This is a genomic window from Mesorhizobium sp. AR07 (assembly GCF_024746815.1).
Taxonomy (GTDB): domain Bacteria; phylum Pseudomonadota; class Alphaproteobacteria; order Rhizobiales; family Rhizobiaceae; genus Mesorhizobium.
In genome coordinates this window covers 626,847-741,652 of record NZ_CP080528.1, presented here as the reverse complement: position 1 = coordinate 741,652, position 114,806 = coordinate 626,847, and the positions used below count along the sequence as shown (strand labels likewise).

Genomic DNA, 114,806 nt, shown 5'->3' with positions numbered 1-114,806 from the left:
CGTCCTATTTGCTGTTTTCGGCATACCGATGATCCTCCTATTCCTAACCAGCCTTAATGCGCCCGCGCTTTCCCTCGTCAATTATGTGGGATTTTTCGAACAACGATCGTACATCTCAATTCTGTTGCAGACCCTCAAAATAAGCGCGGTAGCCACGGCGATCTGTTTGATTATCGGCTACCCCACGGCCTATCTAATCGCAGTTGCGGGCCGGGCGCGACCCATCCTCATGGTGCTCGTCTTCCTGCCTTGGCTAACCAGTGCTCTGGTTCGCACATACGCATGGACGGTTGTTCTCGGAGACAATGGCCTGATCAACAGCCTGTTGCTCAATGTTGGTCTTATCGACAGTCCGCTGCCACTTATTTACAATCGTTTTGCCGTCTATGTCGGTATGGTGCACATCATGCTGCCGATGATGATCTTACCATTGATTAGCGTCATGGTGAGCATCGACAACTCGTTGATGGCGGCTGCTCGCAGCATGGGCGCCAAGCCTTTCACTGCCTTCTTGCGCGTGTTCTTTCCACTCAGCATCCCGGGCATTCGAAGCGGTTGCATACTGGTCTTTGTTGTTTGCCTCGGTTTCTACATCACGCCGCAAGCTCTGGGCGGTTTGGGCGATACGATGCTCTCAACCCTCATCAACTCACAGCTCACGACCTCTTTAGATCTAGCGCCCACCGCTGCCGCATCCTTCATACTACTGGCGATGGCAGTGGTGGTTCTCTTGATGGTGGGCGTCAACCTCGCGGGTGCGCACGGCCAAACAGGATCAACAGAGCAAAAGTACCGAGCTAGCCGGCTGCCGTCATTCAGCACGGCAATCCATTATCTTAACGAGTTTGTCTTACCGTATCGAGCCCGGCGCTGGGCGGCAAAGCTTTATCAGGCTCAACGGGATACCCCTTGGTCGAAGATCGTCGGAGCGGCTTTCCTTGCCCTCGTAATGATCTATCTGCTGGCGCCGGGCCTCATCGTCATCATAATTTCGTTTAATGCGGGAGAGTTTCTGGAGTTTCCGCCTAGAGAAGTCTCTCTCCGGTGGTATTATTCGTTCTTTCACGATCCTTCCTGGATCGGTGCTCTATGGAACAGCTTCCAATTCGGTGTGGTCGTCAGCATGGTATCGACCATCATTGGCACAATGGCAGCCTTTGGGCTCAGCCGCTGCTCGTCCGGCCTGCGTTCAGGTCTGACAATGGTCATCCTGACGCCGATCACCATTCCAGTCATCGTCGTCGGCGTTGCCGTCTATCTCGGGTTAGCAAAACTTGGTTTGGTTGGAACAAGTACCGGCATTATTTTGGGTCATACCATTGGTGCCATCGGTTATGTCGTCGTGATTGTCTTGGCAACTCTCTCGGGGTTCGACCGGACGTTAGAGCAGGCGGCCATGAGCATGCGTGCCGGGCCTACACGGACCTTCATGCGAGTGACGCTACCCTTGATCCGCTCTGGCATAATTGGTGGTGCATTGTTCGCCTTTCTTGCTTCCTTTGATGAGGTTATCATAACATCGTTTGTCAGCGGCTATGCGATCCCGACGTTGCCTCTAAAAATGTTGGAAAACCTGAAGCAGCAAGTTGACCCAACGATCGCGGCCGTCGGATCCTTGTTGACCTTACTGCCGGTTGTTTGGCTGGTCGCTCTTTATTTCACCCTATGGCGAGCAAGGGGTGCCTTGCGAAAACCTGCAATAAACGCGACTTGAGCTTCGACTCGGAATCAACTGGCAATGCCAGTCCTAGTGCAAGACTAGATGCGGAGCCTTCTGTGGTTGCCGCCCGTAATGCTTCTGGCTCTTTTCGATGTGTGATCGAGTGCGGTCTTCTGTCAGGCGTTCATGTGCGGCATTTCCACAAGCCGCTGGCCGGTATGGTGATCTGCAGATCAGGTCCAAATCTCAACAACGAGCGCATTGGCTCTTTGGCTCGATCTGGTTTTCCTGATCAAGATCTGTTCGATCGTTGTCCCATTCGGGTGGTCGCCTTCTCACACCCCCCTTTACCGGCGCCGGGCTGTTTGCTGCAGATCGATCATGCAGCCGCAGCCGACGCCGGATTCCGATAGTCCTCATTCGCTCTCAGCATCGCCCAGATTGCCCGCGCCATCTTGTTCGCCAGGGCGATCGCCACGAGCATTCGCGGTTTTCTCGCCAGCAAATGCGCCAGCCAAGATCCCTTGAGATCGATCTGCGACTTAGCCAGTTCAAACGTGACATGGCCCCGATGACGAGCAATTGGCGAATGTCGGCTTGTCCCTCCTTCGAAACCCGCCGGAGGCGTTCCTTACCTCCCGAGGAAGCTGGCTATGTCGGGTGCGAATGCTTCAACCGCCAGCGCGGTCAGCGGGACAACTCCCGGCATGGTCTGCAGCCGCCGCACTGTTCCCACGCGGGATGCCGATGTTCAGTGTGACGCCGTCCCTGAGCGGTCCGCTTTTGATGGGCAGATGGAGCGTATCGACCTCTCGGGACATGGAACCTCGCGCCAATCTATGCTGATCGGTCCAAGTGACGCTGATTTGTCTTGGTCCCGCCCTACGGCATTGGAGGACGCCGGATGCCGTTTCTATCCCTACCTCTTCCTTGCCGATTTCATCGAGCAGCAGATATGCCATACAGCGCGTGGCATTCCGCATGCGCCGACTTCCCTGCCGTCGATATTGAAAATCCTCATCGCCGCGTAGGCGTCGGCGCTTCGTCCCTCGTCCGAAGCCAACTCGATGGTGAGCAGGGTCTCAAGCGACTCCGGGAGTTGACCCCTCCTATTGCCTCACCGAGGAATGTTACCGAGCGCTATGGGGCCGACATGGCCCCTCTCTCCCTCCGTCGCGGCGGAGGGAGAGAGGGGCCAGCTCTTCATCCAGCCGCCATCGAGGATGATCAGCCCAGCCATTTCCATGCGCCAGGCCTTCACAAGCCGTTGCACCATTCTCAGGTTCTTTTCCTTGAAGCGCGACGGGTCGATCTTTGTCAGGCGCTGCAACACACTTGCTGCCGAGAGCGCCGGCTCTTCCTCGAGCCATGCCTTGATCAGCGCCTCGAACGGCTCGTACATGCTGGGTCTCTTCGGATAGGGTTTGGTCCGCCGATACGGCCGCCGATGCGTTAGTCGTGTCTCGCCACTCTTCCAGGCCGTCTTCAGATTCGCGGCGAAGCGCTGGAGATCGATAACGGCCGGCTCCTCAATCATCGCATTCAGCTACGACGATCGACCCGCCGTCCAAGCTCCTCCTGCGCGGCGCGGATACCAGCAAACAGCAGCATGGGATCTGCGGTTTCCATCATTGCCTGTAGCTGCTCCTTGTTGGCCTCGGCCACACTCGGATGTGTAAGGACACGGGCCGCAGGCGGAACTGGCGGATGATAGCGCTTGGTCACACGAGCGCCGATCCGCGTCTTCTCCTGAAGCTTGAATGACGGCTGGAACAGATTGCCGTAAAGCCGCACCACAGCATAAAGTTGACCAAGGGCGGCTGTTGCCTCCGCGCCGACAAACCGACCATACCCCACCAGGCGACGCACGATGGCGCCATTCTTCTGCTCCACATGCGCTTGGTCATTCTTTCGATAGGCGCGAGAGCGCGTCACTTCCAGTTCCTCACTTCGGCACCAGGAGACGACGAACTCGTTCATGAAGGCGCTGTCGTTGTTGAAATCTACGCCCAGCAGGGGGAAGGGAAAGAACGAGCGGGCCTGCTTGATCGCCACGATCACATTGCCGTTGTCGCGCGTGCGGACCGGAACGCGTGTCGCATTGCCTCAAAGAAAATGTTACCGCGCGTCTTGGTTGCCTCACCTAAAATGTTACCCGTGAAGGCGAATACCGCGATGATGCTCTCACCACGAGGGAGGCATCATGACGACGAAGATGACGCATGCTATTCGCATGGAACTCGCCAATGCGGTCAGGGTTCGCTATGCGGCCGCAGCGAACAAGGACAAGCGCAGGATCTTGGAGGAGTTCATTGCGGATTTCAGAGGATCGTGGGCACCCATTTCAGAGGATCGTGGGCAGTGATTTCAGAGGATCGTGGGCACCTTTAGAGCAAGGGTGAAGGGATCCCGACCGACAGTCTGACTGGGCTATGGACACACTCGTTTTGACACGAGCCCCGTGGGTCGGTCAAAATCCCCCGGGTATGGTCACTTGAAACTCCCCCACCTGATGGTCACCGGCAGCGCTACTGAACAGCGGTAGCCGGGTAAGGCAGGACGTTTATTTTCATCCCCTTTCATACAGCGAGGGGACCGGGAGTTGTACGTCTTGAAGGCACATCTGCAAAGCACCGTACTAACATTACTTGATCGCAACACCAGCCAGCGCGAGATTCAAAGGCTGACGGGTGTCGATCGCAAGACGATTCGGCGGTACCGAGCGCAACGGGCTGCTACGGAGGCAAATTCCCCCGGGGAAGTGACCACCGGCTCGGCAAGCGCGGAGGACCAAATTCCTCCACCCCGACCACCGGCTTCTGGGGTGTCGGGAGCGACGGTCACCAGCAGCCTGGCCCGCTCGGCCTGCGAAGTGCATCGGGCGTGGATCGAAGAACAGGTCCGCCTGAAGCGAAATGCACAGGCGATTTACCAGGACCTGGTCGATCAGTTTGGCTTTCCGTCCAGCTATCAAAGCGTCAAGCGGTTTGTGCGCACGTTGCGAGAAAGCGATCCCAAGCAGTTTGATCGTCTTGAGTTCCTCCCCGGCGAGGAGGCTCAGGTCGACTATGGCGAGGGCGCGCTGACGATCGATCCCAAGAGCGGCCGGTACCGTCGCCCCCGCCTGTTCGTGATGACGCTGCGCTATTCGCGGCGCAGCTTCCGGCGGGTGGTCTGGCAATCCAGCCAGCAAGTCTGGGCGCAGCTTCACGAAGAAGCGTTTCGGTATTTTGGCGGGGTGGTCAGCTATGTGGTGCTCGACAACCTTAAGGAAGGCGTCCTCAAGCCCGATCTATACGAGCCCGAGCTCAATCCGATCTACAGTGCGATGCTGGCTCATTACGGCGTCGTCGCCGATCCGGCCCGCGTGGCGGACCCCAATCGAAAGGGGAGCGTCGAGAATGCGATTCAACATACCCAGGGGACCGCGCTGGCCGGACGGCGCTTCGAGACGCTGGAAGCCCAGAACGAGTTCTTGAGGCACTGGGAGGAGAACTGGGCTTCCAAGCGCATCCACGGCAGCACTCGCCGTCAGGTCGAGGCCATGTTCCAGGAAGAGAAGCCGCACCTGCGGCCGCTGCCTGTCGCACCCTTCCGCATCTTCACTGAAGTCGTTCGGACCGTCTGCGACGACACCACCGTACGCGTCGACAGCAGCTATTACGCCGCGCGGCCCGCGGCCATCGGCAGTCTGGTCGTCGTGCGCATCTACACTTCCACGATCGAGATCCGTGATCGCCACACCCATGCGCTGCTGCGGATTCATCCCCGGATGACGCACCCCGGTTCTGTCGTCCTGCCGATCAACGAACGGCCGTTCAATCCGTCACGGCAAACCGCCGTGCTGCTGGCGAACGCCGGTCGCATCGGCCCACAAACCAAGGCCCTGTGCCAACACATGTTCGATGCCGAGGGACGCCCCGGACAGCGCGCGATGTGGGGCATTGTCGGGCTGAGCCGGAAGTATCCGACACGGATGGTCGAGCAGGCCTGTGCTCATGCCATCAGCAACCGCATCTACCGTTACAAGCACGTACGCGCGACTGTCGAGCGGCTGTTTGAGCAGGCGCTCCAACAGGTTGAAGAAGTCCCACAGCCGGCATCGCAGCTCACCCAGGATCATCCACTGATCCGCGCCCCCGCCGAATATGGCGACCTCTTCAGCCGTGCTGTGCGACACGATGCCGGCAACAATGGCCGGCAGGCCGGGGCTGACGACGACCGCGCCTCTCCACCCCGCACTCGTGGCGCCTGCGCAACCCCGACCAGCTTCGCCGCCACGAGCGCTCCCGCTACCCCTTCTCACCTCAAACTGGAGACCCAACCCCATGATGACCATACCCGAAATTGAACGCTGCCTGCGACAGCTGCGCCTGTCGGGCGTCCGCGACACGCTGCAGACGCGCGTGCTGCAGGCGCAGGGCGCAAACCAACCCTTCCTCGAGACCTTCTCCCTGATCCTGCAGGACGAACTGGATCGTCGCCAATCCCGCCTTATCGAGCGGCGATATCAGCAATCCGGGCTCGATGAAAAACTGACGCTCGCCGAATTCGACTGGTCCTTCAATCCCAAATTGCCGCGCCAAACTTGCTTCCAGCTTCACACACTGGCGTTCATTGCCGCCGGCGAGAACGCGCTGCTGGTCGGCAAACCGGGCACCGGGAAATCTCACATCGCCAAGGCGATTGCCTATCAGGCGATCCTGTACAGCCACAAGGTCCAGTATCTCGAGACCGATGACTTCTTCCACCGCCACGCTCTGAACACCCCCACGCAACGCGAGGCCCGGATGCGAACAATCATCGACTGCGATCTCCTCGTGCTGGACGATCTGTTCCTCGCACGCGCCATCCCCGACGACGCCGGCGCATGGCTGCAGACCCTGATCCATCAGCGCTACAAACTGCGCCGCAGCGTCATCGTCACCTCCAATCGGGTCGTGCAGGACTGGGGGACATATCTGCGAGACAACACCATGAGCACGACGATACTCGATCGGCTGATGCATCATTGCCATCTGCTTGAGTTCGATGGACGCAGCTATCGCCTCAAAGAAGCCGCTGAAGCCCTTGCTCGGGAAACAAAGTCAAACTAACAAGTCCACTTCTGTCCTGTCTTGCGGGTGGGGGATTTTGACTGACCCTATCCGGGGGAATTTGAAGTGACCCGCGGGGACACGAGGAATCCAGATGCCGACCGAGAGATTGTCGATGCGCCGCATACGCGAACTATTGCGACTGAAGTACGAGAGCGGGCTTAGCAGCCGGCTGATTGCCAAGTCGTTGGGGATCAGCAAAGGGGCCGTGGGAATTTACCTTCACCGGGCCAATGCAGCCAACCTAACCTGGCCGTTGCCCGAGGCGATGACCGACACGAGCCTGGAACGGTTGCTGTTTCCGGGGCAGGTCTGCGTCAAGACCGACCGCGGCCCCGAGCCTGACTGGGCTCATGTCGATCGGGAACTGCGCCGCCCCGGAGTGACGCGTTCGCTGCTCTGGGTGGAATATCGCACGGACCGTCCCAACGGCTATGGCTATACCTGGTTCTGCACGAGCTACGAGGCCTGGAAACAGCGCGTGTCGCCAACGATGCGCCAACGCCACGCCGCCGGTGAGAAGGTGTTTGTCGATTACGCCGGCGACACCATCGATATCGTCGACCCGATAACGGGCGAAGCTCAGGCCATGAAGTTGTTCGTCGGCGCATTGGGAGCCTCCAGCTATGTTTACTGCGAGGCTCGGCCGAGCGAAGGGCTGGGCGACTGGATCGGCTGCCATGTCGGCATGTTCGCCGCCTTCGGCGGAGTGGCGACCATCACGGTCTGCGACAATCTCAAGGCGGCTGTGACCAACCCCGACCGCTATGATCCCGGCCTCAACCGTACGTACCAGGATATGGCCCGGCACTATGGCACCACAATCCTGCCAGCCCGGCCGTACAAGGCCCGCGATAAGGCAAAAGTCGAAGTTTCGGTCCAAATTGCCCAGAGATGGGTGCTGGCGCGCCTTCGCAACCGCCGCTTCTTCAGCCTGGTTGAACTCAATCAGGCGATCGGTGAGCTGGTCGCCGATCTCAATGGGCGGATCATGCGGGCCTATGGCATGAGCCGGGCCGAACTGTTTGCCGCGGTGGACGCTCCGGCGCTGAGACCTCTGCCGGCCGAGCCTTATGCCTTCGCCCTATGGAAACGCTGTCGGGTGGCGCCCGACTATCATGTCGAAGTCGACGGCAACTGGTATTCGGTTCCCTATCGCCTGATCCGCGAGCTCGTCGATGTCCGCATCGCCGATCGCACTGTGGAAGCCTTCTACAAGGGTGAACGGGTTGCCAGCCATGCCAAGTCCCCGGGCCGGCGCAATCACACTACGCTTGCCGATCACATGCCCAGCGCTCATCGACGGCACGCCTCCTGGACGCCGACCCGGATCAGCTTCGTAGCGGAGAAAATAGGTCCGTCCACGGCAGCCCTGACCACGGCGATCATGATGGCCCGGCCTCATCCCGAGCAAGGGTTCCGCACTTGCCTGGGCATCTTCGCCCTGCAGAAAACCTACGGCGCTGCCCGTCTGGAAGCAGCCTGCCGGCGTGGAAACGCCATCCAGGCCCGCTCTGTTGGCTCCATTCGCTCCATCCTTAAGTCTGGCCTGGACCGCGCCTTCGCGGACCCGGAACCCGAGCCCAAACCCCTGCGCCACGGCAACATCCGTGGCCGCTCCTACTTCCACTGACCCTCATCATCAGGAGAGAAAAATGCTCGCACATCCTACTCATGAACGCCTCATCGCCCTTGGCCTGGCCGGCATGGCCAAAGCCTTCGAGGAACAGAGAAGCTCGCCCGATCTTGCGGCCCTAACCTTCGAGGAGCGCATCGGCATCATGGCGGACAGGGAAGCTCGTGTCGATACCGGATCAATACTCCCCAGAAGTGCCGTTTGAATCTTCCTCAGTTTAGCGTTGCCGCCGGTCTTCCGGGGCGCGCCCCGGAGGACCGGCGGCGCGTCATCACCGATACTGCTCTCGATGGTCGAGAGGGAATGGCGGTGATCAAACTCGGGGAGATAGTCATGATCTTGGATATGCATCGGCAGGGGCTGTCGGTGACAGCGATCGCCAGGCAGACCGGCGTCGATCGAAAGACAATCCGCAAATACATCGAGCGTGGCCTTGAGGCCCCTGCCTATGGACCAAGGAAGCCGCGGGCGACGGTAATTGATCCATTCACCGCCTATCTGCGTGAACGGGTTGCTGCCTATCCCGGCCTTAGCGGTCGGCGGCTCCTGCGAGAACTGAAGGATCGTGGGTACGCCGGTGGCTACACTACCGTCACGGACTTCCTCAGGGACGTTCGTCCGACTTCAGAACCCGGCTTTGAAGTTCGGTTCGAAACAGCTCCCGGCGAACAGGCCCAGGTGGATTTCGCCCAATTCCATGTCGTCTTCACCGACGAGCCGGCAACCCCCAGGATCGTCTGGCTGTTTTCTATGGTGCTGGGCTATAGCCGTCTCATCTGGGCGCGCTTTGCTATGCATCAGGATCTGCCGACGGTGCTGCGATGCCACGCCGCGGCGTTCGATGCGATCGGCGGCGTTCCGCGCGAGATCCTTTACGACCGAATGAAGACTGCCGTCATCGGCGAAGGCGAAACGGGCGGCATTGTTTATAACCGCGCTCTGCTCGATCTCGCCCGCCATTTCGGCTTTCATCCGAAGGCCTGCAAACCATATCGCGCCAAGACGAAGGGAAAGGTCGAGCGACCATTCCGCTATATTCGTGAAGACTTCTTCCTGGCGCGCTCGTTTCGCAACCTTGATGATCTTAACACCCAACTGCGGCAATGGCTGGATGTCGTTGCCAATCCGCGCGTGCACGCCACAACGCAGCGCGTCGTCGTCGAGGCCTTCGCGGAAGAGCACCTTCATCTGCGTCCCTTGCCGCTGGCTCCGTTCCGATCGGTTCTGCGGCTTGAGCGCAGGATATCCCGAGAGGGCATGGTCAGTGTCGGTGGAAACGCATACAGCGTGCCCGACGCCACCAGAAGGCGGCTCGTCGAAGTTCACACCTTGGCCAATGAGGTTCGAATCTTCGAAGACGGTGCGCTGATTGCTGTGCATCCGGTGTTGGAAGGTCGCCATCAGCGCCGCGTCGAACCAGGGCACAGAACCCTTCGCTCACCGCCGCGATCGCGATCGCACGTCAACAATGACGAGATCATTCTTCATGGATCCGGAGACCGGGTCACACAGCGGCCGCTCGCCTTCTACGATGCGGTCGCCAGAGCCATGGCACAGGAGAACCGCCCATGAGCGCCGCGCTCGATTCCGTGCCGTCGATGATCGACCGCATTCGCCATGACCTGGTCGGCCTAAAGATGCCACGTGCCCTTGAAGCACTCGACCATATTGTCCGCCGCCTGGAGCAGGGCGAGCTGTCGGCACTCGAAGCGATCGATATTCTCCTTTCCGAAGAGCTGACCCTACGGGAGAACAGCCGCATAAAGACGGCGCTGCGGATGGGTCGGCTGGCAACCATCAAAACGCTCGCCGGCTTTGATTTCTCTTTCCAGCCCTCCCTCGATCGCGATCGGATCTTCACACTCGCGCAACTGGGCTTCGTCGAAAGGCACGAGGCCGCCCATTTCCTCGGGCCGCCGGGAACTGGCAAAAGCCATCTGGCTATCGCGCTCGGCGTCGAAGCTGTCAAAGCGGGCAAGAGCGTCTACTTCTGCACCCTGGCCGATCTCATTGCAGCGCTCTCCAGGGCCGAGCGCGAGGGACGGCTGCAAGAACGCATCCGCTTCTTCTGCAGGCCAAGTCTGCTGATCGTCGACTCATGTGCAGTACGCAGAGATGTGGAGTCGCCCCACAGTGAGCCTTATTTTGCGCGGCGCTTGACGCGTCGAGCGTCGGACAACTCCACATAATGTTAGAGGCGGCGCAGCCAACCAGTGATATCCTCTCCCTGGAAGACGAAGGCTCCACCCTTCGGCGGAGCCAGTATCCCCGGGAAGACTTGGGCGAGGGCCTGCCGCTTCAGATCAATGTCGGCGCGCGCGTATCGCATGGTGGTGTTCAGGCTGGCATGCCCGAGCCATTGGCTGATCGTGGCGAAGTCGACTCCGGCCTTGAGTAGATGGATTGCCGTGGTGTGGCGGAGGGAATGTGGGTGGATCCGTTTGCCGGTCAGGGTCGGCGCAACTTCGGCGCCGGCGGCAACGCGTTTTTGGAGGAGGTATCAACTCCGAACCGGGTCATCGGAGCGCCCCGGCCATTGAGGAAGATATGCTGGTCTGCAGAATCTTCGCCATTGGTCTGCTTTTTGATCAATTCCTTCAAAAGCTGCGCCGTGCGTGGCCAGATCGGACACAGGCGTACCTTGTTGCCCTTGCCGGTGAATCGCACCTGGTGGGGCGGTTCCAGGCGAACGTCCCGGACCCGAAGGTCGACGACCTCCTGGACGCGTGCCCCTGTGTTGAACATGAGCGAGAACATGGCGTAGTCTCGCCTGCCTGCCGGCGTCTTTCGATCGATGCCGGCCAGCAAAGCCTCGACCTCCGTGGTCTCCAGATATTCGATCGGAGCTACACGTGCGCCCCTCTTGAACGGGATTCCGAGCACTTGCTGGAGGGTGGCCATATGCTCCGGGGTCTCGGCGATCAGGAAACGGGTGAAGGTATGCAACGCGGCCAAGCGAGTGTTCCGGGTCGCGATGCTGTTGCGGCGTTCGCTCTCCAGGGAAGCCAGGAAACGGCCGACTCGGTCGGCGGTGATGTCGGCGATCGCCAGCGATTCAATCGGGCGCCCGCAATCGGTCGTGGCAAATCTCAGGAACAGGACCATGCCGTCGCGATAGCTTCGGATCGTGTGGCGGCTCATGCCGCGCAGCGTCGGAAGATATTCCTGGAAGAAGCGGACGATCGGTCGGCCAAGGTCTGTGGGCTGATAGGCCTTCATGGCTTCGCTCCCGCAACGATGTTGCCGAAGGCGGCCTCGAAACGGCTGCTGGCAAGTTCCCGCATCGTGGGTACGAAGTGGAGGTAATGGGCGGTCGATACGATCGAGACATGGCCCATATAGATTGCCAGGCTGGGCAGGCAGGACTGGACATCGGCACCGGCGCGATACCAGCGTATCAATGCCTGAACGCCAAAACTGTGCCGGATATCATGGACTCGCGGCAAGCGACCTTCGCTGTCCCGTACGTCGGCAGTGACGAACAGACGATTGATGGCCTGTCCCAATCCGGCCCCGGTGTAGCCGTGCTGACCGGCTCGCCCACAACACAATAATGCCGAGGAAGGATAGGCACTAAATGGGGGCGCGAGACGGAGATGCAAATAGCTGTGCAGTGCGCCTGCCGCGTCCGGCGACAGAGGCACGAGCCGGGACTTGTGGAACTTCGATTCACGGATGCGGAGCAATCCGGATTGCGGCTCGACGTCGTCGAGAGTCAGACGGGCTAGCTCTCCACGCCGCAGACCGGCGGTGTATAGGATGATGGTGGCCAGCCGCATGACGGCCGGCAACAGCGGCGAGTTCGTCGTGGGTGCCAGGCTGTCGGCTGCTGCAAGCATCCGCGACACCTGAGCCGGCTCGAGAATGACCGGCCGCCGATACGGCAGCTGTCGTGCGAAGTAGAGTGGGTCCGGCACGAAGCAGCCTGGTTCGGCCCTTCTTCGGAAGAGACAGAATTTACGAACAACAAGCTGTCGGCAACGCCGGGTCGTCGGCGACAAATGGCGGAGGGATGCACACCAGCGGTCAAAGCCCTTCTGGTCGAGATCGCCGGCTTCGCTGGACACGATGACTCGCCGCAGATGCTGGAGGATCCGTTCTTCGTTGTCGTAAGCCCGGCCCAGCGCGCGTTGGTGCGCCAGCCATTCGTCGATCCGGCGATTCAGCGGGGTCAGATGGAGGGTCTCAGGCATGAACGCCTCCCTCGACGAGCATGATTCCCGGGACGGGCAAGGCGACCTTCCGCAACATATCGACGTCGACCCGCAAATAGACACAGGTCGCTTCGAGGCTTCGATGCCCAAGCAAATCGCCGATCGCTTTGACGCCGACACCGCGTCGAAGCAGCCTCATGGCGAAGGAGTGGCGCAACGAATACGAAGACACCCCGCCGAGCGGCAATCCACCCTTCTCCGCACGATAGGTGAAGACCGTGATGATGCCGTAGTGCTTGAGCGGCTTGATCGGGCTGCGGATTCGCAGGAATAGCTCCGGCAAATCACTGTTCGGCCTGCCGGCCTGGAGATACCGATGTAGGAGTCGTAGCGTTCGGCCGGCCAACGGCAGGACGAGGACCGATCGGGTCTTCCGTTGCTCGATCCGTAAGGTTCCTGCTTCCCAGTCAATCGAGTCCAGGCGAAGGGTGGCAACCTCCGACGGTCGGAGACCGTAGTACGCCATGAGATGCAAAATAGCGTAGTCGCGCCAATCCCGGGGATCACGCCGCCGGATCGACGCCAGCAAGCGGCGCACCGTCGTCCAATCCATAGCCCGCGGTGGCAACTCCCCTCGATACACGCGCGGCATGTCGATTACATGCAGACCGCCAGGTGCCTCGCCGCGATCACCCCAATACCGCAGAAATGCCCGTAGATGCGCGATCACATGCTGGAGCGATTGACGGCTGTTCTCCTTGCTCTTGAGCTGGACGAAGGCCTCGACGTCGGCTGCCGTTACGGCGGACAGGCAGCGGTCGGCCGGAACACCTCGTGACAGGAAATCTGCAATCGTCTGTCCGTGATGATAGAGCGACCGCTCCGAGAGCCCTCGTACCTCGGTGAGATATCGATGATAGCGGCGACAGATCTGGCTCGCCGGGTCCGATTGTTCGATCGATATCAGGCGGCCAGTTGCAGCCAGGAACCGGGTGAAAATGCGTCCCGTGCACTCGCATAGGTACTTCGTCTGTGCGGAAACTCCCGACACGACGAATGCCTGTCGCACATCGGCTTCGTGAAACACTGCCCCTGGCTGGAGTCGATCAGAACGAGCAAGGGCCTCTCGGACCCGATAAAGATGAAGGCGAAGCGGATGCCGCAGATGGCCTTGTTCCGTCAACCAACCGGCAAATGCCACCAACTCGCCGCAGAACCGGGACGTCTCGTATCGCTCATGGTGCCTTGGAAATAGATCACGCAGCATAGTGTCCTCCTTGTTGTGGATGGAGAACACGATACGGTCGTTCACTTATGTTGAGTCGCTCGCGTCAAGCGCCGCGCAAAATAAGGCTCGCAGTGGGGCGACTCCACATCTCTGCGTACTGCACATGAGTCGAGTAATGTTGAGCTCAACATTAATCGACGACATGGCATATGTGACCAAGGATCAGGCTGAAACCAGTGTGCTCTTTGAGCTGATCAGTGCGCGATACGAGCGCCGCTCGCTTCTCATCACCGCAAATCAGCCCTTCGGTGAATGGGACAAGGTCTTTCCCGACAAAGCCATGACGTTGGCCGCCATCGACAGACTGGTTCATCACGCGACGATCTTCGAAATGAATGTCGAGAGCTACAGGCGCAAAACCGCAATATCCCGTTTGACGGAAAACAGCGATGGCACGCCGGCAACGCTGGCCTCGGCCCTCGCTGATTGACGCGCCGCGACAAACAAACGTTAGCATAGATTGTCGCGCAAATGAAGGCCGGCCTCCCGCTTCAAACGGAGGCCGGCTTTTTTGGTGCGTTCACAGCGGCCCGCGACAAACATCTCTCATCCTGATTGACGCGCTCCGCGACAATCCAAACACCGGCCTGGTGTCGCGCAGCGTCAACTACGAAAAATAGCCCTTGCAACTCACCGATTCACAGCCCATCTTCACCAAATCGCGGCCACCAAACTCTTCATCTTGATCGTCGCGCTTCCCATCCAAATTGTCGCGCCATAGCTCACTGACCAGGACCTTGCGCTCCCGGCAGATCCGGCGCCGATCCTCTGCTTCGGGTGTCGGTGGCTTCGCCATCGCGCATACGCGTGGCTCGCCGCGTTTATAAGCAAGCAGTGCGCGCACCAGCGTTTCGCCGTCGATCTTATCGGTCTTCGCCCGCCGTCGCCGGCGCGAGGTGGCAATGGAGGCAGGGTCAACAACATGGCTCTCGATCCCCTCACGCTCCAGGACACGGTGGATCCAAAACCCGTCCAAACCGGCCTCTTGGATGACGACAATCGGAAGGTCTCGCCGGTGCGCAATTGAGCCTTTTCCCGAAGTTGTGCAAAGCGCGCCAGCAGTCCCGCAATATCACCACCTCGCACCGCATGCTTCGACATACGCTCACCCCCGCCTGGCAATAGCGACGTCACCAGCCACGTCGACTTGCTGAGACCGTATGTTCTCGGGGTGAAGGCGGCTCACCCTCGCCGTAAGCTGAGATCGGGGGGTTGCTTCGGAGTGGCCGAAGCCGAGCCCCAAGCTTAGCGAGGATGAACCATGGATCAGCATAGCAGACTTTTCATCGGTCTGGACGTCTCGAAACTGAAGATTTCTGTAGCCGTCGCGGATGGCGAGCGGGGTGGTGAGGTAAGATTTTTCGGGGACATACCCTCAGATCCGGCCTCGGTGTCATCCATCGTGCAAAAGCTGGCCAAGCGAGGAGCAAAGCTCCACTTCTGTTACGAGGCAGGGCCTACAGGTTACGAACTCTACCGTCAGCTCACCGAGATGGGCCATGATTGTGTGGTGGTGGCACCGGCACTAATTCCCAAGCGTCCCGGAGATCGAGTGAAGACCAACCGGCGCGATGCGGTCAGCTTGGCACGGTTACATCGTGCGGGTGAGCTGACAGCGGTTTGGGTGCCGGACCGCGGGCATGAGGCTATGCGCGATCTCGTGCGGGCCCGTGAAGCAGCCCAGGAGGCTCAAAAGCGGGCGCGTCAGCAGCTTCAGTCGTTCCTACTTCGACATGGCCGCATCTATTCGGGCCGCTCATCCTGGTCGCTGGCGCATATGCGGTGGATATCGACTCTGAAGTTCGAGCATCCGGCGCACTTCATCGTGCTCAAGGAATACTGCCAGGCGATCGAGGATGTCGAGGTGCGCTTGAAGCGTCTGACCGATCTGATCTCGGAGACTGTCAAATCCTGGACGATGGCTCCTGTTGTCGAAGCCTATCAGGCGTTACGAGGCGTGTCGTTGATTGCCGCCGTCGTCTTTGTTGCCGAAATTGGCGACATCCGCCGCTTCGAAAACCCCCGCCAGCTGATGGCCTTTCTTGGCCTCGTTCCGTCAGAGAGCTCGACAGGTGAACATGTCAAACGTGGTGGGATCACTAAGGCCGGGAACTCTCGGGCCCGTCGCATGCTGATCGAAGGCGCATGGGCTTACCGCTTCCCTGCGCGGGTAAGTCGAACCAAGCAAGCGCAGTTGGAAGGCCTACCGAGAACCGTTCGCGAAATAGCATGGAAAGGTCAGCTCCGCCTCTGCTCTCGCTATCGAAAAATGATCCTCGCGGGGAAGCACAAGGCCATCGCGATCACCGCGATCGCTAGAGAAATAGGGGCCTTCCTGTGGGCTATCGGTCAGGAAGTGCAACCAGCTCACCACGCTTAGCCAAGCACCGCATATCGCGCGCATTAGAAAGAGGAGACAAGATCGATCATCTGCTGATGCTCAATATTGGAGGCAGGGCCCCGGTCGGGGAATCTTCGATGGAACTGAGTGGCCGACTACGTCGATGCCCGTGCTAAGATAGAAGCAGCCCCAGGCGTACACACGGAAATGCGGTATCCAACCCGCGTATAAGAGTTTGCAAACCGTCGTCTTGAGGTCCTGTCTCCTATATTGCGCATTAGCTACATTGGACTAACCCGCTCCGCGACCGCGGAGCGGCAAGGGTGTGTGCCGACCGCGTAATCTGATCGCGTCGTCTGTCGCGCTGGTCATGTGTCCACAACAAGCTCCGACTGCGTCAGCATGGAGTGGCTGCTTGCAGCCCATTCCATCGGACAAAGGAGGAGTTTGTCATGACCCAACTTCGCCAGCGCATGAGCGAGGACATGCAGGTGCGCAACTTCGCGCTCAACACCCAGCTGTCGTATCTGCAACAGGTGTCGCTGTTCGCTCGCTACTTCTGTAAGTCGCCGGACTTGCTCGGGCGCGAGGACATTCGGACCTATCAGGTCTATCTGGTCAACGAGAAGAAGCTGGCGCCCGGCTCGATCCACACCGCCATTGCGGCGCTGCGCTTTCTCTACACTGTGACGCTCGATCGGGACTGGGCGCCTGAAGAGGTCCTGCCGCTACCCAAGAAGCCGCAGAAGCTGCCGATCATCCTCAGTCCAGAGGAAGTTCAGCGGTTCCTCGGCTGCGTCCTCGACGTCAAACACCATGCCATTCTGACCACGTGCTATGCCGCCGGCTTGCGCATCTCGGAAGCGATACAGCTGAAGCCCACGAACATCGACAGCCAGAGAATGGTCATCCGCATCGAGCAGGGCAAAGGCCAGAAGGACCGCTACGTGATGCTGTCGCCCAAGCTGCTGGAGATTCTGCGTGACTATTGGAAGATGCGGCGGCCAAAGGAGTGGCTCTTCCCCGGCGATCGCCCCGGCCAGCCAATCACACGGGACGCCGTAGGAGATGCCTGCAAGAAGGCGCATCAACGCGCCGGATTGTCCAAGCCGGTCACGCCACACAGTTTGCGCCACGCCTTCGCCGTTCATCTATTGGAGGCCGGCGCCGACGTGCGCACCATTCAACTGCTGCTCGGTCACCGCAGCCTCGCGACCACCGCCCATTACCTGCGGATCGCCACCAACAAAGTCTGCGCCACATCGAGCCCCTTCGAGCTCTTGCCGCGTCCGGCGCCCACCGTGCCGCCGCCCGCCAAGCCGCAATACTTCTGAGCGGCGGCAATGGCTCGCTCGGGGCCGGAAGTGGCGGATATCTTCCGCTGCTACGCCGAAGCCTATCGCGCACAGCATGATGCGTCGCTGTCGACGGCCCAGCGCCGCGTCATGACGGCGATCGAACTGTGCCGGACCGCCGCGCTCGGCGGGCACGTCGAAGCATGCGATCAATGCGGCCACCGGCGCATCGCCTTCAACAGCTGCCGCGACAGGCATTGCCCCCGCTGCCAATCGCTGGCCCGCGCACAATGGCTGGAGGATCGTCGCGCCGAGCTTCTCGACACCCAGTACTTTCACGTCGTCTTCACGCTGCCGGAGCCCATTGCCGCCATTGCCTATCAGAACAAGGCACTCGTCTACGGCCTGCTCTTCCGCGCCACCGCCGAGACCCTGCGCATCATCGCCGCCGATCCCAAGCACCTGGGCGCAGAGATCGGCTTCTTCGCCGTGTTGCACACCTGGGGCCAAAACCTGCTCCATCATCCGCATCTGCATTGCGTCGTCCCAGGCGGCGGCCTTTCTGCCGACGGCGATCGATGGGTCGCCTGCAAGCCCGGCTTTTTCCTGCCGGTCCGCGTGCTCTCACGCCTGTTTCGACGATTGTTTCTGGAGCACCTGGAGAAAGCCTTCGACGCCGGCCTGTTGAAGTTCTTCTCTGACTTGCAGGCGTTGAGCGAGCGCGATGCCTTCCGGCGCTATCTGGCGCCGCTACGAAAGGCCGAGTGGGTCATCTATGCCAAGCCGCCATTCGCCGGATCCGAACAGGTCCTCGACTACGTCGGCCGCTATACCCACCGCGTCGCCATTTCCAACAATCGGCTCGTCGCCATCGAGGATGGGAAAGTCGCTTTTCGCTGGAAGGACTATCGGCACGGCAGTCGGCAGAAGGTCATGACCGTCGCGGCCGATGAGTTCATTCGTCGCTTCCTGCTACACGTCCTGCCCGAGGGCTTTCATCGCATCCGCTACTACGGCTTCCTCGGCAATCGCTATCGCGCGCAAAAGCTCGCCCGCTGTCGTGACCGGCTCGGCATGCCGGTTCCCGAGCCGGCGGACAGCCGATCCGCAAAGGACTATCGCGACCGCTACGAGGACCTCACCGGGCATTCCCTCAGGCAATGCCCGGCGTGCCATCGCGGGCAGATGATCATCATCGAAACATTCGACGGCGTCACCGGACGCCCGCCATATCAGGACACGTCATGAAGCAAGGGCGTCGCCTTCCTTGTCATCAGCATCGCACCGGCCCGCTTGGAAGCCAAACTGAGCCGGTCCCGCAAAAGTGTGCGCTGTCATCACCGGCAACCTCTCCCAGGCAGGGCGCGGCGCCGATCTCACATGCCGGAACCGATATCCGTGCCGCTTTCAGCGCACGCCACACCTTCAATCGCCCGGCCGCGTGGCACACACGGTCTCCTTTCATCGGTGGCGCTTCATTGAACGCCCATAGCGGACCACCCGTGCCAGCGGCTTAGTCCAACACGTTTTTAGCTCACCGTCGCGATCCACCTCAGCGCGCTTTCGCCACCCGCCTTTCTGCGCGACGCCAAGCTAAAAACGCTCTGAACTATGCCGGACCAGCCATTATATCGCGATGAACCAGAAGCGGACACACATCCGATGGACGGATTTGCCGGCAGACCGGCGTCGACGCCTCGTGGCGATGATCAGCAGTCTGATACAACGCAGTGTGTCGACGGATCGGGAGATCGGTCATGAATGCGGAACCGAGCCTGCTCACCTTCGCGTTGTCGGAAAAGATCCACAGCCGCCACAATGATCGCCAGGCCATCGTGTACGTTCGGCAGTCGACGGTTCGACAGGTCGAGCACAACCGCGAGTCAACACTGCTTCAATACGCCTTGGCGGATCGGGCATTCCGACTGGGATGGCGTCGTGACCAGATAACGGTGATCGATGACGACCTGGGCCGCTCGGGCGCATCAGCCCTTGATCGGCCGGGCTTCCAGCGCCTCGTCGCGGAGGTTGGGCTCGGCCATGTCGGAATGGTCATTGGCATCGAAGTATCCCGCCTCGCACGATCGTGCAGGGACTGGCATCAGCTTTTGGAAATGTGCGCGTTGTTCGACACGCTGATCGGCGATGCCGACGGCATCTACGATCTATCATGTTGATACCCTTATTCGGTAGCAGGTGGGTTAAAGTCGAGGTGTTGCCGCACGCCGGATTTGAGCTCTTGTATTGCGGCGATTGTTGCAGCGGCATCTGGAAACAGAACGCGTTTGTGAAGGGCGTTTTGGCGGACACTGATCACGCCATTGCGGATTCGATGCCGGATCCAGGAGCGAGAAACGTCCGCTGCCATCGCTAGTTCAGACACCGTTAGCCACCCGGGAATGTGGTGAGAGCGGGCTGGTGTAGACTGCCTCAATACGCGATGGCGTTGTCGGACGATCTGGACTGTGCGCACAGGAACGTAGCTGCGGCGCGGTGAGCGGAAGCCTTCCTTAGTCAGTTTGGCCGCTATCGCCGCGTCGTCGTCCCCTTGATGAGCCAGTTCGAGCAGCCGGACCTCCATCTCGGCGCCGCGAGACAGGGCGCTCAAGGCATGCACCCTCGGCTCGACCTCGCGTTCGGTAACTTCACCGCCTCGCCAAACGATGCGGATCGTAATCCGATCTCGGACCACCCGTTGCAGGATCACTTTGTCGATCAGGCTGCGTAGTAAGGCTTTCTTGCGTCCCCACTCTATGTCAGGTCTCTGCCAAAATTCGGGAAGTTGCGAACCGGCAGCGATAAAATCATTCTGTTCTGTCGGCGTCAGATCATCAGATTGACTTTGCATTGCGCGACGGCGCTCAAGTGCATCCTCCGCTTGACGAAGCTCACGCAGAGCCCCCTCCCAACGGCGCTCCAACTCGGCCGCAATCAGGCGATTGTCAGGGTCAACCCGATTGTATTGCCGTTCTGCGAGCAGCGCTTGATAACGCAGCCGCTTGATCTGCTGCTCTTCAGCGCGCTCAAAAGCCTCGTCTGCCTGCTGACGAGCATCTTTGGCGTGCATCAACTCGGCCAACTCGGCCGGACTGGCCGCCGCGAAGAGGGCCTCAACGACGCGGGCGTCGATGGGATCGGCTGGCAAATGCTGGCATAAGGCTCCGCCCTGGCTGCGTGCCAGGAAGTTGCAGACGTAACGATTGCCGTTCTTGTATTCGACGCCCATTTTATGGCCGCATCGCCCGCACCAGACAATGCCTTGCAACACCGCCGCGCCATCACGCGGCGCACCGCGTGTCTGGTTTCGTCGGTATTCAGCGTGATTGTCGCTCAGCATGGTCTGGATCCGCTCGTAACGCTCCCAATCGCAATAAGCAGGATAACGGTCTTTAACTACGATTTTCCACTCTGCCATTGGCCGGCGTCGCGAGATGATTTTACCACTCGCATACCTGGCGTGACAGGACTGGGTGCGGCCATAGACGAAGGCGCCGGCATAGGCCGGGTTCTTCAACATCCCGGCAAGCATGTTGGCAGTTGGGACGCGCCAGACAACGTCGCCAAATCGATTTCGCCGCGGTATGGTGAGCGCACGATCCCGCAAGGAACGGATCACTTTTCCGACGGTGCCCAACTCCCAAAATGCAGAGAATATCAGGGCAATCCGGTCCTGCACTTCCTGGTTTGAATCCTTCATCACGACACCATTGGTATCCCGCTCCAACCCGGCTGGTAACAGCAAAGCCAACTCACCCCGTTCAGCCTTGCTGAGCAGACCAGCCGTCAGGCGGCCACGAAGCGTGTGCAATTCCACTTCCGAGATCGTACCCTTCAGGCCAAGCAACAGGCGCCCGTTGGCCGAGCCCGGGTCGTAAATTCCGTCGCGGTCGCCGATGAGGCATTGCCGATAGCCGCATAAATCGAGGAGTGGGTACCAATCGGAACAATTGCGGGCAAGCCGTGTCACTTCATACGAGAGAACGATGCCAACTTCACCCAATGTGACGCGTCCAAGGAGATCTTTGAAGCCGGCACGGTGAGCCGCCGCAGCTCCACTCTGGCCAAGGTCCGCGTCGATCACTTCGATATTGGTGTCGTCCCAGCCGAGATCCCCCGCACGCTGATGCAATGCATACTGCAGCCGCAGGCTTTCCTGGTTGTTGACCATCTGATGTGGTGTCGATTGCCGGATGTAAATCACGGCTTTTCGGCACAAATGCTGGGTTGTTATCAGATCCGACATCATGGCTCGCCCTCCAGAGAACCATGCGGTTCCGATCGGGGTGATTCGGTTTCTGACGTCAGGCTATCATGCTCAGCCATATCGCCGGAACTTCGCGGCGCCTGCGCCTTTGCGCAACTGACCAGGCGAATAAAATCGCGAACGCTCGCAGTCGAAAGCTTGGCTGACGGCGAATCTGGTGCCGATGGATACAGATTGGTGGCCGAGATCGGAATCTTCAGGAGAACATCATCGCGGTAAACGACAAGAAGCTGACGATAGGCGCCGGCGCCGCTCGGTCCTGCCGCTAAAATGAAATCGCGCCCATAAAGAGGGTGTGCCGGATCAGTAACTGTTATGCGCTGATCATCTCCAAATCTAATTGGGGCATTAAGATGTGTGCTCGTATGATCCCGCCAAGCCGAACGACCGGCTGTTGCTCGGCATGAAGGGTACGATGAGTGAGGCTGAACTCCATATCCTGAAAGCCCGTATGCACGAAGGGCGCAAAGCCAAGGCGCGGCGCGGCGAACTCATTCTCGGTCTACCGCGCGGTTACGTGCTGAAGCCCTCGGGCGAAGTGGCATTGGACCCGGACGAGGGGGTTCAAAGGGTCATACGCCTGGTCTTCACCTTGTTTGAAAAGCGTCGCTCCATCAGTGGTGTCCTGCGTTACCTCGTGGACCATGACATTGCGCTTCCTGATCGAATCCGGAGCGGACCTGAAAAGGGCGACGTGTGCTGGAACCGGCCTAATACAGCGACGCTCGGTGACATGCTTCGTCACCCTGGTTATGCCGGCGCCTATGTCTTTGGGCGCCGACGCCACGACGGCCGGCTCCGGGTTCCTGGCAAACCTCACAGCGGCCGACGCTTTGTTCGCGATCCGCAAAAATGGATGGTGCTGCACCAAAGCGCATTTCCGGCGTACATTGACTGGCAAACGTATGAGCGGAACCAGGAGTTGATGGCGGCAAACCGTTCGCGATATACCGGCGTCCCGCGTGGTGGCGCAGCACTGCTTGGCGGCTTGATCTCGTGCGGCGTGTGTAGCCGAAAAATGGTGACCGGCTACAATGACGACGGGCGGGAAGCACGATATAGCTGCAGCTATGAGGCCACCACCTACGGCGGTCCACGGTGCCAGTCGATCAGCGCTCGTCCGGTGGACACCTGTGTGACCGCGTTGATGCTCGAAGCCCTCTCACCCTCGGCAATCGACGTCAGTCTTCAAGTTGCCGAGGATATCGAACTCGAACGGCAGCAGTTGCACGAAGGCTGGAAGCAGCGACTGGAACGCGCGGATTATGAAACGGCGCTCGCGCGCCGACGCTACGAAGCTGTCGACCCTGACAACCGCCTGGTCGCGCGGACGCTGGAACGAGACTGGGAAGCAGCACTGGCGACGAAACAGGCGCTTGCGGATGACCACCAGCGAGCCCTTGCGCGACAACCTGAGCGGCTAACGGCGCAGGAAAAGGACGCGGTTCGCCAGTTGGCAGAAGATGTGCCTTCCCTGTGGAAGGCGCAGTCCACTACATCGCGAGACCGACAGACCATCGCCCGTATGATGCTCGATCGCGTGGTCATCCGGGTGTTCGGAGAGACCGAACGTGCCGAAATAAAATGCCACTGGGCAGGCGAGGTCGTGACGACACATCCGATCATTCGAACCGTGAGACGCTTTGAACAACTCGAGCATCACGACGAAATACTGGACCGGATCGCGGCGCTCCCGTGCTGAGGGAGCGACCGCTCGGCAGATTGCTAACGATCTCAATGCGAAAGGCTGGGCGCCCGCAAAGAAAGCCATGTTCGACGCCCTGATCGTCCAGAAGCTTCTGGTGCGAAAGGGACTTGGAAAGAAGCGACCCATTTGGTCAGGCAACGTTCGTCGGAATGACGACGAGGTGACCTTGCATGAACTCTCCGAGCAGCTCGGCGTCCATCGTCAGACCGTCTACGGTTGGCTCCGGCGCGGAAAGCTCAAGGGCCGCATCGCCAAGGTGGGGACACAACGTATCTGGCTCGTCAGCCTATCTCACGCCTCAACAGGAATCCGGACTGGAGAGTCATCATGACAACACGATCGAGATGGCCTACTCAAAACTCAAGGCGCGGCTGCGAAAGAAGGCGGCCAGAACCTTCGACGCACTCTGCCAGGCTCTCGGCGATATCTGCCACCTGTTCGAGCCAGCCGAATGCAGAAACTTCTTCAAGGCTGCCGGATATGAGGCCAATTAATCGCGACACGCTTTAGGTGTTTAGTCCCGGCATTTGATGGATCGGATCGAGCCTGAACTTTTCGGGCTCGATGGTCCATTGTTTGCAGATGAACTCGTAGGGCGTGAGTCCCTTCAGGGTCTTCAGCCGGCGCCCAAAGTTGTAAGCTGCGACGAAGTCTGCGAGGTGGCGTAGGAACTGGTCGTGGGTTTCGTAGTGGTAGCGCTTGACGGTGGCGTCCTTGATCGTGCGGTTCATCCGCTCGACCTGTCCGTTGGTCCAGGGGTGCTTCGGCTTTGTGAGGCGGTGCTCGATACCGAGCTGCGCGCAGGCGTATTCGAAGGCATGCGCCCAGACGGTTTCTCCCTTGGCCAGCGCCTCGACGATCAGGGCCGCGGCCGATCCCCCGGCGCCTGGCGTCGTGAAGTGCGTGCCGTTGTCGGTCAGGACCTTAGGGCCTGTTGAAGAACAACTACGTCACGGTTTGGTTCGTGGTGTGATGGTGTAGTTCCATTCGCCGTGGAATGCATGGCGACGGATGTTGATGGTCGCCATTTCCTGGTCGGTGACCTTGACGCCGGCGGGGTAGAGGTTGGGATCGATCTCGGAGCGAACGGTGAGGCCCGCCTTGGTCTTGGTGGCGGCGATCAGTTCGACGATGACTTGATGGCTGAGCAGTGGCCGGCCGCGCCAGTTCTGGGTGATGAACGAGAACAGGCGATGTTCGATCTTGTTCCATTTGCTGGTGCCGGGCGGCAGGTGGCAGACGGTGATGGTCAGGCCCAATTCGTCGGCCAGGGTTTGCAGCCTCAGCTTCCACAGGCGCACGCGCGAGCCGTTGCTGCCGCCGCCGTCGGCCGTGATTACCAGATGTCTAGCCTTGGGATAGCGTGCTTGTCCCATCAGCCGCCACCACCGGCCGATCGCGTTAACTGCGAAGTCGGCGGTGTCATGGTCGATGCCGACGCTGACCCAGCCCTTGTTGTCGCCGATGTCATAGACGCCGTAAGGCGCTGCGCGGCCAAGCTCCGGAACGAGGAAGTCGTGGACCCGTACCGGCTCCGGTTGGCCGGCTGGACGATAGTCGCGCCCGCCATTCTTGAAGTCGCCCACCAGCTCTTTCTTCTTGGTGTCCACCGAGATCGCTGGTTCACCTGCCTCGAAGCGCCGCACCCACCTGGCGGTTGATGTAGTGGAACTGCGCGTCGCGGTCGGGATGGCTGGCGCCTTCCAGGGTCTTGCGGTTGGCCTGCAGGCTATAGCCCAGCCCACGCAGAAGGGTCGCCACCGTGTTGTGGCCGATCTTGTGGCCCAGCGCCCGCAACCCCTCGGCCAGATGGCGCAAGCTCTTGGAGGTCCACAGCAGCGGGGCTTGCGGGTCGCCTCGCGTGACCGGATCAACCAGGCCGCGCAGATCGTCCAGCAAGGTCGCGTCCAGGCTCGCCAGCGCCTTACGTCCTCCGCCAGGCCGTCGCGCCCGGGTCAAATCCAGAGCCGCCTCGTCGCGCAACTCCACAAGGCCCCGACCAATCGTGCTGCGCGCCACGCCCGTGATCCGCGAGACCACCATGATGCCGCCATGGCCCGCCGCCAGAGCCTCGGCCGCTGCAAACCGCCGCCGGCCCCGCTCGTCGAGCAAGGGACCCACCGCCTCATACCTCAAACGGATCGCCGCTTCGTCAATCACAAAGCGAGTCTAGAAAGTCCACCAGCCAAAGGGAATCCTCAAACCGCAAAAAACCGAATTCCGGATTCACATATTGTTCAACAGACCCTTAGTGATCTTGTAGGGGACTGCTTCGACGAGATGGCGCAGGAAATCGCCGGCGGTGCGCCGTTTGGCTTCTTGGTGAAGTTCGACGAAGGCGAACTTGCTAGTCCGATCGATGGCGACGAACATGTAGAGCTTGCCCTGCGCGGTCTGTACCTCGGCGATATCGATATGGAAGAAGCCGATCGGGTAGCTCTTGAACTTCGTTTTGACTCGCTCCTCGCCTTCGACCTCTGGCAGGCGGCTGATCCCGTGACGCTGCAGGCAACGATGCAGGGATGAACGCGTCAGCGCCGGGATCGTCGGCTGCAACGCATAGAGGCAATCATCGAGCGGCAGCAGGGTGTACTGCCGAAAGGCGACGATCACGGCCTCTTCCTCGATCGTCAACACCGTCGAGGCGGGGCTCTTTGGCCCTGTCGGCACATCGGCGACCGAAGTCCGATTCTTCCACTTCGCAACCGTCTTCTGATTGATCCCGTAGCGCCTCGCAAGCTGCCTCAGGCTCTCTTGACTATGCTGTATCGCTCGACGGACTGCCTCTGTCGTCGTGGCGCTCCCATGAAGAACCTGGCCCATAGTGCTTCCTTTGATTCGTGCGATAATGATGCACCATCAAAGCCTGGGATCAAACATTAGGCTGGAAACCTGCGTGGCCCGATCGAGCGAAAGACCGGGTTCCGGAGCGGCGCAAATGTCGCTGGCGATTCGGCCGCCACCCTGTTCATTTCGTCCGCACCTTAGCCTTTCCTCTATTGGTCCCGGTCGGCTGCATGATCCGACGCGTGGCCTTGCCAAGGGGCGCATCGTCATTGCCGCATGTGCTTGGTCGGCGAGTTCCGACGCCTGGGGAACACGACCTGCGGCCTCGTCGGCGCAGACGCTTTGCCGCCACGACGATGATCGCTTCAGAGCCCTAGAGACGGGCGATCCGCTGACGCCATTCGGCTGGACCGCTTTTGTGGATAGAGTTGCCTTCTACGTCGACGGCCATCGTCACCGGCATGTCCTGGACCTCGAATTCGTGGATCGCTTCCATGCCTAAGTCCTCAAAAGCAAGGACGCGAGCAGATTTGATCGACTTCGATATCAGGTATGCAGCGCCGCCAATTGCGATCATGTATGGAGTACGGTGTTTCACAATCGCCTCTATTGCGACAGGCCCGCGTTCGGCTTTTCCAACCATGGCGTAGAGCCCTGTCGCCTCCAGGACCTTCTCAGTGAAGCTATCCATTCGCGTGGAAGTCGTCGGTCCGGCTGGCCCTACGATCTCGTCCCGCACAGCGCGGACTGGTCCGACGTAGTAGATCACGCGACCTTTCATATCGACGGGGAGCGGCTTGCCTGCATCAAAAAGATCGACGATCCGTTTGTGCGCTGCATCTCGCCCCGTCAGCATCTTTCCTGAGAGCAACAACGTTTCGCCTGCGTGCCACATAGCGATTTCCTCTTTCGTCAACGTATCCAGATTGACCCGCCGGGCACCTGCCGAAAACGTGCTGCCGTAGTCGATATCAGGCCAATCGTTCATGTCTGGCGGTGTCAAGACGGCCGGGCCAGTGCCATCCAGCGTGAACTTGACATGGCGATTTGCGGCACATTGAGGAATCAATGCAACGGGCTTCGACGCAGCGTGGCTCGGGTAAGTAGCAACTTTCACATCGACGACCGTTGTGAGGCCACCAAGTCCCTGCGCACCGATCCCCAACGCGTTGATGCGCTGATAGAGGTCTACGCGAAGCTCCTCTTCGGGGCTCGAAGGTCCGCGGGCAAGCAGGTCGAACATGTCGATCGGCTCATTAAGGACCTCTTTGGCCATCAGCATCGCTTTTTCGGCGCTGCCCCCCACTCCAACGGCGATCAGGCCGGGTGGACACCAGCCACTGCCTAGCGTCGACATTGTATCGACAACCCAATCGGAAACCGAGGCGCTCGGATTCAATGTCGTGAACTGCGCCTTGTTCTCAGATCCGCCACCCTTGGCCGCTACGATGAACGTGATCTTGTCACCCGGGACCAGATCGACGTGGACGACTGCGGGGGTATTGTCGCGCGTATTCTTTCTGCTGGCCAGTGGATCCGAAACGATGGATGGGCGCAGCGGATTGTCCGGATCGAGATAGGCCTCTCGAACACCCTCGTTGACCAAATCGATCAAACTACCGTCGCTGTCGATCCGGGCTGACATCCCAATTTTTGCGAAAACGACGACAATCCCCGTGTCTTGGCAGATCGGCCGCCGACCGAACGCCGCCATTCGTGAGTTAACCAGGATTTGCGCCATGGCGTTTTTTGCTGCAACGCTCTCCTCGCGCTCATAGGCGGCCGAAAGATAGCGAATGTAGTCGGCCGGATGATAATAGGAGACATACTGAAGCGCATCTGCGATGCTTCTCGTGATATCCTTCCCGCTGACGACGGTTTGCTTGCTACTCAATGGCGTACATCCCTTTTATGTTCAGCGTCAGCAATGGCGCATGCTGTTGGGCCCCGTAAATGTCAGTGTCTCCCACTTTTCCAGAAGCGATACGCCTCGGAAAAGTAATCTTAGGGCGGATGCTGGATCAAACGATATGACCTTGATGCGAGCACACCCGCTCAACGGCGTAGAGGCGCGAGATGACAGCCTCGTTTATAGCGTTCAGCGCTTTGACCTGATCGTAGAGGCTGCGCGTCTTGAAGATAATGTCGAGCGTCATCTCAAAAGGACCCGAATTCTTGCTTCTCACCACGCTAGCAGCCTGTCGGACTGATGTCTTCAATCGAAGGCAGAGTGGCTCTGGCTGGTCGAGACCTGTGAATGGCCAGGAGCCGGTCCGAGAGAGGCTTTGGTCGGCGATTTTTGACCGGTGGACGCTTTGGCGGTCTTCAGGCTTTGATGACGCCCCCATCAGGCTGGCATCAGGGCGAACATGCGCTTGATGTTCCAGGTCATGGTCACGAGGTTCCATTCGCCGCAAGCCTTTTTGTGGCCGCGCATCGAGAACTGCCGGAAGCCCAGAACGGATTTGATGATGCCGAACACCGGCTCCGGTGTCTGCTTGCGCAACGCATAGAGCCTTTTGCCTTCGGGTGTCTTCAGGCGGTGGGCCATGGCCTCGACAGGCGTCGGATTTTCCGGCGGCGGCGGTGGCTCGGCAAGCCGCTCGCTGAGCGGCGGGTAATGCGCCTGCCGGCCCGTGGCGATCAGCGGCTCGATGCCGGCGTTCGCGCAGGCATCGACATTGGCAGCGCTGAAGTAGCCGCTGTCGGCCAACAGCGTATCGGGCCGTCCCACCTCGTCCGGCAAGGCCGTGATCTTGTAGACCATCGGCGCAAGCTGCTGTTTGTCGTTGGCCGCCTGCACCACCTCCGCCGCGACCACCAGCAGGCTGCCTTCAGCGACGACGGCCTGCGCATTGTAGCATTGCTCGAACCCGCCGCCGGCCACCGGCATGATGCGCGAATCCTCGTCAGTCAGATTGATCTGGTCGGTGGGCGAAGGGCCCGATGCAGGTGGGGACGGCGGCTTGCCGCCGGGCTTCTTGCCCGTGCGCTTTTCCTTTTCCTGCCGCGCCGCAAGTTTTGCCTCATACTCGGCCTGCTCACGGGCGTGGCGCTCTTTGGCCCGCGCCTCGATCTTGGCGCGCGCCTCGGCAAGCTTGCCTAACCGCTCTTCCCGCAACGCAAGTTCTTCGGGGATCGAAAAGCCATCGGGAAGGTCGGCCTGATCGGCAGCTTCGGCCTTCGCCATCAGTTCGGCCACCTCGGCCTTCAGCTGTGCTTCGATCTTGCCCGCATGCTCATACGAAAGCGCGCTGTGCCGGCTGGCATTGGCGTGCAGCTTCGTCCCGTCAAGCCCAACCGTGCCCATCTTCAGAACGCCCATCTCGCGCGCCAGCAGCAGCACCTGCACAAACAGACCTTCGATCTCCTTGAGAAAACGCCGCCGGAACGCCGCTATCGTATCGTGGTCAGGATGATCGTTCGCCGCGATAAACCGGAAGGCCACCGAGTCATACGTCGCCCGTTCAAGCTTGCGGCTCGAAAAAACTCCCGTCGCATAGCCATAAACCACAACAGCAAGCAGAACCTTCGGGTGATACGACGCCGAACCCGACCCGCGATAGCTGCCGCTCATCGCCCGCAGGTCCAGCCCTTCGACAACCTCCACGACAAAACGCGCAAGGTGCCGCTCGGGAAGCCATTCATCCACCGAGGGCGGCAGAAGAAACCCGCTCGTACGATCGACCATTCGAAAGTTGCTCATCGCACAACCGGACATCTGGCTGGAGAATCAATCGCTTGATTCTAGTCGATATCCCTCCGGTGCGCTAAGTCCGACAGGCTGCTAGCGATATCGATTAGCTTGACACCCACTTTCGCCTCTGGCGTCGCCAATATTTTCGATAACCGTCGGAAAGAAGATCGTCGGGTCGTCGACCAGCATCAGGTGATAGATACTGAACTCGAACACCTCTCCCGCATCAAAGTCTGACGGTGAGTAAGGGAAGGCGAGGTTGCCCCGCGGTCGAGATTCTGTCGGGAAATCCGAGATGAAGCATCGTGGACCGAGCGAAACCGCCCAGATCGATTTCGCGAGCGTCGCCGTGCCGGCCACGGCCTCGATGACATGCTTGGCACTCTTCGCAGAGACCATTTCGAGTTGGAGCCCCTCAATCCACAGCTGAAATGCACAATCGCGTCGGTAGCAGCGCATTCCCTTTATGAAAAAAGCGATCCTTACCACATCGTTCGCCCACTTGCTCGAAGCGCGTGTCGGTTAAGTCTAGGATCCCGCCAGGACCGGGTAAATGCGAGTTGCGCGACGATATGTTCGCTCTCCTTTATGTCACGCTCTGTAAGCTCGGGGGAACCGCCACAGGAAGAAATACGCGCCTGATTGAAGGCTGCCTCGATCGCTTCTCTATCGAGTTCGGAATCGATCGTCGCGAAACGTAGCCGTAGCTTGTCTTCGGACGCGATGGCGTCCTTGGCGCGGTCGAGCCGATCCGCGATGCGGTGCCGCATGAGGTGGGGATTGGCCCCACCTGCCGAACTGATGATGACGGGAATCTCGCGGGCAATTCCCGCCCGCAGAATGATTTGGAGATCGCGCTTCACGGCGCTTCGATCAGTGAAGGAAACGCCAGCGCCGAGGTAGTATGGGCCTGGATCGCTTGAACCGGCATCCACTGCGATGACGTGCGGGCTCCGTCGGAGGCCTTCTTGGAATGACGCCACCGGGAAGCCATGCCCCAGTATCGCAGTCGGTGACAGATTCTGATCTCGTCCACGGCGAAAACTCCAATTGGTCTCGCGACTGGCGATGTGACCAGGCCCCCTATCTGATCGCCAAAGGGCCAGCCGCGTTGACGAGCTTCAGGTTCTGGAAGGTTCTCAACCCTTCAACGCCACCTTCGTAGCCATATCCGCTCTGATTGATGCCGGCATTTGGTGCATCTGCAGAGACGCCCTTGAGGTAGTTGACGCTTACGGCTCCGGCCAAGAGGCTGTTGATCATTCGTTTCTGAACATCAGGCGAGTTGCTGAAGAAATAGGAGGCCAGTCCATACTCGGTGGCGTTTGCTTCTTCGATTGCCTGCTCGATCGAGTCGAAGGGGGCGACTGTCAGGATCGGTCCGAATGGTTCTTCACGAAGGACTTTCGACTCGGGATGTACGTTGCTGAGGATGGTCGGTGCCCAATAAAAGCCGGATCGATCAAGGCGGGCGCCACCAGTTTCGACCTTCGCTCCGCGATCGACAGCGTCTTTTGTCAGGCGCTCCATGGCCTCGATGCGTCTAGCATTCGCCATGGGTCCCATCTCGGTCGCCGGATCGTCGGGGTTGCCAATCCGGATCCTGGCCGCTGCCTCGACAAGCTTTGCCAAGAAGGTCTCGTAAATCCGTCGAGCGACGAGAACGCGGCTCGGCGCATTACAGCTCTGGCCGGCACATTCGAACTTGTACTCGGAAATGGCCGAGACAGCCTTCGACAGATCGGTGTCTTCAAATACCACAATGGGCGAGTGTCCGCCAAGCTCCAGAACACAGCGCTGTAGGTTGTTCGCTGCAATCTTGGCAAGCTGCTTGCCCACGGGCGTCGAGCCAGTGAAAGTCAGCGCTCGAACAATAGGAGAGCCCAGCAAGTGTTCGGAGATCATTGGTGGATTGCCGAAAACCAGACTCACAACGCCGGTCGGTATTCCAGCTTCCTCCAGCGCCTCGACAATGAAGACGCCGGCGCTTGGAGTTTCTTCCGCGCCCTTCAGGATTACCGCGCAGCCTGCCGCTAGCGGCGCGGCAAGCTTACGGGCATTCAGAACGGCTGGATAGTTCCATGGCGTGAACGCAGCAACCACCCCGATCCCTTCCGGTACGATCATCCTCGTCTCACCCATCGGAATCGGGGCCGACAATTCTTCCGCGTGCGTGCCATTCCATTCGAGGGTCTCAACCGCACGGGCATACTCGCCTCTTGCCTCGGCCAAGGTTTTCCCCTGTTCCTTGGAAAGTGCCGTCGCAGCCGCGTCGATCTTTCCTATGAGGATGCGTGCGGCCCGAACGAGAAGGGTGCCACGATCGCTGGCCGGCGTCTTTGACCAGCTCAGAAGGCTATTTTGTGCAGACATCAAAGCATCATCGAGATCCGTAGCGGAGGCGACGGCGACGCGCCCGAACTCCTGCTCGGTAGCTGGATTGGTAAGGGCAAGATCAGAGCCGTCACTGCCCGAGCGCCACGTACCGTTGATAAAGAGTTTGTAGTTTATGCTTTCGGACATACGTCACTCCGCCTGATTTAAGTAGTCTGGGGGCTCGCCTTGGGAAACGATGTGTACGGATCCTCTCCATCCCACCGAGGCAGAGGGCACACGCCCTTCATCAAATTTCCTAACTTAAGTACGGCCGGTCAAATACCGTTTGTTGTCCCTCACCATCTCGCTTCTAGATCGCTCTTTGGGAAAATGCGTTGCATCTGGACACAAGATGGTTGGCAGCGGCAAAAGAAATTTGACGATTATAGGAGGCAAATGGACAATCGCGCAGAACTTAAACGCACGACGAGGGCCTAAGAAAATCCATGGCGATGAATAATACGGACGACATTTGCTGGCGCTCAGTTCTTTTCGTTCCAGCAAACAACGTACGCTACATGCAAAAAGCATTCGCTTCTCACGCCGACGCTATCATTCTCGATCTTGAAGACGCTGTTCTGGCTGGACAGAAGGCCGAAGCACGATCCGCGGTTCAAGGAGGGGCCGCCGGCCTTCGTACCGGTACACGAGATATTCTTGTTCGTATCAATCGGCCCCTGTCGTTGGCCGTCCGCGATATCGAAGCCGCAGTCTGCGAGCATGTCAAAGCTATCGTGGTCGCAAAAGCGGCCAGCGCCGAACATTTGGCGCTGCTGAGCGAGGTTATCGACGAGCGGGAATCCGCCTTGGGCCTGTCCCCAGGCTACACCAAGCTATTGCCTCTCATCGAAACTGCGGACGCGGTAGCCCGGCTGGACGAGATTGCGTCTTCTCCCCGTGTCGTCGCGATCGTGTGCGGTGATGAAGACCTCGCAGCAGATCTGGGCTGCGATCCAGGCTCGGAAACCCTCATCTCGGTGAAGTATCGGCTTGTCCTTGCCGCTGCTCTTCGCGGCATTCGACCTCTCGGTCTCTTGGGATCCATCGCAGAGTTTCGGGATATCCACAAGTATGGCTCCTTTGTCCATCGGTCGAATGCTGCAGGTTTACGAGGTACGCTGTGCATCCATCCTAGCCAGGTGGATGTGGTGAATAGCGGCTTTGCGCCATCTGAAGAGCAACTCAAGCATGCGAGACGGGTCGTCGAGGCGGCTGAAGCTGCTCGCAAAAGTGGAGCTGGAGCGGTCGCTCTAGACGGAAAGATGATCGACGCACCCGTGTTACGCCGCGCGGCGACTATGCTTAAGGCTGGAAGGCGTTGATACTGGTTGACCGGCGGGATACTGTTTGTCATCCGAACGGGCTGCGCTGGAGGGATGCGCCTACTGGCTACGGCCCCCACAAGACGATCTACAACCGCATCCACCCGTGCAATGCCGTGCGACCGCGGAAAGAACGGTTCGATCCGCCGCATCTGCTTGGCGACAACTTGGCTTCGTTCGGTATCAACCACATCGAAACGGGGATTGCTGAAACTCAACAGATGGCGGGCTGGCGGCAAGTCGTCGAGCAAGGCGGCAGCAGTTCTGTGATCGTTGGCCTGGCCTTCGCTCAGATGCAGCAGCAGCGGCCGTCCCTTGTCGTCACAGACCACCTGCAGCTTGGTGGTCAGACCGCCTCTTGCGCGTCCGATACATCGGGATAGAGCCCCTTTTTGAGCAGGCTGGCTTCCGTGCGGTGCGCCTTGAGGTGGGTGGCGTCGATCATCAGCTTGTCGGTGCTGCCACCGTGTGCCGCCAGTTCGGTCAGGATGCGGTTGAACACCCCGAGCCGGCTCCAGCGGATGAACTTGATCGGGGGCGATATCTCAGCCCCAGAGCTTGGATTGGGTCGTTTCTGGTTCACAGCCCACCGTGTCAACGCCAGGGCCGACGGCGGCGTTCGAGAGGCGCCTTCACGATCATCGGCGCTCCGCGCGGAGCGCCATGCCGATCTTATCATTGCGGAGTGAGAATTCGACGGAGTACGCGTCGATTTGCGAACGTTCCTCCGAGCGCCGGACTCATAGCTAGTCTAGTTTCCGTCCACAAACGTCAAACTGTTGATTTTATTGCTTAAATTGTGACTTTTGGCAGGCAAGGCCCGGCGGTTTCAGATATACTTTGGTTTCATGCCACTGATTCCAAAGCACAATCTGCAACCGCCGGAGCCGACAATGCGCCAAGAACGCACCGTCCAAGCCAGCATATTCGATCTTTTTGCCACGCACGAGATCGGCCACGAACTAAAGGTGATGTCGCAATGGCTGGACGAGCACCACGATCTGCTTGGCTTGGTGGCGCGAGACTTGGTTCGGTGCAGCGTGAGGGCCACCGGACGGCAAGGCCTACCTGCCGAAGCGGTCTTACGTTGCGCGCTTCTCAAGCAATACCGGCAATTGACCTATCAGGAGCTGGCATTTCATCTGGAGGACTCGGCATCGTTCCGGGCCTTTGCGCGGCTGCCAGCCGTGGTCCTGGAGCCCGCAGAAGTCGGTGCTGCAAAAGACGATCAGCGCGATTCGGCCCGAGACCTGGGAGCAGATCAATCGGGTGCTGCTTTCGAATGCCCGACAGGCAAAACTGGAAGATGGCGGTGTCGTGCGGCTGGACAGCACTGTGACCTCGGCACTCATGCACGAGCCGAGCGACAGCAGCCTGTTGTGGGACGCCGTCCGAATCATGGTGCGCCTGTTAAAGCAGGCCGATACCTTGGCCGGCGGCGCCGGCTTGGAATGGCACGATCACTGCCGCGCGGCCAAGAAGCGCGCCCGCAAGATCCAGTTCACGCGCGGTCGACCCAATCGTGTTCTGCTCTACCACGAACTGATCGCGATCACCCGCGCCACCTTGGCCTATCTGCGGCAGGCGGCGGCGCAATTGGCCGTGGCGGTCAACCCACTCGTCGAGCTCTGGCAGGCCCAGGTCTGTCGCTATCGGCCGCTGATCGAACGCGTCATCACACAGAGTGAGCGGCGGGTGTTGGCCGGCGAGTTCGTGCCGGCCAGCGACAAGCTGGTCAGCCTGTTCGAGCCCCCATGCCGATATCATTATCAAAGGCAGCCGCGACACCGAATACGGCCACAAGCTCAACCTGACCACCGGCAGGAGCGGCATGATCCTCGATCTGGTGATCGAAGCGGGCAATCCGGCCGACAGCGAACGGTTTCTGCCTATGCTGGAACGCCACATCGCCTTCTATGGTCACGCGCCACGGCAGGCGGCGGCCGACGGCGGCTTTGCCAGTCGCGGCAATCTGGCTACAGCGAAGACCTTGGGCGTTCGCGACATGGCATTCCACAAGAAAGCCGGCCTCAGGATCAAGGACATGGTCAGAAGCAATTGGGTCTATCGCAAGCTGCGCAACTTCCGTGCCGGCATCGAGGCCGACATCTCATGCCTCAAGCGCGCTTACGGATTGGCGCGCTGCACCTGGCGCGGTCTTGATCACTTCAAGAGCTACGTCTGGTCCTCGGTCGTGGCTTACAATCTCGTCGTCTTCACGCGCCTCAAGCCGACCTGATGCCGGCTGGTATTGGAATTGCATCGCACCGGCCAGAGCCGGCCTCGTGGCGTGAGCGTGATCGCGCCCACAACGCCTTTCTGCTCGATAGCCAGCCCCTCGATCCTGTCCAGGATGCGTAAAGGCGTTTCAGTCAACGACAAGTGATTGTAAACAAAACGGAATACGTGCGTTTGTGGACGGAAACTAGCTAGGTCTAGATGGCGACGGGGCGCAAGGGAGAGTCCAATCGCGATCTTAGATGGCTGAAATCTCGAATCCCCATTTGACCACTCGACGCTGCTGACAGATGGTACGCATCGTCGACGTTCCTCACAACGCTTGGCCTACGGTGCGAAGGCTTTCAATTCGAAAGCGCTGCTTCGCCGGAAGCATCCAAACCTAATTGCCGGAGCAGTGAACATGAGCACTGGAAACCAATTCTCAAATTCTTTAGCGGCAGCTGACATAGCAACAGGCCTGCATCCCTTTACCAACGCTCGCCTACATGAGACCAAGGGCCCACTAATCATGGACCGCGGCGAAGGCATTTACGTTTACGACATTAGCGGCAAGCAGTACATTGAAAGCTTCGCAGGCCTTTGGTCTGTTGCAGTTGGCTTCAGTGAGCCGCGCCTCGTCGAGGCTGCGGCGAAGCAGATGCGAAAGCTGCCCTTCTATCACACCTTCAATCATATGAGCCACGAACCCAACATCCGGCTGGCCGAAAAGCTCGTAGAGATTTCGCCCGAACAAATCACCCGCGTGTCGTTCACGAATTCGGGCTCGGAAGCAAACGACACCGTCGTGAAGATGGTCTGGTACGTCAACAACGCGCGCGGAAAGCCGGAGAAGAAGAAGTTCCTTGCTCGCACCAAGGGCTACCACGGCATCACAATGGTGTCCGGAAGTCTCACCGGGCTGCCGAATAATCATCGCGATTTCGATTTGCCGATTATTCCCGTCATCCATCTGACGACCCCCCATCTTCGCACGTCCGGTTACGACGGAGAGACTGAAGCGGAGTTCACGGCACGCCTTCTCAAAGAAATCGAAGATACGATCATCTCGGAAGGCCCCGAAACGATTGCGGCGTTCATCGGCGAACCGCTGATGGCTGCTGCCGGCGTGCTGGTTCCGCCGGTGGGTTATTGGCAAGGCGTTGAAGCGTTGTGCCGCAAGCATGATATTTTCTTGGTAGCTGACGAGGTCGTGAATGGTTTCGGCCGCCTGGGTACGATGTTTGGATCCACTTACTTTGGGTTTAAACCAGACATTATGGTGACGTCAAAGCAGCTTACATCGTCATACATGCCTCTAGCAGCTATTCTGTTCACAGAGGAATTCTACAATATACTTGCTGATAACACGGCAAAGATCGGAACCTGGGGTCACGGCTATACAACGACCGGCCATCCCGTAGCCACTGCGGTTGCACTTGAGAACCTTAAGATCATCGAGGAGCGGGATCTGGTAGGCAACTCGGCGCGGGTCGGCAAGGTCTTCATGGAGTATCTCCAGAAGCTTTCGGATCACCCCATCGTTGGAGATGTACGCGGCGTCAGCCTGATGGCAGCCGTCGAGATGGTACCTGACAAATCTTCGCGAAAAGGATTCAATCAGTTCGGCAGGGCAGGCGGAAAGGCATTTGCTTGTGGACTCCAGAACAACCTGATTGTTCGCGTCGTCGGCGACCAGCTTATTTTTTGCCCTCCGCTCATCATTACCGAAGAGCAAGCAATCGAAGTCGTGGCAAGGGCCAAAAAGACTCTCGACGAGGTTGCCGATTTTGTTTCCAGCGAAGGTATAAACTGACGCAAGCGACTAAGGGGCTACCACGGATTCGCTACGCAAAGCCACAGCCTGCCGCCACTGTCGGGTCGCCACGCGGTGGCGACTTATGCGCGGCGCGCCCTGCCGGTGTGCCTCCCAAACCGGCAGGGCGCTTTTCAAAGCGCTGGATATCTGTCGCTTGGTAATTGATTGATGAAGTTGTCTTGTCTTATGACTTTCCAAGCCGTTTGGTCCAGTAAGAGATGCCCGATCCGGGGTGGCCACTCCGGATCGGGCGGGAGGGGATGGATCGAAGTTGTCTAGCAGCCTGTCGGACTTAGCGCACCGGAGGGATATCGACTAGAATCAAGCGATTGATTCTCCAGCCAGATGTCCGGTTGTGCGATGAGCAACTTTCGAATGGTCGATCGTACGAGCGGGTTTCTTCTGCCGCCCTCGGTGGATGAATGGCTTCCCGAGCGGCACCTTGCGCGTTTTGTCGTGGAGGTTGTCGAAGGGCTGGACCTGCGGGCGATGAGCGGCAGCTATCGCGGGTCGGGTTCGGCGTCGTATCACCCGAAGGTTCTGCTTGCTGTTGTGGTTTATGGCTATGCGACGGGAGTTTTTTCGAGCCGCAAGCTTGAACGGGCGACGTATGACTCGGTGGCCTTCCGGTTTATCGCGGCGAACGATCATCCTGACCACGATACGATAGCGGCGTTCCGGCGGCGTTTTCTCAAGGAGATCGAAGGTCTGTTTGTGCAGGTGCTGCTGCTGGCGCGCGAGATGGGCGTTCTGAAGATGGGCACGGTTGGGCTTGACGGGACGAAGCTGCACGCCAATGCCAGCCGGCACAGCGCGCTTTCGTATGAGCATGCGGGCAAGATCGAAGCACAGCTGAAGGCCGAGGTGGCCGAACTGATGGCGAAGGCCGAAGCTGCCGATCAGGCCGACCTTCCCGATGGCTTTTCGATCCCCGAAGAACTTGCGTTGCGGGAAGAGCGGTTAGGCAAGCTTGCCGAGGCGCGCGCCAAGATCGAGGCGCGGGCCAAAGAGCGCCACGCCCGTGAGCAGGCCGAGTATGAGGCAAAACTTGCGGCGCGGCAGGAAAAGGAAAAGCGCACGGGCAAGAAGCCCGGCGGCAAGCCGCCGTCCCCACCTGCATCGGGCCCTTCGCCCACCGACCAGATCAATCTGACTGACGAGGATTCGCGCATCATGCCGGTGGCCGGCGGCGGGTTCGAGCAATGCTACAATGCGCAGGCCGTCGTCGCTGAAGGCAGCCTGCTGGTGGTCGCGGCGGAGGTGGTGCAGGCGGCCAACGACAAACAGCAGCTTGCGCCGATGGTCTACAAGATCACGGCCTTGCCGGACGAGGTGGGACGGCCCGATACGCTGTTGGCCGACAGCGGCTACTTCAGCGCTGCCAATGTCGATGCCTGCGCGAACGCCGGCATCGAGCCGCTGATCGCCACGGGCCGGCAGGCGCATTACCCGCCGCTCAGCGAGCGGCTTGCCGAGCCACCGCCGCCGCCGGAAAATCCGACGCCTGTCGAGGCCATGGCCCACCGCCTGAAGACACCCGAAGGCAAAAGGCTCTATGCGTTGCGCAAGCAGACACCGGAGCCGGTGTTCGGCATCATCAAATCCGTTCTGGGCTTCCGGCAGTTCTCGATGCGCGGCCACAAAAAGGCTTGCGGCGAATGGAACCTCGTGACCATGACCTGGAACATCAAGCGCATGTTCGCCCTGATGCCAGCCTGATGGGGGCGTCATCAAAGCCTGAAGACCGCCAAAGCGTCCACCGGTCAAAAATCGCCGACCAAAGCCTCTCTCGGACCGGCTCCTGGCCATTCACAGGTCTCGACCAGCCAGAGCCACTCTGCCTTCGATTGAAGACATCAGTCCGACAGGCTGCTAGGTCGTTGAGGACCGTCGATTAGTGTGATCACCCCTTTCTTTTCCATCAGGCCCCCCGCGGGTCACTTCAAATTCCCCCGGGTAGGGTCAGTCAAAATCCCCCACCCGCAAGACAGGACAGAAGTGGACTTGTTAGTTTGACTTTGTTTCCCGAGCAAGGGCTTCAGCGGCTTCTTTGAGGCGATAGCTGCGTCCATCGAACTCAAGCAGATGGCAATGATGCATCAGCCGATCGAGTATCGTCGTGCTCATGGTGTTGTCTCGCAGATATGTCCCCCAGTCCTGCACGACCCGATTGGAGGTGACGATGACGCTGCGGCGCAATTTGTAGCGCTGATGGATCAGGGTCTGCAGCCATGCGCCGGCGTCGTCGGGGATGGCGCGTGCGAGGAACAGATCGTCCAGCACGAGGAGATCGCAGTCGATGATTGTTCGCATCCGGGCCTCGCGTTGCGTGGGGGTGTTCAGAGCGTGGCGGTGGAAGAAGTCATCGGTCTCGAGATACTGGACCTTGTGGCTGTACAGGATCGCCTGATAGGCAATCGCCTTGGCGATGTGAGATTTCCCGGTGCCCGGTTTGCCGACCAGCAGCGCGTTCTCGCCGGCGGCAATGAACGCCAGTGTGTGAAGCTGGAAGCAAGTTTGGCGCGGCAATTTGGGATTGAAGGACCAGTCGAATTCGGCGAGCGTCAGTTTTTCATCGAGCCCGGATTGCTGATATCGCCGCTCGATAAGGCGGGATTGGCGACGATCCAGTTCGTCCTGCAGGATCAGGGAGAAGGTCTCGAGGAAGGGTTGGTTTGCGCCCTGCGCCTGCAGCACGCGCGTCTGCAGCGTGTCGCGGACGCCCGACAGGCGCAGCTGTCGCAGGCAGCGTTCAATTTCGGGTATGGTCATCATGGGGTTGGGTCTCCAGTTTGAGGTGAGAAGGGGTAGCGGGAGCGCTCGTGGCGGCGAAGCTGGTCGGGGTTGCGCAGGCGCCACGAGCGCGGGGTAGAGAGACGCGGTCGTCGTCAGCCCCGGCCTGCCGGCCATTGTTGCCGGCATCGTGTCGCACAGCACGGCTGAAGAGGTCGCCATATTCGGCGGGGGCGCGGATCAGTGGATGATCCTGGGTGAGCTGCGATACCGGCTGTGGGGCTTCTTCAACCTGTTGGAGCGCCTGCTCACAGTGCGATCGGCGATGCGGACATCGACGAGCTCGCGGATCAGGCGATAGGGAACCGAATACCAGTTGCCGTCGACTTCGACATGATAGTCGGGCGCCACCCGACAGCGTTTCCATAGGGCGAAGGCATAAGGCTCGGCCGGCAGAGGTCTCAGCGCCGGAGCGTCCACCGCGGCAAACAGTTCGGCCCGGCTCATGCCATAGGCCCGCATGATCCGCCCATTGAGATCGGCGACCAGCTCACCGATCGCCTGATTGAGTTCAACCAGGCTGAAGAAGCGGCGGTTGCGAAGGCGCGCCAGCACCCATCTCTGGGCAATTTGGACCGAAACTTCGACTTTTGCCTTATCGCGGGCCTTGTACGGCCGGGCTGGCAGGATTGTGGTGCCATAGTGCCGGGCCATATCCTGGTACGTACGGTTGAGGCCGGGATCATAGCGGTCGGGGTTGGTCACAGCCGCCTTGAGATTGTCGCAGACCGTGATGGTCGCCACTCCGCCGAAGGCGGCGAACATGCCGACATGGCAGCCGATCCAGTCGCCCAGCCCTTCGCTCGGCCGAGCCTCGCAGTAAACATAGCTGGAGGCTCCCAATGCGCCGACGAACAACTTCATGGCCTGAGCTTCGCCCGTTATCGGGTCGACGATATCGATGGTGTCGCCGGCGTAATCGACAAACACCTTCTCACCGGCGGCGTGGCGTTGGCGCATCGTTGGCGACACGCGCTGTTTCCAGGCCTCGTAGCTCGTGCAGAACCAGGTATAGCCATAGCCGTTGGGACGGTCCGTGCGATATTCCACCCAGAGCAGCGAACGCGTCACTCCGGGGCGGCGCAGTTCCCGATCGACATGAGCCCAGTCAGGCTCGGGGCCGCGGTCGGTCTTGACGCAGACCTGCCCCGGAAACAGCAACCGTTCCAGGCTCGTGTCGGTCATCGCCTCGGGCAACGGCCAGGTTAGGTTGGCTGCATTGGCCCGGTGAAGGTAAATTCCCACGGCCCCTTTGCTGATCCCCAACGACTTGGCAATCAGCCGGCTGCTAAGCCCGCTCTCGTACTTCAGTCGCAATAGTTCGCGTATGCGGCGCATCGACAATCTCTCGGTCGGCATCTGGATTCCTCGTGTCAAAACGAGTGTGTCCATAGCCCAGTCAGACTGTCGGTCGGGATCCCTTCACCCTTGCTCTAAAGGTGCCCACGATCCTCTGAAATCACTGCCCACGATCCTCTGAAATGGGTGCCCACGATCCTCTGAAATCCGCAGGTGATCATCAGGTGGGGGAGTTTCAAGTGACCATACCCGGGGGATTTTGACCGACCCACGGGGAATGACGTGATGATAGTTCACGACATGCTGGGTGGGGCCGAGCTGGCCTCTGACGCGCGGCAGCTTCATCAGGGACGTGCCGCCGAGGAACAGTTCGATATGCTCCTTGAAGAGCCGTGCGCGCAGCCGATGTCCGATCAGCCGTGAAGGAACGGTGTAGAAGACCCGGCGAAGGGTAAACCCTCCACTGCTGGTGACGTAGACGATCTCGTCTTCGCCTTCGGGCTGGCGCTTGCGCGGCAGCGCCAGCAGGCTTTCGCGCTCAATGGCGATCTCCCTGGCCCGACGGGCATTGCGCTGGCCGACAACCTCGTCGATGAAGGCGGCAAAACTGGTGACGTCCGCAAAGTCACGCGTTCCGCGCAGGAGAAGAGCATCTTCCAGTTCCCGCTTCAGATCGCCATGGGATCCTTCGACCGCGCCGTTCTCGTGGGCGACGCCGCGATTGTTGCGGCTGGCCTTCATGCCGTAATGGGCGCAAAGCGCTTCATACCGATCTGTCATGTCCTGTGCGGTATCGGCATTGAGATTGCGGAATGCAGCCGAAAGACTGTCCGTGCGGTGATCGCGCGGCGCGCCGCCGAGAGACCAAAGGGCGTTCTGCAAACCACTTGTCAGCGCGGCAAAACTCTCGCCGCCTTCGACAATCTCGGCATGCTCGAATCCACTGTATGCAAGTCGGAAGTGATAGAGCAGGTAATCGAAGGTCACGCTGGCGATCGTGACCTTGAGGCCCGGTGCATGGGTAAAATCCGACAGCCCCATGCGTCCCGGCTCGTGAACCTGCCGGAATATGACATCCTGATCTCCTCCATGGATCGCGCGCCATGCGCGGATCCGGCGCTCAAGTGTGCGGCGAATACCAGAATCGAGCTCGGGATGACGCTTGCAAAGCTCACGAAGAATGCCGACAGGGCGCAAGCCGGGAGCGCTTTGCAGCATGGGAACCACCTCTTCGGTGAATATCCCTTCCAATGGATCAGGCCGACGTCGTTCGTGTTTGGCCTTCTTTTCGCTTGGTGGACGGGGGTCTGATTCGATCCGATAACCAGTGGATGGGCTGAAACCTGATTTGGCGGCCGCGACAGGGACACTGTGCTTCTGGCGATTTTGCATATAGAGCCTCGATTGTTGATCCGTGATGTGACTGCCGGACATTCATTCTTCCTTTGAGCGGGAAGAAGAAATGCACCCGACACATCGCGATCACCAGACGGCGTGAACCCTATGTGGGTTCGCGCCGTCGCCAGGAACGTCCCTCCAGTCGGGCTACGCCCTCCCTCCGTGACGTCCCTGGCGACGCTCCCATCCTGATTGACGCTCCTTCCAGGTTGATTGCCGCGCCGTAGTGAGCGGACGAGCCACGCCAATCGCATCAAGGGGCTGCTATTTGCGCAAGGGATAACCGGCTATGATCCGCTGCGACGTGACCGGCGCGAGCGGCTTGACGATCTCCGGACGGGTGATGGCCGTGTGCTGGGCAGGCAGCTCAAGGCGCAGCTTATTCGCGAGCTCGATCGCCTTGAGCTGCTGTTCGAGCAGATCAAGTCAGTCGAAGCCGAGCGTGACGCGTTGCTGGCCGCCGATGTCGCTGACACGCCTGTGGCGTTGCTGCTCGACCTCAAAGGCATTGGCCCCGAGAGTGGGGGATGTCCCGGTCATTGTTGAAATTCTGAAGGGGCGGCGTTGCTCGCCTCGAGCCTGTAGGCTCGGGGTGTCGATTCCACTGAGGAGAGCAACGCCATGAAAAGGAATATCACATTGCCGACGGCTGCGGCGAGCGGAGCTTTGGAAGAAGCGTTCGCCGACGTTCAGGAGAGCTTCGAGAGGCTCTGCCTTGCGGCCGGAATGGAGGCGCTGGGCGCGATGATGGAGGCGGACGTCGAAGCAGCCTGCGGCCCGCGCCACGGCCGGGTTGAAGAGCGCGAGGCGCACCGCTGGGGCTCGACGCGCGGCCGGATCGGGTTTCACGGCGGCAAGGTCGCGGTCGAGCGTCCGCGGATCCGGACCGTCGATGGGCGGGAGATGGCACTGCCGAGCTGGGATCGCGCGATGTCGGAGGACTGGCTCGGCCGCTGGGCGATGAACCTGATGCTGATCAACGTCTCGACGCGGCGGTTCGGACGGGCGGTGCGACTTCCGGAAGGCGATGTGCCGGCGGGTCATGGCAGCGGCGTGTCGAAATCGGCTGCGTCGCGACGCTTCGTGGCCTTGTCGACGGAGAAGCTCGACGTCTTCATGAGCGCGGATCTGTCTGATCTCGACCTCCTGGTCATCCAGATCGACGGGCTGCATGTGAGCGACGATCTCGTGCTCGTCGCCGCGATCGGCATTGACGGCAAAGGCGGCAAGCATCCTCTCGCGCTGGTCGAGGGCGCGACCGAGAACGCCGCCACCGTTCAGGCGCTTCTGGACAATCTCGTAGAACGTGGGCTCGATCCGGCGGTAGCGCGGTTGTTCATCGTCGACGGCGCCAAGGCGCTGTCCAAGGCGATCCGCGCGACTTTCGGCAAGGACAGCCTGATCCAGCGCTGCCAGATTCACAAGGCGCGCAACATCATGGATAGGCTGCCCAAGCAGCTTCACGCCTCGACGCGCCGGGTGCTGCGCCAAGCCTGGGAGCTCGACGACGCCGGCAAGGCCGAGAAGCTCATCCGAAACCTCGCGCGTCGGCTCGACCAGGATCGGCCAGGCGTCGCGGCCAGCATCCTGGAAGGACTGGACGAGATCCTCACCGTCGTCCGGCTGAAGCTGCCCGTGCAGCTTCGCCGCTCGCTCGCCTGCACCAACATTGCCGAGAACATGATGGGCACGATCCGCCGCGTCACGCGCAACGTGAAGCGCTGGCGCAATAGCAAGATGGCCCTCAGATGGGTCGCAGCCGGCATGATCGAGGCCACCAAGGGCTTCCGCAAGCTCAAGGCTCACAAGCAGTTGCCGGTCCTGGGCGCTGCGCTGATCGCCCATCAGCAGCGCCTCGCCGCAAAGCCCGTTGCTCCGGCATCGAGGGCTGCCTAACATGATATCGCGCAACGTCGCTCAGTCGAAGTTCAACAAGCTTCGGGACATCCCCCCGAGAGTGCCGCCATCTTGTATACGGAAGGGCTGTTCCGAAAGTTCGACAACCGAAGGCAGGTTGCAGCCTATGCCGGGCTTGCGCCGACGCCTTGCGGAGCGGATCAATCGACCGCGAGCAAGGCGTCTCAAAGGCTGGCAATCCCCGGCTCCGGACAACAATGATCGAGCTTGCCTGGCTGTGGCTGCGCTACCAGCCCGAGTCAGCGCTCTCTCGTTGGTTCCGCGAACGAGCAGAGTGTAACGCCGGGCGCGTGCGCAAAACAACGATCGTCGCGCTCGCACGAAAGTTGCTCGTCGCTCTCTGGAAATATGCGACCGCAGGGGTGGTCATCGAGGGCGCCGTCATGAAAACCGCCTAAGGCGATCAACCCTGCATACCTGTCCGGAGGGCCAATTAGCCCCCGCGGATCCAGGGAGACAACCGAATCCGCCGCTGGTCTGAACCACCGACAGGAAGAATGGTCACGTCCTCCTGAGCCCTTGCCCGCCGAAAGCGGGATATTGGTGCAGCCGTCCCGGACGGCGACCGCATGTGAGTTGGACCAGGCTCGGAAATACGCCGCGCCGCGTCAACGCAGTTGGGCTCAAACCCTGGAAGCTCCGCCAACAGAAAAGGAGGAATTATGCGCCTTTGATATCACTTGACCTGAAACTCGTCATGTGAGCGGCGGATGAACTCGTGCGCGTCGAGCGTCATGATCTTCGTCTTGCCGCCGTGGCGGTAGTCTCGCCAGCGGAACGCGACGCGATTGTCGTCCATGCTGATCAGCCGGGAGTTGGCGATGGCGACGCGATGGGTGTAGCGGCCGAGATAGGCCAGCACCTGCTTTGGACCGCCGAAGGGCGGCTTGGCGTAGACAACCCATTTCCGGCGACGAGCCTCGGCGAGCAAGCGGGCGAAGGCATCGGGCTTTGCCAGGTGGGCGAGATCGCCAAAGAAGCCCAGCCGCCCCCTATCATGGGCCGCTCGCAGCTCCTCCAGAAAGCGCCGGCGGAACAGACGCAACAGCACGCGCACGGGCAGGAAGAACCCCGGCCGACAGGAGATCCATCGCGTGCCGTCGGGCGACAAACCACCGACCGGCACGATGCAATGGATGTGGGGATGGTAGGTGAGAGTTTGGCCCCAGCTGTGCAACACCGCGATGAGACCGATCTCTGCGCCGAGATGCCTGGAATCCGCGGCGATCGTGCGCAGCGTCTCGGTGGCCGCCTTGAACAGGATCGTGTAGACCGCCGCCTTGTTCTGGAAGGCGATCGCGGCAATCTCGGCCGGCAGCGTGAACACCACGTGGAAGTAGGCAACCGGAAGAAGCTCGTCCTGCCGCGCGGCGAGCCAGTCCCGGCAGGCCTGCCCTTGGCACTTGGGGCAATGCCGGTTGCGGCAGGTAATGGGCGTCGCCCATTAGCTGCCTTATGGGCAGATCCAGTAATGGGGAGCTGGCGGCGACTTGATCGCGCTCTTGTGTCCGCCGCCGCCAACCCGGCTCACCATTACGAAGGGCGCTTGAGGAGCGCGATCAGCCTGTCGGACGGCTGGAACGCGCCGCGCCGCAGATGCGGTGGAACGATCGATTCCATGGCGTCGAGCTTCTCTGTCGGATCACCACGCGTGTAGATTTCAGTGGTCGTCAGAGTCGCGTGTCCCAACCAAAGCGACACCTTACGGATGTCCTGCGTTGCTTGCAGGATGATCATCGCGCATGTGTGCCTGAGCACGTGAGGCGAGATGCGTTTCTTGTTGAGGCCGGGATGCGCTCGAGCGGCAGTCGCTGCATGCTGTTTGAGCAGATAGGCGAAGCCCCATCGGCTCAGCGGCTCTCCCCGGGCATTGACGAACACCTCGGGCGCTGCAACCCGCCCGCGAACGGCGAGCCAGGCGCGCAGGGCTGCGGCCGTGGTCTTCCACAAGGGAAGCGTCCGTTCCCGCCGTCCCTTGCCCAGGACACGAATGCTCATCGACGACAGGTCGATGTCCTCGATATTCAATCCCGTCAGCTCGGACACGCGCAGACCCGCACAAACCGCCAGATGCAGCATGGCCCGGTCGCGGATGCCATCGCGCGTGGCGGGATCCGGAGCGTCGAGCACCGCTTGCAGCTCCTCCCGCAGGAGATAGGGGACCAGACGCTGATCCGTCTTCTTGAATGGGATCGCCAGGACGCGGCGGACATGCTCCAGGGCTGCCGGCTGCCTGTATTCGAGGAAGCGGAAGAAGGACTTGATGGCCGCCAGCCGGACATTGCGCGTCACCGGCGCGTTTTGCGCTTATCCTCGAGATACTCCAGGAAGTCGCTGATGAGGCCGGCGTCGAGTTGCTCCAGCGTCAGCGCCGATGGCGAGACCTTCAGCCGCTTTGCGGCGAACATGAAGAGCAACTGGAAGCTCAGGGAATAGGAGTCGCGCGTATGCCGACTGACGCCCCGCTGGCGGGCGAGTGTCTCATCGAGGAACGCTTCGATGAGGGGAGCAATCGGCGTCATGATTGCCTCCCTTCGGTAATGAACCCTTCACCGGCCGCGGCGACGTCGCGCATGAGGTCGGCGGTGGCCTCCAGATACCAGTAGGTCGCATAGATGTTGACGTGACCCATGTAGGTCGCAAGCGCCGCCATATGCGCGCCGCTTCGGCCTCGATCCGTCGGACTGCCTTGCAGCGCGCGCACCGCAAACGTGTGCCGCAAATCGTGCAGACGCGGGCGGCGCTTCGCCGCCGGTACGATACCCGCTGTGCCGACCAGCCTGTCGAAGGTCTCTTTGACAGCAATGTAGCGCAGAGGCAGACCACGCGCGTCAACGAACACCGGATCAGTCTCGGAACAGGGCCGGCGATGCGCCAGATAGCCATTCAAGCCCGCTACTGCTGTGTCGTGCAGCGGCACCAGGCGGGTTTTCCGGAACTTGGTCTCGCGGATCAGCAGGCCGTCGCGCGTCACGTCGGCGACCGTCAACTTCAGCGCTTCGGAGATCCTCAACCCGGTGACTGAGAGCAGTGCGATCAATGTCGCATAGGTCCGTGAGCGCAAGCCGCCTTTGGGTCGAAGCCGAAGGGCGGCCTCGATGAGGCGATCGATCTCCGCTGCTGGGTAGATATGCGGCGAGCGCCGCGTCTTGCGGGCGCCGAAGTGATTAGCCGGCGGCAGCTCATGCCGGGCGTCTTCAACCCGGACATGACGCACAAAGCGGCAGACGGCTTTCAGTCGGGCATCGCGTTGCGCGGCAGACGGTCCCCGCGCCGCCCAATCGATTGCGGTTTGCGTGTGGACTTGCGTTTGCCCGCGCTCGGTCGCAAAGGCGGCAAAGCTCCTGAGCAAGTATTCCGCATTCAGCATTGCGAATCCAGTGGGACGGCGGAGCGCCAGATAAGTCTCGATGGCCTTCAACATCAGAGAACCTCCGGCCAGGGCTGCGCGATTTGCTTCAGGAGCGTGACATCGGCCTTGGCGTAACGGGCAGTCGTGTCGATGCCTCGGTGCCGCAGGACCAACCCGATCTTCTCAAGCGGAACGCCATGGCGCAGCATCTCGGTCGCCGCCGTGTGTCGCAGGACGTGCGCCCCCTTGACTGGCGCCACGATGCCGGCCCGCTGCATGAGGCGTTTCACCAGCGACGAGATGCCGTCACCGTTCCGGAACGGTCGAAACGGCGCGATATTGCGGAGGAACACATGATCGCTCGGGCAGGTCGAAGGGCGACACGCGAGGTAGTCGGCGATCGCATCCCCGACATCTTGCGGAAGCGGCAGACGCACCTCGTAGCGCGACTTGCCCGAGACCCGCAGCGAGCCCGTCTCCCACTCGATATCGTCAAGGCGGAGTTGCGCCACGTCGCCGGCCCGCAGCCCGAGGCGCACCAAGAGCAGGACGATCGCGCGATCACGCCGGCGCGCAACGACTTCGCCATCGCATGCCGCGATCAGCCGGTTCACCTGCTCCGCCGCTAGATATCGCGGCAGGTCGGCAAGCCGCCAACTGGCAAAGCCAGGAACGACATCGGCGAGACCTGCTCGGCAGCGGCCTGTGACGGCAAGATACCGCAAGAACGCGCGCAGGCTGGTCGTCAACTTCTCCACGGTTCCATTGCCGCAATGGCTCGCGCGGTCCAGGAAAAAGCTGCGGATAGCGGCTGGTTCCCACCGCTCTGGATCGTCCCCGAGTGCCGCCATCAAGTGGGCGGCGTCACGGGCGTACAGCTTGATGGTGGGATCGGACGCCCCGCGATGCTTGCGCAGCCACACTTTGAAGTGAGCCACCAGGCACGGCTCGGCACGCTGCAATGCGGCAGCGGCGGACTGGCAAACGCCAATTTCGACAAGGTGCTGGCGAAAGAGCCTGGCGCCAAAAATGGTGTGGTGGTTGCGACGCCCGCCCATGGCGCGCGGACATCGACAAGTGCGCAAGTGCTCGCTGAACACCGCCAGATCAATGTCGCTGGGCATTGCCCCTTGCGGAACCACGACATGGCCGAGGTGCGCTGCCGCCCGCAAATATCGCGCGGCCGTGCCGGCACTATAGCCCTGCCGCTCGAGCGCGGCTGCGAAACCGTCAAGGTATGGTCCGCTTGGCCCGCTCCGCAAATGCCTCGGCAGCTTCGATGCCGAGAAGTAAATCTCCAACATGTTCGTCTCCGTTTCTGACCGGCCATTGGTGGCCGAGCTGATGGAGGCGCAGGACCGCGCGGTTATGGAGACAAAAAGCGCAACAATTCACCGAAAAATGCCGTTGCCGGCACGCCAACTCCCCATTACTGGATTTGCCCATAAGGCAGGAATTGTAGGCCACGCGGATCGCCCCGCAGGACCGGCAGCCCTCCACATGGCCGCCCAGTTCGGCGGTCCGGCACAGTTCGATGGCGCTCATCGAGCGGCGCTCGACGCGTCCGAGATGGCCGATATTGACCTGTCGATACGCCTCGCCATGGCGGCGGAAGATATCCGCCACCTCCAGTCTCGCCGACATGGGCGGGACCGGTTAGCCCGGCGGCACGACTTCGATGTTCAGCTGGTCGAGCGGGCTCGTCGTGCGCCGGATGAGGCCGTTCGAGACCTTGGTGTAGCGCGCCGTCGAGGAAAGATTGTTGTGGCCAAGCAGCACCTGGATGATGCGGATATCGGTGCCGTTCTCGAGCAGATGCGTGGCGAAGCTGTGCCTGAGAGTGTGGACCGTCACACGCTTGTCGATGCCGGCGGCGGCTCGCGCCGAGCGGCAGGCCGAATACAGCACCTGCACGTCGATGGGCCGATTGACGTCTCGGCCGGGAAACAGCCAGCCCTGCGGCTTCGCCAGACGCCAGTAGACCCGCAGGATACGCAGCAGCTGCGCCGACAGCATCACGGTGCGGTCCTTGCCGCCCTTGCCATGCTCGACACGGATCACCCCGCGACCGCTGTCGATGTCGCCGACCTTCAGCCCGACAGTCTCCGAGGCGCGAAGACCTGCTGCGTAGGCCGTCGTCAGGGCCGTACGGGTCTTCAGGCTCGGCACCGCCTCCAGGAAGGCGACGACCTCATCGGCGCTCAACACCACCGGCAGCGTGCGTGGCGAGCGAGCATAGACGATACGCTCCGGAATCTCGGCATGGCCCAGCGTCACGCCGTAGAAGAACCGCAGCGCGCACACCGTCTGGTTCAGCGCTGGCCACGAGATTCCGGTCGAGACCAGATGAACTTGGAAGGCGCGGACGTCCTCCAGACCGAGCCGGTCCGGCGAACGGCCAAAGTAGCGCGAAAACTTCGCCACGGCATGCACGTAGGATCGCTGCGTGGCCGGCGACAGATTGCGGATCGTCATATCCTCGATCATGCGCCGGCGAAGCGGGCTCAACTCGGCCATTTTATTGCTCCTGTTCTCAAGATTGCGCTTCAACAGCCGCAATCCTCTAAAACAGAAGCTTCACCCGCAAACCGACCCGCCAAATGCCGCGTCAGCGGCTTCGTTGTGTGCCCAGCATGTTCAACCGCTTGGGGGTGAAAGTTCCCTAGCCAACCTGATGGAGGTGAAGGCTTAGCAAAGCGCAAGGGCATCACCGCGAGGTGGTGTCTGAAGGAAGCGTGGAGCAAAACCGCGACCTGACGAACAGAAACCGGATATGAGGCATCCCTGGCCGGACGAGCGGGCAACGTGTCGCGAAGTCCATATCCATCAAGGGGCAGGGCTGTAGATCCGGCAGGTGCGCGGGGAAGGCGATTGAACTTACCTGGGGAGGCCTGCGTCATGTTCCGACTTCGGAACTGAGGGAACCGCAAGGTGACCTGACCGTGATGCAGGAGTCAGCAGAGGGCGTAGTAGGTGATGCTGTCGGCAAGGCTAGTGAGGCACTCCAAGGCCGAAAGGCGGAGCAAATGGATAGGCCGAGCCGGAAACGATGACCGAAGGCCCGAACGATTGGAAGCGGCAAGTAGGACTGGCAACTCATGAGTGGAAAGCGGCAGAAGACCCAGTATTCACTGGCCCTGGAACCGAGGGACCGGGGTGAAGCCCCTGTCAGCGGTTACCAAGGGGCCGAACCACTCATGGCGAAGTCGGCACCCGAAAGCCCGGCTTGGACGGAACAGCTAATGGAGACGGTATGTAGCCGAGAGAATCTGGAAACAGCGTGGAAACGCGTTCGAAGCAACAAGGGTAGCCCAGGCGTGGATGGGATGACCATCGAGGACGCCAAGGGCTACCTGCGTGAGCACTGGCCAAGCATCCGGTCTCGATTGCTCGAGGGAACCTATCAGCCGCAGCCGGTCAAGCGGGTCGAAATCCCCAAGCCGGACGGCGGGGTCAGAAAACTCGGCGTACCTTGCGTCGTCGACAGACTGATCCAGCAAGCCCTGCTGCAGGTCCTGCAAGAGCAGTGGGATCCGACGTTCTCGGAGCACAGCTACGGCTTCCGCCCGGGACGCTCTGCCCATCAGGCAGTAGCCCAAGCGCAATGCTACATTGCCGAGGGTTACAGCTACGTGGTTGACCTCGACCTCGAAAGATTTTTCGATCGGGTTAATCATGATAGCCTGATGGCGCGCGTCGCCGCCAGGGTGTCCGATAAGCGTGCGCTCAAACTCATCCGTGCATTCCTCAATGCGGGGGTGATGGAGGACGGCCTGGTCCGTCCGGTGGACGAGGGGACCCCGCAAGGCGGCCCGCTCTCGCCCCTCCTGAGCAACCTCCTACTCGACGATCTCGACAAGGAACTGACCCGACGTGGCCACCGTTTTTGCCGCTACGCCGACGACTGCAACATCTATGTTCGCAGCCGCCGCGCCGGCGAACGGGTCATGGCTTCCGTCAGCCGGTTCCTGACCAAGAAGCTGCGGCTGAAGGTCAACGAGGCGAAGAGCGCGGTGGCGCGACCGGAGGAGCGGAAGTTCCTAGGGTTCAGCATCTCGAATGACGGGAGCGAGCGGCGCATCGCGCCAAAAGCTCTCGCCAAATTCAAGACGCGGATCTGGGACATGACACGCCGGACCCTGGGCATCAGTCTGCCGCAGCTGATCAAGGAGCTGAAGCCATACCTCGTCGGTTGGCGCGGCTACTTCGGCTTCTGCCAGACGCCTCGAGTACTCACACACCTGGAAGCGTGGATCCGCCGGAGACTACGCATGTATCTCTGGCGGCAATGGGGGAACGGGCACAACCGCTTCAAGGAACTGCGTCGTCATGGCGTACCAAAGTTCGGAGCTGCGGTTGCCGCCGGTTCACCGACGGGATTCTGGCGCATGTCAGGACACCCGGCGGTCCAACAGGCCCTGCGCAACCATTACTTCGACTCTCTCGGTCTCCCTCGCCTCCATGTCTCTGCCCAAGCTTAATCCGATCGAACCGCCGTGGTACGGACCCGTATGCCCGGTGGTGTGGGAGGGGCGGCGTCGCGAGGCGTCCCCCTATCCCGATCAATCCTGAATCCCTTAAATCGCGACACGCCTTAGGTTGGCTGATGCAGACTGTTGCCATCAGTTGGCTGATGGCAACGATCTCGACTTCCGATCTGATGGTTGCGCTGGTACAGAATCGCGAGGGCCTAACGGGGACAGAACCTTCGCCCCACCGGTCGCGAAGTCGCGCCGTTCCGGACCACGCTCCTCCCATCCGGTGACGAGCCCTGCATCATCGGTGTGGGCAGCCCACATGCTGCCGAGCAGACGATTGTTCCGGATCGCGGTCCTCAGAGGAGACCGGTAACTTCTCTGGGGTGAAACGCGGCCACGATTTGTTAGCGCCGACTGGGCCATCACCATCTCTTTGGTTGCGTAGATAGTGATGGCAATGGAGTGGACGATTTCGATCGAGGGGACGAATGAATTCGGCGTCATCTGTCGCCGAGAGGTCCGGATCGACAAAAGCGATGAGCGTCTGCGTAACGGAGACCTTGGTGCGGATTCCGACCGAAGCCGGCGGGGTATTCCGACGCGAAGCCGGCCACCGTTCTGATTTGAAGCCGGCCACCGTTCCGACGTGAAGCCGGCCACCTGTACCGATTAATTCCCGGCCGGGCTTTTGCCTCGGAGAGACGTATTCGCCTGGGTCAGTCCCTCGGGCATGAGGCCCCTCGTTATCAACGAGGAATGGCTGATGCCCGCCAAGAGAGAACTGACCATGAGACAAATCCGACAGATGCTGCGGCTTGCCCGTGACGGTGTCAGCGCCCGGGAGATCGGGCGCACGCTCGGGGCGGCGCGCAGTACGATCCAGGATAATCTGCAACGGGCGGCAACGGCCGGCTTGAGCTGGCCTCTGCCTGCCGAGCTGACCGACGCGGTCTTGGAGCAGCGGCTTTTCGGCCATGCCGGCAGCAAGCCCGGGCTGCGCCGACGCACGGAACCGGACTGGGCCCGCTGGCTTGCGAGCTGAAGCGACCCGGCGTCAATCAAACTAAAAAATCCACTTCTGTCCTGCCTTGCGGGTGAAGGAGTGACTGACCCTACCCGGGGGAATTTGAAGTGACCCCCGGGGCTGGCGATCGACGCAAAGAGTTCGTCGTCAGTATCGATACCGCTCATGTTCGCAGCGACGATGCAAACTCAGCAAGAAATTTCGAGATCGTTGTTGCCCGCTGCGGTCGTGGTGGGCGGGGAGATGCGGGCGGCCGGTATTTCACCACCAGCAATACCGGCCAACATGCGATACGGGATCGTGCCCTTCACGCTCTCCGGCGAGAGGGGTATTGCAGCTTTGGCGATGTGACCGTGATTTCCGACGGCGCCGAGATCCTCAAACGGTTACCTCGTGCGATGCCGAAGCCGACCACACACATCATCGACTGGTTCCACATCGCTATGAAGATTAAGCCCATGCAGCAGATCGCGGATCCCATGGTTCGATCCCGCTCTGATCTCGCCGGTGCGCTTCCGTCCATCGACAGCGACATCAGAGGGGGTAAAGTGGCGTCTGTGGCACGGACGCTTGGACCGAGCGATCCGCGACCTCGAGCGGCTTGTAGCGGAATTCAAGACCTCGCAGGAAGAAGGGTCACTCGCGGTCGCGCGCCTTCATAACCTTGGCGCGCAGCTCCTCACCTACATCCCCTCGAACCGCGGTGCGATCATCAACTACGGCAAACGCTACCGAGCCAGTCTTCGCGTCGCCACGACCCCACGACCCTTGCCGAGTCGGCGGTCAATTCGCTGGTCGCCAAACGAATGGTGAAGAAGCAGCAGATGCGCTGGTCTCAGCACGGTGCCCACATGCTGATGCAGGTTCGAACAGCCGAAATGAACGGCGAGCTTCGCGATCGGCTGCGCGCAAGATCTCGGCTGCCAGAACCTCAGGTGCCTTCGCTGTTCAAGCCCAAACCACCTCTACTCCGAGCCGCATAACCCCAGGGAAGTACCGGTCTCACTCCGAGGGAGCGTAGGGTTTGCGATGTCATGGACGAAGCTTCCTCCAAACTATTTCGGACGGGATGGCGATACTGCCATGATCTGCACATCTGCTGTTCAACATCGCGATCGACGGACACATTGGGAGCCATGTTTTGCGGGCTCCCCGGTCTTTCGCCTGTCGGGCATGCTCCTGCCACTTGTTATTGCACGCGATAGAGCGTGTGTGGTGTGCGGCTGAGTATTTCCGCGCCGCGCTCCGTCACCAGAACGTGCTCGCTGGTCCCAAACAGGTAGCCGCTTTCGCCGAACAGATTGTATGGCAGGTGCAAGGTCATACCGCTCTCGAGGATGTCGTCTGCGCCTGGCTCCAAGCTTATGTTGCCGCGTTCTGTCCAATTGATGCCGGTTTGGTATCCGGCCCGATGACGAGAGACCTTCGGGCGGCCGGATCGCTCGATCACCTTGCGCCCGGCGGCATCCACCTCACCGGCAGTTGCACCCGGTTTGATCACGGCAATCGCGGCTTCAAGGGCCTCCACCGACAGGTCGTGCAGAGATTCGGTCTCAGGATGCCGCCCGAGCACCGCACCCCGGACCAGCCCTGCGGCGTACCCATATTTCGCGCCGCCGATCTCCACCATAGCTGGCTCGTTATTTCTGATCGGATGGCGCGTCGGGCCGCCGTGCGGCAGCCTAGTCCGCTCGCCAAAGACCAGAGTAGTGGAAGGCGTTCGAATTTCGCCGCCGGCTTTTTTGACCTCCGCCTCGATAGTCAAGAACACTTCCGTTTCGGTGACGCCTTCCCGCAGCGAACGCTGAAACGTGCGTACGGCCAAGTCGGTCATGGCCATCGCGTCGCGCATGGCCTTGAGCTCTAGCTCGGTTTTCACGGCCGCCACTGACGCGACCAGACGAGTCGCGTCGGCCACCTTGATATCGGGAAGCTGGACCTGAAGCGCACTCACATCAGCCGGTGCGAGGTTCCAGCACCCGAGTTCGAGCCCTATTCTTCGGCCCTGCAGTCCGTACCGCTTGAGGACATCGGCGCACACCTTGGCAAAATCGTACTGGTGGGTATAACCAACAATCTCATCAATGCAGCTGTCTGCACGAACGGCAGCTACCTCGTACTCTCGAACAACGTATGTCGGTGTTCGCCCCGGCACGAGGATCAATGGGAACGGCGCGAAGTACCCACCACGCCCATTGTATCCGGTGAGATACTGGAGATGGCCGTGGGCTGTGACCAGGAGCGCGTCGAGTTCGGCGCGCGCCATTGCCTCAAGCACCTTATTCTGCCGGCGCTCGTACTCTGACTTCGGAAATGGGATGCCAGTGAGAGGAATCGCTGAAAACGTCGTGGCCATATATCACCTCAATCAGTTGCCATGTTGTTTCGACAGTTCGATTCAGAGAACGGTACGTGCTCGGCCAAGGTCCGAAACGGGCACCAATTCAGTCAATTCATCAGTCAAGGTCGCCTGCCCGGCCGTCTGCGTCAAATGCAGTTTTCATATTGTCGCCATCTGGCAGCCAGATGCGCAGCAAGCTGGTATCCGGCGCATGGAATGAAGGGCGACTGCGGCCGCAATACGGTGGTCGGAGTGCTAAAAGGGGGCTGTTTAGAAGCGGAACGTTGTTGGGACCGGGTGCGTTGCGCGATTGAGTACTACGCTTGGCGTTTTGATGGCGTGCGGCGCCCGTCTCCTCGCCGAGGGAGTACCTGATGCTGTCCGTCCATCCTCATGCCTGCACCCCAGCCGTCCGGATCGAGATTGCCCGCTCACACGAACCCACAAGCGTGTTGGCCAAGCGCTTCGGGGTGAGCATGGAAACCATCCGTAAGTTGCGCAACCGTGGAGCTGAGGACTGCCAGGACCACAGCAGCCGACCGCACAAGCTACCCTGGAAAGCCACGGATGAAGAGCGGGCGATTGTCTGCGCCCTGCGCCGCTCGATGACCTTACCTTTGTGGTCACGCACTTCCCGCCGCATCTGAACCGGGACGCGGTCTACCGCATCCTCAAGGCTGAGGATCTCGGTCGCCTGCCGCCAGCCCATCACCACAGACGGGAGAGCGGCACGTTCAAGGACTACGACCTCGGCCTCGTGCATATGGATATCAAGCACCTGCCCAAGCTGAGAACCGCCAATTGCGAGAGTCGCAAGCGCTATCTGTATGTGGCGATCGACCGTTGCTCCCGCTGGGTGCATCTGGCTGTCAAGGACGACGGACTGACGGCAAGCGCGATCGCCTTCTTGAAAGACGTCGTGACAGCCTGCCCCTTCAAGATCACGCACGTGTGCGGCGCGGCAATCAACGTGAGAGCGCGCATTGCCTCGCCTGAATTGTTCCTGGATGTCAAGCCGTTGCCTCATCTGATTTGCTCCCCGCATTTGTGTGGCAGGAGCAAATCAGATGAGGCAGGTCAGCATGGCGACGCGGGATGAGCTGGTGAGCGCGGTAACGGAGCGCTACGCCCGAAGCGACCGGGCAGGGAAGTCGCACATTCTCGATGAGTTCGTGGCGGTGAGCGGCTTTCACCGCAAGCATGCGATGCGCCTATTGCGCAACGGACCGCAGGTGGGCCGTTCGGGGCCGCGGCCGGAGCGGCGGCTTTATGACGATGCGGTTGGTGAAGCGCTGATCGTGCTGTGGGAGGCCTCGGACCGGATCTGCGGGAAGCGGCTGAAAGCGTTGGTGCCGATCCTGGTTGAGGCGATGGAGCGTCACGGGCATCTTCAGCTTGCGCCGGAAATCCGGACGCGGCTTTTGGCGATGAGTGCGGCAACGATCGACCGTGCGCTTCGCGCGGTCCGCGAGACCGCAGGTGGCGGCAAGCGGCGGCGGCCCGCGCCATCCTCGGCGCTGCGGCGGAGCATACCGATCCGCATCTTCTCCGACTGGCAGGATCCACCGCCCGGCTTTGTGGAGGCCGACCTGGTGGCGCACAGCGGCCCGGTGACGAGCGGCAGCGTTGTGCAGCCGCTGGTTCTCACCGACGTTGCGAGCGGATGGACGGAATGCGCGCCGTTGCTGGTCCGCGAGCAGAAGCTGCTGAGCGAGGTGCTGACGGAATTGCGGCGGCTGCTGCCGTTCGACCTTCTCGGCTTCGACACCGACAATGACAGCGTGTTCCTGAACGAGACGGTGCGCGATTATTTTCAGGAGGCCGGTGTCGCGTTCACGCGCTGCCGGCCGTACCGCAAGAATGATCAGGCTTTTGTCGAGCAGAAGAACGGTGCCGTGGTGCGCCGCATCGTCGGCTATCGCCGGCTGGAGGGGCTTGAAGCCGCCGCAGCCCTGGCGCAGCTCTATGCAACGGTGCGGCTGTTCGTGAACTTCTTCCAGCCCTCCTTCAAGCTGGCCGCAAAGGAGCGGGACGGCGCCCGCGTGCGCAAGCGTTATCATCGCCCGGCGACGCCCTGCCAACGATTGCTGGCGGATCCGCGGACGCCGGAACCGGTTCGCGCCGCACTCGCGCAAACATATGCGCGGCTGGACCCTGTCCGGTTGCTGAGCAAGATGCGGATAGCGCAGCAGCGCCTCGTCGACATCGCCGACAGGTCCGGCACGCCATCGGTTGTGGCGGCCGATCCGTCTCTCGACCGGTTCCTGTCGGGCCTGCGGACGGCTTGGAAGGAGGGTGAAATCCGCCCAACCGCGCAAGCCAAGCCGAAGCAAAAACGGGGCCGTCGGCGACCGGATCCCTTCGCCCTCGTCACCAAATAACTGCAAGCGTGGTTTGACGAAGAGCCCTGGCGGACGAGCCGCGAATTGCTGGAGCGTCTGCAGGCGGAGCGTCCGGGGCAATATCCCGATCAGTTGCTGCGTACGTTGCAGCGCCGCTTGAAGATCTGGCGAAAGGAAAAGGCGCTCGCAATGGTGTTCGGCGCGATGCAGTTCGAGCCGGCAATCGAGCCTTGACGAATTGATCCGGATTCCAAGTGGTGGGGAACATTATGATGAGGCAACGGACAATGTCGGGCGGGAGCATTCCACGGTGAGGCAATACGGCTTCTCTCCCAGATTGGTTCTTCCGCATATTTGGTGCAGGGACTACTTTTTCGGGTGTCCCTTTTCCGGTTGGGTCAAGCGGCTGCCAGCAGTCGGCTCCGGAGGAGCGGATAAGCGGCGCGCCCGTACATCTGGCGCTTGATCGTCTTGAGGCGGTTGATCTGGCTTCGACCGGGCTCGTGCTCCAGGGCTGGGTGATGGCCGCCCGGACAGCCTCAATGTCACGGCCGATGCCTGCTGCAAGGGAGGCCAGTTCACTGCCCGTGGCATCGGCGATCCATTGCTCGAGGCCGGCATCATCGTCGCCGCGTATCACTGCAGCAAAACGGCGGGCGAGTTCGCCCGCGATCGAAAGCTCCGGCGCATTTTCATGGAGATGGTGAAGGAACCGCTCGGTCTGCTCATCGAGAGATGTCGGGTCTTCGCTCAGCAGCCATGCACAGTTCCGGCGCGATGGCGGCCGCCACCGCGAATTTGGTGGAGCGGTCGATGACCGCTCCTTGCGTGCGGCGGACCACCTGTAGACGGTCGCCTTGCTACCTTCAAAGCCGCGGCACTTGAGTTCGGCCCACAAATTGCAATCCGTTGCGCTGGCCTTCCTGCCAGCGTCTTTCGAGATAATCGCGAACAGGATCCATGAGAACGGAGCGCGCGGGCGGCCGCCGGTGCTCGGGCTCACCGCCCGCTGCGAACCAGAGTTCGACCGTTCTCACGTTCATGCCAGTCCGGGGCGCAATCTGGCGCGGCGACAGACCGGCCTCCCGCAAATCAAGGATTTCAGCATAGAGTTCACTGCGCTGGTCGCGTCGCGACCGGCGCAGGCCATCAAGCTTCGTGGAAGTCTCTTCCGGTGGTTCCGGCTTGGCTTCGGCGTTTCCGGCCATCTCGGACGCCATGGCCTTTCCGGCGGCGCTGACCGCCTTGCGATGGCGACCGACGGCCAGACGCAACGCTTCGCCCAGGTTCTTGGAGAAGATGCCAGCGGTCGGCGACCTGCGTTGCATCGGGAGCACCGCGACGGCGCCCTCGGCATAAACGCCGGCACGATCGCGCGCGATTACCTCGATGCCAGGATGGCGCTCCAGCCATGATGCGACCGTGTCGGCATTTCGATCCCGGCAACAGATCGAGGACGCGGTTGCGCTCCAGATCGCAGATGATCGTCCCGTAGCGCTGCCCCTTGCGCCAAGCCCAGTCGTCGATGCCGACCACACGGGGCGCATGCGGCGGCTCGAACCCGGCCGCCCGGATCATCCGCAGCAGCGCGTCGCCGCTTACCGGCATGGCCAGTTTGCGCGACAGGCGCGAGCCGGGCTCGCCGCCGACCGCGAAGCCGATCGCCAGCTGGCTTTCGCTGAGGCGGGAGGTGCGTCTCGCTTTCGGCCGTGCCGTTTCCGGCAACCGCTCGGTGAAGATCCGCCGCTGGCATTGTGGATCGGCGCATCGAAACCGTCGTGCGTGAAGCTGGATTTCGACAATCCGCCCCTGCCACGGCAGATCGGTCAACCGGCGCATGTAGTGACTGTGGACGCGGCGGGTTCGGCGGCCGCAACATGGACAGCACGAGTCCATCGCCCTCGGCCGGGCCACAAGCACCACCCTCTCGGCCTGCGGCAGAATTTGGACAATCGAAAGCTCGGGCGAAATCAGCGAGCGGAAGGCATGGAGCACGGGCAAATCACGGCGTCGACTGCGATTCCGACTCTATGAACTTATTCGCTCCGTCCGTGAATCCCGCAACCTGCACCAAAATGCGGAAGAACCCTTGATTGACGCGCTATACACGTGCTCACTGATCGTGGCTCGTGCTTTACGGCCGATGGCTTCGAGGAGGCCTGCGGCAAGCTGAAGGTGGCGCATTGCAAGACCAAGCCGTATACGCGCAGACAAACGGGCCTGTGGAGCGCTTCAACGGCCGCGTGCAACGTGAGGTGACGGGCATCATCATCTCCAGCCATCGCGATCTGGAGAAGCTACTCAAGGGCTTCACCTAGGCCTACAACATGCGTCGGCAGCGCGTGCTCAAAGGGCGCCTCACCCAAGCAGGTCGTGCGACGTCGCCTAGCCGTGGAGCCGAAGCTCGCGAACCCGCGCTTCAAGCCGCCCGACTCAGACGCCTTGCCGCAAGCTCTCCAGGTCGTCGCTGCCGCCAAGGAGGTCTCGCATCCAGACACTACGATGGTGGAAAGAGGATATCAGGCCGCAGGTGTCATATGGTGGTTGATACGCAAGGGCTGATCCTGCACGTGCTGGTGCATCTAGCCGATGTGCATGATCGTCGCGCAGCCGAAGCCGTGCTGGCAGGAACTGTGCACCCACTACTGATGTGAACTGCCTGTTTGCTGACATGGGCTACCAAGGGCTGGCCTCCTGGCTGACAACTGAACTCGGGTGGACCTTGCTGATCGTGAAGCGGCCGCGCCGCTGAGTGCGTGTGCCAGCAGATCAGCCTGCGCCCGAGATGCCGGCAGGGTTTGCGGTTCTGCCGCAGCGCTGGATTGTGATCGCCCGTACAATGGTGCCATCAGCCCGTTTGACTGGTTGGTCCTCATGGACCGCTGTGATCTGCGTCCGGCGAGACGCATGGGCGATGGTTGTGGCAGGATGAAGCCACGTCAGGCAGCGGACGTCGGGAGCGCCGCTCAGGGAGGCCCCCATGACCCGGCAGACGCGGCGTCCGCTCCTGCAGGTGCAGGAGTCCTTCGAGATCTCGCGGTTCTGCCCCGAATGCCCGATCGAGGCCTACCGCCGCTTCGTGCCACCCCAGGCAAAAGCTACCCGGAGAGGCGCCGAACACCCTCGATCGCAAACTTCCGTCCACACCACCCGGAGTCAGGGAGGATGTTTGATCATCGCATCGCTCTCTACGCGCGGGTCTCCACCAAACAGCAGGCTCGGGACCACACGATCGCCAGCCAGTTGGCCGCCCTGCACGAGCGGATTGCCGCCGACGAGCAAGCCCTTCCACCGGATGATGCCTATGTGGATGAGGGCTACAGCGGCTCCGTCCTGGTCCGTCACGGTATCAGTGCCTTGCCGGCTTTTGGTCCATCTCGCTGCGAGATGGGAACAATACACAAAGTGAATTTGACGTAGATTACCCCACGGCCAATCATTGAGTGATTAAGGTACCTTGGCTATGCAAAAATTGCAATTTGGGAGCACACAAGTGCACAGCGTTGAAGCTTTCCGGGATCTGCAGGGGGAGGCAACCGAATGGCGCCGCTATCTCCACCAAAATCCCGAGCTCGACTATCGGCTACACAACACAGCGAGGTTCGTGACCGAGAAGCTGGCTTCGTTCGGTATTAATCACATCGAAACGGGGATTGCGGAGACCGGTATCGTCGCGCTGATTCAGGGTGAAGGCGGAGAGGGGCCGACGATCGGGCTGAGGGCGGACATGGACGCCTTGCCAATACTTGAGGCGTCAAACAAACCATGGTCGTCCACAATACCCGGTAAGATGCATGCATGCGGCCATGATGGTCACACGGCCATGCTGCTGGGCGCCGCAAAATACCTTGCCAAGACGCGCAACTTCAAGGGCTCCGTTGCCTTGATCTTTCAGCCAGCGGAGGAAGGAGCGCTGGGTGGCCAAAGGATGGTCCAGGAAGGGATCATGGAGCGTTTCGGCATCTCCCAAGTTTTTGGCATGCACAATGCACCGGGCATGGAGGTCGGCACATTCAGTATCTGCGATGGCCCGATTCTGGCCTCGCTTGATGAATTCGACCTTATTGTGAAGGGCAGAGGCGGCCATGCAGCCAAGCCGAACGAGACGATCGATCCCGTTGTTATTGCAGCGCAGATCATCGGCGGCCTGCAAACCTTGGTTTCGCGCTATACAAACCCGCTTGACTCGCTCGTAATCTCCATCACCAAATTGAACGCCGCCCAAGCTTACAACATCATCCCTGACCAGGTGGAAATAGGCGGCACCGTCAGGACTCTCGTACCCAGCCTGCGGGACTTCGCTGAACGACAGATTCTAGCGTTGGCCCAAGGGATTGCGCGCGGATTTGGCGGCGATGCCGAGCTCAATTACCGGCGACACGATCCTGTCACCTTTAACCACACGGAGGAGACCAATCTAGCTATCACGGCGGCACGCAATCTCGTGGCGCCTGCCTCAGTGAACGACAAGATGAGGCCGCGGATGGGCTCAGAGGATTTCGCCTACATGCTTGAGGTCCGACCTGGCGCTTTCATCTACGTGGGCAATGGATCGAGTGCGGGCTTGCACAACCCGGGCTATGACTTCAACGACGAGGCCATGCCGTATGGCATCGGTTATTGGGTGAGCTTGGTCGAGACGGTACTGGCGGCCGGACATTAAGGCTATACGATTGAGTGGACTTGCTTCAGATTGGCGAATGGGTTGGAGCGGTTGAGCCCAGCGTTCAGGCTGAAGGGGCTTGGGTCCAGACCTGGAGGGTTCCATGTCGCTCCGCCCGACCTTGAGTGGTGATTGTCCCGGGACAGGATCGAGCGGAACGGCATAAGAGACCTCCGAGACTGCCGTACTTATGCCCCACAAAGAGAACGCGGACCCTGCCTCAATTGAGACCGGTAACTTCCCTGGGGTTATGCGGCTCGGAGTAGAGGTGGTTTGGGCTTGAACAGCGAAGGCACCTGAGGTTCTGGCAGCCGAGATCTTGCGCGCAGCCGATCGCGAAGCTCGCCGTTCATTTCGGCTGTTCGAACCTGCATCAGCATGTGGGCACCGTGCTGAGACCAGCGCATCTGCTGCTTCTTCACCATTCGTTTGGCGACCAGCGAATTGACCGCCGACTCGGCAAGGGTCGTGGGGTCGTGGCGACGCGAAGACTGGCTCGGTAGCGTTTGCCGTAGTTGATGATCGCACCGCGGTTCGAGGGGATGTAGGTGAGGAGCTGCGCGCCAAGGTTATGAAGGCGCGCGACCGCGAGTGACCCTTCTTCCTGCGAGGTCTTGAATTCCGCTACAAGCCGCTCGAGGTCGCGGATCGCTCGGTCCAAGCGTCCGTGCCACAGACGCCACTTTACCCCCTCTGATGTCGCTGTCGATGGACGGAAGCGCACCGGCGAGATCAGAGCGGGATCGAACCATGGGATCCGCGATCTGCTGCATGGGCTTAATCTTCATAGCGATGTGGAACCAGTCGATGATGTGTGTGGTCGGCTTCGGCATCGCACGAGGTAACCGTTTGAGGATCTCGGCGCCGTCGGAAATCACGGTCACATCGCCAAAGCTGCAATACCCCTCTCGCCGGAGAGCGTGAAGGGCACGATCCCGTATCGCATGTTGGCCGGTATTGCTGGTGGTGAAATACCGGCCGCCCGCATCTCCCCGCCCACCACGACCGCAGCGGGCAACAACGATCTCGAAATTTCTTGCTGAGTTTGCATCGTCGCTGCGAACATGAGCGGTATCGATACTGACGGCGGTCGGCTCGATGGGCAAGAATTCCGCGAGCACGCTGGCCGCAGCTCGGGCGTTGCCCGATCCGGGCAGATTTCCTTCAGCGGCGCGAACGCGGCGTCCATCCCTGGATGGCTACGGCGCGGCAATCAACCTGGAAGGAGCGTCAATCAGGATGGGAGCGTCGCCAGGGACGTCACGGAGGGAGGGCGTAGCCCGACTGGAGGGACGTTCCTGGCGACGGCGCGAACCCACATAGGGTTCACGCCGTCTGGTGATCGCGATGTGTCGGGTGCATTTCTTCTTCCCGCTCAAAGGAAGAATGAATGTCCGGCAGTCACATCACGGATCAACAATCGAGGCTCTATATGCAAAATCGCCAGAAGCACAGTGTCCCTGTCGCGGCCGCCAAATCAGGTTTCAGCCCATCCACTGGTTATCGGATCGAATCAGACCCCCGTCCACCAAGCGAAAAGAAGGCCAAACACGAACGACGTCGGCCTGATCCATTGGAAGGGATATTCACCGAAGAGGTGGTTCCCATGCTGCAAAGCGCTCCCGGCTTGCGCCCTGTCGGCATTCTTCGTGAGCTTTGCAAGCGTCATCCCGAGCTCGATTCTGGTATTCGCCGCACACTTGAGCGCCGGATCCGCGCATGGCGCGCGATCCATGGAGGAGATCAGGATGTCATATTCCGGCAGGTTCACGAGCCGGGACGCATGGGGCTGTCGGATTTTACCCATGCACCGGGCCTCAAGGTCACGATCGCCAGCGTGACCTTCGATTACCTGCTCTATCACTTCCGACTTGCATACAGTGGATTCGAGCATGCCGAGATTGTCGAAGGCGGCGAGAGTTTTGCCGCGCTGACAAGTGGTTTGCAGAACGCCCTTTGGTCTCTCGGCGGCGCGCCGCGCGATCACCGCACGGACAGTCTTTCGGCTGCATTCCGCAATCTCAATGCCGATACCGCACAGGACATGACAGATCGGTATGAAGCGCTTTGCGCCCATTACGGCATGAAGGCCAGCCGCAACAATCGCGGCGTCGCCCACGAGAACGGCGCGGTCGAAGGATCCCATGGCGATCTGAAGCGGGAACTGGAAGATGCTCTTCTCCTGCGCGGAACGCGTGACTTTGCGGACGTCACCAGTTTTGCCGCCTTCATCGACGAGGTTGTCGGCCAGCGCAATGCCCGTCGGGCCAGGGAGATCGCCATTGAGCGCGAAAGCCTGCTGGCGCTGCCGCGCAAGCGCCAGCCCGAAGGCGAAGACGAGATCGTCTACGTCACCAGCAGTGGAGGGTTTACCCTTCGCCGGGTCTTCTACACCGTTCCTTCACGGCTGATCGGACATCGGCTGCGCGCACGGCTCTTCAAGGAGCATATCGAACTGTTCCTCGGCGGCACGTCCCTGATGAAGCTGCCGCGCGTCAGAGGCCAGCTCGGCCCCACCCAGCATGTCGTGAACTATCATCACGTCATTCATTCCCTGCGCCAGAAACCGGGGGCTCTGCCCAGACTCGGCTATCGCGATCAGCTCTTCCCCAGGGATGCCTATCGCAATCTCTACAATGCCGCCATGGAGAGGCTGCCGGAACGCGATGCCTGCCGCCTGACGGTGGAACTGCTGAGCCTCGCCCATGAGCGCAATGTCGAGGCCGCACTCGCCCACGCCATCCAGGGCGAGCTCGATGCGGGAACCTTGCCGACGCTTGACGGCATGCGCGCCCGGTTCGCGCCGAACCCGGCCTGTGTCCCGCAGGTCAGCGTCAATCTGGGTAAACTGGTCGATTACGACAGGCTTATCGGCACCCGCGTGGAGGTCACGGCATGAGACCCAACGATCCTGTCGATACCGCGCGCTTGTCCCTGATGCTCACCGATCTGCGGCTGCCGGGCATCTCCAGGGCCTGGCACACCTTCGCCGAGCGGGCTGACACCGAAGGCTGGCCGGCTTCCCGGCTGCTGGCGGCGCTTGCTGAGTTCGAGGTCGCCGAACGCGAAACGCGGCGTATGCAGCGCCACCTCACTGAAGCGCGTCTTCCTCCGGGGAAAACCCTCGATGCCTTCGACTTCACGGCTGTGCCCATGGTCTCGAAGGCCCGGGTCATGGCATTGGTCGCGGGAGATGTCTGGTTGAAGAACGGCGCCAATCTGATGCTGTTTGGCGGGCCAGGCGGCGGAAAATCGCATCTGGCGGCCGCCATCGGCGTCGGGCTGATCGAGAATGGGTGGCGTGTTCTGTTCACGCGTACCACCGACCTTGTTCAGAAACTGCAAGCCGCCCGCCGCAATCTCGATCTCGAAGGGGCCATCGCAAAGCTCGACAAGTACCATCTGCTGGTGCTCGACTCATGTGCAGTACGCAGAGATGTGGAGTCGCCCCACAGTGAGCCTTATTTTGCGCGGCGCTTGACGCGTCGAGCGTCGGACAACTCCACATAATGTTAGAGGCGGCGCAGCCAACCAGTGATATCCTCTCCCTGGAAGACGAAGGCTCCACCCTTCGGCGGAGCCAGTATCCCCGGGAAGACTTGGGCGAGGGCCTGCCGCTTCAGATCAATGTCGGCGCGCGCGTATCGCATGGTGGTGTTCAGGCTGGCATGCCCGAGCCATTGGCTGATCGTGGCGAAGTCGACTCCGGCCTTGAGTAGATGGATTGCCGTGGTGTGGCGGAGGGAATGTGGGTGGATCCGTTTGCCGGTCAGGGTCGGCGCAACTTCGGCGCCGGCGGCAACGCGTTTTTGGAGGAGGTATCAACTCCGAACCGGGTCATCGGAGCGCCCCGGCCATTGAGGAAGATATGCTGGTCTGCAGAATCTTCGCCATTGGTCTGCTTTTTGATCAATTCCTTCAAAAGCTGCGCCGTGCGTGGCCAGATCGGACACAGGCGTACCTTGTTGCCCTTGCCGGTGAATCGCACCTGGTGGGGCGGTTCCAGGCGAACGTCCCGGACCCGAAGGTCGACGACCTCCTGGACGCGTGCCCCTGTGTTGAACATGAGCGAGAACATGGCGTAGTCTCGCCTGCCTGCCGGCGTCTTTCGATCGATGCCGGCCAGCAAAGCCTCGACCTCCGTGGTCTCCAGATATTCGATCGGAGCTACACGTGCGCCCCTCTTGAACGGGATTCCGAGCACTTGCTGGAGGGTGGCCATATGCTCCGGGGTCTCGGCGATCAGGAAACGGGTGAAGGTATGCAACGCGGCCAAGCGAGTGTTCCGGGTCGCGATGCTGTTGCGGCGTTCGCTCTCCAGGGAAGCCAGGAAACGGCCGACTCGGTCGGCGGTGATGTCGGCGATCGCCAGCGATTCAATCGGGCGCCCGCAATCGGTCGTGGCAAATCTCAGGAACAGGACCATGCCGTCGCGATAGCTTCGGATCGTGTGGCGGCTCATGCCGCGCAGCGTCGGAAGATATTCCTGGAAGAAGCGGACGATCGGTCGGCCAAGGTCTGTGGGCTGATAGGCCTTCATGGCTTCGCTCCCGCAACGATGTTGCCGAAGGCGGCCTCGAAACGGCTGCTGGCAAGTTCCCGCATCGTGGGTACGAAGTGGAGGTAATGGGCGGTCGATACGATCGAGACATGGCCCATATAGATTGCCAGGCTGGGCAGGCAGGACTGGACATCGGCACCGGCGCGATACCAGCGTATCAATGCCTGAACGCCAAAACTGTGCCGGATATCATGGACTCGCGGCAAGCGACCTTCGCTGTCCCGTACGTCGGCAGTGACGAACAGACGATTGATGGCCTGTCCCAATCCGGCCCCGGTGTAGCCGTGCTGACCGGCTCGCCCACAACACAATAATGCCGAGGAAGGATAGGCACTAAATGGGGGCGCGAGACGGAGATGCAAATAGCTGTGCAGTGCGCCTGCCGCGTCCGGCGACAGAGGCACGAGCCGGGACTTGTGGAACTTCGATTCACGGATGCGGAGCAATCCGGATTGCGGCTCGACGTCGTCGAGAGTCAGACGGGCTAGCTCTCCACGCCGCAGACCGGCGGTGTATAGGATGATGGTGGCCAGCCGCATGACGGCCGGCAACAGCGGCGAGTTCGTCGTGGGTGCCAGGCTGTCGGCTGCTGCAAGCATCCGCGACACCTGAGCCGGCTCGAGAATGACCGGCCGCCGATACGGCAGCTGTCGTGCGAAGTAGAGTGGGTCCGGCACGAAGCAGCCTGGTTCGGCCCTTCTTCGGAAGAGACAGAATTTACGAACAACAAGCTGTCGGCAACGCCGGGTCGTCGGCGACAAATGGCGGAGGGATGCACACCAGCGGTCAAAGCCCTTCTGGTCGAGATCGCCGGCTTCGCTGGACACGATGACTCGCCGCAGATGCTGGAGGATCCGTTCTTCGTTGTCGTAAGCCCGGCCCAGCGCGCGTTGGTGCGCCAGCCATTCGTCGATCCGGCGATTCAGCGGGGTCAGATGGAGGGTCTCAGGCATGAACGCCTCCCTCGACGAGCATGATTCCCGGGACGGGCAAGGCGACCTTCCGCAACATATCGACGTCGACCCGCAAATAGACACAGGTCGCTTCGAGGCTTCGATGCCCAAGCAAATCGCCGATCGCTTTGACGCCGACACCGCGTCGAAGCAGCCTCATGGCGAAGGAGTGGCGCAACGAATACGAAGACACCCCGCCGAGCGGCAATCCACCCTTCTCCGCACGATAGGTGAAGACCGTGATGATGCCGTAGTGCTTGAGCGGCTTGATCGGGCTGCGGATTCGCAGGAATAGCTCCGGCAAATCACTGTTCGGCCTGCCGGCCTGGAGATACCGATGTAGGAGTCGTAGCGTTCGGCCGGCCAACGGCAGGACGAGGACCGATCGGGTCTTCCGTTGCTCGATCCGTAAGGTTCCTGCTTCCCAGTCAATCGAGTCCAGGCGAAGGGTGGCAACCTCCGACGGTCGGAGACCGTAGTACGCCATGAGATGCAAAATAGCGTAGTCGCGCCAATCCCGGGGATCACGCCGCCGGATCGACGCCAGCAAGCGGCGCACCGTCGTCCAATCCATAGCCCGCGGTGGCAACTCCCCTCGATACACGCGCGGCATGTCGATTACATGCAGACCGCCAGGTGCCTCGCCGCGATCACCCCAATACCGCAGAAATGCCCGTAGATGCGCGATCACATGCTGGAGCGATTGACGGCTGTTCTCCTTGCTCTTGAGCTGGACGAAGGCCTCGACGTCGGCTGCCGTTACGGCGGACAGGCAGCGGTCGGCCGGAACACCTCGTGACAGGAAATCTGCAATCGTCTGTCCGTGATGATAGAGCGACCGCTCCGAGAGCCCTCGTACCTCGGTGAGATATCGATGATAGCGGCGACAGATCTGGCTCGCCGGGTCCGATTGTTCGATCGATATCAGGCGGCCAGTTGCAGCCAGGAACCGGGTGAAAATGCGTCCCGTGCACTCGCATAGGTACTTCGTCTGTGCGGAAACTCCCGACACGACGAATGCCTGTCGCACATCGGCTTCGTGAAACACTGCCCCTGGCTGGAGTCGATCAGAACGAGCAAGGGCCTCTCGGACCCGATAAAGATGAAGGCGAAGCGGATGCCGCAGATGGCCTTGTTCCGTCAACCAACCGGCAAATGCCACCAACTCGCCGCAGAACCGGGACGTCTCGTATCGCTCATGGTGCCTTGGAAATAGATCACGCAGCATAGTGTCCTCCTTGTTGTGGATGGAGAACACGATACGGTCGTTCACTTATGTTGAGTCGCTCGCGTCAAGCGCCGCGCAAAATAAGGCTCGCAGTGGGGCGACTCCACATCTCTGCGTACTGCACATGATGCAGAGCGTTTTTAGCTTGGCGTCGCGACTGAATGGCGGGTGGCAGGAGCGCACTGCGGTGGATCGCGACGGTTAGCTAAAAACGTGTTGGACTAAGCCGCCGGCACGGGTGGTCCGCTATGGGCGTTCAATGAAGCGCCACCGATGAAAGGAGACCGTGTGTGCCACGCGGCCGGGCGATTGAAGGTGTGGCGTGCGCTGAAAGCGGCACGGATATCGGTTCCGGCATGTGAGATCGGCGCCGCGCCCTGCCTGGGAGAGGTTGCCGGTGATGACAGCGCACACTTTTGCGGGACCGGCTCAGTTTGGCTTCCAAGCGGGCCGGTGCGATGCTGATGACAAGGAAGGCGACGCCCTTGCTTCATGACGTGTCCTGATATGGCGGGCGTCCGGTGACGCCGTCGAATGTTTCGATGATGATCATCTGCCCGCGATGGCACGCCGGGCATTGCCTGAGGGAATGCCCGGTGAGGTCCTCGTAGCGGTCGCGATAGTCCTTTGCGGATCGGCTGTCCGCCGGCTCGGGAACCGGCATGCCGAGCCGGTCACGACAGCGGGCGAGCTTTTGCGCGCGATAGCGATTGCCGAGGAAGCCGTAGTAGCGGATGCGATGAAAGCCCTCGGGCAGGACGTGTAGCAGGAAGCGACGAATGAACTCATCGGCCGCGACGGTCATGACCTTCTGCCGACTGCCGTGCCGATAGTCCTTCCAGCGAAAAGCGACTTTCCCATCCTCGATGGCGACGAGCCGATTGTTGGAAATGGCGACGCGGTGGGTATAGCGGCCGACGTAGTCGAGGACCTGTTCGGATCCGGCGAATGGCGGCTTGGCATAGATGACCCACTCGGCCTTTCGTAGCGGCGCCAGATAGCGCCGGAAGGCATCGCGCTCGCTCAACGCCTGCAAGTCAGAGAAGAACTTCAACAGGCCGGCGTCGAAGGCTTTCTCCAGGTGCTCCAGAAACAATCGTCGAAACAGGCGTGAGAGCACGCGGACCGGCAGGAAAAAGCCGGGCTTGCAGGCGACCCATCGATCGCCGTCGGCAGAAAGGCCGCCGCCTGGGACGACGCAATGCAGATGCGGATGATGGAGCAGGTTTTGGCCCCAGGTGTGCAACACGGCGAAGAAGCCGATCTCTGCGCCCAGGTGCTTGGGATCGGCGGCGATGATGCGCAGGGTCTCGGCGGTGGCGCGGAAGAGCAGGCCGTAGACGAGTGCCTTGTTCTGATAGGCAATGGCGGCAATGGGCTCCGGCAGCGTGAAGACGACGTGAAAGTACTGGGTGTCGAGAAGCTCGGCGCGACGATCCTCCAGCCATTGTGCGCGGGCCAGCGATTGGCAGCGGGGGCAATGCCTGTCGCGGCAGCTGTTGAAGGCGATGCGCCGGTGGCCGCATTGATCGCATGCTTCGACGTGCCCGCCGAGCGCGGCGGTCCGGCACAGTTCGATCGCCGTCATGACGCGGCGCTGGGCCGTCGACAGCGACGCATCATGCTGTGCGCGATAGGCTTCGGCGTAGCAGCGGAAGATATCCGCCACTTCCGGCCCCGAGCGAGCCATTGCCGCCGCTCAGAAGTATTGCGGCTTGGCGGGCGGCGGCACGGTGGGCGCCGGACGCGGCAAGAGCTCGAAGGGGCTCGATGTGGCGCAGACTTTGTTGGTGGCGATCCGCAGGTAATGGGCGGTGGTCGCGAGGCTGCGGTGACCGAGCAGCAGTTGAATGGTGCGCACGTCGGCGCCGGCCTCCAATAGATGAACGGCGAAGGCGTGGCGCAAACTGTGTGGCGTGACCGGCTTGGACAATCCGGCGCGTTGATGCGCCTTCTTGCAGGCATCTCCTACGGCGTCCCGTGTGATTGGCTGGCCGGGGCGATCGCCGGGGAAGAGCCACTCCTTTGGCCGCCGCATCTTCCAATAGTCACGCAGAATCTCCAGCAGCTTGGGCGACAGCATCACGTAGCGGTCCTTCTGGCCTTTGCCCTGCTCGATGCGGATGACCATTCTCTGGCTGTCGATGTTCGTGGGCTTCAGCTGTATCGCTTCCGAGATGCGCAAGCCGGCGGCATAGCACGTGGTCAGAATGGCATGGTGTTTGACGTCGAGGACGCAGCCGAGGAACCGCTGAACTTCCTCTGGACTGAGGATGATCGGCAGCTTCTGCGGCTTCTTGGGTAGCGGCAGGACCTCTTCAGGCGCCCAGTCCCGATCGAGCGTCACAGTGTAGAGAAAGCGCAGCGCCGCAATGGCGGTGTGGATCGAGCCGGGCGCCAGCTTCTTCTCGTTGACCAGATAGACCTGATAGGTCCGAATGTCCTCGCGCCCGAGCAAGTCCGGCGACTTACAGAAGTAGCGAGCGAACAGCGACACCTGTTGCAGATACGACAGCTGGGTGTTGAGCGCGAAGTTGCGCACCTGCATGTCCTCGCTCATGCGCTGGCGAAGTTGGGTCATGACAAACTCCTCCTTTGTCCGATGGAATGGGCTGCAAGCAGCCACTCCATGCTGACGCAGTCGGAGCTTGTTGTGGACACATGACCAGCGCGACAGACGACGCGATCAGCACCACGCCGGCGGCAAACACCCTCCTTGCCGCTCCGCAATCGCGGAGCGGGTTAGTCCAGGTCGAGTAATGTTGAGCTCAACATTAATCGACGACATGGCATATGTGACCAAGGATCAGGCTGAAACCAGTGTGCTCTTTGAGCTGATCAGTGCGCGATACGAGCGCCGCTCGCTTCTCATCACCGCAAATCAGCCCTTCGGTGAATGGGACAAGGTCTTTCCCGACCCAAGCAACGCAGGATACCCCTGTTGTTGATCGGTTGGTGTCTCATGTCACGGTGGTTGACCGTCGACATGCGCTCTGTGGACAGCGGTTTGAGGTGGCATCACTTCGGTCGGGGCGCGGACCTGCCTTTATTGTCATCCGCCTTCCGGATGGACGGTCACGCAATATCCGCCGGTCAGTGACGGATTTGTCGCCTGCTAGCGATGATGATCGTGAACATCGTAGCGCGGCGTGAAAGTTAATATCCGTTCGGACTTTGCTTCCGTTGGTGTATTATGCGCGAATAACCTTTAGTAACTCAATGGCGAGTTGCGATGGTTGCTCATGCTTTGGCGCATCGGATTGCGGTGTCTCTACCGGAGACCAGTGTTCCACTGGTAAGGATCAAGCCAGATACGCCCAGCCTTTGGAACAATCTCCCACCGGTATCTCAGCACCAAGTCGCGCAGATGCTCGCGACTCTGATCCGCCGGATGCCGCCGAACGCGCCAGCGGCGAGGGAGCGGTTTGATGTTGGCTATTCCGAGCAGTCCTGACGAGCGGCTCACGGCCGTCCGACGTTCAAAGTTCGCTTACGTGTATGTGCGCCAATCCTCAATAAACCAGGTGCGCCACCACCAGGAAAGCACCGAACTTCAGTACAGTTTGGTGGACCGCGCCGTCAGATTGGGCTGGCCGCCGGATCGTGTCGTCGTCATCGACGAGGATCTTGGAAAATCGGGAAACGGCCAAGTCGAGCGTGGCGGCTTCCAACGGCTCATCGCCGAGATCGGGCTCGGCAACGCGGGTCTGGTGGTCAGCCTCGATGCATCTCGATTGGCGCGCAACAACCGGGATTGGCATCAACTCCTCGAGTTGTGTTCATTGTTCGGCGTTATCATCGCGCCGGCCCGCGAAGCGGCCGCACCGGTACGCGTAGGTCGTGCGTGCGCAGGTAACGCATAACGCGTCGCGCGGTCTGAAGCTCTCTAAATTTGTCGAAGATCAGACGCAGCCGAGCCTGAACCTCTTCATCAGGGTTGAACACGATCTGGCCGGAGCGGTTGTAGGCCAAGCCACCTGGCAGCGGTATGCAAAGCGCGCCTCGCGCAGCCTTCTGCCGCTCCCCTTGATGCAGGCGGATGCGGATCTGGTGCAACTCCGCTTCACTCATGATCCCCGAGAGCCCTAACAGCAGCCGGTCGTGATAGGCGCAGGGATCGTAGAGGCGCTCGCCATCGGCGAGCCGGCCTCCGTTTGAAGCGGGAGGCCGGCCTTCATTTGCGCGACAATCTATCCTAACGTTTGTTTGTCGCGGCGCGTCAATCAGCGAGGGCCGAGGCCAGCGTTGCCGGCGTGCCATCGCTGTTTTCCGTCAAACGGGATATTGCGGTTTTGCGCCTGTAGCTCTCGACATTCATTTCGAAGATCGTCGCGTGATGAACCAGTCTGTCGATGGCGGCCAACGTCATGGCTTTGTCCGCGAATGCTTCATGATGCAACCTTTCCTTGATCGCCTGGTCCGTTGCAGTCGGCGTTGAAGTTGATCGATCTGGTCGCTGGAAAGGCTGATCTGCCAAGGCTGGCCTTTCGTGCTTTGCCGACCGTGGACAAGGCCCTGGGCGAGATAGTCGAAGATGGTTTGAGCCGTCACGCCGATTGCAGCGGCTGCGCCCTGTACAGAGTAGGTTCCATCAGGCCAGCGCGGCGGATTGGCTGCGACGCCGTTGATCTTGGCTGTGGGGATTCCCCAACGGTGGCGTAAGAGCCAGATGTTCTCATAGCTGAACAGCTTGCCTCGCGCCGAGCGGACGCCCTCGTCATTCAATATTTTGGCGATTTGCCTGTCCATATCGCCCGCAGCATTGAGTTGCGTGATCCGCTCACGCACAAGCTCGAGTTCGCCATAGTCTCGATCGTAAGATTGAACTCGCCGTTGGATTTGATGGTCGCTGGTTGCGCCGGTCTGCCAAAGAATCCTGATGGCGACCTGGCCGCGTATCTTCTTCTGGTCGAGAACGACCTCCTGCACGATGAAGCGCAAGATACGTTTGCGGTCTTCTGGCTGGGTGGTTTCTGAGTGCCAGATAGCCGGCAAATTCTCGGCGAGTTCCTGAAGCGCCGCGTGATCCTGTGCCTGTAACACCAAGGGCTCTCGGTCTCTCCACCGACGATATTCCTGCTCGATCTCATCGATCAAGCGCAGCTTGTCTTCCCATGCCTTTTCCAGGGTTCTGGCGACGAGACGATTTTCCGGTTCCACGGTGTCGTATTGTCGTCGAGCCCGCTCGGCGTCATACCGCGCACGTTCCCGCCGTAGCGCCCATTGTTTCTCGAGGCTTCGTGTTTCCTCCGCAATCTCGTCGAGCGCAGCGATGGCGATGGCGATTTGGTCAGGTTCCAACGCCTTCAGGAGGGTTTGGGCGACCAACTCATCTACTGCGGGCGCCCGAACCTCCTGACAGAGAGAGCTGCCGGTCTGGTTGCGGTCCGCCAGGCAGCAGTAAACGGGGCATGCACTGTCGGGGCCGCTGTAGCGCACGGTCATCCGCCGTCCGCATTGGCCGCAGACCGCCAAGCCCTTGCAGCAAAGCAATGCCCTTGCGCGGCGCGCCGCGGTGGCCGGACTCGTATCGATTGGTGTTGTCGGCGAGGCGTCGCTGATTGGCCATGAACTCCTCCCAGTTAATATAACCAGGGTGTGCGTCTTTGATGCAAATATCCCAGTCGTCAATGGCCACCTTCGAGGTTGCGCGGTGCGAACCTGGACCTTGGCGGACCGCATTTATTCGGCGCCGGCCGTAGACATATGCGCCGGCATAGGCCGGGTTGTGCAAAATATGATGGACATGGGCGATGGTGGCGTCTCGCCACACCAGTTCATGGGGCGTGGCCCAGTCGGCGCTAACAAATCGTGGCCGCGTTTCACCCCAGAGAGTTACCGGTCTCTCTCGACGCGGCCCACATTTGATCCTGACGCCTTTGGCGGTCAAGTGCTGATTTGAGATTTGATCCATCCGAGGGCAAGATGGCTCAATCGACCTGGGTGCCCCGCTGGTACATTCTCGAGGTCGTCATTTGGATCTGTTGCAACTCTTCGATTACTGGCGAGGCAGCTTGGACGATTTTCGACGGTTAGGCATTGAAGGGGTGCCAAGCGTCACAGATTATTTCGCGCCGCCCTTAGCTATTCAACAGGTGAAACAAGTGCAGCCGGGGAGGAGCGAGGAGATGAGTTCGCTATTCTCGTCTTTTGACTGGCCCCGATCAGCACCCGAGGCAGGGCGATAAAACTCGCGGGTCGCGAATCGAATCGTCCAATGCCACTTGACATTTGGCTTGACGAAGGGCGCCGGCCTCAGGTTCCAGCCCCATGAGAACGCGGGCGGCCCCCGGTGGTGTCCCGTCGCACAGACCTCATGCCGCTCAGCGTCATCTCATGAACTTGAAGATCTGTTTAGAGTCCGTTTTGAAAATCACGGATGAGCGTTTCGGCGGATGAGATTGCAGCCCATTGCGACAAGGATCAAGGCGTTAGACGTCGATGCGCTGCTCGTAGTCGCGCACGAGGCCGCGCCATCGGGTCATCCAGCCGAAGTCCGCTCGACGACCCAGCGGCGGGGCAAGACTTTGAAGCCCTTCTGGTCGTCGGATCGACGGATGATCTCGACCACGAAGTCGAGATAGGTGGCTTTGTCCATGAGCTTCAGCCGGTCATAGGCGCCGTCGGCGAACAGATGCTTGACCCAAGGCCAGCGCTTGCGGATACCATCCAGGATCGCCTGAGCGCCGGCACTGTCGGAGATATCGGCGGTGGTGAGGTTGACCATCAACAGCCGCCCATCCGTATCGACGGCAATGTGTCGCTTGCGGCCGACGATCTTCTTACCGGCGTAACCGGGGCAGATTACCGGGCGGTGGGGGTTTGCAGGCGCGTGCGTTCGTGATTCACCCTTTGCGTGACGCTACCACCGACTGATTCGCTTGAAGGCCTGTCGCTTGCGGAACTCCGCGGGCTGGTTTCTGCGCTGATCGGCGAAGTGCGCGGTCTTCAAGGCCGGGTCGAGAGCCTTGAGATCGAGAACCAGGCGCTACGCGCCGAGAACCAGACCCTGAAGGATGAGATCGCCCGGCTGAAGGACCTGCCGCCGCGTCCCCCGGTCAAGCCGACCAAGCCATCGGGCATGGAGAAGGCGACGCAGCCGACATCTGGCAAGGGCAAGCGCCGCCGGCGCGGCGCCAAGCGCGACGGCGGTCGCGTGAGCCGCGAGGTGACGGTTGCGGTGAGCGCTCCTGCGGGCTCTCGCTTCAAGGGGTATGAGACGATCCTGGTGCGCGATCTGGCGTTGTCGGCCGAGGTGGTGCGCTATCGCCGCGAGCGCTGGGTGACACCGACCGGCGAAACGATGGTGGCGCCCTTGCCGGCGGGGATCATCGGCGGCTGGGGCGCGAACCTGCGCCGCTTCATTCTGGCCTGTCACATTCAAGGCCAGGTGACGACGGAGCGGTTGACGGCGTTGTTGACCGGGATCGGGGTCGACATTTCGAAGCGCCAGGTGGTGCGGCTGATTTCGGAGGGCCTGGAGGCCTTCGCGGCGGAGGACCGTGACGTGCTGCGCGCCGGGCTGGCTACGGCGCCCTGGATCACCGTCGATGATACGTCGGCGCGCCACGCCCACCAGGACGGCTACACCACCCAGATCGGCGATCGCCGCTTCACCGCGTTCCGCACCGGACGATCGAAGTCACGGGAGGCGTTCCTGGCGACGCTGCGTGCCGGGCACAGCGATTACTTCATCAATGAAGAGGCCCTGGCCTATATGCGCGGCCGCAACCTCGCCGGTCCGGTGATCGCGCGGCTGGCGGCTGCGCCGCACAAGGCATTTGCCGACAGCGCCGCATGGCAGGCGCATCTGGCCGCACTCGGCCTCGACCAGCTCGCGGTTGAGCCCAACCCAGTCAGGATCGCCACCGAAGGGGCGATGTGGGGAGCGATCCGCCACCACGGCTTTCTTGGCGATACCGTGGTCGTGTCCGATGATGCCGGCCAGTTCCGCATCGGCGACCATGCTCTGTGCTGGGTCCACGCCGAGCGGCTCGTCCACAAATTGATACCCGTGACCCCGGATCAACGTCAGGCCGTCGACATCATGCGCCAGTTGATCTGGTGGTTCTATCGCGACCTCAAGAGCTACCAGCGTGCTCCTTGTCCGCGCCGCGCGGCGGCCCTGCGCGCCCGCTTCGAGCGCCTGTTCAAACGACGAACCGGCTACGTCATGCTCGACCGGCTTCTTGCCAGGCTGCATCGCCGCAAGCATGAACTCCTGCGCGTTCTCGATCGTCCCGAGATCCCGCTCCACACCAATGGTTCGGAAAACGACATCCGCGCCTTCGTCACCAAGCGCAAGATCTCCGGCGGAACCGTCAGCGAGGCAGGCAAGAACGCCCGCGACGTCCTGCTCGGCCTGATGAAGACCTGCATCAAGCTCGACGTCTCATTCTTCCGCTATCTCGGCGACCGCCTCGGCATACCAACACAAGAGTCGATTCCGCCGCTCCCGGATCTCGTTAGGCAAGCCGCTCAAGCCTGACTGCCCGGTAATCTGCCCCGGTTACCCTACCGGCGTCGTAACCCCTTGTTTCAGCTTGCGGAGCCCTGACCGACTGGCTGTCGATCACGCCAGCCGTGGGACTGGCCTCGCGCCCAGCTCGCTCGCGACCCAGCATCAGCGCCACGTCGTGGATGGTCTGAAACAGAAAGCGCCGCGCCAATTCGCGGAACCAGCCGTAGACCGTCTGCCAGGGTCCGAAATGGATCGGCAGCATCCGCCAACCGCAACGGAGCGGACCAGGTAGCGCACCGCGTTGACCACCTCCCGGAAATCAACCTCGCGCGGACGCCCGCGACGCCCAGGCTTGGGCATCAGCGGTGCGAACTGCTCCCATTCCTCGTCCGTCAAATCAGACGGGTAGCGCTTGGTCTTCTTGGCAATCTGGGCCATCCGTCACGGCTCTGCTCTGTCCACATCCACAGCTTGAATCATAACCCAGCCTCAGACGGAACCCAGAGCAAGCCGATTTTCAAAACGGTCTCTTAGCGATGGCTCTCACCGATGTGCGACTCGCGACAGCCACCATGGAAGCCGGGATCGGAGCCTGTGTGTTCAGGTGCATTTCAACCCTTCACCCGACCGCAACAGCCATAGGATAGGATATCTAGCGGCGCGTCCGCTGCTGGGGAGAAAACCGAAACTCCTGGCGCAATGCCTCAGAATGGGCTCCACGTGCGGGAACGGGCCGGAGTGCCGGAGCCCTTTCCGCATCGAAGATCGCGGCCGGTGCGATTACTTGAATATCTCCGGCCGGCGTGGATACGGGCACTCGCCGCAAATGTGGATGCTGGGATAAATCCTCAATTTCGTTGAGACGGCCATAGGCCAGACCCGCAGCTTCAAGTTCATTCATCGCTTCCTCGCTCGACATTTGCGCGAATCGATCGACGACGATCTTATCCAATCCGGTCCTGTTGCCGAGACGCTCCATATTGTCGGCGAAGCCTGGACGACGGGTAAGGTCAGGTTGTTTCAGGAACTTCGCGCAAAAGTTCACCCATTCACGATCGTTTTGGACTGAGAAGATTACGTCCTTACCGTCGGAACAACGGTAGGCGCCGTAGGGTGCGAGAGATGGGTGGTTAACCCCCGCGCGTGCAGTATGATAGGCGCTGTATTCGAACTGTAAGACGGGAACATTCATCCAATCAGCAACGGCATCGAACAGCGATACTTGGATACTCGTACCTTGGCCGGTGCGCTCACGTTGGAATAGCGCCTGCAGGATGGCGTTCAGGGCAGTCATCCCAGCTGAAATATCGCACACCGAGACGCCGACGCGCGCCGGGCCGTGCGTTGTCCCGGTTATCGCGCAGAGTCCCGTCTCCGCCTGCACAATGAGGTCATACGCTTTCAAATGCGATCGGTCACCACCATCTCCGAACCCGGAAATATCGCAGGTTATAAGATGGGGAAATCGCTTGCGGAGATCTGTGGAACCAAAGCCGAGCTTTTTGATACTGCCGGGTTTCAGGTTCTGAATGAAGACGTCAGCCTCAGCGACCATCGCGTCGAGAACTGCACGGTGTTCGTCGATCGTCAGGTCGAGGCAGATTGACTCCTTCCCGCGGTTCAACCAAACAAAATACGCACTCTGGCCCTGAACAAGCTCGTCGTAATTTCGCGCGAAATCGCCCTCGGGGCGTTCTACTTTGATGACACGTGCACCTGCATCCGCAAGCCGGGAGGAAGTATAGGGCGCTGCTACCGCCTGCTCGACAGCGACAACTGTAATGCCTTCGAGAGCCTTGTTCATGCGGATGCCGCCTTAACATTCTGTATGGAGTTCCGCGAACGTCGGTAGTCCAGAATGGCGAGCAGCCTGTTCTGCTCATTGCCGACGATGGAGATGCCTTCATCGACGCCCATGCCAGGTTTTGCAAGCATCATGTCAGCCTGTGTAGCCACTGCGATGTTTACCGCAGCTCTGGCCGACAAGTCGGTCTCGGCGCAGCTTCCACCGACGTACGCACCGACCCCATTTTCCTTGCAGATCAGTACGGCCCTGGCCGTGTCGGCTATTGAACCAATGTCGGGCATCTTAATCTGAGCTAGATGGGCCGCTTTTGCTTCCGCAAAGAGCCGAACGTCATCGAGCGTGTTGCAGCGCTCGTCGACCACGATCCGGGCATTTGTGCCACGTGCGTCGAGAAGCGCAACGACCCTGGCGTACCCGTCTAGCTGCGCCTTGGTTGACCCGAAGTCTGCTGGGCATTCGATATGAAGTCTGTAATCGGGGACGTCCTCCGCAAGTCGCGCGATGAAGTCGGCGATCTTTTCCGGCTCCATGCCAATCTCAAGACCAATCCAGCCGTAAACGTCGAAATGCAGGATAGGACGATAACCGGGCTCTCCGATCTCGGTGGTGCGTCTGGCGACCCATTTGACGAACTCACGAAACCTCTCGCCTGAAGGGCCGAACTTTTCACGCGAGTTAATGAGACCATGAGGAAGCACATCGACAGACTTGAGGATCATCTTATCGATGTTGATTCCTCTCGAATCCCCACTTTGAGCGAAAATAGGGACAGGCCTTTCTGGTAATGGCAATGCGAATTCCGAGCATATCACCTCGGCAAGCGTGGTCCGGGCAACATGCGCAGCAGCGCGAAGCAGAGCCTGGCTAACCCCATACTCCACCGCAAGCGGGAAGCGCTTGTTTTGATGATATGCCAAGACTTGATCGCAAGCGGTGAGGAAGTTGGAAACATCAACCGCGAGGAGCCTGGGAATGACGGCAGACCTGGTAAATGCTTCGATCGCATCAATCTGGAAAAGCGGATCGCGACCGGCGGCGCCTGAATACTGCACGCTCATCATGTCGCCCCAGACGATCACATCGTCCGGCAACACGAGGCCAATGCTGAGCGAACGCGATGGCATTCGGATCGCCGTGAAACCGGGAGTCAGGGGCGCCCCAAGATACCGAAACCCATCCTGGGCAGCGCCGGCCCGTATTGCAGCTTGATCGTCATAAAAAAAGCTTCCATTCCCGGGAGAGAGAATAACGTCTTTCACTGTCGGGAGATTTTCCATGGTCGTCTTATCTTTTAATTGGTGTCACGCAGAGTGCCAGCGACTGCCCGGAAATCCCGCCAGCCTTTTTACTCACTGAGCTGTTGCTTAGCCATCGCCGCAGTATGGCCAGTGACAACGTCCGCACACCAATATAATTTCTACTTTCCATCCATCTCGTTTCGAGATATCGTCTCAATCAAGCGTTGGGAACAATGGTTTCAGGATCTCGCACATGGCGGTTCCCGTGCGAGGGGCGTGCATAATTGGACCTAAGACAGCTGAAATATTTCATCGGCGTGGTGGAGGCGGGTAGCTTCACTAAAGCAGCAGCGCAACTGAATGTGGCGCAGAGTGCGTTAAGTCTTCATGTCCGACAAATGGAGGAAGAGTTTGGCACCCAGCTCTTGGTTCGCGACAGAACGGGAGTAACGCTTACGGCTGCTGGAACGAAGCTTATGCGCCACGCGCGAAGTATTTTACGCCAAGTTAACCTTGCTGAAGAGGAATTGACGAGTAAGGTAAAGTCGCCCTCCGGCGAAGTTACGATCGGGATACCCTCTGGGGCAGCTCGCGTCATGGTGGCTGAGCTTCTCTCCCTAGCCCAGGAACGATTTCCAAAGGTCTCGCTCAAGATTATTGAAGGGATGAGCGGATTGATCGACGAGTGGATGACCTCTGGTCGATTCAATCTCGCAATTCTCTACAAGACTGTCGAAAGTCCGGACACGTCCACACTTTTAGCTCGCGAGGAATTTTGCCTCGTGGCTCCCCCGAACCAGCCACCGTTCGAAAACACTGTTCGACTGTCTGATTTGCACGCATATCCATTGGCTGTTCCCATGCGTGTCAATAATGTTCGACGCTCGGTGGCCGATGTCGTCGCCCAGCACGGATGCACATTGGATGTGCGGTTTGAAGTAGATTCTCTGTCGACCATCAACAGCATGGTGATGGACGGAAAAGCCTATTCGATACTAACGCCGTCAGCTATACAACGTGAAGTCTCTCTCGGCCAAGTGCGTATGGTGAGGATTGTGGATCCAGTCATAACACGGTCGATTGTTCTTGCTGTAAACCCGCGAGACGAACGGTCAGTTGAAGTGGCAGCAATACGTGCGCTGGTCCCGGAAGTCGCCAAAAAACTGACGCGAGACGGGAAATGGCCAGCCATTCTTCCTGGAGGCGAGCCAGCCCTCCATAAGTAATCTCGCTTTCGTTATTCTGACCTTCGACCTCCCGAGGGTAACTTCTCAAATGTGAAGGCCGCTTCCGCACAGCCAGCCCTTCCTCTGGGTAGAGCAGATAGATGCGGTTGATCCCCACGGTTTGCCATCGCGCCTAAGCAGCCGAATAGCGCTGGGATAGCAGGAGCGCCGCTGCTCGTTAGAGCGTGATGAGATTATTTGGGGTCATATCCGGAATTTGCGAAGTAGTTTGAACATTCGTCGGCAGTGATGCGGTTGAGAATGGTGCCGATTGCGTCGCAGACTTTCGAGGGTGCGGCTGGGAGGATCGGGACGAGAACTTCCTCGACATAGAGCTGGAAGCGTTCGCCGTTGATCGGCCCGTCGATGAGCCATGGCGGGGTGACGCGATCGATCATGCCGCAGGGCGGCGGGGGCCGCCGGTGCTCGGGCTCACCGCCCGCTGCGAACCAGCGTTCGACCGTTCTCACGTTCATGCCAATCCGGGCTGGCGCGGCGACAGACCGGCCTCCCGCAAATCAAGGATTTCAGCATAGAGTTCACTGCGCTGGTCGCGTCGCGACCGGCGCAGGCCATCAAGCTTCGTGGAAGTCTCTTCCGGTGGTTCCGGCTTGGCTTCGAGCGGAAGGCATGGAGCACGGGCAAATCACGGGGCGTCGACTGCGATTCCGACTCTATGAACTTATTCGCTCCGTCCGTGAATCCCGCAACCTGCACCAAAATGCGGAAGAACCCTTGATTGACGCGCTGCAGGTGACCGCAACTTCGCCCTTCAACCGGAAACTAGCCCTGAGCAATCCATATTCATGCAAACGCTGGAGCCATTGGGCATCGCTGATATCGGTCTTGCGGCCGGGCACATGCTTGGCATCGCGTGCGTTGACCAGTATGACCTCGAAGCCACGCTGGTCGAGTATCTCGAAGACGGGGATCCAGTAGGAAATGCCAATCTGGAGAGAGGCGGGGATCGTCGAAATGATCCCGGCGCCGTTGCCTTCGCTTGGCTCGCGAATACTGCCACCTGCAGCCTTTCCTTGCAATCGGGGTCTATTCGATCGCGCAAAGTCGGTGGTGTAGGTGTTCCGACAGCAATCCGGTGCATGCCATATCAGCCTTGCCTGTGCCTATTCCGCTGCCCCTCGCCCCGCAGTTCTTCTTGAAACGAGACGTCCTTATGCTCCGCCCTTTCGAAGCACCCTGCTCGGCGGGTGGGGAGGTCGAAGACACAAATTTGCGACAGATCTCGCCCAAGGCTCAGCGTAACACGCTTGATGCATATCTCACGAGATCAAACATTTGTTGCAATCACGCTCGTATTGCGGTAGGCATTCCTTGGAGCGACCAGTTTGGCAATTGGGCGCTTCACTCGGAAACCGGATGCCGGTGCTCGCCGCACCGGTTGGTGTAATGGGAAGATCCTGGGGCGTTACACGCGGCAACCGGTCGGTACGAGGCAGACGCAGGCTTCCTGTATCCCGTTTGACCATTCGCGTGATCGTTTTGTGGTTTCCCGACTGCGTTGAGCAATTGGAAACCCCTTGCCAACGAGCAAGGGAGTGACAGAGGAGAACGAAATGAGCTTTCTGATAAATCGCAGACACTTCATGCAGGCGACATCGTCCGTAATAGCAGTAGGTGCGTTATCCTCCGCGACCGGTCGTGCACGGGCAGCATCCGCCGGCGAGTTGAAAGTCAATATGAGCGGCGGCAATTGGGGCGACGCGGTGATGGAGGCTTATGTAAAGCCTTTTGAGGCGGAGACGGGGGTCAAGGTAACGCCAGTGAAGGCGGACTTCTCCTCGACGCAGATCGCGATGATGGTGGACACAAAGAACGTAGCGGCCGATGTGGTCAACCTCGGGCAAACGAATGTGGATCCGCTTACCGCGAAGGGCTACCTCGAGCAGATCGATTATTCGATCTGGAAGAAGGATGAACTGGAGGCGGTAGCAGACTACGCCAAACAACCCAACGGCTTCGCCTCCTACGTATATTCTTTCAATATGGTGTACAACACGAAGAAGTTCCCGTCTGGAAAGCCGCGGCCGACCACGTGGGCCGAGTTCTGGGACGTCGATAAGTTCCCTGGCGTCCGCTCCCTATTTTCCGGCGAAGGTGGAAGCGGACCTTGGGAGGAGGCCCTCCTGGCCGATGGCGTCCCTATGGATAAGCTCTACCCGATGGATATTGAGCGCGTCTTTGCTAGCCTGGACAAGATTAAGCCGCACATTCGCAAATGGTGGACGGGTGGGTCCGAAATTCTGCAGATAATGCGGGATAATGCCGCCGACATTGTGCAGTCCTACGACGCACGGGCACTTTCACTTATTGATGAGGGTGCCCCAATCGAGATAAGTCGGAATCAGGCTAAGCTGACGACGGATTACTGGTGCATTCCGAAGGGCAGCCCGAATGCGCAGAATGCTCAGAAATTCATCGAATTGACGAGCCGCGCCGAACGGCAGGCGGCTTTTGCTGAGTTAATTGCAAATGCTCCCACCAACAAGAATGCCTATAAAACGATACCTGAAAATGTTGGCCGAAAGCTTGCTTCACATCCCGACTACGCGGCCTCCAGCTTCGCTCTAAATGGCAAGTGGTATGCAGAGGTCGGATCGGATGGCAAGTCGAACAAGGAGCGGCTTGTTCAACGTTGGAACGAGTGGATTCTCCAGTAATCCTCAGCGTTTCATTAGGCATCGGTGGCGCTCATCCAGTCGGTCGGCTTCGCGGCCGTGGCAAATTGGATAGCGCCGCCTTATCCAACGGCCCTGCCTTTCCGGGACTGCACGTGTTGCTATGGCGCACCTGTCCTGCTGGAGTATCGTTAATGAACTTGAGTCTTAAAAATTGTCTTCCTGTCAAGGATCGAGCATTGAAAAAGAGCCTAGCTCCCGCACAGATAGAATTCTGCAACGTCACCAAGATGTACGGACCTATTGCCGCGGTCAAAGACATGTCCCTTTCCGTTTCTCGGGGCGAGTTCCTCACCATTCTCGGCCCAAGTGGTTCGGGCAAAACGACAGCGTTGATGCTTCTCGCCGGCTTCACCGCGCCGAGCAAAGGAGACATCCTCATTGCCGGCAAGTCGGTCTCCGAAGTTCCGTCTTATCGTCGGGACCAGGGCATCGTTTTCCAGAGTTACGCGCTTTTCCCGCACCTCACTGTGCGCCGCAATCTGGAATTTCCGCTTGAAATGCGCGGGATCAAGGCCGCCGACAGGGCAGCACGAGTCAACCGAATGCTTGCACGCGTTCACCTCGATGATTTCGGTGGCCGCCTGCCATCGCAGTTAAGTGGAGGTCAGCAACAACGCGTGGCCCTCGCGCGCGCCTTGATTGCCGATCCACCGGTCCTGCTGCTGGACGAACCGCTCGGTGCGCTCGATCGCAACCTACGTGAGCAGATGCAAGTTGAAATCAAGGACCTGCACAAGGAATTTGGGAAAACTACCATTTGTGTTACGCACGATCAGGAGGAAGCACTCACCTTGTCGGACCGCATCGTCGTCATGCGAGCCGGCCAAATCGAGCAGATCGATACACCGGAAGCCCTCTACGACCGTCCGATAACGCGCTTCGTCGCCAACTTTTTGGGCGAGGCCAACATCCTCGGAAATAACGAGTTTAAAGTCGAATCCGATGTCGTGCCGTCTTCCGGAATGGTCGCAATGCTGCGGCCTGAGCGCATTTGCATTAACGCGCGTTCGGCGGCAAGGCGCGGCGATGCGGACCAAAGACAATCTGTTTCCGGCACCGTCGAAGATATGATCTATGCTGGTCCTTTGAGGAAATACCGCGTGCGCGTGGGGAACACGGTGCTGATCGCACGCGAGCATGTCGCCTCGGGACAGGAGGTCTTCCGTTCCGGCGATGAGGTTCGCCTTGAGTGGCTTCGGTCCGACATTCGGTTTGTTGCTGCGTAACGGGGGAGGACTGCGCTGATGAAGATGATTCAAAAAATGGGCTCAATGCCGATCCTGCTTACGGTGCCAGCCTTCGGCGTGATGCGGCCTTTTCTGGCGTCCACGGCGGTGGCCGCACGTCTTGCCAGTCGTTGCGGAACAGGTGTCCTCATCGGCGGCGACGCCGCCGTTCGATCTGACGGCGCTGCCATGCCGTGCAACGTCCTGCTGGCGGGCGACGGCTGCCAACATGTTCTGTTGCGGCATGCCGACCGGCATCTCCAGCTCGCGGTTTCGGGCGCGAGGATTACTCAGCCCGTCCGACTCCATATCGACGCGATCTGGCCCGCTCTGCAGTTGAATACCGCCTCTGGGCTCTTGAATGCCTCAACGGTCTCACACGGGCCGCCAGAAGCGCGTGGCCGACGCCTCCGCTTCGCGACGGTTCGCTCACGGGGACGTCGCATCGGGAAATCCCCGAATCGCTGATCGGCGAACTGCGTGTCCAGGCCGACTGGACAGATCCTGGCGACCATCTGCTGACCGCGTCCGCCGCGCCATTCGCCGCGGAAAGTCGCCTTCGGCCTGGTGGCAGGTCAACTCGACCGGCAGGCGCGCCGCGAGGGCAACCAAATGCTGCGGCTGATCGACTTGACCCCCATTCCGCTCGGCAAACTGTACGACTGGGCCAAGTCGAACGGCCGCATCCGCGGCCATGAAGATGCATGTCGTCTATGACCCGAAGGTCGACTATCCGCGCATCCTCGACATCACCGATGCCAACGTCAACGATGCCGAGATCGGCCGCACGATCACCATCGAGCAAGGCGCGACCTATGTGTTCGACAAGGGCTATTGCCATTACGGCTGGTGGACTCAGATCGCCAAAGCCGGATCGATCTTCGTCACGCGGCCCAAAGCCAATATGCGGCTGGCGCCGGTGTGCGATCGGCCCATCGCCGCGCCACAGGGGGACGGCTTCCTGATCCTGGAAGATACTGAAGTGGGCTTCGCCGGCAAGGGCGTTTCCAAGCTGCCGGCTTGGCCTGACGACCCGGCGATACCAATCGGGAGAGGTCGACTATGATGGCCACATATTCCGACGGGGCGATCGCCATCTCCGGGGGCTTCTCTACGAAGCTGCGACGGTCATCCTGGCCCGCAGCTCGGCCGAAAGCGGCCTGCCGACATGGGGCCTCAAACTCAGGGAGAGAGTTGGCTTCAAGCGAGCTGCCCTTTGCCGTGGCACGCAAACTGGCGGTGACGACCCTGCACCCGGCATACGCGTCTCACAAAGGTGCTTGACTCTGCCACCGCGATTAGTTTCCGTTGTGATCAAGCATGTTTTTCGACCCACATGCGATCGGCTTTGACGAGCGCATTGGCGGTGACGAGAAGCTTGCGCATAACCGCGACGATGGCGACTTTGGCGGGCTTTCCCGATGCAATGAGGTGCTGATATTTTTCCCTGAGGTCGGGGTTAAAGCGGGCAGCGACGAGAGCGGGCATGTAGAGTGCTCGTCTAACATTGGCCCTTCCACCCTGGATGAAGCTTCTGCCTTTCCACTGTCCTGATTGGCGGGCGACGGGAGCGAGTCCTGCCAGGGATGCGGCCTGTTTGTTATCAAGTGATCCGAGCTCTGGCATAGTGGCGACCAACTGGTTGGCAGTGCGTGGGCCGAGGCCAGCTATGCTGGAGATAATTTCATGCCGACGGGCAAGCTGGGGATCGGCCGCAATGCTTGTTGCGAGCTCGGCATCGAGAGCGGTTATATGCTGATCGATCTGATTGAGGCGTTGCTTGTGCTGACGCTTTAGAAGCGGAATCGTCAGGTTTTTCTCCTGGTTTTTAAGCGCGGTTCTGTCGCGCATCAGACCATCGCGGGCACTGATCAGTTCTGCCAACCTTGCCTGTTCGGGGTTCATAGCCGGGCGCACGGGTGGCTGCATTGTGCTAGCCATGCGGGCCAGCATCACTGCATCGATCAGGTCGGTCTTGGCCAGGGTTCCAGCTGCTTGGGCAAAGCGCCGCGCACGAGCGGGATTGAGCTTGACGCAAGGCAGATCAGCCAGAGCTTGCTCGAGTTCCCGGTGGTAAGCACCAGTCGCCTCATATGCCACGCGCTCGACTGACCATTGTCCCAGCCATGCAATTAAGGCTTTATGGCCACTGGCAGTATTGGCAAACTGCTGGTTGCTGCCTGCAGGATAGGCATGAGCATCGAGTGTTGCTTTTGAGATATCGATGCCGATGGTTTGTGGTAGGGTGTAACTCATCTTTTCCGCTATCCTATTCTTGTCATCCGGGCCCAAAGCCCCGGTTTCCGTTCAGGCCTGATCCCCGTGGGTCGGTCAAAATCCCCCGGGTATGGTCACTTGAAACTCCCCCACCTGATGGTCACCGGCAGCGCTACTGAACAGCGGTAGCCGGGTAAGGCAGGACGTTTATTTTCATCCCCTTTCATACAGCGAGGGGACCGGGAGTTGTACGTCTTGAAGGCACATCTGCAAAGCACCGTACTAACATTACTTGATCGCAACACCAGCCAGCGCGAGATTCAAAGGCTGACGGGTGTCGATCGCAAGACGATTCGGCGGTACCGAGCGCAACGGGCTGCTACGGAGGCAAATTCCCCCGGGGAAGTGACCACCGGCTCGGCAAGCGCGGAGGACCAAATTCCTCCACCCCGACCACCGGCTTCTGGGGTGTCGGGAGCGACGGTCACCAGCAGCCTGGCCCGCTCGGCCTGCGAAGTGCATCGGGCGTGGATCGAAGAACAGGTCCGCCTGAAGCGAAATGCACAGGCGATTTACCAGGACCTGGTCGATCAGTTTGGCTTTCCGTCCAGCTATCAAAGCGTCAAGCGGTTTGTGCGCACGTTGCGAGAAAGCGATCCCAAGCAGTTTGATCGTCTTGAGTTCCTCCCCGGCGAGGAGGCTCAGGTCGACTATGGCGAGGGCGCGCTGACGATCGATCCCAAGAGCGGCCGGTACCGTCGCCCCCGCCTGTTCGTGATGACGCTGCGCTATTCGCGGCGCAGCTTCCGGCGGGTGGTCTGGCAATCCAGCCAGCAAGTCTGGGCGCAGCTTCACGAAGAAGCGTTTCGGTATTTTGGCGGGGTGGTCAGCTATGTGGTGCTCGACAACCTTAAGGAAGGCGTCCTCAAGCCCGATCTATACGAGCCCGAGCTCAATCCGATCTACAGTGCGATGCTGGCTCATTACGGCGTCGTCGCCGATCCGGCCCGCGTGGCGGACCCCAATCGAAAGGGGAGCGTCGAGAATGCGATTCAACATACCCAGGGGACCGCGCTGGCCGGACGGCGCTTCGAGACGCTGGAAGCCCAGAACGAGTTCTTGAGGCACTGGGAGGAGAACTGGGCTTCCAAGCGCATCCACGGCAGCACTCGCCGTCAGGTCGAGGCCATGTTCCAGGAAGAGAAGCCGCACCTGCGGCCGCTGCCTGTCGCACCCTTCCGCATCTTCACTGAAGTCGTTCGGACCGTCTGCGACGACACCACCGTACGCGTCGACAGCAGCTATTACGCCGCGCGGCCCGCGGCCATCGGCAGTCTGGTCGTCGTGCGCATCTACACTTCCACGATCGAGATCCGTGATCGCCACACCCATGCGCTGCTGCGGATTCATCCCCGGATGACGCACCCCGGTTCTGTCGTCCTGCCGATCAACGAACGGCCGTTCAATCCGTCACGGCAAACCGCCGTGCTGCTGGCGAACGCCGGTCGCATCGGCCCACAAACCAAGGCCCTGTGCCAACACATGTTCGATGCCGAGGGACGCCCCGGACAGCGCGCGATGTGGGGCATTGTCGGGCTGAGCCGGAAGTATCCGACACGGATGGTCGAGCAGGCCTGTGCTCATGCCATCAGCAACCGCATCTACCGTTACAAGCACGTACGCGCGACTGTCGAGCGGCTGTTTGAGCAGGCGCTCCAACAGGTTGAAGAAGTCCCACAGCCGGCATCGCAGCTCACCCAGGATCATCCACTGATCCGCGCCCCCGCCGAATATGGCGACCTCTTCAGCCGTGCTGTGCGACACGATGCCGGCAACAATGGCCGGCAGGCCGGGGCTGACGACGACCGCGCCTCTCCACCCCGCACTCGTGGCGCCTGCGCAACCCCGACCAGCTTCGCCGCCACGAGCGCTCCCGCTACCCCTTCTCACCTCAAACTGGAGACCCAACCCCATGATGACCATACCCGAAATTGAACGCTGCCTGCGACAGCTGCGCCTGTCGGGCGTCCGCGACACGCTGCAGACGCGCGTGCTGCAGGCGCAGGGCGCAAACCAACCCTTCCTCGAGACCTTCTCCCTGATCCTGCAGGACGAACTGGATCGTCGCCAATCCCGCCTTATCGAGCGGCGATATCAGCAATCCGGGCTCGATGAAAAACTGACGCTCGCCGAATTCGACTGGTCCTTCAATCCCAAATTGCCGCGCCAAACTTGCTTCCAGCTTCACACACTGGCGTTCATTGCCGCCGGCGAGAACGCGCTGCTGGTCGGCAAACCGGGCACCGGGAAATCTCACATCGCCAAGGCGATTGCCTATCAGGCGATCCTGTACAGCCACAAGGTCCAGTATCTCGAGACCGATGACTTCTTCCACCGCCACGCTCTGAACACCCCCACGCAACGCGAGGCCCGGATGCGAACAATCATCGACTGCGATCTCCTCGTGCTGGACGATCTGTTCCTCGCACGCGCCATCCCCGACGACGCCGGCGCATGCATGCAGACCCTGATCCATCAGCGCTACAAACTGCGCCGCAGCGTCATCGTCACCTCCAATCGGGTCGTGCAGGACTGGGGGACATATCTGCGAGACAACACCATGAGCACGACGATACTCGATCGGCTGATGCATCATTGCCATCTGCTTGAGTTCGATGGACGCAGCTATCGCCTCAAAGAAGCCGCTGAAGCCCTTGCTCGGGAAACAAAGTCAAACTAACAAGTCCACTTCTGTCCTGTCTTGCGGGTGGGGGATTTTGACTGACCCTATCCGGGGGAATTTGAAGTGACCCGCGGGGTGTTCAACCCTGATGAAGAGGTTCAGGCTCGGCTGCGTCTGATCTTCGACAAATTTAGAGAGCTTCAGACCGCGCGACGCGTTATGCGTTACCTGCGCACGCACGACCTACGCGTACCGGTGCGGCCGCTTCGCGGGCCGGCGCCCCATGAACTGGTGTGGCGAGACGCCACCATCGCCCATGTCCATCATATTTTGCACAACCCGGCCTATGCCGGCGCATATGTCTACGGCCGGCGCCGAATAAATGCGGTCCGCCAAGGTCCAGGTTCGCACCGCGCAACCTCGAAGGTGGCCATTGACGACTGGGATATTTGCATCAAAGACGCACACCCTGGTTATATTAACTGGGAGGAGTTCATGGCCAATCAGCGACGCCTCGCCGACAACACCAATCGATACGAGTCCGGCCACCGCGGCGCGCCGCGCAAGGGCATTGCTTTGCTGCAGGGCTTGGCGGTCTGCGGCCAATGCGGACGGCGGATGACCGTGCGCTACAGCGGCCCCGACAGTGCATGCCCCGTTTACTGCTGCCTGGCGGACCGCAACCAGACCGGCAGCTCTCTCTGTCAGGAGGTTCGGGCGCCCGCAGTAGATGAGTTGGTCGCCCAAACCCTCCTGAAGGCGTTGGAACCTGACCAAATCGCCATCGCCATCGCTGCGCTCGACGAGATTGCGGAGGAAACACGAAGCCTCGAGAAACAATGGGCGCTACGGCGGGAACGTGCGCGGTATGACGCCGAGCGGGCTCGACGACAATACGACACCGTGGAACCGGAAAATCGTCTCGTCGCCAGAACCCTGGAAAAGGCATGGGAAGACAAGCTGCGCTTGATCGATGAGATCGAGCAGGAATATCGTCGGTGGAGAGACCGAGAGCCCTTGGTGTTACAGGCACAGGATCACGCGGCGCTTCAGGAACTCGCCGAGAATTTGCCGGCTATCTGGCACTCAGAAACCACCCAGCCAGAAGACCGCAAACGTATCTTGCGCTTCATCGTGCAGGAGGTCGTTCTCGACCAGAAGAAGATACGCGGCCAGGTCGCCATCAGGATTCTTTGGCAGACCGGCGCAACCAGCGACCATCAAATCCAACGGCGAGTTCAATCTTAGGGCCTGTTGAAGAACAACTACGTCACGGTTTGGTTCGTGGTGTGATGGTGTAGTTCCATTCGCCGTGGAATGCATGGCGACGGATGTTGATGGTCGCCATTTCCTGGTCGGTGACCTTGACGCCGGCGGGGTAGAGGTTGGGATCGATCTCGGAGCGAACGGTGAGGCCCGCCTTGGTCTTGGTGGCGGCGATCAGTTCGACGATGACTTGATGGCTGAGCAGTGGCCGGCCGCGCCAGTTCTGGGTGATGAACGAGAACAGGCGATGTTCGATCTTGTTCCATTTGCTGGTGCCGGGCGGCAGGTGGCAGACGGTGATGGTCAGGCCCAATTCGTCGGCCAGGGTTTGCAGCCTCAGCTTCCACAGGCGCACGCGCGAGCCGTTGCTGCCGCCGCCGTCGGCCGTGATTACCAGATGTCTAGCCTTGGGATAGCGTGCTTGTCCCATCAGCCGCCACCACCGGCCGATCGCGTTAACTGCGAAGTCGGCGGTGTCATGGTCGATGCCGACGCTGACCCAGCCCTTGTTGTCGCCGATGTCATAGACGCCGTAGGCGCTGCGCGGCCAAGCTCCGGAACGAGGAAGTCGTGGACCCGTACCGGCTCCGGTTGGCCGGCTGGACGATAGTCGCGCCCGCCATTCTTGAAGTCGCCCACCAGCTCTTTCTTCTTGGTGTCCACCGAGATCGCTGGTTCACCTGCCTCGAGCGCCGCACCCACCTGGCGGTTGATGTAGTGGAACTGCGCGTCGCGGTCGGGATGGCTGGCGCCTTCCAGGGTCTTGCGGTTGGCCTGCAGGCTATAGCCCAGCCCACGCAGAAGGGTCGCCACCGTGTTGTGGCCGATCTTGTGGCCCAGCGCCCGCAACCCCTCGGCCAGATGGCGCAAGCTCTTGGAGGTCCACAGCAGCGGGGCTTGCGGGTCGCCTCGCGTGACCGGATCAACCAGGCCGCGCAGATCGTCCAGCAAGGTCGCGTCCAGGCTCGCCAGCGCCTTACGTCCTCCGCCAGGCCGTCGCGCCCGGGTCAAATCCAGAGCCGCCTCGTCGCGCAACTCCACAAGGCCCCGACCAATCGTGCTGCGCGCCACGCCCGTGATCCGCGAGACCACCATGATGCCGCCATGGCCCGCCGCCAGAGCCTCGGCCGCTGCAAACCGCCGCCGGCCCCGCTCGTCGAGCAAGGGACCCACCGCCTCATACCTCAAACGGATCGCCGCTTCGTCAATCACAAAGCGAGTCTAGAAAGTCCACCAGCCAAAGGGAATCCTCAAACCGCAAAAAACCGAATTCCGGATTCACATATTGTTCAACAGACCCTTACGATCGAGACTATGGCGAACTCGAGCTTGTGCGTGAGCGGATCACGCAACTCAATGCTGCGGGCGATATGGACAGGCAAATCGCCAAAATATTGAATGACGAGGGCGTCCGCTCGGCGCGAGGCAAGCTGTTCAGCTATGAGAACATCTGGCTCTTACGCCACCGTTGGGGAATCCCCACAGCCAAGATCAACGGCGTCGCAGCCAATCCGCCGCGCTGGCCTGATGGAACCTACTCTGTACAGGGCGCAGCCGCTGCAATCGGCGTGACGGCTCAAACCATCTTCGACTATCTCGCCCAGGGCCTTGTCCACGGTCGGCAAAGCACGAAAGGCCAGCCTTGGCAGATCAGCCTTTCCAGCGACCAGATCGATCAACTTCAACGCCGACTGCAACGGACCAGGCGATCAAGGAAAGGTGCATCATGAAGCATTCGCGGACGCCGTGGTCGCCACCGCGCTTCTCGACAGGCTTTTGCATCATGCCGTCGTCGTTCAGATCGAAGGATCAAGCTACAGGCTGCGCCAGCATGCCGAATTGATGCCTGAACACGTCCGTTCGAAAGCCCTGATTACCCCACCGTCCTTCGCTCCACCATCACGGCCGCGCGGTCGGCCGCCAAAAAATACCCAATTCTCCATGCCGTCCGAGACGGCGTAATTGGGGAATTTTACTTCGGCACTTTTGGGGAAATTTCACCCGGTATTGAACAGCGGCGGAACGCGACACCAAGCGCATGACCGCGCGTCTCAAATTTGCCGCCCTGCGGCAGAATGCCTGCGTCGAAGATATCGATCTGCGCATCCCACGCGGCATCGACCGCGCCCTTCTAGCCAGGCTTGTCGCCGGCGACTGGATCTCTCGGCACAATAATTTGGCAATCACAGGCCCATGCGGCGTGGGAAAATCGTGGCTTGCCTGTGCCCTGGGCCACAAAGCGTGCCGGGACGGGCGCTCCGTCTCCTACCAGCGTGTCCCGCGCCTGTTCGAGGCAATGGCGCTGGCTCGCGGCGACGGTCGCCATGCCCGCATGCTCAAGTCTCTCGCTCGCGTCGAGCTACTGATATTGGACGACTGGGGCATCTCGGTGCTCACTCAAAGCCAGCGCATCGATCTGCTGGAGATGCTTGAAGACCGCAACGGGCGGGCCTCCACCATCGTAACAAGCCAAGTGCCCGTCGATCAGTGGCACGAAGTCATCGGCGACGATCCCACCCTTGCCGACGCCATCCTCGACCGCCTCGTTCACAATGCTCACCGCATCAACATGACCGGCGAAAGCTTGAGGAAAATAGCTGGCAAGCAGGCGCTTGACGCCGACTAAAAACCAGTGAACTCATAGCAACCGTCGGTCAGGCTTCTGCTGCCCACGATCGCGTGAAATCGCTGTCCAGCTTTTGCGAAGCGCGCAGATAGAGCAGAAAAATGGCGCCGTTGTACGGAAGCTCCTGGGTTATCGGCGCTTTGAAGGCTTGGCGGCGGCCAGAGCGATCACGCGCCTTTACGGGGCATCCCGGCTGTTTGTGAACTTCTTCCAGCCCTCGTTCAAGCTGGCTGCCAAGCAGCGCGACGGAGCGAAGGTGGCCAAGCGCTATCATCCGCCGCAGACGCCCTGTGAGCGTCTCCTGCAGGCGGAGGGCATCCCGATGGCTGCCAAGAGCAAGCTGCGCGAGATCGCCGCCGACCTCGATCCGCTGAAGCTTCTGGAGGAGATGCGAGCCGTGCAGGCCTATCTCGCAGCCCTGGCTGACGGCGAAACACCGCCGCCGACGACATCCGAACCACCCGACCTGGCCGCGTTCGTAGCAAGCCTGTCGAGTGCCTGGCATGCGGGTGAAATCCGTCCGACGTTCTCCACCGAAGCCAAACCGCGTTACCTACGAAGTCTACAAAAGGTCTCGACGCAAGTCCTTATTGCGGCTCCCACCGCCGCGCTCAAGCCGGTGATCTCACCCACTCCTGCCGCGAAAGCCGCGAAGATGCAGGAGAAGCTGAAGCCGGTCTACGCCGAGCCTGGCCAAGCCCGCGTCCAGGCGCTCCGCATGGTGTGGCCGATCGTTTGCCGCCGATTGGAAGAATTCCCCAACATCAATGCCACGCAACTCTTCGAAGAGCTGTGTATCCAGTTTCCAGGTCGATTTACCCGCAAGCAGTACAAAACACTCGTCCGACGGGTCTATCTGTGGCGCCAAGCAGCTCGCGCACGCGGTGTTGTCGTTGGGCCGAAGACGTATCGTCGGCTCAACGACAAACCGCGTGGCCGACGTCCCGACATCTTTAAGGACCATTGGGAAGAGATGGCACGATGCCTTGAAGAGCGTCCGGATCAGACCGCACTTGAACTTCTCGTCGAGTTCCAGGCCCGTCACCCCGGACGATACAGCTTGCGCCAGCTTCACACGCTGCAGAAGCGAGTAAGGGCGTGGCGACAACAAGCCGTGCAGCGGCTCATCGGCGAGGTCAGCGGCCCAGCGCCATACCTCGCTTCAGATTCCGCACGTCTGGCTGCGGGTAACATTCCTGATGAGGCACTAGGTAACAAAATTAGGTGAGGCAACACGACAATCGCGTTCGGTCCACCCAGTAGCAATACCGGTCAACACCATTGTCTGCACAAAGCTGCCGGACGAAGATGTGCCGGAATGCGCCACGAAATCGACCTCGACGTAACCGGGCGGCGGATCATTCCAGTCCCCGAAGGTGCGCACCGGCACCGATCGGCGAACCGCCGAACTCATTCCTGCTCGGCGACGCTGGCCGCCGCGAGCCACAACACGTACCTCCGCCAAAAGCCGATCCATCGTCGCCGGGCTCATCGTCAGCAGCTTGCCGCGGAGCGCGGCATCGAGCTCTAGCCGGCCATGCCGTTCAAGCGCTGGCAACAAGACAGGTATCAACGGCCGCAGCCGTTTGGAACACAGCCGCTCCGATGCCTCCCACAACACCACGAGCGCTTCGCGAACATCGCCGCCATAGCGAAGGCTGTGCCTCTTGTTGCCGGGTGTCTTCGACGCGCGTTGACGTTGCACTCGGATCGCATGCTAGCGATGACAACCGGTCACCGCGACGAACTCATCGAGGATGAGGCGCTTATCGCCTCGGCTCCCCGATCGACATCGCTCGACAATTGCTTCCACCAATTCCGACCGTGTCGCCATGCTGATCCGCCTTCCCATCCATCCTCCGAATCGGGATGACAACACCTGACCATCCCATTCGGAACAGCGACACTATCGGCAACATTTTGCTTGAGGCAATGCGGGGTCAATTTTTCTCAGGTCGTCGACAGCAGTTGCTCGCCTCCCGCTCCGGTATGCATGCGACATATGCGAACGATGTCGTCGACATCGAAAGGCTCGGTCCCGTCCCGCCGGTCAAGGATAACAAAGTAGTTCTGTAGACCGTGCATTTTGACGAACGGCCAGGGCAGCGGCAATCCAATCGGCGGAGGTTGCGACAGAAAACCGATGTGCTTCATCGACCTGTCCAACTACCTGAACAAAGCGCAACGCCCCGTTTCAGTCTCTATCAGAATTTGCGACAGAACCTTCCGGTTCGCCAAGGGTCGGAAATGGTATGATCGACCAATCGCTTAAGTCGACAGCATGCTGAAGTATGGCCTTGGTCTGAGCAAAGCTGGGTGAAGCGGCGATGACATGTCCGATGCGGTCTCGGTAGTCGCCTTTCCTGATGATCGGCGTCTTGGGTTCAACATAAAATTTGACCTCGGCGACACCTGATATGGCAGCTGCGCGCGTGTCGCTATCGATCCAATCGAGGATGCCATCGCGATCAGGAGTCAGGATCCGCGCCGCCGCAGTCTGCAAATGCCTTCTGCGCAAATTCCATTCCTCGCCGATGACAAGCTTGATGTGCTCGGTGATGAGATCGACACCATAAGCCAGCTGAACCAGTTGAGGACCGATCCCACCCGCAAGACGCGGATTGACTTCAATGACGACTGGGCCACGCTTCGTCCACCGGAATTCAATGTTCGTTGGCCCCCAGCCAAGGCCGAGAGCTCGCAAACAGCTCAGCGAAACATCGATGATACGCTTTTGCTCATCATCAGTCAGTGGGGCCGGGTAGGTGCACTCATGAACGAGGAAGTGCGGTAGGGGGCCGAAGTCAGAGATGCAAATTCCAATGACCTCATTTCCCATTATGTCGGCTTCATAGAGTGGGCCTTGTGCGAATTCTTCGACCAGTATCCTCGGCGAAGACCGCCATATGTGCTTCCCGCCCAACAGATAGGTCGTATGTTCGGCTAACTCATCGACGTTGCGGCACAATCGGACACCCCTGCTGCCGCTGCCCACGGCTGGCTTAACAATCACCGGCAAGCCGATCTCCGCGGCAGAGCTTTGTACGTCTGTCGCATTTGCTGCCAAGCGAAAAGCAGGTACTGGAACGCCGGCCTCCGCGAGGACCTGACGTTGAATGAATTTATCGCAGCATCGTTCAATCGATGCGGGGTTCGGTCCCGGCAGATCGAAATGCCGACAGAGCTTGCCAACTGTCGCATAGAACCACTCCGTGGCGCTCGTAATGCCAGCAATGTCATAGGTCGCACGCAGCCGGGAACATTCGTGGATCAGCGCATCGAGATTGTTTGTATCGACACGGATTGCCTCAAGCCTTTCCGCCACAAGATAGTCATACTGAGCTGGATCAGCCGACAGGGTAATTGGATGAAGACCAAGACGCTGGGCCGCTTGGACGTAAAGCGGACCAGTACCTATGGTGTTGCCTTCAACGAGGATGAGCGCTCTTGTTGGCATGGCTGTTGACTCCTATGTTGCGTGCTGTCTGGCGGTCTGAACGTAAACCGACATCAGCTTTTTTGCCGTGCCTGACCTCAGAGCGGTGAAGGTACCATCGTTAGCAATTTGCGGTTGTGAAGAAATTTTAAATTTGTGTTACTGCCGAGCTAAGCCCATTGGTTGTTAGGGCCTGTTGAAGAACAACTACGTCACGGTTTGGTTCGTGGTGTGATGGTGTAGTTCCATTCGCCGTGGAATGCATGGCGACGGATGTTGATGGTCGCCATTTCCTGGTCGGTGACCTTGACGCCGGCGGGGTAGAGGTTGGGATCGATCTCGGAGCGAACGGTGAGGCCCGCCTTGGTCTTGGTGGCGGCGATCAGTTCGACGATGACTTGATGGCTGAGCAGTGGCCGGCCGCGCCAGTTCTGGGTGATGAACGAGAACAGGCGATGTTCGATCTTGTTCCATTTGCTGGTGCCGGGCGGCAGGTGGCAGACGGTGATGGTCAGGCCCAATTCGTCGGCCAGGGTTTGCAGCCTCAGCTTCCACAGGCGCACGCGCGAGCCGTTGCTGCCGCCGCCGTCGGCCGTGATTACCAGATGTCTAGCCTTGGGATAGCGTGCTTGTCCCATCAGCCGCCACCACCGGCCGATCGCGTTAACTGCGAAGTCGGCGGTGTCATGGTCGATGCCGACGCTGACCCAGCCCTTGTTGTCGCCGATGTCATAGACGCCGTAAGGCGCTGCGCGGCCAAGCTCCGGAACGAGGAAGTCGTGGACCCGTACCGGCTCCGGTTGGCCGGCTGGACGATAGTCGCGCCCGCCATTCTTGAAGTCGCCCACCAGCTCTTTCTTCTTGGTGTCCACCGAGATCGCTGGTTCACCTGCCTCGAGCGCCGCACCCACCTGGCGGTTGATGTAGTGGAACTGCGCGTCGCGGTCGGGATGGCTGGCGCCTTCCAGGGTCTTGCGGTTGGCCTGCAGGCTATAGCCCAGCCCACGCAGAAGGGTCGCCACCGTGTTGTGGCCGATCTTGTGGCCCAGCGCCCGCAACCCCTCGGCCAGATGGCGCAAGCTCTTGGAGGTCCACAGCAGCGGGGCTTGCGGGTCGCCTCGCGTGACCGGATCAACCAGGCCGCGCAGATCGTCCAGCAAGGTCGCGTCCAGGCTCGCCAGCGCCTTACGTCCTCCGCCAGGCCGTCGCGCCCGGGTCAAATCCAGAGCCGCCTCGTCGCGCAACTCCACAAGGCCCCGACCAATCGTGCTGCGCGCCACGCCCGTGATCCGCGAGACCACCATGATGCCGCCATGGCCCGCCGCCAGAGCCTCGGCCGCTGCAAACCGCCGCCGGCCCCGCTCGTCGAGCAAGGGACCCACCGCCTCATACCTCAAACGGATCGCCGCTTCGTCAATCACAAAGCGAGTCTAGAAAGTCCACCAGCCAAAGGGAATCCTCAAACCGCAAAAAACCGAATTCCGGATTCACATATTGTTCAACAGACCCTTAGGTCTGTTTCACTGCGGTTTTTGATTGGACTTTGTTGAACCCGCTTGAGGTTTGAGGTTTCTCTAGGGCGTGCATGCCCCGGCAGTCAGCTTGCGGCCGACTGCAGGACTCCAGGTAAATGGCGGGAGAGTGTGGCCTCGGGCAAAGGCGGCAGCGAAGGTCAGGAGGATGCGCCAAGGCGCTTCGCTGACACGAGCGCCGAGCTTCAGGACCTTAAGACTAGTCGTTCATTCGCTTATTTAAATTTTCCGACGTGGAATGGACGCAGCGTAAGTGTTCATCGATGAGAGATAGCTATCGACGCGTTTGAGCTCCTCAAGCGCCGCCTCACGGTCATGGCTTGCCAGCAGCCCGCAAAGGACCTCCGAAATTGCCAAGGCCGGTGTCAGTGTGTGGAAAAAGGTGTGGCTCTCGGTCGGGAAAAGAACCGCGTGCTCCGCGATCGTTACGAGAGGAGAAACCTCGCTGTCTGTGATCGCAACGACGCCCATTCCTTTTTCAAGTGCTGTCTCCGCAACTTCCAACGTGTAACGGGAGTAGGGATTTATGGACACCGCAAGCAGAACATCGTCGGCGGTGGCGCGAATAAGTGCATCGCCACCCGTGCCGGCGGGACCATCCAGATGCATGGTCTTTTCGCCCAATAACGTCATCACATAGTGAAAATGCCAAGCTACCGAATGGCAGGACCTGAGGCCAAGAACGTAGACCCTTCGCGCTCTGGCTAACCGGTCGGCTAACTGGCTGAGCCTGCAAAGCGTATCGGGTTCACAAAGCCGGCTGATCTGGGCCGACAGGCTCTGGAGCATTCTATACGCCAGACCTTCGTCGCTCGTTCCGCTCTCGTCTCTTTGCATTGCACGGGCGGCAAACCCATCCGCACTAACCCGAATAACGTCAGCGTGCTGGCCGCGAAAGTCTTCGTATCCGGAGAAACCAAGAAACTTCGCCAAGCGCGTCATGGTGGATGGTTGCACGCCCGCATTGCGGGCCAGTTCCCGCATGGAAACGAGCGCTACCTCCTGCGGGTGTTCGAGAATGTGACGTGCTGCCTGCTGCAACTGCTCAGACATTTCGTCAAACCGCTCAATGATTTGAGCGTGGAGAGGACCCTTTTGCAACATTTGCCTCATAATGGCTGCGATATATCAAGCGGACCATCTCTCCAGCGGGCTTACAAGTCAAATCTGACCGATCACAAAATCGCTCCGATCTGGAGGTCGGATCAAAAACAAATGCATCATAAAGCTCTTCCATAAAACAATCGTTGCAATTTTTCGGGAAAACTGCAAATCAATAAATATGAAGCGCCGGGACGCCGGCCACAATCAGCCCGAGATGAGTATGACTAAAATCCTCCATCGTTCGATCGGTACAAATTTGCCCAGAGCCGTCGCGGGCGAAGGGATCCACATCAGCGACAGCGAAGGCCGAAGCTATATCGATGGCTCAGGGGGCGCGGCTGTGAGCTGCCTTGGTCACAACCATCCAGAGGTGCTGGAGGCGATGAAGGCGCAGATGGGCCGGATCGCTTATGCTCATACCTCGTTCTTTACGACGGATGTCGCTGAAGAACTTGCTGAGCAGCTTGTGGATCTGGCGCCGAAGGGCCTCGATTATGTTTACCTGGTCTCCGGCGGTTCCGAAGCTGTCGAGGCCGCTCTTAAGATGGCACGCCAGTATTTCGTCGAAATCGGCCAGTCTCAGCGACGCCACATCATCGCACGCCGACAGAGCTATCACGGAAACACGATCGGCGCCCTAGCAACTGGTGGAAATGCATGGCGACGCGCGCAGTTCAAGCCGATCTTGCCGGAGACCCATCATGTTTCTCCTTGCTACGCCTATCGCGATATGCAGTCGGGCGAAACACCTGAGGCCTACGCCGAGCGGCTCGCCACCGAACTCGAAGCTAAAATTGTCGAGCTTGGGACCGACAAGGTCATGGCGTTCGTGGCTGAACCCGTGGTGGGTGCGACACTCGGTGCCGTGGGGCCTGTCGCTGACTACTTCAAGCGCGTCCGCCAGATCTGTGACAAGTACGGCATCTTGCTGATCCTCGACGAAGTAATGTGCGGCATGGGCCGCACTGGTTCGATTTTCGCGCTGGAACAGGAAGGAATAGTTCCCGATCTGTTGACCATTGCGAAGGGCTTGGGCGGTGGTTTCCAGCCGATCGGCGCGGTGCTCCTATCTGAAAAGATCTATCGTGCGTTTGCGGATGGATCGGGTTTGTTCCAGCACGGACATACCTACATCGGTCATCCCATTGCTGCGGCCGCCGCCAACAAGGTGGTCGAGATCCTCAAACGTCCGGATGTCATGGCCAACGTCCTCAAGATGGGCGATCGGCTCCAAGCGGGACTTGATGCCGCACTCGGTCAATCTCCCAACGTTGGCGACATCCGTGGTCGCGGCCTTTTTCGTGGTGTGGAAATTGTGGCGGATAAGGATACGAAACAACCTTTTGATCCGGCCCGCAGAATACACTCCAAGATCAAGAAGGAAGCGATGCAACGAGGTCTGATGTGCTACCCGATGGGTGGCACCATTGACGGGGTCCATGGCGACCATGTGCTGCTGGCACCTCCCTACATCATTCAGCCCGAGCAGGTCGACGTGATTGTGGAGCGGCTCGCTGCGGCGATTAATGCCGCGGTTTTGATCTGAGGACTTACCATGACTTCCTCAGTTAAAGAGAGTTCTCCATGTGCGCCGATATCGAACGAGGACTGGCCGGCCGAAATTGCGGGTATGAGGGCAGGCTTTGCAGGAGCCCTCAATGTCTACCGCACAATGGCGCACCATCCGACCTTGTTGAAGGCATGGGCTCCACTACGCCAGCATATCGTCAAAGACAGCGCTTTGGGGCCAGTCCGGTCGGAACTCGTCATCTTACGAGCGGCCCATCGGATGGGCTCTGCATATGAATGGACCCACCATGTGAGCCGCGCTCGTGCCTTGGGTATTTCGGACGCTCGAATTCGCGATATGCGCGCCTCTCCCGTTGGAGAGGACGGGCTGATTGCGCGCGCTGTCGATGCTCTTTTCGATGCGGGCCGCCTGCCGCCAGATATCGAGCGTGCGATTTCGACAGCCATGGGAAAACAAGCAGTATTCGACCTGATGGCAACGGTCGGATTCTATTCCGTGCTTGGCTACATATTGATGACCTTCAATACTCCGATCGACAAAAGTGTTGCTGATGAGATCACGACGCAGCCCATTTGAGTTTTCGAACAGCATCTGGGATAGACATGATAAAAGAACTGCACTTCGAACTCACCGAGTTTCAAGCTCGTCTTGCTGCCGTCAAAAAGGAGATGACGCACAGAGGGATAGACATTCTCATTCTCTCTGAACCGCCTAATCAAAACTACCTTACAGGCTACAATGCCTACTCATTCTATACGCCTCAGATTGTGATCGTCGCTCACGATCACGAAGAACCTATCTGGGTTGGCCGATTCATGGACCGAGTTTCGGCCTCCATGACTACCTATCTCGCGGAAGATAACATCCGCGCCTATCCGGACACCTATGTTCAATCCACGACCCTTTCGGCCTATGACTTCATGGCTGATATCGTAAAGGAAGTAGGGGGCGAAAAAGCGCGCATTGGCGTAGAGATGGGAGGCTATTACTATCCCGCTCGCGGGCACGCTGATCTTACCCGCGCGTTACCCAATGCCGAGTTCGTGGACGCCGACCTTCTCGTGGGTTGGATTCGCCTGGTGAAGAGCCCGGCTGAGGTCGCTATTATGCGCCAAGCTGGTCAACTTGCGGACGTCGCCATGAAGCGCGTCATCGATACGGTGCAAGCCGGCGTCCGTGAATGCGACATCGCGGCTGCAATTTATCATCAACAAGTCTCCGGTACGAACGAGTTTGGTGGCGACTATCCTTGCTGCCCTCCTGATCTTTGCGTCGGCGAGCGCTCGATCGCTCCTCACGCAGCCTGGACAGACGACCCGCTGCCAGACTCGATCGTCGTCAACCTGGAACTGTCGGGATGCCGCCATCGATACCAGGTCAATCTCGCTCGTACGATTGTTGTCGGCAAGCCGTCTCCTTCTTTCCAAGACCTATCGGAAATAGCGGTCGAAGCGTTGAATGTCGGCCTTGAAGCGGTTCGTCCCGGCCGGACGTGTTCGGAGGTCGATAGCGAGTTCAGGAAAGCCCTTGCCCGCCACGGAATTGAGAAGGAGTCCCGCATCGGGTACCCGACCGGCATTGGGTTCCCTCCCGCCTCGGGGGAACGTACAGCAAGCATACGTAAGGCTGACGAAACGGTGCTCAAGCCTGGCATGGTGTTCCATATGATGCCCGGCCTCTGGCTAGGCAACGTTGGGATTACGATTACGCAGAGCTTCGCGGTTTCTGACACAGGTTTTGAACCTCTGACCACGACCCCGCGCAAACTGTTCGTAAAATAGAGATCGAGACCTGTGCGCAATTCTCTGATGCCAGGGTGTCTTGTTCGCTTCCGGATGGTGCTGCTTGGCCGCCGCTAGGACCGAAATCAAATAAAAATGATGAAAACACAGTGAGAGCACAATGAATGGACTTATCAACACCTTACTCTCCGAGGTCGAGCGTGACGCAGTAGTAGAGATGCGGCATGCGATGCATCGCGAGCCCGAACTCTCGAATAACGAGTGGAAAACTCAGAAGCGGATTATCGAGACCCTGGCTCGCTTCGGTTTGACCGAAGCGAAAACGTTCCACAAGACCGGTGTCTATGTTGACATCCAGGGCTCCGCCGCTGGGGCAAATCGTTCAATTGCGTTACGCGGGGACATTGATGCCCTTCCCATTCAGGAAGCTCGCGAGGATCTATCGTACAGGTCGCAAGTACCCGGTGTGATGCACGCGTGCGGACACGACATGCACGGGTCGATCGCCTTGGAGGCGGCCCTTGCCGTCCACCGCATGCGACCGAATTTCTCTGGAAGAGTTCGTATTTTCTTCCAGCCTGCGGAAGAAGCCGAGCCGCTCGGTGGGCGAACCATCGTGGAAGAAAATCTGCTCCATGGCTTCGACGCCGCGGTGGGGTTTCATGTCCGTACAGATATCCCGGTCGGTTCCTACGGCGCTCGTGCGGGGGCAGTTACTAATTCATCCGACCAGTTTACGCTCGAACTTACCGGAACCATGGCACATGGAGCGAAGCCCCATCTCGGGGTGGATACCATTTCCATCGCTGCCGCCTTCATCAACGAGGTTCAGAAAGTAATATCCCGGGAAATGCCGGTCGACGACCGTGCGATCGTGACTATCGGAACCATCCATGGCGGAGAGGCGATAAATATCATCTGCCCTTCGGTCAAAATGACAGGTACGATCCGGACCGCCAGTCCCGAACGACGATACCTTTTGATGCAACGCGTGCGCGAAGTCGCTGAGGGTGTCGCCGCGATGCATCGGGGCAAGGCAGAGTTCATCTCCCAAATGGGTGAGCCCCCTGTGGTGAACGACCAGGCAATGGTCGAACGTTTCCGTCAGCTTGTCGTGCAAACGGTGGGCGAGGACAAGTATGTTGAGGGATCAGCGAGCACCGGCAGCGACGACTTTGCTTTTTATTCCAGTTGCGTCCCATCGATCTATTTCTGGTTTGGTAGTAAAGAGCCAGGCAATGAGTCTGGAGTTCACACCTCAACCTTCGGAGCCTCCGACAAAGTCCTTATTCCAACAACGGAACTGGCTATCCAGTACTGCTGGGAGCTCCTGCACGCCTAGTCCTCCTTCTGAAGCAAACGGGGTAGGGTGCTTCAGGAAAGCTACGCTTGCCGCCGTGCCGGAGCCGTAGGAGTGCGCGATGAAAAAAATTCGACCGGGTCACAAACGGAGAAGAAGGGAATGATTGATCTCAACGACATCCAAAACGCGCGTATGCGCATCAGGGATCATATTCTTCCCACCCCGCTTGCGCTGTCGGCTTCGTTGTCAGACGCGTGTGGCGTTCCCGTGTACCTTAAACTCGAGCATTACCAGATTACGGGCAGTTTCAAGCTACGCGGCGCATTCAACGCAATTCTGCAATTATCTGCTGAAGAAGGGGCGCATGGGGTTGTTACTGTCTCGACCGGTAATCATGGCAGGGCGCTTAGTTTTGCGGCAAAAAACCGTGGTGTGAAGGCAACTATTTGCATGTCTAATCTCGTGCCGGAAAATAAGGTGTCCGAGATCCGGCGCCTCGGTGCGGAGGTCCGGATCGTTGGGGCCTCGCAGGATCAGGCCCAGAAAGAGGTCGAGCGATTGGTCGGAACCGAAGGATTGTGCCTGGTGCCCCCATTCGATCATCCGGCGGTCATCGCAGGGCAAGGAACGCTTGGGCTCGAGATCGTCGATGCGCTACCGGATGTGGCGACCGTGCTGCTTGGGCTTTCGGGCGGGGGCTTGGCATCGGGTGTGGCGCGAGCGATCAAATCTCGGCGGCCGCAAACACGAGTCATTGGCCTCACAATGTTACACGGCGCTGCAATGAAGGCCAGTCTCGATGCCGGCCATCCTGTCGAGGTAGAAGAATTCGAAACGCTAGCAGACTCGCTTGGCGGCGGCATTGGCCTCGACAATAGATGGACCTTTGCGATGTGTCGGGAACTGTTGGACGACGTCATCCTCTTAAGCGAGGCCGAGATAGCCGCCGGCATTCAACACGCATATGCACAGGAGCGCGAGGTCGTAGAAGGCGCTGGCGCGATCGGGATGGCAGCCCTGATAGCGAAAAAGGTCACCGACCTGCGGGGCCCTGTCGTGACCGTCCTGACGGGCCGCAATATCGATATGGACTTACATCGTCGCATCGTGAGCGGTGAAATCGCCGAATTTTTGAGGACCTTGCCATGAGAACGACGACCATATTGACGGAACAACAGCTGAGAGATCTGGTGACACTTGATCTGGAGGCTATTCGTTGCGTGGAAGGCGCGTTTCGCACCGTTGCGACGAAAAAAGTGGTCATGCCACCAATTCTGCGCCTTGATGTTCCGGAGCACCGCGGGGAAGTGGATGTCAAGACCGCGTACGTACCGGGTCTCGATGGCTTCGCCATCAAGATCAGTCCTGGTTTTTTCGGCAACCCGGAGATCGGCTTGCCCAGTACGAACGGCCTGATGGTTCTACTGTCAAGCAACACGGGCTTGGTTCAGGCACTGTTGCTCGACAACGGTTATCTAACGAATGTTCGCACAGCCGCAGCAGGCGCGGTAGCTGCGATGCACCTCGCCCGCCAGGATGCATCGGTAGCCGCCGTCTTTGGAGCCGGGGTGCAGGCGCGTCTGCAGTTGAAAGCTCTTAGCTTGGTGCGGCCAATTCAATCGGCTCGTATCTGGGCTCGTGACACTATAAAGCCCAGGCGGCCGCGCGAGAACTGTCCGTTCAGCTGCATATCAGCGTCATCGCGTGTGCAGAGCGGGAAGAGGCCGTCGCCGGTGCGCACGTTATCATAACCACGACACCAGCTGAACATCCAATCCTGGAGAGAAAGGGGGCTTGCCGCAAGAGCCGGAACAAAGATCGAATGATGACTTGGTGCAAAGTTTTGGCCGCGACGCGATTGGCGCTCGCGCCACCTGCCGTTTGAAACAAAGGAGCGTTATTCATGACTTCGCAAAGCAACGCCATTCTTGGTATTCTTGAGCTCGACGAGGGCTTGTCGCCCGACCATTGCTTTCCTCCGCGCGAAGGATCCCTAGTTGATCCCGCGACGTTTGGCCGACCCATAATAACGGAAATGGTGGAAGGTGCGTTGGCAGAGGTTGTCATTCGAGGTGACGCCTCACTCGAAGGCGCCTGCGTGGCAGCCGCCGGGAGGCTCGTCGAGCGAGGAGCCAGCGTAATTGCCGCCGACTGTGGTTTTTTAATCCGTCATCAGGCAGCTATTTCCGCAGCAGTGGATGTGCCGGTGGTAACCTCGAGCCTGCTCCTCATACCGACTCTACTTCGCCAGCTAGCTCCTGGAAAGAAGCTTGCCGTGCTAACAGCTGACTCACGGCATTGCAGCCAGGATCTGTTGGGCATCCAACATGCGGACCGTCGGGAGCGCGTGGTCGTAGGAGGGATCGAAAGCGGCGTGTACACGCGCAACGCTTTGGCCCGTCCCTTCGTGCGGACGGATGTTGATCAGATTGAACATGAGGTTGGTGATTGCATCGCGCGCCTCCGTGCCCAGCATCCCGAAATTGCGATGTTACTCTTCGAGTGCACAGGGTTTCCTATCGTCGCGAAAGCGCTTCGGCGTAAAACAGGGCTTCCTATCTACGACATTACGGATCTCTGCAAGCTGACGCTTGCCACGGTGGTCGGTCCGTCTGGCGTGAAGCGTTTTGACAAGATCGGCGAAGGATTCTGAAATGAGCACTGAAACGCTTCGGTTCGAATTGTCCGAATATAAAACGCGCCTGGAGAAGGCTCGCAAGGCAATGGAGCAGGCAGGGCTTGATCTGTTGGTTGTTACCGATCCTGCCAATATGCACTGGCTCACCGGCTACGACGGATGCTCCTATTATGTGCCTCAATGCGTCGTCATAACCAAGGAAGACGATCCTTTGTGGTTCGGTCGGCGTATGGACGCAAATGGATGCCGCCGCACCGCTTACATCAGTGAGGACAGGATCAGGTGGTACGGTGATGAGTACGTACAGTCCGACACGCTCCACGCAATGTCCGCTCTGGGGGCGATCATCGCCGATGAAGGATATGGTTCGTCAATCATAGGCGTTGAGAAAGATAGCTCCTGCTTTTCTGCTGCGTCCTTCGAGGCGCTTGCTACGTCATTGCCGAATGCAAGGTTTCAGAAGGCCGATAGGCTGATAAATTGGCAGCGACTTGTGAAATCACCTCGAGAGATCGAATGTATGCGAGGTGCGGGAAAAATCGTTGAGGCTATGTATCAACGGGTTTCGGAAGTGTTGCGTCCTGGCATCAAGCAGTCTGACGTGATCGCCGAGCTTTCCTACGTGGCAACGCGCGGCGTCGATGGCTACTGGGGCGATTATCCGGCCTGCGTGCCGAACCTGGGTGCCGGTGCGGCCGCCTCGGCTCCGCACCTTACATGGACCGACCAGCCGATACGGGGAAACGAAGCCATATTCTTTGAGTTCGCAGGTGTGCATAAGCGCTACCATTGCCCGCTTTCAAGGACATATTATCTCGGCAAGCCGACTGCCCAGATATTGGACGCTGAAGCAGCAGTTCTGGACGGCATGCAAGCAGGTCTTGAGAAGGCCGTAGCTGGCAATTGCTGCGAGGACATTGCCAAAGCTTACTCGGGTGCCTTGGCGCGGTATGGTTTCGAGAAGACGAGCCGGTCCGGTTACCCGATTGGCATCGGCTACCCTCCCGCGTGGGGAGAAAACTCTGCAAGCTTCCGACAAGGCGACAGGACGGAACTGCGTCCAGGCATGGCGTTCCACTTCATGTCAGGGTTGTGGTATGGCGATTGGGGCATCGAGATCACAGAAAGCTTCCTTATCACCGAAGGGGAAGTCGAGTTTCTCTCGAGCGTCCCTCGCAAGCTGCTTGTTATCGACTGAAAGCAGAGATCTCGTGAGCCAACCGATAAACTGGAACAGGGCCATGGACTGGATGCCCTTCAGTCAGCGCTCGGAGACACATCATGCGGGCGTCCGTCTTTTTGAAACGGGCAGCAAGTGGAACCACCCCGTTGCGCGTAAGGCCGCGACAGGCTGGTGTCGAAAACTCTAAGTGTCTGAATCGAAATGACCGTGGATATTTCAATGTCTTGCGAGCCTGCGGGTGAGCATTCGGATGTTTGCGATGAAGACCCAAGCTTCGGCGGAGGCGATGGTGCGCTCGAAGTCCTTTGCCAGCCTTCGGCACCTGCCGAGCCAGGCGAATGTACGCTCCACCACCCACCGGCGCGGTAGGACCTCGAAGCCTTTGGCCTTGTCAGTAAGCGATGCGCCCAGGCACCTTGCAACAAGGCCGATGAACATGGAGGTTTCGGGCCATGACATTAGAACATGCAAGGGGCGATATGGTCGCCGAGTTAAGGGGTGCCGCGGCGGCGGCCGCCTGCGTGGTGCGGATCGCCGTGCACAGATTGGTTTTTCTGGACAGGCAAGACGGGCACTGCCGGCATTCGGGCGTATAGAGCGGGATGACGTGGTCGCCCTTCTTGACCGAGGTGACGCCCTTGCCGACATCGACGACGACGCCGGCGCCCTCATGGCCGAGGATGGCCGGAAACAGGCCTTCGGGATCGGCGCCCGACAAAGTGAACTCGTCGGTGTGGCAGATGCCGGTTGCCTTGATCTCGACCAGCACTTCGCCGGCCTTCGGGCCGTCGAGCTGAACGGTCATGATCTCAAGCGGTTTGCCGGCCTGCATGGCCACTGCTGCGCGAACGTCCATCACTTGTTTCTTTCTGCCTTTCTACCTTTGAGCTACGGAGCGTCGTCTACGGGTTAGGCTCTCCGGACGTGACCTAGATGCGCAACGACTCTAGCTTTTCGTCAACGAAGACGGGCCGGAGAGGCAGCACGCTCGTTTCGTGACTACACCTCGCGGGGCGACAAGGCGTGACGTCGTGGCGGCCACCGAGTGTCAGCTTCAAGATCGATTCTTCCCACGATCTCGCAGGATCTCCCGCACCGCGTTGAAGCCTGGCAATCCGGTGACGCCCCCACCAGGGTGGCAGGAGGAGCCACATTGATATAGGCCTTTGATGGGTGTCCTATAGTCCGCGTAGTGCGGGTACGGCCTGCGCGAGAACAATTGATCGGGAGTCATCTGCCCATGCAGGATGTTGCCCCCTGGTATGTTGAGGATATTTTCGATATCGGTGGGAAGCAGGACCTGATAATCTATGATCTCATTCGTAAATCCTGGAACAAATTCATCCAGCACTTTCCAAACAGTTTGGACGAACTCGGATCGGCGTGACGACCAGTCTCCCTCGCGTAGTTTATATGGAACATGACCACCGTAGAGGTTCACGACATGCTTACCCTCGGGCGCCATGCTCTTATCGAGGTAGGTAGGCGTTGCCACGGTCATCCACGGGACCTGGGCAAATTTTCCGTACTTCGCATCATCGTATGCTTTTTCTAGGTAATCTATAGTGGGCCCGATATGCACGAATGCTGATACTGGGCTGTCAGTGTCCGACCCAAGGCATTTGAGCTGAGGCGGCCGATTGCAAGCGACGTTGATTTTCCAGTTCGTGCCGACAGTGTTGAATTTTTCCAGCGATTGAACGAGGTCATCTGGAAGATGTTTTCGCTCAACGACCTTACCAAAGAGAATTTTCGAATGCATGCTGCTGGCTACAATTCCAGAACGATACTCCCGACCGTCTTTGGTTGCTACGCCTTTGAGCTTACCACCTTCGACGATAACGTGTTCGACTTCGGCGTTAGTGTGAATCTCTACACCTAAGCGCTGAGCGGATGCCGCCAGGGCTTTCGATACGGTTCCCATGCCTCCGATAACGTGCCCGCGTACTACTTCGTAGGAATGATCAGTCAGCATATTGTAGACGCACGCAAGCGCGGATCCTCGCGAATGCGGACCTATGAAATTTCCAATGCCTGCCTGATAAGCGAACAGCGCACGAACGGCATTGTTCTCAAACCAATGGCTCAGATATTCCTCAGCGCTTTGGGTCATAAGTTCGGCAAAATCAAACATCTTGGTTCTCAGCCCAAAATTCCGCCAAGAGAATGCGAGCGTTCTGGTGACATCGCGGAACGTTGAAGCAGTTGGATCTGGCGGAACCTCCGTGCCGAGATGGCGCATGTAGGCCGCTAGTCCATTATGAAAGTCGACGAACTTGGGATACGCTTCAGCGTCTCGCGTAGAGAACTGGGCTATGTTCTTCGCAGTTGCTGCGACATCGTCATTTGTTATCAAGCAATGACCGTCTTCTGTCGGACTGAAGAGGTCGCCATAGGGGACGGCTTTCAGACCAAATTTCCGAAGGTCCAGATCATCAATGATTTGCGGGTAAAGGTGCTGCAACCCGTACGAAAAGACTGAGAATGTGAAGCCGGGAAACACCTCTTCAGAAAATGCCGCACCGCCGACTGCGTGGCGCCGTTCCAGAACAGTCGTTCGCATTCCTGCTCGTGCCAAATAGGCCGCACACACCAGGCCATTGTGTCCGCCGCCTAGTACGACTGCGTCATAGTGGTTTGTCATGAGTCACCTCCTGCCTGGCGCGCTCTAGCACGGGAGCGGCCCCAGCAGCTCCCACAGAATGCCCCCAAGGAACGCGGACGCTTTCGTCTGATTTATACGTGAAACGTTGTTCTGCTTTTAAGGCTATTCTTTGTGACTGTCAATGTTCAGACTAGTTATTTGCCGAACGACGTTTCGCTTTTCGTGTTTCAGTGAAATGCCTGTGTGCGCATGTGCTGCCGATGTTATGTGGAAAGAGCGAAATAGCTCCTTTTGGCTTCTCGATCAGTGTAATGACGGATTCCTTAGGCAGCGTGAGCCCGTCCCCAGATTACCGCCTCCTTGCTAGTCCAGGGATACGATCCAAAAGTGTTTGAGAGAGGCCACCATCAATTCCAATATTCTGTCCCGTCACATAGCGGTTCGTGGGGTCAATCAAAAACTCAACCAGGCGGGCAACGTCCGAGGGCTGTCCGATAGTACCCAAAGGCACAATGGTCTCGCGCGCCCTCAACATCCGTTCGTCCTGATACACTGCTTCAGTCATCGGGGTTCTGATCATACCGGGCGACACGCAATTGACGCGGATACCGTATTGTCCCCACTCAATCGCAAGCTGGCGACAAAGCATTGTTAGTGCGGCTTTCGCAGAGCTGTAAGCGCCGGTGCCGCGATGGGGATGGCTGCCGGACTGCGATGATATCGCCACGAAGCTCCCGCGGCTGTCGCACAAATGGGGAAATGCAGACTTCGCAAGCAACCAGCTCGCTCGACATGTAATAGCAAACATACGGTCCCATGCATCCAACTCGAGTGACTCGAGCGGAGCTGGGTCGGCAATGCCGGCATTGGAAACAATGGCGTCGAGACCGCCAAATTCTTCCACTGCCCGTGCCACCAATTCTGCAGGCGCTGGAGGTTGGCTAAGATCGGCTGTCACGATCACGACTGTGGAGTCCCGAAGCCGACAGGCGCTCGCCAACTCTTCGACCAGCTCTGTCGACCGCCGTACACACATCATCAGAGAGAGAGCCTTGCCGTGCGTATCGGCGAGTTGCTCGCAGATCGCTCCACCGATCCCGGCGCTAACGCCTGTCACAAGTACCTTCACGGAGGTCACCGCGTAACCCGAGGCAGGTCACGAGAGGCACATTCGCCGTTCATGCGTTGCAAGGCTCGACAAGGCGAGGTGGCTGGAAACAATGGCGATAGACGGTCGACGATGGGCATCCCAAAATCTTTCTCGATCTAAGTGTTCGTCGGAGCAGCAGCAGCCGGAGTCCCATATGTCGCCCCGCCGCCAGTCTCGATGCGAAACTCGGATGGGCAAAACAGAGGAAGCGTCCGTTTGACTGCTGCCTGGGACAGCGCCGATCGTTAACTGCTCTAGCTGTTTCGGGGGACGAGGACTGCATCCCCAGTCGCGAAACGCAAACCTAGGATTTGGTTGCGCTCGAAACGGCGCGATTGGTTTGGCTTTGCTAGCACGGTCAGGACACCCATTGGCGTCTCAACGCCGAGACGAACCGAGCTCCCAAGATAAACGGTACTTTGTATCCTGCCTCGCAGCATTGCCTCGCCGTCCGAACAGACCTCGATCTCCTCGGGCCGCAGCATCAGTAGGTACGGTTGTGATGCATTTACGGTTATATCGGGGCTGCTCCGCACCACCTGACCATCCGGCAAGGTGAATTCCCGTTCGGAAGATTGATTGACGGGGACCAGGTTCGCCTCACCAAGAAAGTTCGCAACGAACTCCGTTCGCGGTCGTCGATACAACGTTTCGGGATGTGCAACTTGCTCGATCCGTCCATCTCGCATCACGGCCGCGCGGTCGGAAAGCATCAAAGCCTCTCCCTGATCGTGGGTCACATAAACGATTGTCAGGCGCAGCCGCTCTTGAAGGCTGAGGAGCTCGAGTTTGAGCTCTTCTCGGAGATTCTTATCCAGCGCTCCCATCGGCTCATCCATTAGAAGCACGTGCGGCTCGTATACCAACGCGCGCACTAGGGCGACCCGCTGGCGCTGTCCTCCCGAGAGCTGTTGCGGCAATCTATGGGCGAACTTGTCCGCTGGGAGCTTTACCATATCCATCGCGCGACGCACACGCTCACCAACCTCTGATTTTGACATGCTTCGAAGTTTCAGAGGATAGGCGATATTGTCGTATACGCTCATGTGTGGGAACAAGGCATAGCTTTGAAATACCATCCCGATGCCACGAGCAAAAGGCGGAACTGAGGTGACATCTTGGTC

At 59.8% G+C, this 114,806-nt stretch carries 86 protein-coding genes and 37 pseudogenes (2 of these 123 cut by a window edge); 62 read left to right on the top strand and 61 right to left on the bottom strand.

The annotated features are described in order from the left end of the window. Positions 1-1,714, top strand: the 3' portion of a protein-coding gene (locus tag BPNPMPFG_RS39865) for an ABC transporter permease subunit (protein ID WP_258598442.1). The gene continues 59 nt to the left of window position 1, outside the view; only the last 1,714 of its 1,773 coding nucleotides appear in the window; its start codon lies beyond the left edge, outside the window; the stop codon is at positions 1,712-1,714. A 325-nt stretch (positions 1,715-2,039) separates the two neighbouring features. Here the strand turns inward: BPNPMPFG_RS39865 and BPNPMPFG_RS39860 are convergent. Beyond that, a pseudogene (locus BPNPMPFG_RS39860) lies at positions 2,040-2,405 on the bottom strand (IS110 family RNA-guided transposase); the annotation flags it as partial. Between BPNPMPFG_RS39860 and BPNPMPFG_RS39855 the strand changes: the two are divergent. Next, positions 2,314-2,691, top strand: a complete 378-nt coding sequence (locus BPNPMPFG_RS39855) for a hypothetical protein (RefSeq protein ID WP_258599146.1) — start codon at positions 2,314-2,316, stop codon at positions 2,689-2,691. The pseudogene BPNPMPFG_RS39860 and the gene BPNPMPFG_RS39855 sit on opposite strands and share 92 nt — an antisense overlap. Positions 2,692-2,777: 86 nt before the next feature. Here the strand turns inward: BPNPMPFG_RS39855 and BPNPMPFG_RS39850 are convergent, their stop codons facing one another. Together BPNPMPFG_RS39850 and BPNPMPFG_RS39845 are read right to left on the bottom strand one after the other, a co-directional pair. Then, positions 2,778-3,062 (bottom strand): hypothetical protein, encoded by a 285-nt coding sequence (locus BPNPMPFG_RS39850; protein ID WP_258598441.1) that lies wholly within the window; start codon positions 3,060-3,062, stop codon positions 2,778-2,780. Positions 3,063-3,202: 140 nt separating this feature from the next. Next, entirely contained in the window at positions 3,203-3,715 is a 513-nt protein-coding gene (locus tag BPNPMPFG_RS39845) for a hypothetical protein (protein ID WP_258598439.1), read from the bottom strand. A gap of 148 nt (positions 3,716-3,863) precedes the next feature. Between BPNPMPFG_RS39845 and BPNPMPFG_RS39840 the strand changes: the two genes are divergently transcribed. The 7 genes and pseudogenes from BPNPMPFG_RS39840 to BPNPMPFG_RS39810 all read left to right on the top strand — a co-directional run. Beyond that, entirely contained in the window at positions 3,864-4,025 is a 162-nt protein-coding gene (locus BPNPMPFG_RS39840) for a hypothetical protein (RefSeq protein ID WP_258598437.1), read from the top strand. 237 nt (positions 4,026-4,262) lie between these two features. Beyond that, a complete protein-coding gene (istA, locus tag BPNPMPFG_RS39835; protein ID WP_258598377.1) occupies positions 4,263-6,011 on the top strand; it encodes an IS21 family transposase in 1,749 nt (582 codons plus the stop codon). Beyond that, positions 5,989-6,756, top strand: a complete 768-nt coding sequence (istB, locus tag BPNPMPFG_RS39830) for an IS21-like element helper ATPase IstB (RefSeq protein ID WP_258598419.1) — start codon at positions 5,989-5,991, stop codon at positions 6,754-6,756. Before istA (BPNPMPFG_RS39835) ends, istB (BPNPMPFG_RS39830) begins: the two co-directional genes overlap by 23 nt. 94 nt (positions 6,757-6,850) lie before the next feature. Then, complete coding sequence (gene istA, locus BPNPMPFG_RS39825) at positions 6,851-8,389, top strand: IS21 family transposase (RefSeq protein ID WP_258598435.1); 1,539 nt, start codon at positions 6,851-6,853, stop codon at positions 8,387-8,389. Positions 8,390-8,411: 22 nt separating this feature from the next. Continuing rightward, positions 8,412-8,597: a hypothetical protein gene (locus tag BPNPMPFG_RS39820; protein WP_319946036.1), complete on the top strand. Its 186-nt coding sequence runs from the start codon at positions 8,412-8,414 to the stop codon at positions 8,595-8,597. 104 nt (positions 8,598-8,701) lie between these two features. Then, positions 8,702-9,964, top strand: a complete 1,263-nt coding sequence (gene istA, locus BPNPMPFG_RS39815) for an IS21 family transposase (protein WP_258599116.1) — start codon at positions 8,702-8,704, stop codon at positions 9,962-9,964. Continuing rightward, a pseudogene (locus BPNPMPFG_RS39810) lies at positions 9,961-10,488 on the top strand (ATP-binding protein); the annotation flags it as partial. The gene istA (BPNPMPFG_RS39815) and the pseudogene BPNPMPFG_RS39810, both read left to right, overlap by 4 nt. A 95-nt stretch (positions 10,489-10,583) precedes the next feature. Here BPNPMPFG_RS39810 and BPNPMPFG_RS43040 read toward each other — a convergent pair. From BPNPMPFG_RS43040 to BPNPMPFG_RS39795, 4 genes are read right to left on the bottom strand one after another with little or no spacing between them, the layout of a single operon-like run. Next, a complete protein-coding gene (locus BPNPMPFG_RS43040) occupies positions 10,584-10,796 on the bottom strand; it encodes a site-specific integrase (RefSeq protein WP_413776968.1) in 213 nt (70 codons plus the stop codon). A gap of 44 nt (positions 10,797-10,840) precedes the next feature. After that, the gene (locus tag BPNPMPFG_RS39805) at positions 10,841-11,611 is read right to left on the bottom strand and encodes a tyrosine-type recombinase/integrase (protein ID WP_319946033.1); all 771 of its coding nucleotides are present in this window, start codon (positions 11,609-11,611) and stop codon (positions 10,841-10,843) included. After that, positions 11,608-12,585, bottom strand: a complete 978-nt coding sequence (locus tag BPNPMPFG_RS39800) for a tyrosine-type recombinase/integrase (RefSeq protein ID WP_258598401.1) — start codon at positions 12,583-12,585, stop codon at positions 11,608-11,610. Before BPNPMPFG_RS39800 ends, BPNPMPFG_RS39805 begins: the two co-directional genes overlap by 4 nt. Beyond that, positions 12,578-13,858 (bottom strand): tyrosine-type recombinase/integrase, encoded by a 1,281-nt coding sequence (locus BPNPMPFG_RS39795; RefSeq protein WP_258598399.1) that lies wholly within the window; start codon positions 13,856-13,858, stop codon positions 12,578-12,580. Before BPNPMPFG_RS39795 ends, BPNPMPFG_RS39800 begins: the two co-directional genes overlap by 8 nt. A gap of 106 nt (positions 13,859-13,964) precedes the next feature. On the opposite strand from BPNPMPFG_RS39795, the pseudogene BPNPMPFG_RS39790 reads away from it, so the two are divergent. Then, positions 13,965-14,264 (top strand): annotated as a pseudogene (locus BPNPMPFG_RS39790) (ATP-binding protein); the annotation flags it as partial. Positions 14,265-14,555: 291 nt separating this feature from the next. Here BPNPMPFG_RS39790 and BPNPMPFG_RS39785 read toward each other — a convergent pair. Next, a pseudogene (locus BPNPMPFG_RS39785) lies at positions 14,556-14,989 on the bottom strand (transposase); the annotation flags it as partial. Between the two features lie 106 nt (positions 14,990-15,095). On the opposite strand from BPNPMPFG_RS39785, the gene BPNPMPFG_RS39780 reads away from it, so the two are divergent. The 4 genes and pseudogenes from BPNPMPFG_RS39780 to BPNPMPFG_RS39765 all read left to right on the top strand — a co-directional run. Continuing rightward, entirely contained in the window at positions 15,096-16,214 is a 1,119-nt protein-coding gene (locus tag BPNPMPFG_RS39780; protein WP_258598433.1) for an IS110 family RNA-guided transposase, read from the top strand. Positions 16,215-16,627: 413 nt separating this feature from the next. Then, positions 16,628-17,509, top strand: coding sequence for a tyrosine-type recombinase/integrase (locus tag BPNPMPFG_RS39775; RefSeq protein ID WP_258598397.1), 882 nt, complete (start codon positions 16,628-16,630; stop codon positions 17,507-17,509). A 9-nt stretch (positions 17,510-17,518) separates the two neighbouring features. Then, positions 17,519-18,718, top strand: coding sequence for an IS91 family transposase (locus BPNPMPFG_RS39770; RefSeq protein WP_258598398.1), 1,200 nt, complete (start codon positions 17,519-17,521; stop codon positions 18,716-18,718). 509 nt (positions 18,719-19,227) lie between these two features. Beyond that, positions 19,228-19,641 (top strand): annotated as a pseudogene (locus BPNPMPFG_RS39765) (recombinase family protein); the annotation flags it as partial. A gap of 11 nt (positions 19,642-19,652) precedes the next feature. On the opposite strand, the gene BPNPMPFG_RS39760 reads toward BPNPMPFG_RS39765, so the two are convergent. Beyond that, positions 19,653-21,716: a recombinase family protein gene (locus BPNPMPFG_RS39760; RefSeq protein WP_258593427.1), complete on the bottom strand. Its 2,064-nt coding sequence runs from the start codon at positions 21,714-21,716 to the stop codon at positions 19,653-19,655. A gap of 421 nt (positions 21,717-22,137) precedes the next feature. Here BPNPMPFG_RS39760 and BPNPMPFG_RS39755 point away from each other — a divergent pair, with 421 nt between their 5' ends. From BPNPMPFG_RS39755 to BPNPMPFG_RS39745, 3 genes and pseudogenes are all read left to right on the top strand, one after another. Beyond that, entirely contained in the window at positions 22,138-23,436 is a 1,299-nt protein-coding gene (locus BPNPMPFG_RS39755) for a recombinase family protein (RefSeq protein ID WP_258599114.1), read from the top strand. Between the two features lie 67 nt (positions 23,437-23,503). Further along, complete coding sequence (locus BPNPMPFG_RS39750) at positions 23,504-23,773, top strand: helix-turn-helix domain-containing protein (protein WP_258598431.1); 270 nt, start codon at positions 23,504-23,506, stop codon at positions 23,771-23,773. Between the two features lies 1 nt (position 23,774). Next, positions 23,775-23,936, top strand: a pseudogene (locus BPNPMPFG_RS39745) (IS630 family transposase); the annotation flags it as partial. 12 nt (positions 23,937-23,948) lie between these two features. On the opposite strand, the pseudogene BPNPMPFG_RS39740 reads toward BPNPMPFG_RS39745, so the two are convergent. From BPNPMPFG_RS39740 to BPNPMPFG_RS39695, 9 genes and pseudogenes are all read right to left on the bottom strand, one after another. Next, a pseudogene (locus tag BPNPMPFG_RS39740) lies at positions 23,949-24,236 on the bottom strand (integrase core domain-containing protein); the annotation flags it as partial. 156 nt (positions 24,237-24,392) lie between these two features. Next, a protein-coding gene (locus BPNPMPFG_RS39735; RefSeq protein WP_258598360.1) for an ISAzo13 family transposase occupies positions 24,393-25,602 on the bottom strand; the annotation gives its coding sequence in 2 pieces (ribosomal slippage) (positions 24,393-25,076 and positions 25,078-25,602; 1,209 coding nt in all). Positions 25,603-25,674: 72 nt separating this feature from the next. Continuing rightward, positions 25,675-26,265: pseudogene (locus tag BPNPMPFG_RS39730) on the bottom strand (transposase family protein); the annotation flags it as partial. Between the two features lie 337 nt (positions 26,266-26,602). Then, complete coding sequence (locus BPNPMPFG_RS39725) at positions 26,603-28,123, bottom strand: fumarate hydratase (protein ID WP_258598429.1); 1,521 nt, start codon at positions 28,121-28,123, stop codon at positions 26,603-26,605. Next, positions 28,116-28,577: pseudogene (locus BPNPMPFG_RS43500) on the bottom strand (DUF4387 domain-containing protein). Before BPNPMPFG_RS43500 ends, BPNPMPFG_RS39725 begins: the two are co-directional and overlap by 8 nt. Then, entirely contained in the window at positions 28,577-29,935 is a 1,359-nt protein-coding gene (locus BPNPMPFG_RS39715) for an IS1182 family transposase (RefSeq protein ID WP_258598283.1), read from the bottom strand. The pseudogene BPNPMPFG_RS43500 and the gene BPNPMPFG_RS39715 overlap by 1 nt, the downstream one beginning before the upstream one ends. Before the next feature lie 81 nt (positions 29,936-30,016). Next, a complete protein-coding gene (locus BPNPMPFG_RS39710) occupies positions 30,017-30,325 on the bottom strand; it encodes a hypothetical protein (protein WP_413776926.1) in 309 nt (102 codons plus the stop codon). Positions 30,326-30,408: 83 nt separating this feature from the next. Beyond that, the gene (locus BPNPMPFG_RS39700; protein ID WP_258599145.1) at positions 30,409-30,789 is read right to left on the bottom strand and encodes a hypothetical protein; all 381 of its coding nucleotides are present in this window, start codon (positions 30,787-30,789) and stop codon (positions 30,409-30,411) included. A gap of 220 nt (positions 30,790-31,009) precedes the next feature. Beyond that, positions 31,010-32,449 (bottom strand): aldehyde dehydrogenase family protein, encoded by a 1,440-nt coding sequence (locus BPNPMPFG_RS39695; protein ID WP_258598428.1) that lies wholly within the window; start codon positions 32,447-32,449, stop codon positions 31,010-31,012. A gap of 299 nt (positions 32,450-32,748) precedes the next feature. On the opposite strand from BPNPMPFG_RS39695, the gene BPNPMPFG_RS39690 reads away from it, so the two are divergent. Then, positions 32,749-33,624: an HpcH/HpaI aldolase/citrate lyase family protein gene (locus BPNPMPFG_RS39690; protein ID WP_258598427.1), complete on the top strand. Its 876-nt coding sequence runs from the start codon at positions 32,749-32,751 to the stop codon at positions 33,622-33,624. Next, positions 33,621-34,007 carry a hypothetical protein gene (locus BPNPMPFG_RS39685; RefSeq protein WP_258598425.1) on the top strand — a complete coding sequence of 129 codons (387 nt, stop codon included), beginning with the start codon at positions 33,621-33,623 and terminating at the stop codon, positions 34,005-34,007. The genes BPNPMPFG_RS39690 and BPNPMPFG_RS39685 overlap by 4 nt, the downstream gene beginning before the upstream one ends. On the opposite strand, the gene BPNPMPFG_RS39680 is transcribed toward BPNPMPFG_RS39685, so the two are convergent. Continuing rightward, entirely contained in the window at positions 33,971-34,207 is a 237-nt protein-coding gene (locus tag BPNPMPFG_RS39680) for a hypothetical protein (protein ID WP_258598423.1), read from the bottom strand. The genes BPNPMPFG_RS39685 and BPNPMPFG_RS39680 overlap by 37 nt on opposite strands. A 310-nt stretch (positions 34,208-34,517) precedes the next feature. Between BPNPMPFG_RS39680 and BPNPMPFG_RS39675 the strand changes: the two are divergent. The 3 genes and pseudogenes from BPNPMPFG_RS39675 to BPNPMPFG_RS39665 all read left to right on the top strand — a co-directional run bounded on the left by BPNPMPFG_RS39675 (position 34,518) and on the right by BPNPMPFG_RS39665 (position 39,379). Then, positions 34,518-35,863, top strand: a pseudogene (locus tag BPNPMPFG_RS39675) (ISNCY family transposase). Between the two features lie 402 nt (positions 35,864-36,265). Further along, a complete protein-coding gene (locus BPNPMPFG_RS39670) occupies positions 36,266-37,657 on the top strand; it encodes an aspartate aminotransferase family protein (RefSeq protein ID WP_258598421.1) in 1,392 nt (463 codons plus the stop codon). Positions 37,658-38,020: 363 nt separating this feature from the next. Next, entirely contained in the window at positions 38,021-39,379 is a 1,359-nt protein-coding gene (locus BPNPMPFG_RS39665; RefSeq protein ID WP_258598283.1) for an IS1182 family transposase, read from the top strand. A gap of 288 nt (positions 39,380-39,667) precedes the next feature. Here BPNPMPFG_RS39665 and istB (BPNPMPFG_RS39660) read toward each other — a convergent pair whose 3' ends face one another. The 3 genes and pseudogenes from istB (BPNPMPFG_RS39660) to istA (BPNPMPFG_RS39650) form a co-directional block, all read right to left on the bottom strand. Next, a complete protein-coding gene (gene istB, locus BPNPMPFG_RS39660; protein WP_258598419.1) occupies positions 39,668-40,435 on the bottom strand; it encodes an IS21-like element helper ATPase IstB in 768 nt (255 codons plus the stop codon). A 267-nt stretch (positions 40,436-40,702) separates the two neighbouring features. Continuing rightward, positions 40,703-41,812: pseudogene (gene istA, locus BPNPMPFG_RS39655) on the bottom strand (IS21 family transposase); the annotation flags it as partial. A gap of 216 nt (positions 41,813-42,028) precedes the next feature. After that, positions 42,029-43,186 (bottom strand): annotated as a pseudogene (istA, locus tag BPNPMPFG_RS39650) (IS21 family transposase); the annotation flags it as partial. 189 nt (positions 43,187-43,375) lie between these two features. On the opposite strand from istA (BPNPMPFG_RS39650), the pseudogene BPNPMPFG_RS39645 reads away from it, so the two are divergent. The 3 genes and pseudogenes from BPNPMPFG_RS39645 to BPNPMPFG_RS39635 all read left to right on the top strand — a co-directional run. Beyond that, a pseudogene (locus BPNPMPFG_RS39645) lies at positions 43,376-43,669 on the top strand (IS110 family transposase); the annotation flags it as partial. 102 nt (positions 43,670-43,771) lie between these two features. After that, the gene (locus BPNPMPFG_RS39640) at positions 43,772-45,046 is read left to right on the top strand and encodes an IS256 family transposase (protein ID WP_258598310.1); all 1,275 of its coding nucleotides are present in this window, start codon (positions 43,772-43,774) and stop codon (positions 45,044-45,046) included. A gap of 57 nt (positions 45,047-45,103) precedes the next feature. Then, positions 45,104-45,465 (top strand): annotated as a pseudogene (locus BPNPMPFG_RS39635) (transposase); the annotation flags it as partial. A 305-nt stretch (positions 45,466-45,770) separates the two neighbouring features. Here the strand turns inward: BPNPMPFG_RS39635 and BPNPMPFG_RS39630 are convergent. The 7 genes and pseudogenes from BPNPMPFG_RS39630 to BPNPMPFG_RS39605 form a co-directional block, all read right to left on the bottom strand. After that, positions 45,771-46,496: pseudogene (locus BPNPMPFG_RS39630) on the bottom strand (IS91 family transposase); the annotation flags it as partial. Positions 46,497-46,600: 104 nt separating this feature from the next. Further along, positions 46,601-47,359: a tyrosine-type recombinase/integrase gene (locus BPNPMPFG_RS39625; protein WP_319946035.1), complete on the bottom strand. Its 759-nt coding sequence runs from the start codon at positions 47,357-47,359 to the stop codon at positions 46,601-46,603. Then, entirely contained in the window at positions 47,356-47,589 is a 234-nt protein-coding gene (locus BPNPMPFG_RS43035) for a site-specific integrase (RefSeq protein WP_319946034.1), read from the bottom strand. The genes BPNPMPFG_RS39625 and BPNPMPFG_RS43035 overlap by 4 nt, the downstream gene beginning before the upstream one ends. After that, positions 47,586-48,491, bottom strand: a complete 906-nt coding sequence (locus tag BPNPMPFG_RS39620) for a tyrosine-type recombinase/integrase (protein WP_258598417.1) — start codon at positions 48,489-48,491, stop codon at positions 47,586-47,588. The genes BPNPMPFG_RS43035 and BPNPMPFG_RS39620 overlap by 4 nt, the downstream gene beginning before the upstream one ends. Then, positions 48,491-49,543 carry a tyrosine-type recombinase/integrase gene (locus tag BPNPMPFG_RS39615; protein WP_258598416.1) on the bottom strand — a complete coding sequence of 351 codons (1,053 nt, stop codon included), beginning with the start codon at positions 49,541-49,543 and terminating at the stop codon, positions 48,491-48,493. Before BPNPMPFG_RS39615 ends, BPNPMPFG_RS39620 begins: the two co-directional genes overlap by 1 nt. Positions 49,544-49,868: 325 nt before the next feature. Then, a pseudogene (locus BPNPMPFG_RS39610) lies at positions 49,869-50,063 on the bottom strand (transposase zinc-binding domain-containing protein); the annotation flags it as partial. Positions 50,064-50,075: 12 nt separating this feature from the next. Continuing rightward, positions 50,076-50,936, bottom strand: coding sequence for a site-specific integrase (locus BPNPMPFG_RS39605; protein WP_258598415.1), 861 nt, complete (start codon positions 50,934-50,936; stop codon positions 50,076-50,078). 581 nt (positions 50,937-51,517) lie between these two features. On the opposite strand from BPNPMPFG_RS39605, the gene ltrA reads away from it, so the two are divergent. Both ltrA and BPNPMPFG_RS43495 read left to right on the top strand, forming a co-directional pair. Beyond that, positions 51,518-52,900 carry a group II intron reverse transcriptase/maturase gene (gene ltrA, locus BPNPMPFG_RS39600; protein WP_413776925.1) on the top strand — a complete coding sequence of 461 codons (1,383 nt, stop codon included), beginning with the start codon at positions 51,518-51,520 and terminating at the stop codon, positions 52,898-52,900. 125 nt (positions 52,901-53,025) lie between these two features. Further along, a pseudogene (locus tag BPNPMPFG_RS43495) lies at positions 53,026-53,097 on the top strand (hypothetical protein); the annotation flags it as partial. Here the strand turns inward: BPNPMPFG_RS43495 and BPNPMPFG_RS39595 are convergent. Further along, positions 53,096-53,257: pseudogene (locus BPNPMPFG_RS39595) on the bottom strand (DUF3991 domain-containing protein); the annotation flags it as partial. The pseudogenes BPNPMPFG_RS43495 and BPNPMPFG_RS39595 overlap by 2 nt on opposite strands. 403 nt (positions 53,258-53,660) lie before the next feature. Between BPNPMPFG_RS39595 and BPNPMPFG_RS39590 the strand changes: the two are divergent. Further along, a pseudogene (locus BPNPMPFG_RS39590) lies at positions 53,661-53,962 on the top strand (IS21 family transposase); the annotation flags it as partial. 124 nt (positions 53,963-54,086) lie between these two features. Beyond that, complete coding sequence (locus tag BPNPMPFG_RS39585) at positions 54,087-54,272, top strand: hypothetical protein (protein ID WP_258598404.1); 186 nt, start codon at positions 54,087-54,089, stop codon at positions 54,270-54,272. 838 nt (positions 54,273-55,110) lie between these two features. On the opposite strand, the gene BPNPMPFG_RS39580 is transcribed toward BPNPMPFG_RS39585, so the two are convergent. Next, complete coding sequence (locus tag BPNPMPFG_RS39580) at positions 55,111-56,277, bottom strand: M24 family metallopeptidase (protein ID WP_258598412.1); 1,167 nt, start codon at positions 56,275-56,277, stop codon at positions 55,111-55,113. Positions 56,278-56,636: 359 nt separating this feature from the next. On the opposite strand from BPNPMPFG_RS39580, the pseudogene BPNPMPFG_RS39575 reads away from it, so the two are divergent. Both BPNPMPFG_RS39575 and BPNPMPFG_RS39570 read left to right on the top strand, forming a co-directional pair. After that, a pseudogene (locus BPNPMPFG_RS39575) lies at positions 56,637-57,214 on the top strand (transposase family protein); the annotation flags it as partial. Positions 57,215-57,329: 115 nt separating this feature from the next. Further along, positions 57,330-58,838: pseudogene (locus BPNPMPFG_RS39570) on the top strand (transposase). Positions 58,839-59,002: 164 nt separating this feature from the next. Here BPNPMPFG_RS39570 and BPNPMPFG_RS43490 read toward each other — a convergent pair. Both BPNPMPFG_RS43490 and BPNPMPFG_RS39560 read right to left on the bottom strand, forming a co-directional pair. Continuing rightward, positions 59,003-59,181, bottom strand: a pseudogene (locus BPNPMPFG_RS43490) (ISL3-like element ISAzba9 family transposase); the annotation flags it as partial. Positions 59,182-59,470: 289 nt separating this feature from the next. After that, positions 59,471-59,941, bottom strand: coding sequence for a hypothetical protein (locus BPNPMPFG_RS39560; RefSeq protein ID WP_258599144.1), 471 nt, complete (start codon positions 59,939-59,941; stop codon positions 59,471-59,473). 188 nt (positions 59,942-60,129) lie between these two features. Between BPNPMPFG_RS39560 and BPNPMPFG_RS39555 the strand changes: the two genes are divergently transcribed. The 5 genes and pseudogenes from BPNPMPFG_RS39555 to BPNPMPFG_RS39535 all read left to right on the top strand — a co-directional run bounded on the left by BPNPMPFG_RS39555 (position 60,130) and on the right by BPNPMPFG_RS39535 (position 63,267). Continuing rightward, positions 60,130-60,390, top strand: coding sequence for a hypothetical protein (locus BPNPMPFG_RS39555; RefSeq protein WP_258599143.1), 261 nt, complete (start codon positions 60,130-60,132; stop codon positions 60,388-60,390). A gap of 311 nt (positions 60,391-60,701) precedes the next feature. Continuing rightward, a pseudogene (locus tag BPNPMPFG_RS39550) lies at positions 60,702-61,166 on the top strand (integrase core domain-containing protein); the annotation flags it as partial. Continuing rightward, positions 61,121-61,258 carry a transposase gene (locus BPNPMPFG_RS43485; RefSeq protein WP_413776969.1) on the top strand — a complete coding sequence of 46 codons (138 nt, stop codon included), beginning with the start codon at positions 61,121-61,123 and terminating at the stop codon, positions 61,256-61,258. The pseudogene BPNPMPFG_RS39550 and the gene BPNPMPFG_RS43485, both read left to right, overlap by 46 nt. Before the next feature lie 511 nt (positions 61,259-61,769). Continuing rightward, a complete protein-coding gene (locus BPNPMPFG_RS39540; RefSeq protein ID WP_258598408.1) occupies positions 61,770-62,024 on the top strand; it encodes a recombinase family protein in 255 nt (84 codons plus the stop codon). Between the two features lie 73 nt (positions 62,025-62,097). After that, positions 62,098-63,267, top strand: coding sequence for a M20 aminoacylase family protein (locus BPNPMPFG_RS39535; protein WP_258598406.1), 1,170 nt, complete (start codon positions 62,098-62,100; stop codon positions 63,265-63,267). 880 nt (positions 63,268-64,147) lie between these two features. Here BPNPMPFG_RS39535 and BPNPMPFG_RS39530 read toward each other — a convergent pair. After that, positions 64,148-64,333, bottom strand: a complete 186-nt coding sequence (locus BPNPMPFG_RS39530) for a hypothetical protein (RefSeq protein ID WP_258598404.1) — start codon at positions 64,331-64,333, stop codon at positions 64,148-64,150. Positions 64,334-64,657: 324 nt separating this feature from the next. On the opposite strand from BPNPMPFG_RS39530, the gene istA (BPNPMPFG_RS39525) reads away from it, so the two are divergent. After that, entirely contained in the window at positions 64,658-66,166 is a 1,509-nt protein-coding gene (gene istA, locus BPNPMPFG_RS39525; RefSeq protein ID WP_183452348.1) for an IS21 family transposase, read from the top strand. Next, a pseudogene (gene istB / locus BPNPMPFG_RS39520) lies at positions 66,163-66,693 on the top strand (IS21-like element ISRm9 family helper ATPase IstB); the annotation flags it as partial. The gene istA (BPNPMPFG_RS39525) and the pseudogene istB (BPNPMPFG_RS39520), both read left to right, overlap by 4 nt. Positions 66,694-66,779: 86 nt before the next feature. On the opposite strand, the gene BPNPMPFG_RS43030 reads toward istB (BPNPMPFG_RS39520), so the two are convergent. The 6 genes from BPNPMPFG_RS43030 to BPNPMPFG_RS39495 all read right to left on the bottom strand — a co-directional run bounded on the left by BPNPMPFG_RS43030 (position 66,780) and on the right by BPNPMPFG_RS39495 (position 72,590). After that, positions 66,780-66,992 carry a site-specific integrase gene (locus BPNPMPFG_RS43030; RefSeq protein ID WP_413776968.1) on the bottom strand — a complete coding sequence of 71 codons (213 nt, stop codon included), beginning with the start codon at positions 66,990-66,992 and terminating at the stop codon, positions 66,780-66,782. A 44-nt stretch (positions 66,993-67,036) separates the two neighbouring features. Continuing rightward, the gene (locus BPNPMPFG_RS39515) at positions 67,037-67,807 is read right to left on the bottom strand and encodes a tyrosine-type recombinase/integrase (protein ID WP_319946033.1); all 771 of its coding nucleotides are present in this window, start codon (positions 67,805-67,807) and stop codon (positions 67,037-67,039) included. Further along, positions 67,804-68,781, bottom strand: a complete 978-nt coding sequence (locus BPNPMPFG_RS39510; protein ID WP_258598401.1) for a tyrosine-type recombinase/integrase — start codon at positions 68,779-68,781, stop codon at positions 67,804-67,806. Before BPNPMPFG_RS39510 ends, BPNPMPFG_RS39515 begins: the two co-directional genes overlap by 4 nt. Further along, positions 68,774-70,054 carry a tyrosine-type recombinase/integrase gene (locus BPNPMPFG_RS39505; protein WP_258598399.1) on the bottom strand — a complete coding sequence of 427 codons (1,281 nt, stop codon included), beginning with the start codon at positions 70,052-70,054 and terminating at the stop codon, positions 68,774-68,776. The genes BPNPMPFG_RS39510 and BPNPMPFG_RS39505 overlap by 8 nt, the downstream gene beginning before the upstream one ends. A 445-nt stretch (positions 70,055-70,499) precedes the next feature. Next, a complete protein-coding gene (locus BPNPMPFG_RS39500) occupies positions 70,500-71,699 on the bottom strand; it encodes an IS91 family transposase (RefSeq protein ID WP_258598398.1) in 1,200 nt (399 codons plus the stop codon). Positions 71,700-71,708: 9 nt separating this feature from the next. After that, complete coding sequence (locus BPNPMPFG_RS39495; RefSeq protein WP_258598397.1) at positions 71,709-72,590, bottom strand: tyrosine-type recombinase/integrase; 882 nt, start codon at positions 72,588-72,590, stop codon at positions 71,709-71,711. A gap of 193 nt (positions 72,591-72,783) precedes the next feature. Here BPNPMPFG_RS39495 and BPNPMPFG_RS43480 point away from each other — a divergent pair. Both BPNPMPFG_RS43480 and BPNPMPFG_RS39485 read left to right on the top strand, forming a co-directional pair. Then, positions 72,784-73,162: pseudogene (locus BPNPMPFG_RS43480) on the top strand (ATP-binding protein); the annotation flags it as partial. Between the two features lie 275 nt (positions 73,163-73,437). Next, entirely contained in the window at positions 73,438-73,872 is a 435-nt protein-coding gene (locus tag BPNPMPFG_RS39485; protein WP_258598395.1) for a recombinase family protein, read from the top strand. A gap of 356 nt (positions 73,873-74,228) precedes the next feature. On the opposite strand, the pseudogene BPNPMPFG_RS39480 reads toward BPNPMPFG_RS39485, so the two are convergent. The 4 genes and pseudogenes from BPNPMPFG_RS39480 to BPNPMPFG_RS39465 form a co-directional block, all read right to left on the bottom strand. Continuing rightward, positions 74,229-74,393: pseudogene (locus tag BPNPMPFG_RS39480) on the bottom strand (ATP-binding protein); the annotation flags it as partial. Continuing rightward, positions 74,375-75,691 carry a recombinase zinc beta ribbon domain-containing protein gene (locus tag BPNPMPFG_RS39475; RefSeq protein ID WP_413776924.1) on the bottom strand — a complete coding sequence of 439 codons (1,317 nt, stop codon included), beginning with the start codon at positions 75,689-75,691 and terminating at the stop codon, positions 74,375-74,377. The gene BPNPMPFG_RS39475 and the pseudogene BPNPMPFG_RS39480, both read right to left, overlap by 19 nt. Beyond that, positions 75,609-75,923, bottom strand: a pseudogene (locus BPNPMPFG_RS43475) (recombinase family protein); the annotation flags it as partial. The pseudogene BPNPMPFG_RS43475 and the gene BPNPMPFG_RS39475, both read right to left, overlap by 83 nt. A 459-nt stretch (positions 75,924-76,382) precedes the next feature. After that, a pseudogene (locus BPNPMPFG_RS39465) lies at positions 76,383-76,805 on the bottom strand (IS5 family transposase); the annotation flags it as partial. 60 nt (positions 76,806-76,865) lie between these two features. On the opposite strand from BPNPMPFG_RS39465, the gene BPNPMPFG_RS39460 reads away from it, so the two are divergent. Further along, positions 76,866-78,497: an IS66 family transposase gene (locus BPNPMPFG_RS39460; RefSeq protein WP_413776923.1), complete on the top strand. Its 1,632-nt coding sequence runs from the start codon at positions 76,866-76,868 to the stop codon at positions 78,495-78,497. 25 nt (positions 78,498-78,522) lie between these two features. Here BPNPMPFG_RS39460 and BPNPMPFG_RS39455 read toward each other — a convergent pair. The 3 genes and pseudogenes from BPNPMPFG_RS39455 to BPNPMPFG_RS39445 all read right to left on the bottom strand — a co-directional run. Further along, positions 78,523-78,934: pseudogene (locus BPNPMPFG_RS39455) on the bottom strand (transposase); the annotation flags it as partial. 188 nt (positions 78,935-79,122) lie between these two features. After that, the gene (locus tag BPNPMPFG_RS39450; protein ID WP_258598389.1) at positions 79,123-80,274 is read right to left on the bottom strand and encodes a CaiB/BaiF CoA transferase family protein; all 1,152 of its coding nucleotides are present in this window, start codon (positions 80,272-80,274) and stop codon (positions 79,123-79,125) included. Next, positions 80,271-81,554 carry a methylaspartate ammonia-lyase gene (locus BPNPMPFG_RS39445; protein WP_258598387.1) on the bottom strand — a complete coding sequence of 428 codons (1,284 nt, stop codon included), beginning with the start codon at positions 81,552-81,554 and terminating at the stop codon, positions 80,271-80,273. Before BPNPMPFG_RS39445 ends, BPNPMPFG_RS39450 begins: the two co-directional genes overlap by 4 nt. Before the next feature lie 245 nt (positions 81,555-81,799). Here BPNPMPFG_RS39445 and BPNPMPFG_RS39440 point away from each other — a divergent pair, with 245 nt between their 5' ends. Next, on the top strand, positions 81,800-82,741 hold the full coding sequence (locus tag BPNPMPFG_RS39440; protein WP_258598386.1) for a LysR family transcriptional regulator: 942 nt from the start codon (positions 81,800-81,802) through the stop codon (positions 82,739-82,741). A 263-nt stretch (positions 82,742-83,004) separates the two neighbouring features. On the opposite strand, the pseudogene BPNPMPFG_RS43470 reads toward BPNPMPFG_RS39440, so the two are convergent. Together BPNPMPFG_RS43470 and BPNPMPFG_RS43465 are read right to left on the bottom strand one after the other, a co-directional pair. Continuing rightward, positions 83,005-83,133 (bottom strand): annotated as a pseudogene (locus BPNPMPFG_RS43470) (IS630 family transposase); the annotation flags it as partial. Between the two features lie 366 nt (positions 83,134-83,499). Continuing rightward, positions 83,500-83,679, bottom strand: a pseudogene (locus BPNPMPFG_RS43465) (IS110 family transposase); the annotation flags it as partial. A gap of 636 nt (positions 83,680-84,315) precedes the next feature. On the opposite strand from BPNPMPFG_RS43465, the gene BPNPMPFG_RS39425 reads away from it, so the two are divergent. The 5 genes and pseudogenes from BPNPMPFG_RS39425 to BPNPMPFG_RS39405 all read left to right on the top strand — a co-directional run. Beyond that, positions 84,316-85,419, top strand: a complete 1,104-nt coding sequence (locus tag BPNPMPFG_RS39425; protein ID WP_258598383.1) for an ABC transporter substrate-binding protein — start codon at positions 84,316-84,318, stop codon at positions 85,417-85,419. 152 nt (positions 85,420-85,571) lie between these two features. Beyond that, positions 85,572-86,666: an ABC transporter ATP-binding protein gene (locus BPNPMPFG_RS39420; RefSeq protein WP_258598382.1), complete on the top strand. Its 1,095-nt coding sequence runs from the start codon at positions 85,572-85,574 to the stop codon at positions 86,664-86,666. A gap of 18 nt (positions 86,667-86,684) precedes the next feature. Continuing rightward, complete coding sequence (locus tag BPNPMPFG_RS39415; protein WP_258598381.1) at positions 86,685-87,134, top strand: hypothetical protein; 450 nt, start codon at positions 86,685-86,687, stop codon at positions 87,132-87,134. Between the two features lie 90 nt (positions 87,135-87,224). Next, positions 87,225-87,684 (top strand): annotated as a pseudogene (locus tag BPNPMPFG_RS39410) (transposase); the annotation flags it as partial. 4 nt (positions 87,685-87,688) lie between these two features. After that, positions 87,689-87,950 (top strand): annotated as a pseudogene (locus BPNPMPFG_RS39405) (transposase); the annotation flags it as partial. Between the two features lie 30 nt (positions 87,951-87,980). Here the strand turns inward: BPNPMPFG_RS39405 and BPNPMPFG_RS39400 are convergent. Further along, the gene (locus tag BPNPMPFG_RS39400; protein ID WP_258598379.1) at positions 87,981-88,922 is read right to left on the bottom strand and encodes an IS110 family RNA-guided transposase; all 942 of its coding nucleotides are present in this window, start codon (positions 88,920-88,922) and stop codon (positions 87,981-87,983) included. A gap of 207 nt (positions 88,923-89,129) precedes the next feature. On the opposite strand from BPNPMPFG_RS39400, the gene istA (BPNPMPFG_RS39395) reads away from it, so the two are divergent. The 3 genes from istA (BPNPMPFG_RS39395) to BPNPMPFG_RS39385 all read left to right on the top strand — a co-directional run bounded on the left by istA (BPNPMPFG_RS39395) (position 89,130) and on the right by BPNPMPFG_RS39385 (position 92,814). Then, positions 89,130-90,878, top strand: coding sequence for an IS21 family transposase (istA, locus tag BPNPMPFG_RS39395; protein ID WP_258598377.1), 1,749 nt, complete (start codon positions 89,130-89,132; stop codon positions 90,876-90,878). Continuing rightward, positions 90,856-91,623 carry an IS21-like element helper ATPase IstB gene (gene istB / locus BPNPMPFG_RS39390; protein ID WP_258598375.1) on the top strand — a complete coding sequence of 256 codons (768 nt, stop codon included), beginning with the start codon at positions 90,856-90,858 and terminating at the stop codon, positions 91,621-91,623. Before istA (BPNPMPFG_RS39395) ends, istB (BPNPMPFG_RS39390) begins: the two co-directional genes overlap by 23 nt. A gap of 66 nt (positions 91,624-91,689) precedes the next feature. Then, positions 91,690-92,814: a recombinase family protein gene (locus BPNPMPFG_RS39385; RefSeq protein WP_258598374.1), complete on the top strand. Its 1,125-nt coding sequence runs from the start codon at positions 91,690-91,692 to the stop codon at positions 92,812-92,814. Positions 92,815-92,836: 22 nt separating this feature from the next. Here BPNPMPFG_RS39385 and BPNPMPFG_RS39380 read toward each other — a convergent pair. Then, positions 92,837-94,044 (bottom strand): ISAzo13 family transposase gene (locus BPNPMPFG_RS39380; RefSeq protein ID WP_258598372.1). Its coding sequence is split into 2 segments (ribosomal slippage): positions 92,837-93,372 and positions 93,372-94,044, totalling 1,209 coding nucleotides; the frame shifts between segments, so codons are not numbered across the junction. Positions 94,045-94,163: 119 nt separating this feature from the next. Between BPNPMPFG_RS39380 and BPNPMPFG_RS39375 the strand changes: the two genes are divergently transcribed. The 4 genes and pseudogenes from BPNPMPFG_RS39375 (at position 94,164) to BPNPMPFG_RS39360 (ending at position 96,686) form a co-directional block, all read left to right on the top strand. Beyond that, the gene (locus tag BPNPMPFG_RS39375; RefSeq protein WP_258598370.1) at positions 94,164-94,562 is read left to right on the top strand and encodes a recombinase family protein; all 399 of its coding nucleotides are present in this window, start codon (positions 94,164-94,166) and stop codon (positions 94,560-94,562) included. Continuing rightward, positions 94,552-94,794 (top strand): ATP-binding protein, encoded by a 243-nt coding sequence (locus BPNPMPFG_RS39370; protein ID WP_413776922.1) that lies wholly within the window; start codon positions 94,552-94,554, stop codon positions 94,792-94,794. The genes BPNPMPFG_RS39375 and BPNPMPFG_RS39370 overlap by 11 nt, the downstream gene beginning before the upstream one ends. 58 nt (positions 94,795-94,852) lie before the next feature. Beyond that, a pseudogene (gene istB / locus BPNPMPFG_RS39365) lies at positions 94,853-95,458 on the top strand (IS21-like element helper ATPase IstB); the annotation flags it as partial. Between the two features lie 148 nt (positions 95,459-95,606). Next, the gene (locus BPNPMPFG_RS39360) at positions 95,607-96,686 is read left to right on the top strand and encodes a hypothetical protein (RefSeq protein ID WP_258598368.1); all 1,080 of its coding nucleotides are present in this window, start codon (positions 95,607-95,609) and stop codon (positions 96,684-96,686) included. On the opposite strand, the gene BPNPMPFG_RS39355 is transcribed toward BPNPMPFG_RS39360, so the two are convergent. The 5 genes from BPNPMPFG_RS39355 to BPNPMPFG_RS39335 form a co-directional block, all read right to left on the bottom strand. After that, positions 96,666-97,163 (bottom strand): hypothetical protein, encoded by a 498-nt coding sequence (locus BPNPMPFG_RS39355; RefSeq protein ID WP_258598366.1) that lies wholly within the window; start codon positions 97,161-97,163, stop codon positions 96,666-96,668. The two genes, BPNPMPFG_RS39360 and BPNPMPFG_RS39355, sit on opposite strands and share 21 nt — an antisense overlap. Before the next feature lie 245 nt (positions 97,164-97,408). After that, positions 97,409-97,612: a hypothetical protein gene (locus tag BPNPMPFG_RS39350; RefSeq protein WP_258598364.1), complete on the bottom strand. Its 204-nt coding sequence runs from the start codon at positions 97,610-97,612 to the stop codon at positions 97,409-97,411. A 40-nt stretch (positions 97,613-97,652) separates the two neighbouring features. Continuing rightward, positions 97,653-98,915, bottom strand: coding sequence for an ATP-grasp domain-containing protein (locus tag BPNPMPFG_RS39345; protein ID WP_258598362.1), 1,263 nt, complete (start codon positions 98,913-98,915; stop codon positions 97,653-97,655). Positions 98,916-99,106: 191 nt separating this feature from the next. Next, entirely contained in the window at positions 99,107-100,315 is a 1,209-nt protein-coding gene (locus tag BPNPMPFG_RS39340; RefSeq protein ID WP_258598360.1) for an ISAzo13 family transposase, read from the bottom strand. Between the two features lie 330 nt (positions 100,316-100,645). Next, positions 100,646-101,530 carry a MurR/RpiR family transcriptional regulator gene (locus tag BPNPMPFG_RS39335; RefSeq protein ID WP_258598358.1) on the bottom strand — a complete coding sequence of 295 codons (885 nt, stop codon included), beginning with the start codon at positions 101,528-101,530 and terminating at the stop codon, positions 100,646-100,648. 220 nt (positions 101,531-101,750) lie between these two features. On the opposite strand from BPNPMPFG_RS39335, the gene BPNPMPFG_RS39330 reads away from it, so the two are divergent. The 8 genes and pseudogenes from BPNPMPFG_RS39330 (at position 101,751) to BPNPMPFG_RS39295 (ending at position 109,942) form a co-directional block, all read left to right on the top strand. Beyond that, a complete protein-coding gene (locus BPNPMPFG_RS39330) occupies positions 101,751-103,076 on the top strand; it encodes an aspartate aminotransferase family protein (RefSeq protein WP_258598356.1) in 1,326 nt (441 codons plus the stop codon). Positions 103,077-103,085: 9 nt separating this feature from the next. Then, complete coding sequence (locus BPNPMPFG_RS39325) at positions 103,086-103,637, top strand: carboxymuconolactone decarboxylase family protein (protein WP_258598354.1); 552 nt, start codon at positions 103,086-103,088, stop codon at positions 103,635-103,637. A 26-nt stretch (positions 103,638-103,663) separates the two neighbouring features. Next, complete coding sequence (locus BPNPMPFG_RS39320; RefSeq protein WP_258598352.1) at positions 103,664-104,842, top strand: M24 family metallopeptidase; 1,179 nt, start codon at positions 103,664-103,666, stop codon at positions 104,840-104,842. A gap of 121 nt (positions 104,843-104,963) precedes the next feature. After that, entirely contained in the window at positions 104,964-106,145 is a 1,182-nt protein-coding gene (locus tag BPNPMPFG_RS39315) for a M20 metallopeptidase family protein (protein WP_258598351.1), read from the top strand. 120 nt (positions 106,146-106,265) lie between these two features. Next, positions 106,266-107,255: a hydroxyectoine utilization dehydratase EutB gene (eutB, locus tag BPNPMPFG_RS39310; RefSeq protein ID WP_258599111.1), complete on the top strand. Its 990-nt coding sequence runs from the start codon at positions 106,266-106,268 to the stop codon at positions 107,253-107,255. Then, positions 107,252-107,889 (top strand): annotated as a pseudogene (locus tag BPNPMPFG_RS39305) (ornithine cyclodeaminase family protein); the annotation flags it as partial. The gene eutB and the pseudogene BPNPMPFG_RS39305, both read left to right, overlap by 4 nt. A 120-nt stretch (positions 107,890-108,009) precedes the next feature. Next, on the top strand, positions 108,010-108,759 hold the full coding sequence (locus BPNPMPFG_RS39300; protein WP_258598350.1) for an aspartate/glutamate racemase family protein: 750 nt from the start codon (positions 108,010-108,012) through the stop codon (positions 108,757-108,759). Between the two features lies 1 nt (position 108,760). Continuing rightward, positions 108,761-109,942 (top strand): M24 family metallopeptidase, encoded by a 1,182-nt coding sequence (locus BPNPMPFG_RS39295; RefSeq protein ID WP_258598348.1) that lies wholly within the window; start codon positions 108,761-108,763, stop codon positions 109,940-109,942. Between the two features lie 201 nt (positions 109,943-110,143). Here the strand turns inward: BPNPMPFG_RS39295 and BPNPMPFG_RS39290 are convergent. The 5 genes and pseudogenes from BPNPMPFG_RS39290 to BPNPMPFG_RS39270 form a co-directional block, all read right to left on the bottom strand. After that, positions 110,144-110,323, bottom strand: a pseudogene (locus tag BPNPMPFG_RS39290) (transposase); the annotation flags it as partial. Between the two features lie 121 nt (positions 110,324-110,444). Continuing rightward, positions 110,445-110,783 (bottom strand): annotated as a pseudogene (locus BPNPMPFG_RS39285) (alcohol dehydrogenase catalytic domain-containing protein); the annotation flags it as partial. Between the two features lie 198 nt (positions 110,784-110,981). After that, a complete protein-coding gene (locus tag BPNPMPFG_RS39280) occupies positions 110,982-112,571 on the bottom strand; it encodes a phytoene desaturase family protein (RefSeq protein ID WP_258598346.1) in 1,590 nt (529 codons plus the stop codon). A gap of 310 nt (positions 112,572-112,881) precedes the next feature. Next, positions 112,882-113,661 (bottom strand): SDR family NAD(P)-dependent oxidoreductase, encoded by a 780-nt coding sequence (locus tag BPNPMPFG_RS39275; RefSeq protein ID WP_258598345.1) that lies wholly within the window; start codon positions 113,659-113,661, stop codon positions 112,882-112,884. A gap of 275 nt (positions 113,662-113,936) precedes the next feature. Continuing rightward, on the bottom strand, positions 113,937-114,806 hold the 3' portion of the coding sequence (locus BPNPMPFG_RS39270; protein WP_258598344.1) for an ABC transporter ATP-binding protein. Its footprint extends 216 nt past the window's final position; the window shows 870 of its 1,086 coding nt (coding positions 217-1,086); the start codon falls outside the window, past its right edge; the stop codon is at positions 113,937-113,939.

Bases quoted from the DNA above. Each gene is read 5' to 3' on its own strand.
- BPNPMPFG_RS39855 (WP_258599146.1), top strand. From the start codon at position 2,314: ATGTCGGGTGCGAATGCTTCAACCGCCAGCGCGGTCAGCGGGACAACT.
- BPNPMPFG_RS39850 (WP_258598441.1), bottom strand. From the start codon at position 3,062: ATGTACGAGCCGTTCGAGGCGCTGATCAAGGCATGGCTCGAGGAAGAG.
- BPNPMPFG_RS39840 (WP_258598437.1), top strand. From the start codon at position 3,864: ATGACGACGAAGATGACGCATGCTATTCGCATGGAACTCGCCAATGCG.
- istB (WP_258598419.1), top strand. From the start codon at position 5,989: ATGATGACCATACCCGAAATTGAACGCTGCCTGCGACAGCTGCGCCTG.
- istA (WP_258598435.1), top strand. From the start codon at position 6,851: ATGCCGACCGAGAGATTGTCGATGCGCCGCATACGCGAACTATTGCGA.
- BPNPMPFG_RS39820 (WP_319946036.1), top strand. From the start codon at position 8,412: ATGCTCGCACATCCTACTCATGAACGCCTCATCGCCCTTGGCCTGGCC.
- BPNPMPFG_RS39805 (WP_319946033.1), bottom strand. From the start codon at position 11,611: ATGAAGGCCTATCAGCCCACAGACCTTGGCCGACCGATCGTCCGCTTC.
- BPNPMPFG_RS39800 (WP_258598401.1), bottom strand. From the start codon at position 12,585: ATGCCTGAGACCCTCCATCTGACCCCGCTGAATCGCCGGATCGACGAA.
- BPNPMPFG_RS39780 (WP_258598433.1), top strand. From the start codon at position 15,096: ATGGATCAGCATAGCAGACTTTTCATCGGTCTGGACGTCTCGAAACTG.
- BPNPMPFG_RS39775 (WP_258598397.1), top strand. From the start codon at position 16,628: ATGACCCAACTTCGCCAGCGCATGAGCGAGGACATGCAGGTGCGCAAC.
- BPNPMPFG_RS39770 (WP_258598398.1), top strand. From the start codon at position 17,519: ATGGCTCGCTCGGGGCCGGAAGTGGCGGATATCTTCCGCTGCTACGCC.
- BPNPMPFG_RS39760 (WP_258593427.1), bottom strand. From the start codon at position 21,716: ATGATGTCGGATCTGATAACAACCCAGCATTTGTGCCGAAAAGCCGTG.
- BPNPMPFG_RS39755 (WP_258599114.1), top strand. From the start codon at position 22,138: ATGAAGGGTACGATGAGTGAGGCTGAACTCCATATCCTGAAAGCCCGT.
- BPNPMPFG_RS39750 (WP_258598431.1), top strand. From the start codon at position 23,504: ATGTTCGACGCCCTGATCGTCCAGAAGCTTCTGGTGCGAAAGGGACTT.
- BPNPMPFG_RS39715 (WP_258598283.1), bottom strand. From the start codon at position 29,935: ATGAGCAACTTTCGAATGGTCGATCGTACGAGCGGGTTTCTTCTGCCG.
- BPNPMPFG_RS39710 (WP_413776926.1), bottom strand. From the start codon at position 30,325: ATGGTCTCTGCGAAGAGTGCCAAGCATGTCATCGAGGCCGTGGCCGGC.
- BPNPMPFG_RS39695 (WP_258598428.1), bottom strand. From the start codon at position 32,449: ATGTCCGAAAGCATAAACTACAAACTCTTTATCAACGGTACGTGGCGC.
- BPNPMPFG_RS39690 (WP_258598427.1), top strand. From the start codon at position 32,749: ATGGCGATGAATAATACGGACGACATTTGCTGGCGCTCAGTTCTTTTC.
- BPNPMPFG_RS39670 (WP_258598421.1), top strand. From the start codon at position 36,266: ATGAGCACTGGAAACCAATTCTCAAATTCTTTAGCGGCAGCTGACATA.
- BPNPMPFG_RS39665 (WP_258598283.1), top strand. From the start codon at position 38,021: ATGAGCAACTTTCGAATGGTCGATCGTACGAGCGGGTTTCTTCTGCCG.
- istB (WP_258598419.1), bottom strand. From the start codon at position 40,435: ATGATGACCATACCCGAAATTGAACGCTGCCTGCGACAGCTGCGCCTG.
- BPNPMPFG_RS39640 (WP_258598310.1), top strand. From the start codon at position 43,772: ATGAAAAGGAATATCACATTGCCGACGGCTGCGGCGAGCGGAGCTTTG.
- BPNPMPFG_RS43035 (WP_319946034.1), bottom strand. From the start codon at position 47,589: ATGACGCCGATTGCTCCCCTCATCGAAGCGTTCCTCGATGAGACACTC.
- BPNPMPFG_RS39620 (WP_258598417.1), bottom strand. From the start codon at position 48,491: ATGTTGAAGGCCATCGAGACTTATCTGGCGCTCCGCCGTCCCACTGGA.
- BPNPMPFG_RS39615 (WP_258598416.1), bottom strand. From the start codon at position 49,543: ATGCCCAGCGACATTGATCTGGCGGTGTTCAGCGAGCACTTGCGCACT.
- BPNPMPFG_RS39605 (WP_258598415.1), bottom strand. From the start codon at position 50,936: ATGGCCGAGTTGAGCCCGCTTCGCCGGCGCATGATCGAGGATATGACG.
- ltrA (WP_413776925.1), top strand. From the start codon at position 51,518: ATGAGTGGAAAGCGGCAGAAGACCCAGTATTCACTGGCCCTGGAACCG.
- BPNPMPFG_RS39585 (WP_258598404.1), top strand. From the start codon at position 54,087: ATGTTCGCAGCGACGATGCAAACTCAGCAAGAAATTTCGAGATCGTTG.
- BPNPMPFG_RS39580 (WP_258598412.1), bottom strand. From the start codon at position 56,277: ATGGCCACGACGTTTTCAGCGATTCCTCTCACTGGCATCCCATTTCCG.
- BPNPMPFG_RS39555 (WP_258599143.1), top strand. From the start codon at position 60,130: ATGCCGACCACACGGGGCGCATGCGGCGGCTCGAACCCGGCCGCCCGG.
- BPNPMPFG_RS39540 (WP_258598408.1), top strand. From the start codon at position 61,770: ATGTTTGATCATCGCATCGCTCTCTACGCGCGGGTCTCCACCAAACAG.
- BPNPMPFG_RS39530 (WP_258598404.1), bottom strand. From the start codon at position 64,333: ATGTTCGCAGCGACGATGCAAACTCAGCAAGAAATTTCGAGATCGTTG.
- istA (WP_183452348.1), top strand. From the start codon at position 64,658: ATGTCCGGCAGTCACATCACGGATCAACAATCGAGGCTCTATATGCAA.
- BPNPMPFG_RS39515 (WP_319946033.1), bottom strand. From the start codon at position 67,807: ATGAAGGCCTATCAGCCCACAGACCTTGGCCGACCGATCGTCCGCTTC.
- BPNPMPFG_RS39510 (WP_258598401.1), bottom strand. From the start codon at position 68,781: ATGCCTGAGACCCTCCATCTGACCCCGCTGAATCGCCGGATCGACGAA.
- BPNPMPFG_RS39500 (WP_258598398.1), bottom strand. From the start codon at position 71,699: ATGGCTCGCTCGGGGCCGGAAGTGGCGGATATCTTCCGCTGCTACGCC.
- BPNPMPFG_RS39495 (WP_258598397.1), bottom strand. From the start codon at position 72,590: ATGACCCAACTTCGCCAGCGCATGAGCGAGGACATGCAGGTGCGCAAC.
- BPNPMPFG_RS39485 (WP_258598395.1), top strand. From the start codon at position 73,438: ATGTTGGCTATTCCGAGCAGTCCTGACGAGCGGCTCACGGCCGTCCGA.
- BPNPMPFG_RS39475 (WP_413776924.1), bottom strand. From the start codon at position 75,691: ATGCGGTCCGCCAAGGTCCAGGTTCGCACCGCGCAACCTCGAAGGTGG.
- BPNPMPFG_RS39450 (WP_258598389.1), bottom strand. From the start codon at position 80,274: ATGAACAAGGCTCTCGAAGGCATTACAGTTGTCGCTGTCGAGCAGGCG.
- BPNPMPFG_RS39445 (WP_258598387.1), bottom strand. From the start codon at position 81,554: ATGGAAAATCTCCCGACAGTGAAAGACGTTATTCTCTCTCCCGGGAAT.
- BPNPMPFG_RS39425 (WP_258598383.1), top strand. From the start codon at position 84,316: ATGAGCTTTCTGATAAATCGCAGACACTTCATGCAGGCGACATCGTCC.
- BPNPMPFG_RS39420 (WP_258598382.1), top strand. From the start codon at position 85,572: ATGAACTTGAGTCTTAAAAATTGTCTTCCTGTCAAGGATCGAGCATTG.
- BPNPMPFG_RS39415 (WP_258598381.1), top strand. From the start codon at position 86,685: ATGAAGATGATTCAAAAAATGGGCTCAATGCCGATCCTGCTTACGGTG.
- BPNPMPFG_RS39400 (WP_258598379.1), bottom strand. From the start codon at position 88,922: ATGAGTTACACCCTACCACAAACCATCGGCATCGATATCTCAAAAGCA.
- istB (WP_258598375.1), top strand. From the start codon at position 90,856: ATGATGACCATACCCGAAATTGAACGCTGCCTGCGACAGCTGCGCCTG.
- BPNPMPFG_RS39350 (WP_258598364.1), bottom strand. From the start codon at position 97,612: ATGAAGCACATCGGTTTTCTGTCGCAACCTCCGCCGATTGGATTGCCG.
- BPNPMPFG_RS39345 (WP_258598362.1), bottom strand. From the start codon at position 98,915: ATGCCAACAAGAGCGCTCATCCTCGTTGAAGGCAACACCATAGGTACT.
- BPNPMPFG_RS39335 (WP_258598358.1), bottom strand. From the start codon at position 101,530: ATGTTGCAAAAGGGTCCTCTCCACGCTCAAATCATTGAGCGGTTTGAC.
- BPNPMPFG_RS39330 (WP_258598356.1), top strand. From the start codon at position 101,751: ATGACTAAAATCCTCCATCGTTCGATCGGTACAAATTTGCCCAGAGCC.
- BPNPMPFG_RS39325 (WP_258598354.1), top strand. From the start codon at position 103,086: ATGACTTCCTCAGTTAAAGAGAGTTCTCCATGTGCGCCGATATCGAAC.
- BPNPMPFG_RS39320 (WP_258598352.1), top strand. From the start codon at position 103,664: ATGATAAAAGAACTGCACTTCGAACTCACCGAGTTTCAAGCTCGTCTT.
- BPNPMPFG_RS39315 (WP_258598351.1), top strand. From the start codon at position 104,964: ATGAATGGACTTATCAACACCTTACTCTCCGAGGTCGAGCGTGACGCA.
- eutB (WP_258599111.1), top strand. From the start codon at position 106,266: ATGATTGATCTCAACGACATCCAAAACGCGCGTATGCGCATCAGGGAT.
- BPNPMPFG_RS39300 (WP_258598350.1), top strand. From the start codon at position 108,010: ATGACTTCGCAAAGCAACGCCATTCTTGGTATTCTTGAGCTCGACGAG.
- BPNPMPFG_RS39295 (WP_258598348.1), top strand. From the start codon at position 108,761: ATGAGCACTGAAACGCTTCGGTTCGAATTGTCCGAATATAAAACGCGC.
- BPNPMPFG_RS39280 (WP_258598346.1), bottom strand. From the start codon at position 112,571: ATGACAAACCACTATGACGCAGTCGTACTAGGCGGCGGACACAATGGC.